Source organism: Dactylosporangium sp. NPDC048998, from assembly GCF_043197855.1.
GTDB lineage: Bacteria > Actinomycetota > Actinomycetes > Mycobacteriales > Micromonosporaceae > Dactylosporangium.
In genome coordinates this window covers 1-115,343 of sequence record NZ_JBICTV010000019.1, presented here as the reverse complement: position 1 = coordinate 115,343, position 115,343 = coordinate 1, and the positions used below count along the sequence as shown (strand labels likewise).

The following is a 115,343-nucleotide window of genomic DNA, read 5'->3' as shown; positions in this document are numbered from 1 at the left end:
GAATGAGCTGTTGCCGATGGCCCGCCCGAGCTCGACCGCGTACAGCGGGTTGCCCGCGCTGGCCTCGTAGATGCGCTGCACGTGCGCCCGGCCGGCCTCGGCGCCGAAGCGCGACCGCAGCAGGTCGGCCACGTCGCTCTGGGGCAGCGGCGGTACCGGCAGCGTGACGCCCGGCGGCGGGCACAGGTCCAGCCGGCTGGGCGCGCCGCCGTCGGGCACCCGCTCGGCGGCGAGGACCCGCACCGGCACCTCCCCGAGGCGGCGGGAGACGAACCGCAGCACCCCGGCGCTGGGCTCGTCGATCCACTGCACGTCGTCGAGGATCAGCAGCACCGGCCGCTCGGCGGCGAGGGCCCGGAACAGCTCGAGCACGGCCAGGCGCACCGCGAGCTGGTCGTGCGGCGTGGCCGGCAACGCGCTGCGCAGCAGGGCGCCGTCCAGCGCCGCGCGCAGGTGGGCCGGGAGCAGGTCGGAGGCGTCCGGGGCGCCGTCGAAGAGGTCGACGAGCGCCAGATACGGCAGGTCGGCCTCGGCCTCCGCGGCGGCGGCGCGCAGCACCAGCGCCTCGGTCTCGGCGGCGGCGAGAGCATCGAGGATGGTGGACTTGCCGATCCCCGCGGGCCCGCAGAGCACGACGCTGCCGCCCGCCGCGAGCCGCTCCCGGGCGTGGTTCAGGAGATCGGCTCGGCCGATGGGCGCCGACGAGGTGCTCACCACGACGCCGAGTCTCTAACGAACGACCGCTCGTCGCAACGGCCGGAGAACGGCACGAGACTTCCTCGTGAAGCCCGACCGACCGCGAATCATCGCAGCCGGGCGCAGGGCAGAACCGTCTCCCAGCCGAGCACGGGCCACCGCGCGATGTGGACGGTCACCCGCGCCAAACCGGGCTGTACAAGGCATTCCGCCCGCGCCTGGGCCACCGCGGGACCCCAGCGCGGCGCGCCGTCGCGGGGCCCCGCGGGCCGCAGGTTCGCGGCCGCGACGACCGCCAGAAGTGTCGCGAACACGACAAGTGGCGTTCGACCGCCGAGGCAACCGAAAGTGTTATCTGAACGTTGCCGGCCGGCCGCGAGGCAGACCCCGGCGGCCTGTTCGATCGTGAAATATCCGGCGCTTCGCGCGGATATTTCCGGAAATTTCGTGATGTTGCGCGACGACCACGACCATCCAACGAAAAAAAGCCCCACCGGGCGGCGGGGCCTTTTCCTCAGCGCCGGATCTACAGACGGCCTTCCTTGACCGCCTCGGTCACCCACGGGATGACCTCGTCGAGCATCTCGTCCAGCGACGTGGTCGCCTCGAAGCCGAGCACCTCGCGCGCCTTGGTGCAGTCCGGCACGCGCTTCTGCACGTCGTACTCGTACGGGTCGTCGGACACCACGCGCAGCGGCACGTCCGGACCCTTGATCTTGCGCCAGATGACCTCGGCGAGCTCCATGACCGTGGTCGACTCGGCGGTGGAGACGTTGAAGTCGTCGTTGAGCGCCCGCTCCGACTCCATCGCGGCGATGATGCCCTTGGCCAGGTCGCCGCCGTACGTGTAGTGGCGCACCTGATCGCCGGAGCCGAGGATGTGCAGCGGGTCCTGGCCCTTGATGATCTTCTGCACCAGATCGGGCACGACGTGCGACATGGCCAGCTTGACGTTGCCGGAGAGCACCTCGACCTCGCCGAGCGCCCGGCCCTCGCCGACGCCGACGCAGTTGAACGGGCGCACGATCGTGTACGGCAGCTTGTACTGGTCCCAGGCGGCCTTGGCGAAGTACTCCACGGCCAGCTTCTGGAAGCCGTAGGACGACAGCGGCGGCGGGACGGCGCGCTCGTCGCCCTCCTTCGACGGCCAGTGCGTCGTCGACTCGAAGACCATGGACGAGGACATGTACGTCATCTTCTTCAGCGTCCCGGCCTGGTGCGCCCTGATCGCGGCGTCGCAGGAGGAGGCCATGATCCGCTCGTTGGTGGCGAGCAGGTCGTAGGCGTACGCGTGGAAGTACGAGATGCCGCCGATGAGCGCCGCGCCGGCGATGAAGTGCTCGCAGCCCTCCAGCAGCTCGGAGACCAGGTCGACGTCGCGGGCGTCGCCCTCGACGAAGCGGTAGTCCGGGTGGGAGTCGTAGCTACGGGTGACCGGACCGTACTTCGAGTAGTTGTCCAAGCCGACGACCTGGTAGCCGCGGGACAGCAGCTCCTCGACGACATATCCACCGATGAAGCCGGCCGAGCCGGTGACCAGGACCTTTGCCACAAATACCCCTTATGCCTTGAGATGCTTACCCTTGCGTTGCGGAGGATCTCTCGCGGGCGGCCTGCGCGTCGTCGCGGGCCGCGGACGAAGCCGGGCGCTTCGCCAACTGTTCCATGGTCAGTCTGCGGCCGAACGCGAATCGGTACCACTTGAGGTAACTCGGCATGAAACGGCCCACATCGAAGCGCGACTCGCCGAGCTGCCGGTCGAGCCAGATCGTCGGGATCTCCGCCACGGGCAGCCGCAGCCGGGTGGCCTTCGCGGTCAGTTCGATGCCGATCTCGAAGCCGGTCTTCGACTCGATGCCGACCTCGCGCACGAACTGCGTCGAATACGCCTTGAAGCTGTTCGTGGCGTCCCGGGTGCCGACCCGGGCGAACCAGTGCAGCGTGCGGCCGGCGGTGCGGGACAGGAACCGCTTGAACCGGGGCCCGCCCACCTGCTGCCCGCCGGGCATGTACCGCGACGCGGCGGCGACGACGACACCCCGGTCCACCAGCCGCGCCAGGTCCTCGATCTGGCGCGGGTCGTCGGAGCCGTCGGCCATGGTGACCACCGCGACCGGGGCCTGGGCCACGTCGATACCGAAGCGGATCGCGTTGGCCGGGCCGCGGCCGTAGGTGTTGAGCACCGGGCGGACCCGCGGGTCGCGGGCCTGCACCTGCAGGGCGTACGGCACGCTCGTGTCCTCGGGCATGTCGTGCACCACGAGGATCTCGGCCGGCATCATCACCTCGCGGAGGATGCGCTCGAGGCAGCGGACGAGGGCCTCGCCCTCGTTGTAGACCGGGATAACCACAGAGATCTGTGGCGACAAACTCATATACGCACGCCCTTGTTCGTCACGCCCCACATGTCCGCAACCGGGATTTCGGTTTCCAGGTCACGGTACTGCGGGTGCGGAGCGGCGATGATGAGCAGATCGGCGCGGGTGAGGACCTCGTCGAGCGGCACGAAACGGTCGTCCTTGACGTAGGGGTCGGTGCAGAGCGTCTCTTTGGCCCGCAGCATGACGACCTTGCGCAGCTTGTAGGCCAGCGACTCGCGGATGTCGTCGCTGCCGCCCTTGAACGCCATGCCGAGGATGCCGACCGTCATCTCCGACAGGTCGAAGCGCTCCTGCAGCTTCGACACGACGTAGAGCGGCAGGCCCTCGTTGATGAGCATGGCGCTGTGGCCGAGGACGAAGTTGTTGTTGTTGAACGCCGCGAGCTGCATGGTGTCCTTGAGCAGGCACGGCCCGGCGGCGAAGCCGGCGCCCGGCATGTCGGCCGCGCGCGGGTACTGGAACCGGATCGCGTGGCGGATCCGCTCGAAGTCCAGGCCGAAGTCGTTGGACATCATCCAGAACTGGTTGGCCGCGGCGAACTTGATGTATCGCCAGGTGTTGGTGAACAGCTTGGCGAGCTCCGCCTCCTCCGGCTCCAGGATCACGATCTGGCTGGCCAGGTTGCGGAAGAGCTTCTCGGCCCGCTCGGTCGCCTCCGGGGTGCGGGCGGCGACGATCTGCGGCAGCTCGAACAGCTCGGTCATCGCCTTGCCCTCGGCGATGCGCTCCGGGCAGAACGCCACGTCGGCGTTCACACCGAGCTTCTTGATGAGCTTCTCGGTGAGCGCGGTCACCCCCGGGTGAACCGTGCTGCGCAGCACGATGAGCTGGCCGTCGCGCAGGTATTCCGCGCAGCGCTCGATCGCCTTCGGCACGGCCGCGATGTTCGGGTTGAGGTGCTCGTCGACCGGGGTGCCCACGATCACGACCAGGTGCTCGGCCGTGGCGACCGTGGCCGGGTCGTTGCTGGCCTTGAGCCGGCCCTCGGCGACGGCGCTCGCGAGCGGCTCCGCGGCACCCTCCTCGTCGAACGGCAGCCGCCCGCTGTTGACCACGGCGACGGCGGCCTCGTTGATGTCGTACAGGGTCACCTGCAGGCCCCGGGAGGCCAGAGCGATGCCGAGCGGGAGCCCCACCCGGCCGCAACCACCGATCACCACGACGTCGGTGGTGAACCCCGCCGATGCACTGACGTCTGACACGCGCTGCCCCTTCAGCAAGATCGTGATCGATACCGGCGCTTGGCGCGGACCGGGCCCTCATGAAACGCCGCGAGCTGCGCGGAAAGTTCGGCTCGGCGCCGTGACGGTACCATCTCCGGCGAATCCGGGCCGGACGGAGCGTGAACCGCAGAGTCCGATATCGGATGCACGTGACGGCGGCCACAGTGGCTGTGTGGAAGCAGTGGCTGCCATGACATGCCATGGCAGCCACTGCTTCCACAGTGGTGATGTCAGGCGCCGCGCAGCACCGCGCCTAGGCGCTCGGTCGCGACCGCCACCGCCGCGTCGCGGGCGGCGAGCGCCTCCTCGCCGGTGAGCGTGCGGTCCGGCGCCCGGAACGTCAGCTTGTACGCCAAGGACTTGCGCCCCTCGCCGAGCTGCGCCCCGGAGTACACGTCGAAGAGCCGCACCGACTCCAGCAGCGGCCCGGCGCCCTCGGCGAGCGCCGCCTCGACCTCGCCGGCCGGGGTGGCCGCGTCGACCACGAGCGCGACGTCGATCAGCGCGGTCGGGAAGCTCGACAGCCGCGGCGCGATCGACACGCCCGGGATCGGCAGCGCGTCCAGCTCCAGCTCCATCGCCACGGTACGGCGGGGCAGGTCCAGGTCGGCGCAGACCGCCGGGTGCAGCTCGCCGGCGTGCCCGACGACGGTGTCGCCGACGAGCAGCGCCGCGCAGCGGCCCGGGTGCCACGGCGCCTCCGCCGCGGCGCGGACCGTCAGCTCGACGCCGGCGGCCGCGGCGACGGTCCGGGCGGCCTCGACCGCGTCGGCCCAGTCGGCCGGGCGCCCGCCGCCCCACCAGCCCGCCGGTTCGGCGTCGCCGGCGATGACGGCGGCCACGTGCCACGGCTGGCGCGGCAGCAGCTCGTCGACCGCGGCGAGCTCCTCGGCGCTCGGCGGCCCGTCGACCCCGGCGGCCGGCGCGACCCGCAGCGGCCCGTCGGGCAGGAAGACCAGCCCGATCTCGAACAGCGCCACGTCGCGCATTCCGCGGCCGAGGTTGCGGCGAAGGGCGGTGAGCAGCGGCGGCAGCAGCGTGGTGCGCATCGCCGGCTCCTCGTCGGACAGCGGATTGCGCAGCAGCACCGCCTCGCGGCGGGGGTCGCCGGCCGGGATGCGCATCGCGTCGAGCGTGTGCGTGCCCACGAACGGGTAGCACAGCGTCTCGACGTAGCCGGCGTCGGCGAGCGCCCGCCCGACGGTGCGCCGGCGGCGCTGGGTCGCGGTGAGGCCCCCGCCGGGCGGCGCGATCGGCAGCACGCTGGGGATCCGCTCGTACCCGTCGAGGCGCAGCACCTCCTCGGCGAGATCGGCCGGGTCGTTGAGGTCGTGCCGCCAGCTCGGCGGGGTGACGGTGAGCGTTTCACCGTCCGCGACGACCTGCGCGCCGATCATGGCGAGGATCTCCAGCACCCGCTCCGGGGCATAGTCGACCCCGGCCAGCTGCGACGGCCGCGCCACCGACATCGTGATCGGCGCCGGAGGCACCACCGCGGAGACGTCGGAGACGCCGGAGACGCCGGTGGACACCGTGCCGCCGCCGTGCTGCGCCAGCAGCGCCGCCGCCCGCGCGCAGGCCGCCGCGGTGATCTGCGGGTCGACGCCGCGCTCGTAACGCTTGCCGGCCTCGCTGGGCAGCTTGTGCCGGCGGATCGTGCGGGCCACCGAGCGCGGGTCCCAGTGCGCGGCCTCGAACAGCACGTCGACCGTCGCCGGGGACACCTCGGTGGTGGTGCCGCCCATGACCGCGGCGAGCGAGACCACGCCGGTGCCGTCGGCGATGACGATGTCCTCGGGGTCGAGCGCCCGGGTGACGCCGTCCAGCGTGGTCAGCTTCTCGCCGGCCTGGGCGCGGCGCACCACGAGCGGGCCGGTGAGCTGCCCGAGGTCCCAGGCGTGCATCGGCTGGCCCATCTCGATCATCACGTAGTTGGTGATGTCGACCGGCAGCGAGATCGCGCGGATGCCGGCCGTGGCCAGCCGCTGCCGGATCCACTGTGGGGTGGGCGCGGCCGGGTCGACGCCGCGCACGGCGACGGCGGTGAACCGGTCGCAGGCGACGCTGTCGAGGACCTCGATCGGGTACGCCTCACCGCCGTCGCCCTCCAGGCGGACGACCGCCGCGACCGGGTCGCGGTAGGCGCCGCCGAGGGAGTGCGACAGCTCGCGGGCGATGCCGCGGACCGAGAAGCAGTACCCGCGGTCCGGGGTGACGTTGACCTCGACCACGACGTCGTCGAGCCCGACCAGCGGGCGGGCCTCGTCGCCGGGCTTCGCCGTCTCCGGGGGCAGCACGATGATGCCCTCGTGGTCGTCGCTCACCCCGAGCTCGCGGCCGGAGCAGATCATGCCGTTGGAGACGTGCCCGTAGGTCTTGCGGGCCGAGATCGTGAAGTCGCCGGGCAGCACGGCGCCGGGCAGCGCCACCACGACCAGGTCGCCCTCGGCGAAGTTGCGGGCGCCGCAGATGATGCCCTGGGGCTGGTCGCCGCCGACGTCGACGAGGCAGTACCGGATGGGCTTCTTCAGCCCCTGCAGCTCCTCGATCGACTCGACCCGCCCGACGACGAGCGGCCCGGACACGGCGGCACCCGCGTCGAGCAGCTCCTCGACCTCCAGGCCGACCTTGACCAGGGCCTTCTCCAGCCCGTCGGCGTCGAGGCCGGCCGGCAGGTCGACGTGCTCGCGCAGCCAGGAAAGCGAAACGCGCACCTCAGGCCTCCCATCCGAACGCCCGCGCGTACCGCACGTCGCCCTCCACCATGTCGCGCATGTCGGCCGCCTCGTTGCGGAACATCAGCGCCCGCTCGATGCCCATGCCGAACGCGAAGCCGGAATACTCATCCGGGTCGATCCCGCACGCGCGCAGCACCCGCGGGTTCACCATGCCGCAGCCGCCCCACTCGACCCAGCGCGGGCCGTCGCGGTGCTGCGGGAACCACAGGTCGATCTCGGCGCCCGGCTCGACGAACGGGAAGTACGACGGCCGGAGCCGGGTCCGCGCCTGCGGGCCGAACATGCCCTTGACGAAGTTGTCCAGCGTGCCCTTGAGGTGGCCCATCGTGATGCCCTTGTCCACCACCAGGCCCTCGACCTGGTGGAAGACCGGGGTGTGGGTCGCGTCGAGCTCGTCGGTGCGATACACCCGGCCGGGGCAGATGATGTAGATCGGCGGCTTGCGGGTCGTCATCGTGCGCGCCTGCACCGGCGAGGTGTGGGTGCGCAGCACGACGCGCGAGTCCTCGTCCCGGGCCGGCGCACCGGCGCCCCCGGCGGCGACGAAGAACGTGTCCATCATCGAGCGCGCCGGGTGGTCGGGGTGCATGTTGAGGGCGTCGAAGTTGTACCACTCCCACTCGACCTCGGGCCCCTCGGCGACCTCGTAGCCCATGCTCACGAACAGGTCGCCGACCCGCTCCATGATCTTGGTCAGCGGGTGCTGGGCGCCCACCGGCCGGCGACCGGTCGGGAGGGTGACATCCACCGCCTCCTCCACGAGCACCCGCTCCTCGCGCTCGGCGGTGAGCACCGCCAGGCGGGCGTCGTAGGCGCCTTGGATCGCGACGCGGGCGAGGTTGACGCGCTTGCCGGCGTCGGCCTTGGCGGCCGGGGGCAGCGAGCCGATCTCGCGGCGGGCCAGGGACACCGGGGCGCGGTCGCCGAGGTGCTGGTGCTTCAGCGCGGCGAGCCCGTCGAGGTCGCCGGCGCCGGCGAACGCCTTGTCGGCCGCGGCGACCGCGTCGTCGAGCGCGCTCTGGTCGAGCAGCGCGGCCTGCTTCGGATCGTACGGATCAGTGCGGTACGTCATCGGACTCTTCCCACGGGAGATTGGCCTCGGACAGTGTAGTGAGGTCCGCCCGCCGGTCGTGGGAAGGTGTCAGGAGGGGTGAGGTCCCAGTCGCCCATCCATCAGCCCACCGTCACCGGCGGGCTGGATAAACAGGTTCACGGCTTCCTCCTCAGGGCTTTCGCCGAAGTGTACAGGCAGACGGCCGCGGCTGCCGCCAGGTTGAGGCTCTCGGCGCCGCCGTAGAGCGGCACCCGCACCCGCCGGTCGGCCTCGAGCTCCTTCGGCAGGCCGTGCGCCTCGGAGCCGAACAGCCAGGCGGACGGCCGGTCGAGGGTGGCGAGGTCGAACAGGTCGGTGTCGCCGTAGCCGTCGGCGGCGAGCACCTGGATGCCGGCCTCACGCAGCGCGGCGACGGTGGCCGCGGCGTCGCGGGCGCGGACCACGTCGACGTGGAACAGGCTGCCGGCGGAGGAGCGCACGGCCTTGCCGTTGTACGGGTCGACGGAGTCGCCGGCGAAGACGACGGCGGTGGCGCCGGCCGCGTCGGCGGTGCGCAGGACGGTGCCGGCGTTGCCGGGGTCGCGAATGTCGACGCAGACGGCGACCAGGCGCGGGCCGCGCTCGAGGGCGGCGGCGAGCGGGACGTCGCGCTGCTGGCAGACGGCAACCAGGCCCTGCGGCTGCACGGTTTCGGCGAGCGCCTGCATGGCGCCGTCGTCGACGAGGGAGGCGCCGGCGGTCAGCTCCGGGTAGCGGTCCACCGCGTCGGCGGTGGCGAAGACCTCGGCGACGGCGCCGGTCCTGAGCGCCTCCCGGACGGCCTGCGGGCCCTCGGCCAGGAAGCGGCCGGTCTCGTCGCGGTCCCGGCGGCGATGCAGGCGCCGGGCGGCGACGACCCGGGGCGTCCGAACGGTGAACACCCCGGGTCGCGACTGCTGTGCGTGCGGATCAGGCTGCGGCAACGGCCGACTTCGCCACCTGAACCAGGCCGCTGAACGCCTTCTCGTCGCTGACCGCGAGCTCGGCGAGGATCTTCCGGTCCACCTCGACGCCGGCGAGACGCAGGCCCTGGATGAGGCGGTTGTAGGTCAGGCCGTTCGCGCGGGCCGCGGCGTTGATGCGGGTGATCCACAGCTGGCGGAAGTCACCCTTGCGGTCGCGACGGTCGCGGTAGGCGTACTGCATCGAGTGCAGCACCTGCTCCTTGGCCTTGCGGTACAGGCGCGAGCGCTGCCCGCGGTAGCCGCTGGCGGTCTCCAGGACGGTGCGGCGCTTCTTCTGGGCATTCACTGCCCGCTTCACGCGTGCCACGGTTCGTTACTCCTCATGCGAGACCGGCCCGGGGTCGTGCCCGATGGAAGGCCGGTCGAAAAGTCAAGGAAGGTCGGGGGGAGAGCGCCGCTGGTTATCGGCCGAGGAGCTTGTTGACCTTGCGGGTCTCCGACTTGGCGAGCTCGACGTTGCCGCTCAGGCGCCGAGTCTCACGGCTGGACTTGACCTCGAGGCGGTGCCGCTTGCCCGCCGGCTCGCTGAGGATCTTGCCGCGACCGGTGATCTTCACGCGCTTCTTCATCCCGGAGTGCGGTTTGAACTTCGGCATGCTTGTGTTGCCCTTCATTCATCGGGTGCGCCGGCACCCTGCCGTCGACGTGGCGTCAGGGTGCCATGGCGTTCCGGCGCGCAGCCGGGAACTCCGCGTTGTGCGGGGCCCGCCCGCACGACGCGGTGGTTGATATGACGTAGTGCCTGGTCGGCGGTGCCGCCCCGGCGTTGTTACGCCTGGTCGGCGGTGACGACCTCGGGCAGCCCGGCGACTGCTTCGCCCTCCGGGCTCGCGCCGCCGTCCGCCTTCGCCTCGCGGCTCTGGGTCGCCGCGGCCTTCACGTTGCGGTGAGGTGCCAAGACCATGATCATGTTGCGGCCGTCCTGCTTGGGCGCGGCCTCGACGAAGCCCAGCTCCGAGATCTCCTCCGAGAGCTTGCGCAGCAGCCGGAAACCAAGCTCCGGGCGGCTCTGCTCGCGGCCACGGAACATGATCGTTACCTTGACCTTGTCGCCCGCCTTCAGGAACCGCACCACGTGACCCTTCTTGGTCTCGTAGTCGTGCGGATCGATCTTCGGGCGGAGCTTCATCTCCTTGATGACGGTCTGCTGCTGGTTACGCCGGGCTTCCCGGGCCTTGAGCGCGCTCTCGTACTTGAACTTGCCGAAGTCCATGAGCTTGCAGACGGGCGGGCGTGCCATGGGCGCAACTTCGACCAGGTCCAAGTCCACGTCGGCGGCCAGCTGGAGTGCGCGCTCAAGCGGGACGATGCCCACCTGCTCACCCTCCGGACCGACCAGCCGGACTTCACGTGCCCGGATCTGCTCGTTGACGCGTGGCTCGACGCTGATGTGGCCTCCTCAATAGGTGTTTCAACTCATATGGTCAACGCATCCCGCGTGTCCGGCATTTCCGGCCCTTTCGGGTCGGCGCCGACGGCAACGCCAAAAACCCCCGCCGCGCGTGCGCAGGCGAGGGCCGTTCGACCCGTCCACACGAAGCGGACCGGTCGGACCGGACCCGGCCGCCTACAAGCCGCACGGGTGGGGACCTCGACGGTCCCGCTTTCGGACACCCCGTTTTGGGACGGGATGCGGTCGACGCCGACTACTCTACCACGGCCGGTGTCCGGCTCGCGGTGTGCAGGGCCCGCAGCTCGCGGGCGGCCCGCACGGCGTAGTCCTTGTCGGCCATCTGCACCGCCATGACCGCGACCCGCTCGTCGTCGTGCAGGTCGAGGGTGAGCCACGGGGCGCCGCGGCCGAAGGTGACCGCCCGCACCACGTCCCAGGGCAGGTCGTAGGTGCCGATGATGTTGCGCACCCGCACCCCGCGCTCGTCGGCCTCGACCCGCGGCCGGGTCATCAGCAGGATGCCGGCCGCGGCGCACAGGCCCAGGCCGATCATCGCCGCCTGGTCGCCGCGCTGGAAGTATCCGGGCCCGTCACCCGTCTTGCCGTGCAGCCCGAACGCGATCAGCGTGAAGACCACGACGACGACGAACGCGAGGACGTAGGCGATGATCCGGGCCCGTTGGGGCCGCGCGGTGACCGGGGAAGGCGTGCTCACGGCCCCAGTCTGCCACTACAGCCGGCAGGCGTGGATTCCGGTCACCAGGATGGCGCGGGCGCCCACCTCGTAGAGCTCGTCCATGATCCGGTGCACGTCGGCCTGCGGCACCATCGCCTGGACCGCCACCCAGCCCTCGCGGTGCAGCGGGGAGATGGTCGGCGACTCGATGCCGGGGGTCAGCGCGACCGCGGCGTCGAGCGAGTCGGCCTTCACGTCGTAGGCGAGCATGACGTACTGCCGGGCGACGAGGACGCCCTGCAGGCGGCGCAGCAGCTGCGGTACACCCGAGGGAAGCTCCTCGCCGGCCCGGCGGATGAGGACCGCCGAGGACTTGAGGATCGGCTCGCCGATCGTGTCGAGCCCGGCCTGCCGCAGGGTCTTGCCCGTCTCGACCACGTCGGCGATGACGTCGGCGACGCCGAGGCGGATCGCGTTCTCCACGGCGCCGTCGAGCCGGATGACCTCGGCGGCCACGCCGTGCTCGGCGAAGTAGCGCTCCATGACGCCCGGGTAGGCGGTGGCCACGCGCAGCCCCTCGAGGTCGGCGGGGCTCGAGCCCTTCAGCGAGCCGGGCACGGCGGCGAACCGGAAGGTGGCCTTGCCGAAGTTGAGGTCGAGCACCTCGACGGCCGGGCTACCCGCGTCGATGAGCAGGTCGCGGCCGGTGATGCCGAGGTCGAGGTCGCCGGAGCCGACGTACGTGGCGATGTCGCGCGGGCGCAGGTAGAAGAACTCGACGCCGTTGGGCTCGTCCCGGCAGAGCAGGTCCTTGGGGTCGGAGCGCTGGCGGTAGCCGGCCTCCTGGAGCATCTGGGCGGCGGGCAGGGCGAGGGTGCCCTTGTTGGGCACGGCGATGCGAAGCATTCGGTTGTCTCCAGACGGGTGGCGGGGTTTTCGGGAAGGACGGGACCGAACTACAGATGTCGGTAGACGTCTTCCAGCGACAGCCCAGTCGCCAGCATCAGGCACTGCACCTGGTACAGCAGCTGCGAGAGCTCCTCCGCGGTGCGCTGCGGGCCCTCGTGCTCGGCCGCCATCCAGCTCTCGGCGGCCTCCTCGACGACCTTCTTGCCGATGAAATGCACGCCCTTCTCCAGCGCCGCCACGGTGCCGGATCCGGGGGTGCCCGCCGCCGCCTTGGCGCTCAGCTCGGCGAACAGCTCGTCGAAGGTCTTCACGGGCTCGAATTCTCGCAGGCCCCGGGCCGGAAACGGAATCCGGTTACCGACAGGCGTGTCGCGCCTCACCCGACCGAGAAGTCATGGTCGTCGACCCACTGGATGCTGCCGTCCCTCAGCGAGACGAAGTAGGCCTCCACGGTGTACCGCCCGGAGGCGAGCGTCAGCGGCACACGCGCCTCCCCCAGCGCCGGCGCGCCCGCGCTCAGTCGCACCACCCGCTCGGCGACCAGCTGCCCGCCCGTCCCGCGGATGCGCAGGTTGACGGTCCCCTCGGGCACGATCCCGGCCAGGTACACCGTGAACGACTTGCCGACGACCGCGCCCTGCTCCGGCTCGATGACCCAGACCGGCGCCTGGACGTCGGCCATGGGCGCCTGGCGCAGCACCCCGCCGGTGTCGGCGATCCCCCACAGCCGGGCCACGGGCGCGCCGTCGACGAGGAGGCGAACGCCGTCGCTCCGCTTCATCGACGTGTACGTCGAGACTGCGGCCACCGTGTACACGAGTTGCTGCACCGCGAGGTCCGCGGTGCCGTTGACCGGGCTCGTCACCGGGCTCGTCACCGGTCCAGGCCCGACGTCGCCGAGGTCGACCGTCACCTGGCCGCCGGCCAGGGTCACGCCGTGCACGGTGACGCCGGCGGGCCACAGGGTGCGGTAGTCCGGGTCGGCCGACTCGCCGCGCAGGGACATGTCGACGGCGGCGAGGACGCGGGCGCGGTCGCTGTCCTCGGCGAGCGTGACGGGCCGGAACTCGCGGTACAGGCGGCCGTTTCGGGCGAAGTACACCGGAAGACTGACCGTCTTGGCGCTCGGCGTGACGCTCGGCGGTGCGACGATGTCCGATTTTTCGGGCCTACTGGCACTTGGCGGCGGTGGCTGGGTGGCCCGGGTGCCGGCGACGAACACCGCGCCGGCCGCGATCGCCGTCGCGACCGCCGCCACCGCGCCGATCATCGCCCACGCGCCGCGGCGGCGGGCGCGGGCGGTGCGCATCCGGATCCGCGCCAGCGCGTCCGGCGACGCCTCGACCTCGTCGGCCCGGGCGAGCAGCGCCTCCCGGAGCCGCTGCTCGGGCCCGCTTTCCTGTGGCCTCATAGCGCCTGCTCCAGACTCTGCCGCAGCGCGGCCATTCCGCGCGCCGCGTGGCTCTTGACCGCGCCGCGGCTGACCCCCATGGCGTCGGCGATCTCGGCCTCGGAAAGCTCCGCGTAGTACCGCAGGACGATCGCCTCCCGCTGGCGGGCGGGCAGGCGGCGTACCGCGTCCAGGACCTCCCGGTGCCGCAGCAGGCTCAGCGCGCCGGTCTCCGCGCTCGCCACCTCCTGCGGCTCCGTCGTTCCGCGGGCGAGGTGCCGCTCGGCCACCCCGCGCCGGCGTAACGCCGACCGGGCGCCGTTGAGCACGCTGGTGCGCAGGTAGGCGAGCGCCTTGTCCGCGTCGCGCAACCGCCGCCAGCGGTGGTGCAGGGCCACGTACGCGTCCTGCACCACGTCCTCGGCCACCAGGTCGTCGTGCAGCAGCAGTACCGCGAGCCGGACCAGCCCGCGGTAGTGCGCGGAGAACAGCGCGGCGATCGCGTCGTCCGCGCTCCATCCGCGCACGTCGTCGTCGCGCGCGGGCTCCCTGGGGGTCGCCACCTGCACCGGCCCACCGTCCCATGCCGCTGCCGCGGCGTCGGCCATCACACACGGACGACGCGCGGGTGCGCCCATCGGTTTACCGGTCGGATCACATGGTTACCCTGTCGATCGTGGATACGGAGCCGAAGTACACCGACGAAGAGTGGGGCCTGCTCGTCGGCCTCCCGCAGTCCGTCTTGATCGCGGCGTCCCAGGCCGAGCCCGACGGCAGCCGGCGCACCCGCGAGGAGTGGACGGCCGGCATGACCGCCATCGCGGACGGCCGCGGCTCGTCCAGCCCCCTGGTGAAGTCCGTCGCGGCCGAGGTGGTCTCGCGCCAGGGCGACGTCACCGACGGCGACGAGCCGCCGATCATCGAGTTTCCGGACCGCGACGCCGGCCTGGCCGACGTGATCTCCCGCGCCCGCGCCGCGCACGAGCTCCTCGCCGCGAAGGCCGGGCCGGCCGACGCCGAGTCGTACCGCTACTGGGTCGTCACCGTGGCCGACCAGGTCGTCGGCGCCGCCCGGACCGGCGGCGTGCTGGGCCTGGGCGGCGAGCAGGTGACCCAGGCGGAGCGCACCTTCCGCGACGACCTGGCTACGGCCCTCGAGATCTGAGGCTGTTTCCAGCCGGCGCGCCGTCCAGGGCTCCGAGCCGGGTTCGCCATGATCACGAAGCGACACTTCGCGATCATGGCGCACCGACGGCGTTCAGGACTTCGCGACCAGGCGCAGCGCGACCGCCGCATCCAGCGCGGCCAGGGCCGCCGCGTAGCCCTTGTCCTCCGCGGACTCCTCGAACCCGGCCCGCGCCCGGGCCTGGTCGTAGTTGTCCACCGTCAGCACGCCGTGCGCCACCGGCGTCGACTCGTCCAGGGCGACGCGGGTGAGGCCGTCGGTCACGGACTGGCAGACGTACTCGAAGTGGGCCGTGTCCCCCCGGACCACCACGCCCAGGGCGACCACCGCGTCGAAGCGGTGCGCCAGCGCCTGCGCCAGGACCGGCAGCTCGACCGCCCCGTCGACCCGGGCGACCGTGATGTGGTCGACGTTGGACGCCTCGCCGGCCGCGATCGCCCGGCTCAGCATGTGGTCGACCAGCTCGCCGTGCCACCGGGTGGCGACGATCCCCAGGGTCAGCCCCGTGCCGTCCACCCGTTGCAGGACGGGTGCCCCACTACCAGCCATTACGCAAGTCCCTCCGCGACCTCGTCGAGCTCGTCCAGCAGGTGCCCCATCCGGTCCCGCTTGGTGCGCAGGTAACGCACGTTCTCCGGGTGCGGCCGGGTCGGCAGGGGCACGCGACCCAGCACGGACAGACCGTACCCCTCCAGACCTGCCCGCTTTGCCGGGTTGTTCGTGAGAAGCCGCATCGTTTTGATGCCGAGGTCGACGAGGATCTGCGCGCCGGTGCCGTAGTCGCGGGCGTCGGCGGGCAGGCCGAGGTCGAGGTTGGCGTCCACGGTGTCGCGGCCGAGGTCCTGCAGCTGGTACGCCTGCAGCTTGTGGATCAGGCCGATCCCCCGGCCCTCGTGCCCCCGCATGTAGAGGACCACGCCGCGGCCTTCCGCCGCGACCATCTTCATGGACGCCTCCAGCTGGGGGCCGCAGTCGCAGCGCACCGAGCTGAACACGTCGCCGGTGAGGCACTCGGAGTGCACCCGCACGAGCACGTCCTCGCCGTCGCCGAGGTCGCCGTAGACGAGGGCGATGTGCTCGCCGTTGCCGAACTGCTGGGTGTACCCGACCGCGCGGAACACCCCGTGCTCGGTCGGCAGCCGGGTCTCGGCCACGCGCTCGACCTGCTTCTCGGTGTGCCGGCGGTACGCGATGAGGTCGGCGATGCTGATCAGCGCCAGGTCGTGCTCGGCGGCGAACTTCCGCAGGTCCGGCAGGCGCATCATGGTGCCGTCGTCGTTGACCATCTCGCACAGCACGCCGGCCGGGCGCAGGCCGGCCATGGTGGCCAGGTCGACGGCCGCCTCGGTGTGGCCGGCCCGGCGCAGCACACCGCCGTCCTTGGCGCGCAGCGGCACGATGTGCCCGGGGCGGGTGAGGTCGTGCGGCTGGGTGTCGGCCGAGGCGAGCAGGTTGATGGTGCGGGCGCGGTCGGCGGCGGAGATCCCGGTGGTGCCGCCGAAGCGCGCGTCGACGGTCACCGTGTACGCGGTGCCGCGGCGATCCTGGTTCGTGCGGTACATCGGCGGGAGATCCAGGCGGTCGGCCTCGGCCTCGGTGATCGGCACGCAGATGTACCCGGAGGTGTAGCGCACCATGAACGCGACCAGCTCGGGGGTGGCGAACTCGGCCGCGAAGATCAGGTCGCCCTCGTTCTCGCGGTCCTCGTCGTCGACGACGATCACGGCACGGCCGGCGGCGATCTCCTTGACGGCCCGCTCGATCGGGTCGAGGCCAGTGACCGGCGCGTTCGCAACGCCGCCTCCGCTTCGCTCCGGGGCGCTCATGACAGCCGCGCCTTCCCGAGCAGCTTCTCCACGTACTTCGCCATGATGTCGACCTCCAGGTTGACCCGCTCGCCGACGCCCTTGGCGCCGAGCGTGGTGAGTTTGAGCGTCGTCGGGATCAGCCCGACCGAGAACGTGTCGTCCGTGACGGCGGTGACGGTGAGCGAGATCCCGTCGACGGTGATGGAGCCCTTCTCCACCACATACCGGCTCAGCCCCTCGGGCAGCGAGAACGTGACCGTCTCCCACTGGTCGCCGGCCTCGCGGGACAGGACCGAGCCGACCCCGTCCACGTGGCCCTGCACGATGTGCCCGCCGAGGCGGGTGGCGACGGTCGCGGCGCGCTCGAGGTTGACGGCCGCCCCGGCCCGCAGCGCGCCGAGGGTCGAGCGCTTGAGCGTCTCGCCCATCACGTCGGCGGTGAAGACGCCGTCGGCGTTGTCGACCACGGTCAGGCAGACCCCGTTGACGGATATCGAGTCGCCGTGGGCGGCGTCGGAGGCGACGGTCGTACCGCGGATCGCGAGCCGGGCGGAGTCGCCCAGCTCATCGATCCCGACGACCGTGCCGAGCTCTTCGATGATGCCGGTGAACACTGCTCACGCACCTTTCACTGTTGCCGTCAGGCGCACGTCGGGCCCGATCCTGGCAAGGTCGACAACGTCGAGCGTCAATGCCTCGGCGATGCTGGAAATTCCCGCGAAGCCCAGCGCCGCGGGGCCGGCGCCGAGGAGCTTGGGCGCGAGGTACGCGACGACCCGGTCGACCAGCCCCGCGGCCAGGAACGCGCCCGCGAGCGTCGGGCCGCCCTCCAGCAGCGCGACGCGGACCCCGCGCGCGTACAACTCGCGGAGCATGGCCGGCAGGTCGGCGCGCCCGTCCTCCCCCGGCGCCACGACCCACGTCGGCGCCGAAGGATCAAAAACCTGCAAGCCGGGTTCGGTACCTCGGGTGCCTCCGACGACCACGCGCAGCGGCTGGCGGGCCGCGAGCACGCCCGCCGGCGAACGCACGGTGAGCTGCGGATCGTCGGCCAGCACGGTGCCGATCCCGGCGATGATCGCGTCGACGCCGGCCCGCAGCCGGTGCACGTCGGCCCGCGCGTCCGGCGACGTGATCCACTTGCTCGTGCCGTCCGCGGCGGCGGAGCGCCCGTCGAGTGTGGCCGCGAACTTCCAGATGACGTAAGGGGTGCCGCGGGAAACGGCGGTGAGCCAGCCCTCCATGGCGTCGTGGGCGAGCTCGTGCAGTACCGAACCCATGTCCACGACGACCCCGGCGGACCGCAACGTCTCGGCGCCGCCCGCGGCGACCGGGTTGGGGTCGCGGACGCCGGCCACGACGCGCGCCACCCCCGCCGCGACCAGGGCGCGCGAGCAGGGGCCGGTGCGGCCGGTGTGGTCGCAGGGCTCCAGCGTGACGTAGGCGGTGGCGCCGCGGGCCAGCTCGCCGGCCTGCCGCAACGCCCCGACCTCGGCGTGCGGCCCGCCGGCCGGCGCGGTGCGCCCCTCGCCGACGATGCGGCCGCCGGGGGCCACGATGACGCAGCCGACGTTGGGGTTGGGGCTGGTCTCGCCGAGGCTCAGGCGCGCCAGCTCGATGGCGCGTCGCATGAACGTCTCGTCGTCTGCCATGGCCCTCTCCCGCGTGGTCCGTGATCACACGCGGGGGGACGCCGACGGATCCCGGCCAAGAGGCGCCGGGAAGCGCGCAGCAGCCCACCGGCCCGCCCGACTCGGGCGACACCGGATCCCGCGCGCTGAACTCCCATCCGGACTGTGACCGTCGGCCCTGGACTCACACCAGGTCCACCGGCCGATGGCTTCGACCGGGTCGCGGGCTCCCGGCCCGTAGTGGGCCGGTTACCGCCGGTTCGGAATTTCACCGAGCCCCGCCAGCGCGTGGTGGGTACTTGACCTGAGTCTTACACAGAACTCGCGGTCCTTACCGGGTCATGCCCGGGGATATGCGTCACAACTCGACGGCGCTGCGCCGGTCGACCGCCACGTAGTTGCCGTTGTGCTTCTTGGCCACCTTCTTCATCTCGGTGGCGATGGCGATGATCTCGCGCGGGTCGGTGAACCTGCCGCTCTCGGGCGTGCCGATGGCCACCCCGATCGACAGCGTCACCAGGTTGGCCTGCTGCACCTCGCCGGCGCGCGAGACCACCTCGATGTACCCACGCTCGGCGTCGACCTGGTCGTACAGCGCGTCGGCGGCGGCCTGGAACTCCAGGATCGCCTTCGTCGTGAGCTCCTTGAGCTGCTCGGGCGCGCACACGATCAGGAAGTCGTCCCCGCCGATGTGCCCCAGGAACGCCGGCGGCAGCCCGACCTCGACCACGGCCCGGTGCAGCGCCCGGGCGAGCGAGATGATGAACTCGTCGCCGCGCGCGAACCCGTAGACGTCGTTGACCGGCTTGAACCGGTCGATGTCGACGTGCGACACCGCGAAGTCGGTGCCGGCCCGCGCCCGGTCCGTGATCTCGCGCAGGATCCGGGAGTTGCCCGGCAGCCCCGTCAGCGGCGAGACCTCGCGGTTCTCCTGGTTGCGCCGCAGCGTGGAGCGCACCCGCGCCACCAGCTCCAGCGTGTCGAACGGCTTGACCAGGTAGTCGTCCGCCCCCGCCTGCAGCCCGATCACCTTGTCCGCGGTCTGCCCGCGCGCCGTCAGCAGGATCACCGGCATCGACGCGGTCATCGGGTCGGCGCGCAGCCGGCGGGTGAGCTCGAGCCCGTCGAGCTGCGGCATCATCCAGTCGACGACCACCAGCGCCGGCTTGTACTCCTGGATCAGCGACAGCGCCGTGGCCCCGTCGTGCGCGAGCAGCACGTCGAACCCTTCGAGGTTGAGATTGACCTCGATGAACCGGGCGATGTCGACGTCGTCGTCGACCACGAGAATGACGTCGCGTTCGCCCACTGCCGTCCCGTCTGTTCGTTTCGTGCTCTTCCACCGCTTTCCGCGGCCTTGCTGTCTGGTTCTATCCCATTTGGTCAGGTTTAGCCTGGGCTGCTCCGCCTCGCTTGTCCAGGCTTGTCCAGGGCCTAGCCGTTCGAGGCGATGGCCCGCAGCTTGCGCACGGCCGCGGCAGGGTCCTCCGCCCCGTACACGGCGGTCCCGGCCACGAACGTGTCCGCCCCCGCCTCGGCACACGCCGCGATGGTATCTTCGGCCACTCCGCCGTCGACTTCAATGCGCAGCTCGAGATGCCCGGCGTCGATATGCCGCCGGGCGGTACGCACCTTGTCGAGCATCTCGGGCAGGAACGCCTGCCCCCCGAACCCCGCCTTGATCGTCATGATGAGCAGCAGGTCGAAGTGGGGCAGCAGCTCGAGGTATCCGTCGACGGGCGTGTCCCGGTCGATCGCCAGCCCCGCCCGGCTCCCCGCGGCCCGCAGATCCTTGGCGATCGCCACCGGATCGGTCGCGGCCTCGGCGTGAAAGGTGACGTTGTACGCCCCCGCCTCCGCGTAGTCGGGCGCCCACCGAGCCGGGTCCGCGATCATGAGATGACAGTCGAACGGCAACGTGGTCGCCTTCCGCAGACTCTGCACCACGGGCAGCCCGATCGTGAGATTCGGGACAAAATGGTAGTCCATGACATCCACGTGCAACCAGTCCGCGGCCCCCTCGACGGCCCGCGCCGCAGAGGCGAGCCGAGCGAAGTCCGCAGCAAGAATCGAAGGCGCGATCACGTTGTCCGACACAGCGTGATGCTATCGAGCCCGCCCCTCACCCACGCCGGGTCCCGCCGCCGGATGGCTGGAGCCGTCCACGGACGAGGGATCGCGGGCGATGCGTTGACAGCTTCGGTCGATGTCCGGCGAATCGGCCTCCAAGCTGCGAGAATGGTCACCATGGATGTCGTCGAGGCGATCGTTGGCGATCACGTGCGGTTCGAGCATCTGTTGCGGGTGCTGCGGGCGCGCGACGTCGATGCCGCGGCGGTCCGGCAGCGGCGGGTCGCCGGGCGGGCGGAGCTCGCGGACCTGCTCGTCGGGCACGCCCGCGCCGAGGAGTCCGAGGTCTACCCGAAGCTCCGCGAACTCGCCGGCGGCGGCGCGCACGTCGAGCACGGGGCGGACGAGCACGTCGACGGGCACCGCAAGCTGCTGGCCCTGCTCGACGTGGAGGACGTGCTGTCCACCGGCTTCGACCGGGCGCTGGGCAAGCTGGCGAACTCGCTCGCCCACCACGTCGACGAGGAGGAGCGAACGCTGCTCAACGACGCCCGGCTGCAGCTGGACCCGGCGACCCGCGAGGCGCTCGGCGCGGCCTGGATCGCCGAGCGGGACCGGCTCGTCGCGGCCCGCTGCGGCAGCCGTGCCGCCGTCGCGGCGCTCATCCCCGACGCGCTGCCGCCGGCACCTCCGCACCAGCGAGACCCGCGCACGCACACCTCGGACGCACGCTAGGCGCTTCGGCGCAGCAGGGCCACGAACATCGCGTCCGTGCCGTGGCGGTGCGGCCACAGCTGCACCGTCGGGCCGGTGCCGGGCTCCGGGAGGGACGGCGGCAGATACGGGCGCGCGTCGACGAGGTCCACGTCGATCGAGGAGCGCCGGGCCGCCTCCGTGACCGAGACCTCCGTCTCGGCCTGATGCGGCGAGCACGTCACGTAGGCGACGACGCCTCCCGGCCGTACCGCCTGGAAGGCAGCCTGCAGCAGCTCCCGCTGCAGGCGGGTCAGCGGCGGCAGGTCGGACGGCTGGCGCCGCCACCGCGCCTCCGGGCGGCGCCGCAGCGCGCCCAGGCCCGTGCACGGCGCGTCGACGAGGACCCGGTCGAAGGCGCCGGCGGGCAGGTCCGGGTCCTTGCCGACGTCGCGGCCGTCCGCGTTGATGGTGTAGACCGGCAGGCCCCTCGTGGCCTGCGCGACGAGCGCGGCCCGGTGGTGGGCGACCTCGACGGCGGTGACGTGGGCGCCTCGCTCGGCGGCGAGCGCGCCGAGCAGGCCCGCCTTGCCGCCGGGGCCCGCGCACAGGTCGAGCCAGCGCTCGTCGGCGCCGCTGACGGGGGCGCCGGCGAGGACCGACGCGACCAGCTGGCTGCCCTCGTCCTGGACGTGGGCGAGGCCCTCGCGGATCGCCGGGATCGAGGCCGGGTCGCCGCCGCCCGCGAGGACGACCGCGTACGGCGAGTACCGGCCCACGGCGGCGCCGGGCAGCGAGGCCGCCAGGTCGGCGGGGGCGATGCGGCCGGGGCGGGCACACAGGTGTACCGGCGGCGGAAGATTGTCGGCATCGAGCGCCAGCTCGGCCTCGTCGAGCGAGCCCAGCGCGTCGACGAACGCGTTGACGATCCACTGCGGGTGCGCGTGGACGAGCGCGGCCCGGGCGACCGGGTCGGCAGGAGCGAGCCGCTCGAGCCACGCGTCGCGGCCCGCCTCGCCGACGCGGCGCAGGACGGCGTTGGCGAAACCGGCGGCGCCGGGCACGAGCGAGCGGACCAGGTCGACCGTGGTCGCGACTGCGGCGTGGGCGCCGACGCGCATGTGCAGCAGCTGGTATGCGCCGATGCGCAGCGCGTCGCGGACCGGCGGGTCGATGCGCTCCATCGGGCGGTCGGCCGCCGCGGCGACGATCGCGTCGAGGGTGCCGGTCTGGCGCAGCGTGCCGTACGTCAGCTCCGTCGCGAACGCCGCGTCCCGCCCGCCCACGCCGTTCTCGCGCAGCAGCCGGGGCAGGACCAGGTTGGCGTACGCGTCGTCGCGGTGCACGGCGGCGACGGCCTCGTACGCGGCCTCCCGCGCCGGGTCGATGGCCGGCCGGCGACCGCGCGGCGGGCGGGCGAGCCGGTCGTCGCGCCCGCCGTCGGGCCGCTGCCCGGGTCCGCGCCGGGGCACGGGCTTCATCAAGACACGCGCTCCCCGGACTCGACCCGCGCGCCGCGCGCCCACGCGTCGGCGGGCATCGCCTTCTTGCCGGGGGCGGTGACCGTGCCGAGCACGACGGGCACGGTGCCGGTGCCGATCAGCACGCGGTTGCGCTCGACGGCGAGCACGCCCGGCGCCGGCGCGGGCGACCCGGCGATGACGGTCGCCGCGGTCAGCGGTGTGACGGGGCCGAGCTTGAGCCGCTCGCCCCGGAACGTCGTCCACGCGCCCGGCGCCGGGGTGCACGCCCGGATCCGCCGGTCGACCGCGAACGCGGGCTCGGTCCAGCGCACCGCCGCGTCCTCGACGGTCAGCTTCGGGGCCGTCGACACGCCTTCAAGCGGCTGCGGTACCGCGGCGAGCGCGCCCGCCGCGATCCCGTCGAGCACCCGGACCAGCAGTTCGGCGCCCGAGCGCGACAGGCGCTCGAGGAGGTCGCCGGACGTGTCGCGCGGCCCGATCGACTCGGTGAGCGTGCCGAACACCGGCCCGGTGTCCAGGCCCTCCTCCAGCAGGAAGAGGCTCGCCCCGGTGATCTCGTCACCGTGCAGGACCGAGTGCTGCACGGGCGCGGCGCCGCGCCAGGCCGGCAGCAGCGAGAAGTGCAGGTTGACCCAGCCGTGGCGGGGGATGTCGAGGGCCGCCCGCGGTACCAGGGCGCCGTATGCGACCACGGGTGCGCAATCGGGCCGCAGGTCCCGCAGCTGCTCGAGGAACTCCGGGTCGCGGGGCTTGGCCGGGGTCAGGACCCGGATGCCGCGCTCGGTCGCCCAGGCGCTGACCGGGGACGGCACCAGCTGGCGGCCGCGGCCGGCGGGCGCGTCGGGCCGGGTGACGACCGCCACGAGCTCGTGCTGCGAGGCGGCGATGGCGTCGAGGGCGGGCAGGGCCACGGCCGGCGTGCCCGCGAAGACCAGCCTCATCGGATGCCGAACAGCCCGTGCGGGCTGGTCTTGACGACCGGGGGCGCGTCGGGGGTGTACCACTCCGCCGCCCGGATCTCCTTCATCGCCTGCTTGCGCCGCTCGGCGTCGAGCCGGTCGACGAACAGCACGCCGTCGAGGTGGTCGGTCTCGTGCTGCGCGCAGCGGGCCATCAGCCCCGTGCCGACGATCTGGATCGGGTCACCGTGCTGGTTGAAGCCCTTGGCGATGACGTTCTGCCGCCGCTTGGTGTCGACGTACACCCCGGGGATCGACAGGCAGCCCTCGGGCCCGTCCTGCTCCTCCTCGTCGGGAAACTCGAGCACGGGGTTGACCAGATGCCCGACGACGTCGTCGACGTCGAACGTGAACACCCGGAGCCCGACCCCGATCTGGGGCGCGGCGAGGCCGGTGCCATTCTGCTGGCGCATGGTGTCGAGCAGGTCACTCACGACCTTGCGCAGCTCCTTGTCGAAGTCGACGACCGCGTCGGCGGGCGTGCGCAGCACCGGGTCGCCGAACAGGCGGACGGACTGGACAGTCAAGCGGCACCTCATTTATCCGAAATGCGAGTTTGCCCGAAATCGGGTCGTTCCAGTCTAGGCTAGCTTTTACACGTGTCCGACTCGCCTCGCGTCTCGTTGCGGTCGCTGCTGCCCTACCTTCGCGATCACCGGGCCACCCTCGCCGTCGTCGGTGTCCTCTCCCTGCTCGGGTCCGTCACCACCCTCGCCCAGCCGCTGCTCACCCGCCGGGTCCTCAACGGGCTGCAGGCCGCCAACCCGGTCTGGCGCACCGTCGCGCTGCTCGTCGTCGTGCTCGCGGCCGTCGCGGTGCTCAACGCGGTGCGCGACTACCTGCTCCAGCGCACCGCCGAGGGGCTCGTGCTCACCTCGCGCCGGCGGCTGACGCGGCACCTGCTGCGGCTGCCCATCAGCGAGTACGACCAGCGCCGCACCGGCGACCTGCTCTCCCGCGTGGGCGCGGACACCACCCTGTTACGGGCCGTGGTCACCTCGGGACTGTTCGAGACCGTCACCGGCGCGGTCATGGTGCTCGGCGCGGCGACCGCGATGGTGCTGCTCGACCCGATCCTGTTCCTCACCGCCGGCGCCGGGCTGGCGCTGGGGCTGTCGATCGCCGTGGTGTTCTCCCGGCGGGTGCGCCCGGCCTCGGAGGCGGCGCAGGCCCGCATCGGCGAGATGACCAGCGCCGTCGAGCGCGCGCTGTCGGCCGCCCGCACGATCCGCGCCAGCAACGCCGAGGAGCGCGAGATCGCCACCGTCGAGACGAGCGCCGAGGAGGCGTACCGCGCGGGCGTGCGCATCGCCCGCCTGCAGGCCCTCATCGGCCCGGCGAGCATCGCCGCGATCCAGGGCGCGTTCCTGCTACTGCTCGGCGTCGGCGGCGCGCGCGTGGCCGCCGGGACGATCTCCGTCGGGGACCTCGTCGCGTTCGTGCTCTACCTGTTCTTCCTGGTCATGCCGCTGGGGCAGGCGCTGCACGCGTACACGCAGCTGCAGACCGGCCTGGGGGCTCTGCAACGCATGGAGGACATTCTGGCGGTACCGCTGGAGGCCGACGCCGGCACCGCACAGCCCGCCGGCGGCGTCGTCGCGGTGGCGTTCGACCGCGTCACCTTCGGATACGCGGCCGCGCCCAAGCCGGTGCTGTCCGACGTCTCGTTCACGGTCCCCTACGGCACGCGCACCGCCCTGGTCGGCCCGTCCGGCGCCGGCAAGTCCACGCTGCTGCAGCTGGTCGAGCGCTTCTACGACGTGACCGGCGGCGCGGTCCGGGTGGCCGGCGTGGACGTGCGCGAGCTGCCGAGGCATGCGCTGCGGTCCCAGCTCGGGTACGTCGAGCAGGAGGCCCCGGTCCTAGCCGGCACGCTGCGGGAGAACCTGCGCCTGACCGTGCCGGACGCGACCGAGGCGCAGATGCTGTCGGTACTGGCCGCGGTCAACCTCCTCGACATCGTCGGGCGCACCGAGCTCGGCCTGGACGCGCAGGTCGGCGAGGGCGGCGTGCTGCTGTCGGGCGGCGAGCGGCAGCGGCTCGCGATCGCGCGTACCCTGCTGGCCGCGCCGCCGATCCTGCTGCTGGACGAGCCGACGTCCAACCTGGACGCCCGCAACGAGGTCGCGCTGCGCGAGGCGATCGACACGGTGGCCCGCGACCGCACGATGATCGTCGTCGCCCACCGCCTGTCCACGGTCGTCGACGCGGATCAGATCGTGGTACTCGAGGCCGGCCGCGTCGCCGCCGCCGGCCGCCACGAGGAGCTGCTGGAGATCTCTCCCCTGTACCGCGAGCTGGCCACCAACCAGCTCCTGGTCGCATGACCACGGCGCCGGCCTGGGTGGTCGCCGGGCCGCCCGGTGCGGGCAAGTCCACCGTGGCGGCCCTGCTGCTGCGCCTGCTCTCCCCCACTCCGGCGCTGCTGGACAAGGACACCCTCTACGGCGACTTCGTGACCGCGACGCTCGCCGCCGCCGGCCGCCCGCCGGGCGAGCGCGAGGGCCCGTGGTACGACGCGAACATCAAGATCCACGAGTACGCCGGCCTGGCCGCCACCGCCCGCGAGATCCGCTCCCACGGCTGCCCGGTCCTGCTCTCGGGCCCGTTCACCGGCCAGATCTCCGACCCGGCGCGCTGGTCGGCGTTCGTCGCGGCGCTGGGCGGCGACCCGGTACGCCTGGTGTGGGTCCGCTGCGACCCGCAGACGCTGCGCGCCCGGCTGCTGGCGCGCGGCTCGTACCGCGACGGCCAGAAGCTGGCCCACTGGCCGGAGTTCCTGGCGGCGATCCCACCGGACCGCCCGCCGGCCGTGCCGCACCTGGAGGTTGACAACCGCGCCGGCGCCCCGCCGCTGCTGCAGACCCTGGAGTCCGCCCTACGCCGCTGACCGGCATGACAAACCGAGCATTCGGCCGATCAGAGCAGGTCGAGGGGGTCGATCTGGATGCGGACCGGGTCCGCCGACTTGCGGACCGACCTCGCCCCCGCCGCCGCCTTCAGTGACAGCGCCAGTGCCTTCCCCGCCGAGCGGGCCGTGCGCACGAGCATGCGCTCCTGCCCGTCGGCGGCCGGCACCGGGCCCAGCACCTCCGCGCCCGGCGGCAGCTCGGCCAGCGACAGCAGCTCCGCCACCGCCGGCGGCGGGCCGGTCAGTGCCGCGATCCGCGTCGCCGGCGGGAAGCCCAGCTCGCGGCGGTCGGCGAGTTCGCGCGCGGCCAGCCAGGCCGGGTCGAAGCGCAGCAGGGCCTGCACGGCGACCAGGCCGCCGTCGGCGACGACCACCACGGGGGCGCCGGGGCGGGCGAGGGCCGCGGCCGCGAACCAGCGGCGCAGCGCCTCCTCCGTGCCCCGCAGGTCGGCGCGGGTGAGGAAGGCCCACGCGTCCAGGAGCAGCACGGCGCCGTAGCCGCCGTCGGCGAGGGGCTCGGCGCCGGGTGTGGAGACGACGAGTGCGGGGTCGCGCGGTACCGAGGACAGGACCTCGTCGCGGCCGGAGGTGCGCACGGTGGTGTCCGGGAAGGCGCGGGCGAGTTCCTCCGCGGTGCGGCGGGCGCCGACGACGGCGGCGCGCAGGCGGCGGCCGCCGCACTCGGGGCAGGCGTGGCCCGCGGCCGGGCGGCCGCACCAGCGGCACATGGGCACGCCGTCGGCGGCGGGCAGGGCGAGCGGGCCGGAGCAGTGGGCGCAGCGGGCCGGGGTGTAGCAGTCGGCGCAGGACACGGCGGGCAGGTAGCCGCGGCGGGGCACCTGGATGAGGACGGGAGCGCCGCCGGCCAGGGCCTCGCGGGCGGCGCGCCACGCGACGGAGGGCAGGCGCGCGGCGGCCGCCTGCGGGTCGCGGGCGCGCTCGTGCTCGCCCACGGTGAGCACCCGGGGCATGCGCCGGCGCAGCTCGTCGCGGGCGGCGCCGACCTCGATCGCCCAGCCGGTCTCCACCAGCTGCTGGGCCTCCACGGTACGCCCGAAGCCGCCCACGATCACCGCGCAGCGCTCCTGCTCGGCGCGGGCCAGCAGGACCTGCCGGGCGTGCGGGTACGGCGCGCGCGGCTCGCTGTGCAGGTCGTCGCCGTCGTCCCAGATCGCGACCAGGCCGAGGCCGGCGACCGGGGCGAACGCGGCGGCCCGCGTGCCGATGACGATCCGGGCGGTACCGCGGGCGGCGGCCAGGAACCGGCGGTACCGCTCGGCGGGTCCGAGCGCGGCGGAGAGCGCCACGTGGTGGCCGGGTCCGCCGAGGACGCGCAGCAGGGCCGCGTCGAGCCGGTCGAGGTCGCGGGCGTCGGCGACCACGACGAGCGCGCCGCGCCCGGCGGCGAGGCAGATCGCGGCGGCCTCGGCGAGGCGGGCCGGCCAGTCCTCGCCGGGCAGGGCGGTCCACACGGCGCGGGGCATCCGCCCGTCGGAGAGGGCGCGCAGCAGGGCGGCGCCGGCCGTGTACCGCGCCCAGCCGCCCGGACCGGAAGGACCGGAAGGACCGGAAGGACCGGAAGGACCGGAAGGATCGGTAGGACCGGCCGGGGCCGGGGCGGGAGGGGCCGGCGCAGCGGCCTCGGCCTTGGCGTGGCGGGGTGGCACGGCGAGGCGCAGCACGTCGGAGAGGGTGCCGGCGTACCGGTCGGCGATCTCCCGGGCGAGCCGGGCGATCTGCGGGGTGAGCACGACCTCGGCGGAGACGGAGCGCTCGAGGAACAGCAGCTTGCCGTCGTGCTCGGAGGCCGCGGTGCGCTCGAGGACGAAGCCGTCGACGAGCTGGCCGGCGAAGCGGACGCGCACCCGGGTGCCGGGCAGCGCGGTGTCCGCGGCGGAGTGCGGGACGAGATAGTCGAAGGGCCGGTCGAGGTGCGGCAGGGGGCTGTCGACGCAGACGCGGGCGACCGGGAATTCGTCGGCGGTGCGTTTCGCCGGAGCGGTGTCGCGGGCGGCGCGGGCCCGTCCGCCGGCATTTCCGGCAATGCGTTCGGCGGCGGCGCGCGGCTTCAGCTCCGACTCGGGGAACAGCGCCGGCTCAATAGGCTCGGGTCGATCATTCAAAGCTTCGGAGAATGGCGTTGGCCGATCAATCCGGGATCCGGGCTGATCGGCCAACGTCGGGAGCGCGGTGTGTGCGTCAGGCGCCGGCGGCGGACTTCAGCTCGGCCGTGCGCGAGGCCTGCTCCCACGTGAAGCCGGGCAGCTCGCGGCCGAAGTGGCCGTAGGCGGCGGTCTGCTGGTAGACGGGCTTGAGCAGGTCGAGGTCGCGGATGATCGCGGCGGGGCGCAGGTCGAAGACCTCGTTGATGGCCTTCTCGATGCGCTCGACCGGCACGACCTCGGTGCCGAAGGTCTCGACGAACAGCGAGACCGGGTGCGCCTTGCCGATGGCGTAGGCGACCTGGACCTCGCAGCGCTCGGCCAGGCCGGCGGCGACGACGTTCTTGGCGACCCAGCGCATCGCGTAGGCGGCGGAGCGGTCGACCTTGGACGGGTCCTTGCCGGAGAAGGCGCCGCCGCCGTGGCGGGCGTAGCCGCCGTAGGTGTCGACGATGATCTTGCGGCCGGTGAGGCCGGCGTCGCCCATCGGGCCGCCGATCTCGAAGCGGCCGGTCGGGTTGACCAGCAGGCGGTACCCCTCGGTCTCCAGGCCCAGGCCGTCGAGCTCGGGGGCGATGACGTGCTCGCGCACGTCCGGGGTCAGCAGCGAGTCGAGCGAGATGTCCGGGGCGTGCTGGCTGGACACCACGACGGTGTGCAGGCGCACCGGGCGCAGCCCGTCGTACTCGATGGTGACCTGGGTCTTGCCGTCGGGCCGCAGGTAGGGGATCGTGCCGTCCTTGCGCACCGCGGACAGGCGCCGGGCCAGGCGGTGGGCCAGGGCGATCGGCAGCGGCATGAGCTCCGGCGTCTCGCTGCACGCGAAGCCGAACATCATGCCCTGGTCGCCGGCGCCCTGCAGGTCGAGGGCGTCGCCGCCGCTGCCCTCGCGAACCTCGATCGCGGAGTCCACGCCCTGCGCGATGTCGGGCGACTGGGAGCCGATCGACACGCTCACGCCGCAGGAGGCGCCGTCGAAGCCCTTCTTGGACGAGTCGTAGCCGATACCCAGGATCGTCTCGCGGACGATCTTGGCGATGTCGGCGTAGGCGGTCGTGGTCACCTCGCCGGCGACGTGGACCTGGCCGGTCGTGATGAGCGTCTCGACGGCCACCCGGCTGCGCGGGTCCTGGGTGAGGAGCGCATCGAGGACTCCGTCACTGATCTGATCGGCGATCTTGTCGGGGTGACCTTCGGTGACCGACTCTGACGTGAACAGGCGGCGTGCCAATGGTGCTCCTCAGGGGTTACGGCGATCGACAATGAGTTTGCCAGAGTGTACGACCCGCGGGCGCCGCGCCGGGCGATGCCCCCGGCCGCAAACTTGGCGCCACACTGCGCTTTCCCCGCTTCGATCAGGCAAAACGGTCGGCCACTCGATCCAAAATCCTATCAGCCAGATCGTCTTTGGACAGTTCGGGCAATGCGTCGTGGCCGCCGTCGGTGCCGAGGATCACGGCCCGGTTGTGCTCGGAGCCGAACGTCTTGTCCACGCCGACCTCGTTGACCACGATCAGATCGGCGCGCTTGCGCAGCATCTTCTCCCGGCCGGCGGCCACGGCGGTGTCCAGGTCGGCGGTCTCGGCCGCGAACGCGACGAGCACCTGACCGTCGGGCTTGGCCGCGCCCAGCTCGGCGGCGATGTCGGGGTTGGTGACCAGCTCGAGTGCGGGCGCCGCGCCGTCCACCTTCTTGATCTTGCTAGCGGCGAAGGACGCGGGCCGGAAGTCGGCCGGCGCGGCGGCCATGATCACGGCGTCGGCGGCCTTCGCGGCGGCCACCACGGCCACCCGCAGCTGCTCGGTCGTCTCGACCCGCACCACGTCGGCGCCGGCCGGGTCGGGCAGCGCCACGTTGGCGGCGACGAGCGTGACCCGGGCACCGCGAGCGACGGCGGCGCGGGCGATCGCGTACCCCTGCTTGCCCGAGGACCGGTTGCCGATGAACCGCACCGGGTCGATCGGCTCGCGCGTCCCACCGGCGGTGACCACGACGTGCCGGCCCGCCAGGTCGGCCCCGGCATCCGCCAGGCCGCGGCGCAGCAGGCGGGTGGCGGCGGCGAAGATCTCGGCCGGCTCGGGCAGCCGCCCCTTGCCGGTGTCGGCGCCGGTGAGCCGCCCGACGGCGGGCTCCAGCACCACGGCACCGCGGGAGCGCAGGGTGGCGACGTTGGCGCGGGTCGCCGGGTGCTCCCACATCTCGGTGTGCATGGCCGGCGCGAACAGGACCGGGCACCGGGCCGTGAGCAGCGTGTTGGTGAGCAGGTCGTCGGCCAGGCCGGTGGCGGCCTTGGCGAGCAGGTCGGCGGTGGCCGGGGCTACGACGACGAGGTCGGCCTCGCGGCCGAGGCGGACGTGCGGCACCTCGTGGGCGCCGGTCCAGACGTCGGTGCTCACCGGCTGGCCGGACAGCGCCGCCCAGGTGGCCTCGCCGACGAAGGTGAGCGCCGCGGCGGTGGGCATGACCCGCACCCGGTGACCCGACTCGGTCAGCAGTCGCAGCAACTCGCAGGCCTTGTAGGCGGCGATCCCACCAGCCACGCCGAGAACTACCCGGGGGTGATCCCCGGCGTGGCGGTCGGTCATCGTCTCGCTCAGGGCGTCTCTTCGATGCGCTCGGCGGTCAGCAGCCCGCTGTTGATCTCGCGCAGGGCGATGGAGAGCGGCTTCTCCTGCGGCGTGGTCTCCACGAGCGGGCCCACGTATTCGAGGAGCCCCTCGCCCAGCTGGCTGTAGTAGGCATTGACCTGACGGGCACGCTTCGCCGCGAAAATCACCAAGGCGTACTTCGACGTCGTCTTTTCCAGCAACTCGTCGATCGGCGGGTTGGTGATCCCCTGCGGGTCTGCCACGGTTCCGGCCACGGATACAACCTCAACACTTTCTGTTAAGCAAGCTCTGCGCAATTGACAGCTCACGAACCTGACAACCTTACCAGAGCTGCGGCAACGCCGACGCGCCCGGACCGAAGTCCGGGCGCGTCGAGTCGTTGCAACCGGTCCGGGGGGACCGCCGGGCGGGGTCACTTGCCGCCGGCGAACTCCCCGAGCAGGGCCTTGCGCTGCTGGTCGCCCAGGCCGCGCAGGCGACGGCTCTCGGCGATCTTCAGCTTCTCCATGATCTGCGTTGCACGGATCTTGCCGATGCCGGGCATCGCCTGGAGCACGGCCGAGACCTTCAGCTTGCCGACGACGTCGTCGGACTCCGCACGGTCGATCACGGCGGCAAGCGTCGTCTTGCCCTGCTTGAGTTGCTCCTTCAGCTCAGCGCGAGCCTTCCGGATCTCAGCCGCCTTTTCCAAAGCGGCCGCGCGCTGTTCCGGGCTCAGTGACGGGAGCGGCACCAGGTCTCCTCAGGTCCCTTGAAAATGTGTTGATGGTCTAGCGCGGGGAAAACTAGCGGTCAGAAGCCATTTCGGCAACGTCGGAAGACAAGATCGACGCCTTGTGAAGATTCGATGATCACGCAGTGACCGCAATTGCGGACGCACAGGATTCACGCGCACGGTCCGCGGCGGCCCGCAGCGCGGCCGGATTCGGGCCTGCCGCGAGGACCTCGCGGGACCACGACGGCAGGACCAACCCGATCGCGTCGCCGAAGACGTGGCGAAGATCCTCGGCCCGTCCGCCCTGCGCGCCGAGACCCGGCGCGAGGATCGGTCCATTGAGGTTGATCAGCTCGTGTCCGGTCGGCCCGACGGTCGCCCCGATCACCACGCCGACGCTGCCCATAGGGCTAACACCCGCGTTGACCTGCGAAATCTCGTCGATGATGGTCTGCGCGACGGTCCGGCCGCCGGCCGCGACGGCACGCTGGACGGCCGCGCCCTCGGGATTGGAGGTGAGCGCCAGGACGAACGCCCCGAACCCGTTCTGCTGGGCTTTGTCGATGATCGGACCCAGCGAGCCGAAGCCGAGGTAGGGGCTCACCGTGATCGCGTCGGCGCACAGCGGGGAGGCCGGATCGAGGTAGGCGTCGGCGTAGGCGGCGGCCGTGGAGCCGATGTCGCCCCGCTTGACGTCCAGGATCACCAGGGTCCCGGACTCCCTCAACTGTCGGATAACCGACTCGAGGACGGCTATGCCCCTGGAGCCGAAACGCTCAAAAAAGGCGGACTGGGGCTTGACCGCCGCGACCCGTCCGGCCAGGGCCTCCCCCGCCGTACGACCGAACCTTTCCAGGCCATTGACATCGTCGGAGAGGCCCCAGGAGGCCAGCAGGGAGGGGTGGGGGTCGATGCCCACGCAGAGCGGCCCCAGCGAGTCCATGGCAGCCCGCAGGCGGGCACCGAACGGTTCGGTCACGACATGCTCCTCGTCGCTGCGACGGCGCCCCGCACGAGGCGGGGGCCGTGGTAGATGAGGCCGGTGTACAGCTGGACCAGCGCGGCGCCCGCCTCGAGCATCCGCTGCGCGTCCTCCGGCCGGGTGATCCCGCCCACGCCGATGATCGGCAGCCCGCTCTCCTTGGCCACGAACCGCACGACCTCCAGCGCCCGCGGGGCCAGCGGCCGGCCGCTGAGCCCGCCGGCCTCGCCGGTGCTCACGCCGGGGCGCTCGACCGTGGTGTTGGTCGCGATGAGCCCGGCCACGCCCAGGCCGAGGCAGACGTCGAGCAGCTCGCCCAGGGCCGAGTCGGTGAGGTCGGGCGCGACCTTCACCAGGATCGGCACCGGGCCGCCCAGCGCCTGCGCCTCGGCGCGCAGCGCGCCCAGCAGGGCCGACAGGTGCGCCTTGTCCTGCAGCTCGCGCAGGCCGGGCGTGTTCGGCGAGCTGACGTTGACGGCGAAGTAGGAGCCCAGGCCGTACAGCAGCCGGAAGCTGTGCACGTAGTCCTCGACGGCGCCGGTCAGCGGGGTCACCTTCGACTTGCCCAGGCTGATGCCCAGGGGCACCGGCAGCGGCCCGTGCGCGTCGACGGAGGCGCGCAGCCGGGCCGCGAGCGCGGCGGCGCCGGCGTTGTTGAACCCCATGCGGTTGACGATCGCCTCGTGCTCGGGCAGGCGGAACAGCCGCGGCCGCTCGTTGCCCGGCTGGGCGTGCCGGGTGACGGTGCCGACCTCGACGAAGCCGAAGCCGAGCCGGGGCCAGGCGCCCAGCGCCCGGCCGTCCTTGTCCATGCCGGCGGCCAGGCCGACCGGGTTGGGGAAGTCGACCCCGAACACCGTGCGGCGCGCCCCGGGCGGGCTGTAAGCCCGGCCCGCCCGCGGCACCCGCGCCAGCATGCGCAGGGTCCGCTCGTGCACCGACTCGGCGTCACCGCCGCCGAGCCGGAACAGGACCGGGCGGACCAACCGCTGGTAGAGGCTCACCGGGCTCCCCGCAGGGCCGCGTGCAGTTCCTGCAGCGGCCGTACCGACATCTCGCCGCGGATGAGCGCCTCGATGCCCATCACGGCCGCCGCCGCGCCCGGCAGGGTCGTGATGCACGGGATGTCGCTCACCACGGCCGCGCTGCGGATCTCGTAGCCGTCCTGGCGGCCGCTGGAGCCCTGCGGCGTGTTGATGACGAGGTCGACCTCGCCGGAGGCGATGAGCGAGACCGCGTTGCGGTCCCCGTCCCCCTCGAAGTGCTTGGGCACGATCTCGCAGGCCACCCCGTAGCGGCGCAGCACCTCCCCGGTGCCGGCCGTGGCCACGATCGCGAAGCCGAGGTCGGCGAGGCGCTTGACCGGGAACACGATCCCGCGCTTGTCCCGGTTGGCGACGGTCACCAGCACCGTGCCGGAGGTCGGCAGCGAGCCGTAGGCGGCCGCCTGCGACTTGGCGAACGCGTGGCCGAAGGACGGGTCGATGCCCATCACCTCGCCCGTGGACTTCATCTCCGGGCCGAGCAGGTTGTCCACGCCCTTGCCCTCGGTGGTGCGGAACCGCTTGAAGGGCAGCACCGCCTCCTTGACCGCGATCGGCGCGTGGTCGGGCAGCACGCCGCCGTCGCCCTCGGCCGGCAGCAGCCCCTCCGCGCGCAGCTCGGCGATGGTGGCGCCGAGCGCGATGCGGGCGGCGGCCTTGGCCAGCGGTACCGCCGTCGCCTTCGACACGAACGGCACCGTGCGGGAGGCGCGCGGGTTGGCCTCCAGCACGTACAGCACGTCGTCCTTCAGCGCGTACTGCACGTTGAGCAGGCCGCGCACCCCGATCCCGCGGGCGATGGCCACGGTGTAGCGGCGCACCTCCGCCAGGTGTACCGCGGCCAGCGTGATCGGCGGCAGCGCGCACGAGGAGTCGCCGGAGTGGATGCCGGCCTCCTCGATGTGCTCCATCACGCCGCCGAGGTACACCTCGCCGGTGGCGTCGCACAGCGCGTCGACGTCGATCTCGATAGCGTCGTCGAGGAAGCGGTCGACGAGCACCGGGTGCGCCGGGGAGATCTCGGTGGCGCGGCCGATGTAGTCGCGCAGCGTCGGCTCGTCATAGACGATCTCCATGCCCCGGCCGCCGAGCACGTACGACGGGCGCACGAGCACCGGGTAGCCGATCTCGTCGGCGATCCGCTTCGCCTCCGGGAACGTGGTCGCGGTGCCGTGCTCGGGCGAGCGCAGCCCGGCGTCGGTCAGCAGCCGGCCGAACAGCCCGCGGTCCTCGGCGAGGTCGATGGCGGCCGGCGAGGTGCCCACGATCGGCACACCGGCGCCCTCCAGTCGCTCGGCCAGGCCGAGCGGCGTCTGCCCGCCCAGCTGGACGATCACGCCCACCACGCCGGGGCCGCCCGCCTCGCGGCCGGAGCTGTCCTCGGCGTGGAAGACCTCGAGCACGTCCTCGAACGTCAGCGGCTCGAAGTACAGCCGGTCGGCGGTGTCGTAGTCGGTGGAGACCGTCTCCGGGTTGCAGTTGACCATGACGGTCTCGTAGCCCTTGCCGCGCAGCGCCATGACCGCGTGCACGCACGAGTAGTCGAACTCGATGCCCTGGCCGATGCGGTTGGGCCCGGAGCCGAGGATGATCACCTTCGGCCGGTCCGACGGGGTGACCTCGGTCTCGTCCTCGTAGGTGCTGTAGTGGTACGGCGTGCCGGCGGCGAACTCGGCCGCGCAGGTGTCCACGGTCTTGTACACGGGCCGCAGCCCGAGGCGGTGGCGCAGCGTGCGCACGCCGTCCTCGCCGGCGAACTCCGGGCGCAGCGCGGCGATCTGCCGGTCGGACAGGCCGGCCCGCTTGGCCCGGCGCAGCAGCCCCTCGTCGAGCACGGCCGCGGCGACGATCTCGGCGCGCAGCTCCACCAGCGCGGCGAGCTGGTCGACGAACCACGGGTCGAAGCCGGAGGCCTCGGCGACCTCGGCCACCGTGTGCCCCTGCCGCAGGGCGAGCTCGGCGGTGTAGAGCCGCCCGTCGTGCGGGGTGCGCAGATCAGGCAGAACTGACTCTTCGCTCTTGTCCGGAGCTGTCCAGAAGCCCGCGGCCTTCGTCTCCAGCGAGCGCATCGCCTTGCCGAGGGCCTCAGCGAACGTGCGGCCCAGCGACATCGCCTCGCCGACCGACTTCATCGTGGTGGTCAGCTCGGGGTCGGCGCCGGGGAACTTCTCGAAGGCGAACCGCGGGATCTTCACCACGACGTAGTCCAGCGACGGCTCGAAGGCGGCCGGCGTCTTGAGGGTGATGTCGTTGGGGATCTCGTCGAGGGTGTAGCCGATGGCCAGCTTCGCCGCGATCTTCGCGATCGGGAAACCGGTCGCCTTGCTGGCCAGGGCGCTGGAGCGGGACACCCGCGGGTTCATCTCGATGACCACGAGCCGGCCGGTGCCCGGGTGCACGGCGAACTGGATGTTGCAGCCGCCGGTGTCGACCCCGACCTCGCGCAGCACGGCGATGCCGAGGTCGCGCAGCCGCTGGTACTCCACGTCGGTGAGCGTCATCGCCGGCGCCACGGTCACCGAGTCGCCGGTGTGCACCCCCATCGCGTCGACGTTCTCGATCGAGCACACGACCACGACGTTGTCGTGCTTGTCGCGCATGAGCTCGAGCTCGTACTCCTTCCAGCCGAGCACGCTCTCCTCGATGAGCACCTCGTGCACCGGTGAGGCCGCCAGCCCGCCGCCGGCCAGCCGGTCGAGGTCCTCCGGGGTGTGTGCCATGCCGGAGCCCAGGCCGCCCATGGTGAACGAGGGGCGGATCACGACCGGCAGCCCGAGCTCGGCGACGGTCGCGTGCACCTCGTCCATGGAGTGGCAGACCCGCGAGCGGGGCGTCTCGCCGCCCGCCCGGGCGACGATGTCCTTGAACAGCTGCCGGTCCTCGCCGCGGCGGATCGCGTCGATGTCGGCGCCGATCAGCTCCACGCCGTACTTATCCAGCACGCCGGCCTCGTGCAGCGCCACGGCGGTGTTGAGCGCCGTCTGCCCGCCCAGCGTGGCGAGCAGCGCGTCGGGCCGCTCGCGGGCGATGACCTGCTCGACGAACTCCGGCGTGATCGGCTCGACGTAGGTGGCGTCGGCGAACTCGGGGTCGGTCATGATGGTCGCCGGGTTGCTGTTGACCAGGCTGACCCGCAGGCCCTCGGCGCGCAGCACGCGGCAGGCCTGGGTGCCGGAGTAGTCGAACTCGCAGGCCTGGCCGATGACGATCGGGCCGGAGCCGATGACGAGGACGTGCCGGAGGTCGGTGCGCTTAGGCATTGGTCTGCATCAGCTCCGCGAATCGATCGAACAGGTAATCCGCGTCGTGCGGCCCCGCTGCCGCCTCCGGGTGGTATTGCACGGTGAAGGCCGGCACGTCCAGGCAGCGCAGGCCCTCGACCACGTTGTCGTTGAGACAGACGTGGCTCACCTCCACCGCGCCGAACTCGGTCTGCACCCGCCCGTCGAGCGGGGCGTCGACCGCGAAGCCGTGGTTGTGGCTGGTCACCTCGACCTTGCCGGTGGTGCGGTCGAGCACCGGCTGGTTGATGCCCCGATGGCCGTACCCGAGCTTGTACGTGCCGAACCCCAGCGCCCGGCCGAGAATCTGGCTGCCGAAGCAGATCCCGAACAGCGGGATCCGGGCGGCCATGACGGCCTTCGCGAGGGCCACCGGGCCGTCCGCCGTGGCGGGGTCGCCCGGGCCGGGTGAGAAGAAGACCGCGTCCGCTCCGACGGCGCGCACGTCCTGCAGGGTCGCCGAGGCGGGCAGCACGTGGGTGGTCACGCCCCGGGCCGCGAGCCGGCGCGGCACGTTGCGCTTGATCCCCAGGTCGATCGCCGCGACCGTGAGCCGGTGCTCGCCCTGTGCCGGCACGGTGTACCGCTGCGGCGTCGTGACCTCGGCGGACAGGTCGGCGCCGAGCATCTCCGGCTGCGTGCGCACCCGCTCGAGCAGCGCCTCGCGATCGTCGTCCACGCTGGACACCCCGACCCGCATGGCGCCGCGCTCGCGCAGGTGCCGGGTGAGGGCCCGGGTGTCGATGCCGCTGATGCCGACCACGCCCTCCGCGGCGAGGCGGTCCTGCAGGCTGCCGGCGGCGCGCCAGTTGGAGTACGAGCGGGACGGGTCGCGCACCACGTACCCGGCGACCCAGATCCGGTCCGACTCGTCGTCCTCGCCGTTGACGCCGGTGTTGCCGATCTGCGGCGCGGTCTGCACGACCACCTGGCGGTGGTAGGACGGGTCGGTCAGCGTCTCCTGGTAGCCGGTCATGCCGGTGTTGAAGACCGCCTCGCCGAACGCCTCGCCGACGCCGCCGAACGCCTCACCTCGAAACGTGCGCCCATCTTCCAGTACGAGCAGGGCCTCTCTGCGCCTCACCGTGTCGCCTTTCCGTTCAGCACCGTCGGCTCGCCGCGCAGATAGGTCGCCTCGATGCGGCCGCGCAGTTCCATTCCGGCGTAGGGGGTGTTCCGGGAGCGGCTGGCCAGCGCCGTGGGGTCCACGGTCCAGCGCACGCCCGGGTCGAAGATCGCGATGTTGGCCGGCGCGCCGACGGCGAGCGCGGCGCCCTGCCCGGACAGGCCGGCGATGCGCGCCGGCGCCGCGGACATCCACTCGGCGATGCGGTCCCAGCGCGGGCCCATGGTCTGCACCACGATCGCGAGCGCCGTCTCCAGGCCGAGCATGCCGGGCCGGGCGTAGGCCCACTCGCACTCCTTGTCCTCCACGCTGTGCGGGGCGTGGTCGGTGGCGACGCAGTCGATCGTGCCGTCCAGCAGGCCCGCGCGCAGCGCCAGCACGTCGGCCTCGGTGCGCAGCGGCGGGTTGACCTTGAAGACCGGGTCGTACTGCGTGGCCCGCTCCTCGGTGAGCAGCAGGTGGTGCGGGGTGACCTCGGCGGTGACCCGCCAGCCCTTCGACTTCGCCCAGCGGATCAGCTCCACGCTGCCCGCGGTGGAGACGTGGCAGATGTGCAGGCGGGCGCCGACGTGGCCGGCCAGCAGCACGTCCCGGGCGATGATCGCCTCCTCGGCGACGGCCGGCCAGCCGGTGAGCCCGAGGCGCGCGGCGACCTCGCCCTCGTTCATCTGCGCGCCGGTGGTCAGCCGCGGCTCCTCGGCGTGCTGGGCGATGACGCCGTCGAATGCCTTCACGTATTCCAGCGCCCGCCGCATGAGCCGCGGGTCGGCCACGCAGTGCCCGTCGTCGGAGAAGACCCGCACCCGGGCGGCGGAGTCGGCCATCGCGCCGAGCTCGGCGAGCTGCTCGCCGCCCAGGCCGACGGTCACCGCGCCGATCGGCTGGACGTCGACCAGCCCGGCCTCCCGCCCCAGCCGCCAGACCTGCTCGACCACGCCGGCGGTGTCGGCGACCGGCGAGGTGTTGGCCATCGCGCAGACCGCCGTGTAGCCGCCCAGCGCGGCGGCGCGGGAGCCGCTCTCGACGGTCTCGGCGTCCTCGCGGCCGGGCTCGCGCAGGTGGGTGTGCAGGTCGACGAGGCCGGGCAGCGCGATCCGGTCGCCCTTCTTCGCCGGGTCGATCGCGACGATGACGCCGTCCTCGACGGTGATCTCCCCGGCGCTGGTGCCCTCGATCTTCATGACTTGCCTCCGAGCAGCAGGTAGAGGACCGCCATGCGCACGGAGACGCCGTTGGCGACCTGTTCGACGATCGTGGAGCGGGCCGAGTCGGCCACCTCGGGCGAGATCTCCATGCCGCGGTTCATCGGGCCGGGGTGCATGACGATCGCGTGCTCCGGCAGGCGGCGCATGCGGGGCACGTCGAAGCCGTATCGGCGGGCGTACTCGCGCTCGGACGGGAAGTACGCCTGGTTCATCCGCTCCCGCTGGACCCGCAGCATCATGACGACGTCGGAGTCCGGCACGACCGCGTCGAGGTCGTAGCAGGTCGCGGCCGGCCAGGCGGCCACGCCCACGGGCAGCAGCGTGGGCGGCGCCACGAGCGTCACCTTCGCGCCGAGCGTGTGCAGCAGCTGCACGTTGGAGCGGGCGACCCGGGAGTGCAGCACGTCGCCGACGATGGCGACGTTGAGGCCGGCGAGGCGCTTGAGGCGGCTGCGCATCGTGTACGCGTCCAGCAGCGCCTGGGTCGGGTGCTCGTGGGTGCCGTCGCCGGCGTTGACCACGCTGCCCTCGACCCAGTTGGCCAGCCGGTGTGCCGCGCCGCTGGCCGGGTGGCGGATCACCACGGCGTCGGCGCCCATCGCCTGCAGGGTGAGCGCCGTGTCCTTGAGACTTTCACCCTTGGAGACGCTGGAGCCCTTGGCGGAGAAGTTGATGACGTCGGCGGACAGGCGCTTGGCCGCGGCCTCGAAGGAGATCCGGGTGCGGGTGGAGTCCTCGTAGAAGAGGTTGACCACGGTCCGGCCGCGCAGCGTGGGCAGTTTCTTGACCTCCCGCGCCGCCAGGCTCGCCATCTCCTCGGCGGTGTCCAGCACCAGGGTGGCCGTGGGCGCGTCGAGGTCGGCCGCGCTCAGCAGGTGCTTGATCATGCCCGGTCCCCCTTGGTCTTGATCAGGACGGAGTCCGTGCCGTCGATCTCGGCCGTCAGCACCCGCACGCTCTCCTCGATCGAGGTCGGGATGTTCTTGCCCACGTAGTCCGCCCGGATCGGCAGCTCGCGATGGCCACGGTCGACGAGGACGGCCAGCTGGACGGCGCGCGGCCGGCCGAGGTCCTTCAGCGCGTCGAGCGCGGCCCGCACGGTCCGCCCGGAGAACAGCACGTCGTCGACGAGGATGACCCGGCGCCCGTCGAGGCCACCCGGGGGGATGTCGGTGTGACCCACGGCACGGGTCGCCTGCAGGCGCAGATCGTCCCGATACAGCGTGATGTCCAACACACCGACCGGAATGTCAAAACCCTCGAAAGCGGCGATCCGGGCGGCGAGGCGGCGAGCCAGCGGTACGCCACGGGTAGGTATGCCCAGCAGCACCGTTTCGGCCGCCCCGGACGTCTTTTCCAGGATCTGATGGGCTATCCGGTCCACCACCCGGACGACATCCGCCGCCGTTAGGATGATTTTTCCCAGCTCAGTACCGGTTGTCGGGGACGACAAAACCAGACCTCCTTCCCCGCCTCACCGGACGGGTCGTTAAAGGACGTCGAACATGGACTAGCCGCGGACTACCCTAACAACCGCCCTGACCAGGGCAACGGAAGGGTCTCGACCACTTGACCACGCGTCGCTAGCCAGTTACGGTCACGCTCCGTAGCGATCGCTGGGGAAACCCCTCAGGCCAGTGACTGGGAGTGTCCGTATGCCGTCTGAGTACGCCAAGTCTCTTGGTGCTCGCCTGCGCTCCATCCGACAGCAGCAGGGGCTGTCTCTGCAGGGTGTCGAGGAGAAGTCGGCAGGGCGCTGGAAGGCCGTCGTCGTCGGGTCGTATGAGCGTGGCGACCGTGCCGTCACCGTCTCTCGCCTGGCCGAGCTGGCCGAGTTCTACCGCGTGCCCGTCGCCGAGCTGCTGCCCGAGGGCAGCGGAGTGCGCCACGAGCCCACCAACAAGATCGTCCTCGACCTGGAGCGCCTCTACGACGCCGGCGCCGAGGACCTCGCCTACGTCGCCCGCTACGCCCGGGCCATCCAGCAGCAGCGGGGCGACTACAACGGCCGCGTGCTGTCGATCCGCGCCGACGACCTGCGCGCCCTGGCGATCGTCTACGACGCGTCGCCGTCGGGCCTGGTCGAGCGGCTCAACGAGCACGGCGTGCTGGTCACCGACCCGCGCAGCCTGTTCCAGAGCTGACCCGCGCGCACCGCACCACACATCGAAAGGGCCGCGCCGGAAGGCGCGGCCCTTTTTGTGTGCTCCGGCTCGAGCCCGCCGATCTCAGGTGGCGTAGTCGGCGATGCGGCCGAGGATGCCGTTGAGGAAGCGCGGCGAGTCGTCGGTGGAGAGCGTCTCGGCGAGCTCGACCGCCTCGGTGATCGCCACCGGGTTGTCGATCTCGTCGTTGTAGAGCAGCTCGTAGACGGCGATGCGGGCGAGGTTGCGGTCCACGACCGGCATCCGCTCCAGCGTCCAGCCCTCGGCGTAGCTCGACAGCAGCTCGTCGATGCGCGCCGCGTGGCTCTCGACACCCTCGACCAGCTGGACGGTGTACGGCAGGTAGCTCGGCCGGGGCTCCTCCAGGTTGGCCACGTAGGCGGCCAGCACCGACCCGCGCGGCTCCCGGCGCAGGTCGGCCTGGTAGAGCACGTCGAGGGCGCGCTTGCGCGCCTTGCGCCGCGCCGTCATCTGGGCGGTGACGTCACCGCCCAGGAAGGAACCGCTCGAAAAATTGGTCACGACGCCTCCGCTTCGCTCCCGCGCCGCGACCAGGAACTGAGCCTCCGGTGACCGGCCCCTCCGCTGCGCTCCGGGCCGGTCACGCCCGGCCCAGGTAACGGCTGTCGCGGGTGTCGACCTTGATCTTCTCGCCGTTCGAGATGAACAGCGGCACGTTGACCGTGGCGCCGGTCTCCACCGTGGCCGGCTTGGTGCCGCCGGTGGAGCGGTCCCCCTGCAGGCCCGGCTCGGTGTAGGTGACCTCGAGGATCACCGAGGTCGGCAGCTCGACGTAGAGCGCCGCGCCCTCGTGGGTGGCCACGATCACCTCGGCCTCGGGGAGCAGGAACTTGCTCGCCTCGCCGACGGTGCCGCCGGGGACGGTGATCTGGTCGTACGTGTCCAGGTCCATGAACACGAAGTCCTCGCCGTCGGCGTAGAGGTACTGCATCGTGCGCTTGTCGACCGTGGCGGTGTCGACCTTGGTCCCGGCGTTGAACGTGCGGTCGACCACCTTGCCGGAGAGCACGTTCTTGAGGGTGGTCCGCACGAACGCGCCACCCTTGCCCGGCTTGACATGCTGGAACTCCACGACGGTCCACAGGTCGCCGTCGAGGTTGAGCACCAGGCCGTTCTTCAGGTCGTTCGTGGATGCCATGTGGTTTGACGTCACTTTCGTCGCTGCCGGCCTGCAGACCGGGAAAATTGGTCCGAGCGGCGCGGTTGACCGCCGGTGCGGGAAAAGGCCCGGTGAATTGTACCGGGCACCAAAAAAAGGCCCGGAACAGTGTACCGGACGCTCAGCGCCCCGTTCACCTTCTGTTAACCCTCTGTACACCTAGCTCTGCCAGCGTGCCGGGGTGGGAAGACCGGACCTCCTCAACCGTACTCTGGGCTTCGCCGGATCCGTCGCGATCGCGCTCGGCGGCCTCGCCGCCGGGGCACTTCCCGACCCCGTGCGCGATCCGTTCGCGCACTGGCCGGTGATCCGCGAGTTACGCACCTTCCCACTGGTGGCGATCGCCGGCACCTACGTCGGCCTCGCGCTGCTGTGCGGCGCGTGGCTGCGGCTGCGGGTCACCCTCGACGAGCAGCGCCCGGCCGACCTGGTGCGCACGCTGCTGTGCTGGGCCGGCCCGCTGGTGCTGGTGCCGCCGATGTTCAGCCAGGACGTGTACAGCTATCTCGCCCAGGGCGCGATGGTGCACGAGGGCCTGGACGCGTACAAGTTCGGCCCGTCGACGCTCGGCGGCAGCTTCGCCGCGGACGTGCCCGCCATCTGGCAGAACACGCCGGCGCCGTACGGGCCGCTGTTCCTGCGCATGGCGGCCGCCGTGGTCAACCTCACCGGCGAGCACGTGGTGTTCGGCGTCTGGGCGTTCCGGCTGATCGCGCTGGCCGGCGTCGCGCTGGTGGTGGCGTGCCTGCCCGGGATCGCGGCCCGCTGCGGGGTGCCCGTCCAGCGGGCGCTGTGGTTCGGCGCCCTGAACCCGCTGCTGCTGCTGCACCTGGTGGCCGGCATGCACAACGACGCGCTGATGGTCGGGCTGATGACCGCGGGGATCTACGCCGCCGCACGCCGCCACCCCGCGCTCGGCGCCGTGCTCATCAGCGCCGCCGCGCTCATCAAGGCCCCCGCCGCGCTGGCCCTGCTGACCGTGCTGGTGCTCAACCCGAAGGCGTGGGCCCGCATCGGCCTGGCCGCGGGCGCGGCGCTCGCCGGACTGCAGCTGGCCTCGGGCCTCGGCACCGGCTGGATCGGCGCGATGCGCACGCCGACCTCGGTGCGCAACGGGCTGTCGTTCAGCACCGACCTCGGCATGCTGCTGTCCGCCGTCGGCTGGCCCGGGCCGATGCAGATCATCCGCACGGTCGCCGCGGTCGCCGGCTTCCTGCTCGCGGGCTGGGCGCTGCTGCGGGCGCCCAACCCGGTCGCGGGGCTGGGCCTGGCGCTGAGCTCGATCATCCTGCTCGGGCCGGTGGTGCACCCGTGGTACCTGCTGTGGGCGTTCGTGCCGCTGGCCGCCGGCCTGCGGCGGGCGCCGCAGGCGGCGGTGTGGGGCTCGGTCGGCCTGTCCCTGTTCCTGCTGCCGACCGGGGCCCCCGGCTACCCGCAGGCGGTGGTCGCCGCGGTCGTCGGCACGGTGGCGGGCCTGCTGTACCTGCGGCTACGCCCGCCGGTGGAGGAGCCGGCCCCGGCCACCGCATCAGTTCCGGTTCAGGTCGTCCCGGTCTCGGCCGCGATCCCGGCGGCGATTCCGGCCACGGCCCAGGTCACGGCCTAGGCCTAGACCGCGACGGCGGCGTAGGCCTCCCGCAGCAGCTCGTCGGCCGGGCCCTCCAGGGTGCCCGGCTCGGCGAGGCCGTCGAGGACCACGAAGCGCAGCATCGACCCGCGGGCCTTCTTGTCGACCCGCATCGCCGCGTGCAGCTCCGGCCACGCCCCGGCCGGGTACGACACCGGCAGGCCGAGCCGCTCCAGCACCGCGCGGTGCCGCTCGGCGATCGCGGGCTCGAGCCGCCCGGACAGCCGGCCAAGCTCCGCGGCATAGACCAGCCCGACGCTGATCGCGTGGCCGTGCTTCCAGGCGTAGTGCTCGCACCGTTCGATCGCGTGGCCAAGCGTGTGGCCGTAGTTGAGGATCTCGCGCAGGCCGGCCTCGCGCAGGTCGGCCGAGACCACCCGCGCCTTGACCGCCACCGAGCGCTCGACCAGCTCGGCGAGGACCGCGCCGCGCGGGTCGAGCGCCGCGGCCGGGTCGGCCTCGATCAGCTCCAGGATCGCCGGGTCGGCGATGAACCCGCACTTGACCACCTCGGCCATCCCGGCGAGCAGGTCGTCGGCGGGCAGGGTGTCCAGCGCCGCGAGGTCGCACAGCACGCCCGCGGGCGGGTAGAACGCGCCGACGAGGTTCTTGCCGGCCGCGGTGTTGACGCCGGTCTTGCCGCCGACCGCGGCGTCGACCATGCCGAGCAGGCTGGTCGGCGCGGTCACCAGGCGCACCCCGCGCAGCCAGCACGCGGCGACGAAGCCGGCCAGGTCGGTGACGGCGCCGCCGCCGACCCCGACGACCGCGTCGGAGCGGGTGAACGCGGCCTCACCGAGGGCGTCCCAGCACCGGGCGGCGACGGTGATGTCCTTGCCGGCCTCGGCGTCGGGCACTTCGATCGGCAGCACCTCGAACCCGGCCAGCGCCTGGATCGCCTGCTGGGCATGCTCCCGGACCGGGCCGGCGAACACGACCGCCACCTGGTTCGCGCCCTTTACCAGGTCGGGCAGCGCCCCGTACACATTGCGCCCGATCTGTACGGAATATCCGTCTACCTCGATGTGCTTCACAGCCGGCCCGCCAGGTCCTCGGCGATCTCCTCCGGCGTGCGCCCGTCCGTCACCACGGTCACGGTCGCCACCTCCTCGTAGAGCGGCCGGCGCTGGTCGAGCAGGTGCTTGAGCGTCGCCCGCGGGTTCAGGGCCAGCAGCGGCCGCCCGGCGCCGAGGCCGACCCGCGACAGCGCGTCGGCGAACTCGACGGCGAGGTACACCACGGTGTGCCCGGCGAGCCGCTTGCGGGTCTCCTCGGCCAGGACGGCGCCGCCGCCCAGGGCGAGCACGCCGTCGAACCCCTCGAGCGCCTCCGCTATCGCGGCCCGCTCCAGGGCCCGGAAATGCTCCTCGCCCTCGTCGAAGAAGATCTCGGGAATCGGCTTGCCGGCCGCGGCCTCGATGCCGGAGTCGACGTCGTGGAACGCGACCCCGAGCCGCTGCGCCAGCAGCTCCCCCACCGTCGTCTTGCCGGCGCCGGGGGCCCCGACGAGCACGGCCCGCGGGCTCATCGGATCACCAGGTTGTCGAGGTACCCGGCGACGTTGCGGCGGATCTCCGCCACCGAGTCGCCGCCGAACTTCTCCAGCGCCGCCTCGGCCAGCACCAGCGCCACCATCGCCTCGGCGACGACGGCCGCTGCGGGCACCGCGCACACGTCGGAGCGCTGGTTGATCGCGGTCGCCGGCTCCCCGGTGGCCACGTCGACGGTCTGCAGCGCCCGGTTGAGCGAGGAGATCGGCTTCATCGCCGCGCGCACCCGCAGCGGCTCGCCGGTGGTGATGCCGCCCTCCAGGCCGCCGGCCCGGTCGGTGACCCGCCGTACGCCGTCGGGGGTGTTGATGATCTCGTCGTGCGCGACGGAGCCGCGCGAGCGCGCCTGGGTGAACGCGTCGCCGATCTCCACGCCCTTGATCGCCTGGATCGACATGAGCGCCGTGGCCAGCCGGGCGTCGAGCTTGCGGTCCCACTGCACGTGGCTGCCCAGGCCCGGCGGCACACCGTACGCCAGGACCTCGACGATCCCGCCGAGCGTGTCGGCGTCCTTCTTGGCCGCGTCGACCTCCTCGACCATCCGCGCGCTCGCGTCCGGGTCGAGGCAGCGCAGCGGGTCGGCGTCGATGCGGTCGAAGTCCTCCGGGCGGGGCAGCAGCCCGGGCTTCACGGCGACCGAGCCGAGCTCGATCACGTGCGAGACGATCTCCACCCCGAGGGCCTGGCGCAGCATCGCCTTGGCGACCGTGCCGACCGCGACCCGCGCCGCGGTCTCCCGCGCGCTGGCCCGCTCCAGGATCGGCCGGGCGTCGGTGTGGCCGTACTTCTGCATGCCCGCGAGGTCGGCGTGGCCGGGCCGGGGCCGGGTCAGCGGGGCGTTGCGCGCCTGCGCGGCGAGCAGCTCCGGGTCGACCGGGTCGGCCGCCATGACCGTCTCCCACTTGGGCCACTCGCTGTTGCCGACCTGGATCGCGACCGGGCTGCCGAGCGTGCGCCCGTGCCGGAGGCCGCCGATGAACTCGACGACGTCCTGCTCGAAGCTCATCCGGGCGCCCCGGCCGTAGCCGAGGCGTCGACGGGCCAGCTCAGCCGCCACGGACGCGCTCGTCAGCTCGATACCGGCGGGCACGCCCTCCAGGATCGCGACGAGCGCCGGGCCATGGGATTCTCCAGCGGTCAACCAGCGCAGCACGCTGTCAGTCTGTCACGCGGATCTCACCCGGCCCGGACAGGGCCGCGCGCATCTCACCCACTGGCGCCTTGGCCCCGGTGAAGAGCTCGAACTGGTCCACGGCCTGCCACAACAGCAGGTCGAGGCCGGACACGATCGGGCACCCGGCGGCGTGCGCCGCCGCCGCGAGCGGCGTCGGCCAGGGGTCGTAGATCGCGTCGAAGACGACCGGGCGGGACGAGAAGTCGGCGAGCGCCAGGTGGTCGGCGGCCCCCTTCGGTACCGTCGAGACGACCACCGGCGCCGAGGCGGCCTCCGCTGCGGAAGCCCACGGCGCCGCGGTCAGCTCGACGTCGAGCGCCTCGGCGACCGGGCGCAGCTCCTCGGCCGCCTCCGGCCGCCGGGTGTAGACGGTCACGTCGGCGGCCAGGCTCGCCGCCGCGGCGATCGCCGCCCGGGCCGTGCCGCCCGCGCCGAGCAGTGCCAGCCGCGGCGTCCGCGACACGCCCGCCTCCAGCAGCGCGCGGACCATGCCGGGGGCGTCGGTGTTGTACGCGTGCCAGCCGTACGACCGGCGCACCAGCGTGTTGGCCGCGCCGATCGCCGCCGCGAACGGGTCGACGAGCGCCGCGACCCGCAGCGCCATCTCCTTGAGCGGCATGGTCAGCGACAGCCCGGCCCACTCGGGCCCGAGTGAGCCGACCAGCCCCGCGAGGTCCTCCTCGCCGCATTCGATCGCCGTGTACGCCCAGCCGGTCAGCCCCGCCGCCGCATAGCCCGCGCTGTGGATCGCCGGTGAGCGCGAGTGGCTCACCGGCTTGCCGAGCACCGCGGCACGCATTACTTCACGCCGTTCTTCTGCGCCTGGTCCCACAGCTTCTGGAACTCCGGGTACGTCTTGGCGTACGCGGTGTTGCCCGCCGTGTCGATGGCCAGGAAGTAGTAGTAGTCGTGCTTCGGCGGGTTCATCGCCGCGCTCAGCGCGCTGGTGCCCGGGTTGCTGATCGGCCCGATCGGCAGGCCCGGCACGTCGTGCGTGTTGTACGGGTTGTTCTTGTTGTGCAGCTCGGAATTCAGCAGCTCGGTCGAGGGCTTGGCGCCCTTGCCGGTGATGCGCAGGTAGTAGTTGACCGTGCTGTCCACCTGCAGGCAGTTGCACGGGAACTTGTTGCTGTAGACCCGGTTGTACAGCACGCGCACGATGCCCGGCTGGTCCTTGTCGAGCCCCTCGACCTGCGCGATCGACGACGCGACCAGGGCCTCGAACGGCGAGATGTGCAGGTTGCTCTGCACCGTGTCGATGAACCCGATCTTGTCGATCTCCTGGTTGAACCGCGCGACGATCAGCTTGAGCACGGCGACGGCGTCGAGGTTGGGCGGGAGGTCGTACGTGGCCGGGAACAGGAAGCCCTCGATCCCGGGCGCGCGCTGCTTGCCGTCCTGGCGGGTGTACCAGACGTCGCCGACGCCGAGCGCCTTCGGGTCCTTCGCGGCGTTCTCGAAGTCCTCGTACGGCAGCTTCGTCGCTTCGGCCAGCTTCTTGAAGGTGTCCTGCCAGGTCAGGCCCTCGGCCAGGGTAACCTTGTTGACCAGGCGGCTGTGGGGGTCGAGCATCAGCGCCAGCGCAGCCGTGGCCTTCATCTGCTTGCGCATGCTGTAGAAGCCGGGCTGCAGCTTCTTGCTGCGCTCGTCGTTCTTGGCCGCCTCGACGAACGCCTTGGCGCTCTTCACGACGTCCTTCTCCTGCAGCGTGTTGCCGATGTCGGCGGCGAACTGCCCGTCGAGCACCTCGACCGTCACCTGGCCGGTGCCGTCGCCGGTGTAGTCGGGGGCGCTGAAAAGGCCCTGGATCCGGTCGATCCCGGCGTAGACTCCATATGCCAGGCCGCCGACGACCAGCAGGCTGATGAAGAGGGCGAGGAAGGTCTTTCCACCGCGGCCCTTCTTTTTCCTGCTCCTGGCCGGGGCGGAGGCGCGGCGCCGGTGACGTGGTCGCTCCTCGTCATCCCAGGCCAGATCGAGTTCGTCCATCTGCACTCTGCCTCCTGGCGCTCAGCCGCGAACTGCTCCGGCACGTCTGGCGTCGAGCCAACCCTGCAGGATCTCCACCGCGGCCGCCTGGTCGACGACCGCACGCTGGCGCTTGCCTCGGACGCCGCGCTCCGACAGCCTACGTGCTGCCGCCGCCGTGGACATCCTCTCGTCCGCCAGCACGACCGGCACCGGCGCCGCGTGTTCCGCCAGCCGGTCCGCGTATTGCCTGATCAGAGCCGCCGCCGGGCCCTCCTTGCCGGCCAGGTTGATCGGCAAGCCGACGACGATCTCCACTGCCTCGTATTCACTGACGTAACGGAGAATTTCCGAAATGTCGGATGGCGTCGCGTCACTGTCCGTGCGCTGGTCGCGCGCGACGGTCGCGACGGGGCTGGCGAGGATCCCGTCCGGATCGCACGCGGCGACCCCGACCCGCACCGAACCGACGTCGATGCCGAGCCGGCGGCCCCGCGTCCACTGCTCCTGCCCCACACGCGCACCCTAGCCGCTCGGGTAACGATTGCGTCGCCCGCCCGACACCCGCGCGGTCACTCTCCGAACCTAGACCGTCACGGCCACGGCATGCATCCAGCTCACGGCCGGCACGCCATTGGGATGGGTCCGGAATGTCGGGCGGCGAGCCGACCGACATTCCGGATATTTCGGACATGCCCAATTCTGCCTTGGGACGCGGGATCCGCGGGGACGCGGACCAGGTTGGCACGCCGGATCGATCGCACGGGCGGCGAACCTGAGCGACGAACCGTCCTGAATCCGGATATTCGGGCATAAATGCGGTAGCGGCCCGCCCGGGAGCACCGGACGGGCCGCAACGGCAGGCCTTCTCGCTACAGGGCCTTCTCGACCGCCAGCAGCAGGTTGGGGGCCTCGGCGGCCGGGACGCCGCCGCCCTGGGCCAGGTCGGCGTTGCCGCCGCCGCGCCCGGACAGCGCGCCCTTCACCAGGTCGCCCGCGGACAGGCCGCGCGACTTCCCGGCGCCGTTGACCGCCACGACGAGCGAGGCCTTGCCGCCGGCGCGGGACGTCACGGCGACGACGGCCGGGCGCTCGGCCGGGATGCGGCCGCGGATCTCCTGGACCAGCGTGCGCACCTCGTTGGCCGACGTGCCCTCCGGGGCCTCGGTGCCGACGAACGCCACGCCCCGCACGTCGCGGGCCGAGTCGGCCAGGCCGCCGGCGCCCGCCAGGACCAGTTGCGTGCGCAGCTTCTCCAGCTCGCGCTCGGCGTCGCGCAGCTGGGCCACCGTCTGCTCCACGCGGTCGGCGACCTGGTCGCCGGGGACGCGGAAGAGCTCGGCCAGCCGGGAAACCAGGACGTGCTCGCGCGCCAGGTGGCTGAACGCGTCGAGGCCGACGAGGGCCTCGACCCGGCGCACGCCCGAGCCGACCGACGACTCCGAGAGGATCTTCACCAGGCCGAGCTGCGAGGAGCGCTCGACGTGGGTGCCGCCGCACAGCTCGCGGGCGTAGTCGCCGACCTCGACGACGCGGACCTCGTCGCCGTACTTCTCGCCGAAGAGGGCCATCGCGCCGATCTTGCGGGCCTCCTCCTGCGACGTGATGAACGCGTGCACGAGGAGGTCGCGCAGCAGTACCTCGTTGACCTGCTGCTCGACGTCGTGCAGGACGCTCTGCGGCACGGCCGACGGGGTGTTGAAGTCGAAGCGCAGCCGGCCCGGCGCGTTGAGCGAGCCCGCCTGGGTCGCCGACTCGCCGAGGAAGTTGCGCATCGTCTGGTGGATCAGGTGGGTCGCCGTGTGGGCGCGGGAGACCGCGCGGCGCCGGTCGATGTCGATCTCGGCGAACGCGGTGTCGCCGGAGCGTACCTCGCCGGCCACGACCCGGGCGCGGTGCACGATCAGGCCGGGCAGCGGCGACTGCACGTCGAGGACCTCGACCTTGCCGCCGCCGAGCGTGATGAAGCCCGAGTCGGCGAGCTGGCCGCCGCTCTCGGCGTAGAACGGCGTGGCGTCGAGGACCAGCGACACCTCCTCGCCCTCGCCGGCGACCGGGGAGCCCAGCAGGGAGCGGACCCGGGTCTCGCGGGAGACCTCGCGGTATCCGGTGAACTCCACCGGGCCGCCCTCGTCCAGCGCGGCCCGGTACACCGACAGGTCGGCGTGCCCGGTCTTGCGCGCCTGCGCGTCGGCCTTGGCGTTGGCCTTCTGCTCGGCCATGAGCCGGCGGAAGCCGTCCTCGTCGACCCGCAGACCCTGCTCGGCGGCGATCTCCAGGGTCAGGTCGATCGGGAAGCCGTAGGTGTCGTGCAGCTGGAATGCCTTGTCGCCGGCGAGGACCTTCCCGCCCTTGGACTTGGTGTCGGTCATCGCCAGGTCGAGAATCGTCGTGCCGGCGTTGAGGGTCTGCAGGAAGCGCTCCTCCTCGCCGTACGCGTACTGCGAGATCCGGTCGTACTCGGCGGCGACCTCGGGGTACGACGGCGCCATGCAGTCGCGGGCGATCGGCAGCAGCAGCGGCAGCGTCGGTCCCTCCTGCCACCCGAGCAGGCGCATCGAGCGGATCGCGCGGCGCAGGATGCGGCGCAGCACGTAGCCGCGGCCCTCGTTGGACGGGATGACCCCGTCGGAGATCACCATGAGCGCGGTGCGCACGTGGTCGGCGATGACCCGCAGCCGTACGTCGTCGGGGTGCGACTCGGCGGCGACGTGGGAGACCGCCTGGCCGTACCGCTTGCCGGTCAGCTCCGCGGCCTTGGCGAGGATCGGCCGGACCTCGTCGATCTCGTACAGGTTGTCGACGCCCTGCAGCATGGAGGCGATGCGCTCCAGGCCCATGCCGGTGTCGATGTTCTTGTTGGGCAGGTCACCGACGATGTCGAAGACGTCCTTCGACTTCACGTTGGTGATCTCGTGCTGCATGAAGACGAGGTTCCAGTACTCCAGGTAGCGGTCCTCGTCGACCTCTGGGCCGCCCTCCTTGCCGTAGGCGTCGCCGCGGTCGTAGTACAGCTCGGAGCACGGGCCGGCCGGGCCGGGGATGCCCATCGACCAGAAGTTGTCCTTCTTGCCGCGGCGCACGATCCGCTCGGCGGGCAGGCCGGTGCGCTTCCAGATGTCGATGGCCTCGTCGTCGTCGAGGTACACGGTGGCCCAGATCCGGTCCGGGTCCAGCCCGAAGCCGCCCTTGTCGACCGGGTTGGTCGACAGCTCCCAGGCCAGCTTGATGGCGCCTTCCTTGAAGTAGTCGCCGAAGCTGAAGTTGCCGTTCATCTGGAAGAACGTGCCGTGCCGGCTGGTCTTGCCGACCTCGTCGATGTCGGGCGTGCGGATGCACTTCTGCACGCTCGTGGCGCGGCTGTACGGCGGGGTCCGCTGGCCGAGGAAGAACGGCACGAACTGGACCATGCCCGCGTTGATGAACAGCAGGTTGGGGTCGTCGACGGCGGGCAGCGGTGCGGAGGGCACCACCGCGTGCCCGTTGGCCTCGAAGTGGGCCAGGAAACGTCGCTTGATCTCCGCGGTTCTCATCCGTGCTGCCGGCCTTCCGGGTATAGGTCTTCGTCCAGGGTCAAACCATCCGCGAACGCGGCGTGGATCTCGGCCTCGCGCTCCGCCATCCCGTCGCGCACGTCCTCGACGAAGTCGCGCACGCCGGCGGCGATGCCCATGGCGGAGTCACGCGCGGACGCCGCGATGCCCTGCGGGGTGAAGGCCTGGGCCTTCTTGGTGACCGCCCTCACCACCAACGCCCCGACGGCGAGTCCGATTCCGAGCCACAACAGACGCCGCATGGCTCAACCTTTCTATCGATTATGGGATGGTGTGCCGCGTCAGCCCCGCCGGCGACGCTGCCTGATCTGCTCGCGCACCTCGGCCTCGTCCGCCTCGCGGCGCCGGTTCGCGGCGGCCTTTCGTACGCCGTACCCGAACGCGGCGACCTTCACCAGTGGATTGGCCGCGGCGGCGCTGACCACCGTGGACAGGTTCGCAACGTTAGCGCTGACGTGCGACACGTTTTCGGTGATCGTGTCGATCCGCGCGAGCTGCATGTTGACGCCGTCGAGGGTCGTGTGGACCTGGCTCAGGGCGGTGTTGACGTTGTCGATCGTGACGTTGACCCGCTCCAGCATCGGCGTGGTCTGGTTGGCGGCGTCACGCAGGGCCCCGGTGGCCGCGTCGATCGTGTGTCGCGACCGCAGGATCGGCACGGCGAGCACCAGTACGAGCACGAAGAACCCACCCGACGCCACCAGCGCCGCGATACCGCCCAGGGACACGGTCACGCCGTTCCTCCTTCACCGCATTGACCTTCACCCGTGTGGAGGCGCATTTCCAACGGAGGAACCCTACCCTCCGTGATGCATCGCCGCGCTTCGACCGGCCGCTCAGGGCGCATTTCGCCCATGGCGGCCGTCCGTGACGCCTTCCGCCGCACGCTTTTTCGCCTCTCGACGGCCGTCCATGACGCCCTTCGCCCGCCGCTTCCCCGTTGCTGACGGCAGCCGCGGTTCGCCGGGCCGCGGCGTGCCCCCGCCCGGCGGTGGCGTCAGGGGCCGCCGCCCTGGCCGCCGCCCCCTGGGTCGTAGCTGATCCGGTTGAAGACCTTGATCGTCGTCATGGCCAGCGGGCAGATCGCCGTCGGGGCGGGCCCCGGCGACTCGGCATCGCCGGGCGGCTGGTCCGACGGCGGCGTCGAGGGCTGGGCCGACGACGCCTTCGTGGACGGCTTGCCGCTGGGCGCCTTGCTGCCCGACGGCCCGGGCGCCGGGCTGATCGTCGGCCGGGCCCCCTTGACGTCGCAGACCGCGGCGCGCACCCAGAGGTCGAGGACGTACTCGTCACGCTGCCAGCACGTCTCGATCCCGTCCACGCCCTCGGCCTGGCAGTCCGGGACGTTCCACTCGACCCACCCGGCGTCGCGCAGCTTGCCGACGAACGCCCGGTTGGTCTCCTCCGGCCCGCGCGCCGACTCCCAGGTCCGCTGCCGGGATCGGCACTCGTGGATGCACCACCGGCTGCCCTCCGCCCCGTCGGTCGAGTTGCGGGCCGCCCACTCGGGCAGGTGGAGGTTGTCGAGCTCCACGAACACCGGGTCGCGCGAGAGCTCCCGGATGACGAAGAACGCCGCCGGCGCGCCGACCACGGCGAGCACCACGAAGATGATCGTCGCGTATCGCAGCTGCCGCACCCGCTTGGCCTGCGCCAGCTGAAACAGCCCGAACGGCGCGATCTGCGTCGTGGACTCCCAGTCGAACGCCATCGGCGAGCTGGCGGTGCCCCGGTATGTCACCGGGTTGGGATCGAACCGCGCCAGGTCCACGAACGGCTTGGGCGGCGGCCCGTCCCCGGGGAACCGCCCGCCGGGCGCGCGCCCGCCCCCGTACGGCCCGGGCCGGCCGCCCGGCCCGGCCCCCTGACCGGGACCTTGCCCGGGAGCCTGCCCACGCCCAGGACCTTGCCCAGGACCTTGGCCAGAACCTTGGCCGGAACCTTGCCCAGGACCGGGACGTTGCCCTTGACCGGGACCTTGGCCGGAACCCTGCCCGGAACCTTGGCCGGGAGCTTGACCGGGAGCTTGGCCGGGAGCTTGCTTAGGACCAACGCCGCCAGGACCAGGGCCGCCGGGACCCGGACCGTGCCCGGCACCACTGGCGGGGCCGTTCGGACCGGCCGTCCCTGGCCCACCCGGCCGCCCACCGGCACCGCCGGGAACGCCCGCACGGCCACCCCGGACCTCGGCCGCACGCGCATCGGCGGCACGCGGGTCCGGCACGCGGGACTCGGTACCACGCTGCTCGGGACCGCCACCGCGAGCATCGCCGCCGCGGGAATCGGCGCCGCGGGAATCGGCGCCACGGGAATCGGCGCCACGTGGATCGCCGCCGCGAGGGTCGGGGACGCGGGGTGTGCCCGGGCCCTGGCCGGTCCGGAACGCGGCGGGCTCGTCGGGTTCGGCCGCGCGCCGGCGCCCACCGCCCGCCGCGGGAACACGCCCGGCACCGGCCGGGGGAACGCGCCCGCCGGTAGCCGGGTCGGCCTCGCCCTGCCGCGGCTCGGGCAGCGCGTGCGCCGCCCGCCGCCCGCCGGTGGGCGACTCCTGACCGGATTCCGGCGCGCGCCGGCGCCCGCGGGCCTCGCTGCCAGCACCCGCGGCTCCCGGCCCAGTGCCGGCGGCCGCGGCCCCCCGGGCCTCGGCATCCTCGCCCGCGGCCCGCCGCCCCCGCGAGGGCGACTCGCGCCACGGCTCACCCTCACCGGAAGCACGCCCGGCCGCAGACCGGGACCCGGACGGCGACTCGCGCCACGGCTCACCCTCACCCGAACCACGCCCAGCCGCAGACCGCGACCCAGAGGGCGACTCACGCCACGGCTCGGCCGGCGTCGCGGGGCGGGAGCCCGAGGTCGACTCGCGCGTTCCCTCGCGCGGCGCGCGCCAGGCCTGTGTCGGCTCCGGTGCCGGCGGCGCGGCGGGGGGCGGCGGACCCGCCGGTGCGGGAGGCGCGGCCGGTGTCGCCGGCCGCGAACCCGACGGCGACTCCCGGACCGCGTCGCGCAGCGCCCGCCAGTCCGCCGGCGGCCCGGCAGGCCCTGCGGGCCCGGAAGACCCGGAAGACCCGGCCGGAGCCACGGGCGCGGCGGCCGTCGCCCGCGTCGGCCCGGCGGGTGTGGTGGGCTTGGCAGGTGTCGCCGGCCGCGAACCGGAGGTCGACTCGCGCGCACCCCCGCGCGGCACCCGCCAGGCCTGCGTCGGCTCGGCGGGCGGCGCAGGCGGCGCCGAAGGCGGGCCCGAGGACGGACCCGAAGGCGGCACCGCACGCGATCCAGCGGTGGGAACCGCACGCGACCCGGCCGCGGGAACCGCGCGTGACCCTGTCGGGGGCACCGCGCGCGGGGCCGAAGGCGGCACTGGGGCCGTGGCCGGGGACGACCGCGGCGGGGCGGGCGGCGGCGGGCCCATGTCGCCGCGTGACTGTGGTGGTACTGCCCGGCGCGGGTTCACCTGGTCGAGGACGTCGCCGGGCGCGGGCGAGCCGCCGAACCCGCCGAGGTCGTCGTCGCCGGAGGTGCTGCCCCCGCTGCGCAGCTCCGCCAGCCAGCCGAGGTCCTCGTCGCTCGGGCCCTCTTCGGCCTTGCCGCGGCCGCGCCGCTTCTTGGCCTCGTCCCGACCCGATGTCACCGGTGCCGCTCCTCCACCATGCCGTTCGGTTCTGAACCGTCACCCGCCTCGGCGGGCGCTCCGGTCCCCCGCACGATACGCCGCAGTTTCGGCAATCGTTCCGCCACCGCGCGCTCAGCGCCATGGCCCGTCGGGCGGTAGTACTCCCGGTCGCCAAGCCCTTCCGGCGCGTACTGCTGATGCACAACGCCCCGGGGGTCGTCGTGCGGGTATTTGTACCCCTTCCCGTGCCCGACCCGGCTCGCCCCCTTGTAGTGCGAATCGCGTAAATGCGCGGGGACCGCACCGCCGTGCCCGGCGCGCACGTCGGCCATCGCGGCGCCGATGGCGGCGACCACAGCGTTGGACTTCGGGGCGAGTGCGAGGTGGATCACGGCCTGGGCGAGGACGATCTGCACCTCGGGCAGGCCGACGTACTCCACGGCGTGCGCGGCCGCGGTCGCGATCGGCAGCGCGGTCGGGTCGGCCATGCCGATGTCCTCGCTGGCGGAGATGACCATGCGCCGGGCGATGAACCGGGCGTCCTCCCCGGCGGTGATCATCCGGGCCAGGTAGTGCAGGGCGGCGTCGACGTCCGAGCCGCGGATGCTCTTGATGAACGCGCTGACCACGTCGTAGTGCTCGTCGCCGTCGCGGTCGTAGCGCAGCGCGGCCACGTCGACCGCCTTCTCCGCGGTCGCCAGGTCGACGCTGGGCATCCGCTGCGCGAGCGCGGCGCCCGCGGCCGCCTCGAGCGCCGTGAGGGCCTTGCGGACGTCGCCGCCGGCCAGGCGTACCAGATGCGCCTCCGCGTCCTCGTCGAGCGTCACGGCGGCGTCGAGCCCGCGCGCGTCCGTGACCGCGCGCCGCAGCAGGGTGCGCACGTCGTCGTCGGTGAGCGGCTGCAGCGTCAGCAGCACGCAGCGTGACAGCAGGGGCGAGATGACCGAGAAGTACGGGTTCTCGGTGGTGGCCGCGAGCAGCGTCACGGTCCGGTCCTCGACGGCGGCGAGCAGCGAGTCCTGCTGGGTCTTGCTGAACCGGTGCACCTCGTCGATGAACAGCACGGTCGGCGGGCCGCCGCGGCGGCGCTCCCGGCGGGCGGTGTCGATGACCGCGCGCACGTCCTTGACCCCGGCCGACAGCGCCGACAGCGCCACGAAGCGCCGGTCGGTCGAGCCGGCGACCAGGTGGGCGATGGTGGTCTTGCCCGAGCCCGGCGGCCCCCACAGGATCACCGACATCGGCGAGGCGCCGCCGACGAGCTGGCGCAGCGGCGCGCCGGGCGCCAGCAGGTGCTGCTGACCGACCAGCTCGTCGAGGCTGACCGGGCGCATCCGCACCGCGAGCGGCGAGTCCGCCGCCACGTCGGTGAAGCCACCGGTGACGGCGGGACCCCCCATGGGGGACATCTCGCCGTCACCGGATGGTTGAACCTCAAACAAGCCGTCCACGGCCGCAGACCCTACAGTCCAGGGCTCAATTCGACCGCTCGACCGGGACCGTCGTCGCGGCGGGCACCGGGGCCTTCGGCTTGGCGTCCACGCCGGCCTCGGCGCGCTGCTCGGCGGTGATCGGGGTCGGCGCGCCGGTCAGCGGGTCGTAGCCGCCACCCGTCTTCGGGAACGCGATGACCTCGCGGATCGAGTCCGCGCCCGCCAGCAGCATGCAGATGCGGTCCCAGCCGAACGCGATGCCGGCGTGCGGCGGCGGGCCGTACTTGAACGCCTCGAGCAGGAAGCCGAACTTGTCGGCCGCGTCCTCGGCCGTGATGCCGAGCATGTCGAAGACCCGGCGCTGCACGTCGGCGCGGTGGATACGCACCGAGCCGCCACCGATCTCGTTGCCGTTGCACACGATGTCGTAGGCGTAGGCGAGGGCCTCCCCGGGCGCCTCCTCGAACCGGTCGATCCAGTCGCTGTTGGGCGAGGTGAACGGGTGGTGCACCGCGGTCCAGCCCCTGGCCCCGCCGCCGGTGCCGCCGGCCTCGGGATCGGTCGGCTCGAACATCGGCGCGTCGACGATCCAGCAGAACGCCCACGCGCTCTCGTCCACCAGGTTGGACCGTCGCGCGATCTCGATGCGGGCCGCGCCGAGCAGCTCCTGCGCCTCGCGCCGGTCGGCGGACGCGGCGAAGAACACCGCGTCGCCCGGCTTCGCGCCGACCGCGTCGGCCAGCCCGGCGAGGTGCTCGGCGGAGAGGTTCTTGGCCACCGGGCCGCGGGGCTCGCCGGTGTCGGCGTCGAGCACCACGTACGCCAGGCCCTTGGCCCCGCGCGCCTTGGCCCAGTCCTGCCAGCCGTCGAGCTCCTTGCGGGTCTGCGTCGCGCCGCCGGGCATCACGACCGCGCCCACGTAGCCGCCCACGGCGATGGCGCCGCCGAACACGCGGAACTCGGTGCCGCGCAGGTACTCGGTCAGCTCGGTCAGCTCCACGGAGTAGCGCAGGTCGGGCTTGTCGGAGCCGTAGCGCGCCATGGCGTCGTGCCAGGTGATGCGCGGGATGTCGCCGCCGATCTCGTGCCCGGCGAGGTCGGACCACAGCGCCCGGACGATCGACTCGCCCAGCCCGATGATGTCGTCCTGGGTCACGAAGGACATCTCGATGTCCAGCTGGGTGAACTCCGGCTGGCGGTCGGCGCGGAAGCCCTCGTCGCGGTAGCAACGGGCGATCTGGTAGTACCGCTCCAGGCCGCCGACCATCAGCAGCTGCTTGAACAGCTGGGGCGACTGGGGCAGCGCATACCAGGTGCCGGGCTGCAGCCGCACCGGTACCAGGAAGTCGCGGGCGCCCTCCGGGGTCGAGCGGGTCAGCGTCGGCGTCTCCACCTCGACGAAGTCGCGGTCGGCGAGCAGGTTGCGGGCGATCTGGTTGGCCCGGCTGCGCAGCTTCATGGCCTTGTGCGGGCCCGAGCGGCGCAGGTCGAGGTATCGGTAGCGGTAGCGCACGTCGTCGCTGGCCGGCTCGCCGTCGTCCACGGGCAGGGGCAGCGGCGCGGCCTCGGAGAGCACCTCGAGGCGGCTCGCGACGACCTCGATCTCGCCGGTGGGCAGGTCCGGGTTCTCGTTGCCGGCCGGGCGGGCGCGCACCTCGCCGGTGACGAGCACGCAGTACTCGTTGCGCAGCGCGTGCGCGGCCTCCATCCCCTCGCGGAAGACGACCTGGACCACGCCGGAGGCGTCGCGCAGATCGACGAAGATGACCCCGCCGTGGTCGCGGCGGCGGGCCACCCAGCCGGCCAGCGTCACGGTCGTTCCGGCGTCGGCGGCACGCAGGGTGCCGGACTCATGGGATCGGATCACGGGGTCTCCTTCGGCGAACTACGCAAGACGCCCCATTCTCTCACCGCAGGATCGGCGCCAGATCGTCGGCCGGGGGGAACCACCCGGTGCTGGACGCGGGCACCTGCTCGCCCGAGCGGATGTCCTTGACCTGATCGCCGCCCTCGGCCGAGGCGCTGGCCGGGAACCAGACATACGGGATCCCGCGCCGCTCCGCGTAGCGGATCTGCTTGCCCAGCTTCGCCGGCGCGGGCGCCACCTCGGTGGCGATCCCGCGGGCGCGCAGGTCGGCAGCGATGCGGTTGCTCGCGGCCCGGTCCTCCTCGCTCCACAGTGCCACGAGCACCGCGGTCGGCGTCGGACGGCTCACCGCGAGCGCATCGGTCTCGAAGAGCAGCCCCAGCAGGCGCGACACGCCGATGGAGATGCCGACGCCGGGGAAGACATCCTTCCCGGCGCTGGCCAGGTTGTCGTACCGGCCGCCGGAGCAGATGGATCCGTACTGTTCGTAGCCGGCCAACTCCGTCTCGTACACGGTGCCGGTGTAGTAGTCCAGGCCGCGGGCGATCTTCAGGGTCGCCTCGACCAGGCCGGGCGAGTGCTCGCGGGCCGTCTCCACCACCGCGGCGAGCTCGGCCACGCCCTCGTCCAGCAGCGGGTGCTCGACGCCGAGCGCGCGCACGGCGTCGGCGAACGAGGCGTCCTGGGCGCGGATCTCGGCCAGCGCGAGGCACGCCTTGGCCTGCGCCTCGCTGCCGCCGGCCTGCAGGATCAGCTGGGTCACGGCGTTCGGGCCGATCTTGTCCAGCTTGTCGATGATCCTCAGGATCTCCTCGGGATCATCAAGGCCCAGGCCGCGGTAGAAGCCCTCGCAGAGCTTGCGGTTGTTGACCATGATCCGGATGGGCGGAATCGGCAGCGAACGCAGCGCGTCGCCGATGACCAGCGGGATCTCGGCCTCATAGTGAGGCGGAAGGGTGTCCCGGTCGACGATGTCGATGTCGGCCTGCAGAAACTCACGGTAACGTCCGGCCTGTGGCTTCTCGCCCCGCCACACTTTTTGGATCTGGTACCGCCGGAAGGGAAACTGCAACTTACCGGCATTTTCAAGCACATAGCGGGCGAACGGAACGGTCAGGTCGAAGTGCAACCCCAGGCTCTGCTCATCCTCGCCCTCCGCGGCTGTCGTAGTGGCTTGGAGCCGGCGCAGGGTGTACACCTCCTTGGAGGTCTCCCCCTTGCGCAGCAGCTGGTCGAGCGGCTCGACCGCCCGGGTCTCCAGCGGCGAGAAGCCGTAGAGCTCGAAGGTGCGGCGCAGCCGGTCGATCACCTGCTGCTCGGCGAGGCGCTGCGCGGGGAGCCACTCCGGGAAGCCGGACAGCGGCATGGGTCGGGTCATGGGTCTCTACCAGCCTTTACGCGGCGCCTCGAGCGCCTCACGAAGGTACGGATTGCGGGCCCGCTCGCGCCCGATGGTCGTCTCGGGGCCGTGGCCGGGCAGGACGATCGTGTCGTCGGGCAGCGTGAGCACCTTGTCGCGCAGGCTCGCCAGCATCTGCCGCATGCTCCCGCCGGGCAGGTCGGTCCGGCCGATCGAGTCGCGGAAGAGCACGTCGCCGGAGAAGCACAGCCGTTCGCCGGCCGCCTCGCCGCCGGGCTCGCTGCGGAACATCACCGAGCCGCGCGTGTGGCCGGGCGCGTGGTCGACGACCAGCTCCAGCCCGGCGATCTTGAGCACCAGGCCGTCCTCGAGCGGCGCCACGTCCTCCGGCTCGGTCCAGGTCAGCCGGCCGGCGAACAGCGCGGTGAGGTCGGGGCTGAGGCCCTTGGCCGGGTCGGCGAGCAGCTCGGCGTCGTCGGGATGGATGTAGGCGGTGATCCCGCGTGCGCCGCAGACCGGGGTCACGGAGAACGTATGGTCGAGGTGACCATGGGTGAGCAGGACCGCGGCGGGCTGGAGCCGGTGCTCGGCGAGCACCTCGTCCAGCCGGTCGGCGACCCCGATGCCCGGGTCGATGACCACGCACTGCTCGCCCGGCGCGGGGGCCACCACGAAGCAGTTGGTCCCGAACGCCTCGGCGGGGAACCCGACGACCAGCAAGGCGGTGCTCCTCCCTGTCGATGTCCTGCTGACGACCCAGCTAGACCCTATCCGGAGGTCAGGCACAGCCAACCGTGACCGGGCGGCGACCCGCATTCCGGGTTCTACCCGTACACTCTGGCGGGCGTGTGACGTGGCACCCAATTGTATTTTCCTGGAGGGGAGCACCGGTGGCTTCCAGTAAGAGCCGGCAGCGCGCTCTGGCGCGGGCCAAGACCGAGCGGCAGATCGCCCGGAGGGCGGCCGCGGCGAGACGACGCCGCCAGTGGCAGGCGGGGATCGGCAGCGCCGTGGTGCTCGCCTTGCTGGTCGTGGTCGTGATCTGGAAGACCGGCGGCTTCTCCCCGGCACCGGCCAGGGCCGACGACTGCGCGTACACCGCCGTGGACGCCGGCAACGGCGTCACCGACGTGGGCAAGCCGCCGACGAAGGACGTGGTCAAGAACGGTGTCAAGACCATGACCATCAGCCTCGGCCAGGGCACCGTGACCGCCAAGCTCGACCCGAGCAAGGCGCCGTGCACGGTGAACAGCTTCACCTATCTGGCGAGCAAGAAGTTCTTCGACAACACCACCTGCCACCGGCTCACCGACGCGATCCTGCAGTGCGGCGACCCGTCCGGCACCGGCAGCGGCGGCCCCGCCTACCGCTTCCCGAACGAGAACGTGCCGTCGCCCATCGCCCCGTCGGCCGACCCGAGCGCCCCGCCGTCCGACGACGCGACCCCGGCCAGCGGCAACGCGCTGTTCCCGGCCGGCACCCTCGCGATGGCGCACTCGTCCCAGCCGGACAGCAACAGCAGCCAGTTCTTCCTGGTCTTCAAGGACGTGCAGTACCCGGCCGACTACACGATCTTCGGCACCATCACGGGCGGCCTCGACGTGCTGCAGAAAATCGGCGCCGCAGGCAACGACGGCTCCATCCAGGCCGGCGGCGGCAAGCCCAACGAGGAAGTGAAGATCAGTTCGCTGACCGTCACCGACCTCGCGCCCGAGGAGTCCGCTCCGGAGCCGGTCCCGTCGGCCAGCGCCTCCGTCCCTGCGTCGGAGTCCGCCTCGGCCGCCCCCTCGGCCAGCAGTTCCAGCAGCAAGTCGTAACGCTGCGAGCCCCTTGATCCCTGTTTGAGCCCCTATCCCTGTTGAGCAAGGAGTAACAACCGTGACCACCAACCGGGACCGCCAACGCGCCGCGGCGCGTGCGCGGCTGGAGCGGGAGATGGCCGTACGCGCCGAGCAGTCCCGGGTCCGGCGGCGCCGAAACACGACGATCGCCGCCGGGGCCGGCGCCCTGATCGTCCTGCTCGCCGCGGCCTGGGTGGTGGTCGCCCTGACCAGCGACAGCGGCAAGCAGAACGAGGCCGGCGCCGACCCGTCGGCCTCGGCCACCCCGACGAGCTGCACCTGGCAGCCGCTGGTCGACCCGAGCGCCAGCGCGTCGCCGGACCCGGAGCTCGAGAAGAACACCAAGGACGTGGGCAAGCCCCCGGCGACCGGTGAGGCGCGCACCGGCACCCAGACGATGACGCTGGACACGAGCGTCGGCACGATCAAGATCGAGGTCGACACCGCGCACGCGCCCTGCGCCGCGGAAAGTTTCACGTACCTGGCCAGCAAGAAGTTCTTCGACGACTCGATCTGCCACCGCCTGGTCCTGCAGGGCATCTACGTGCTGCAGTGCGGTGACCCGTTCGCCAGCGGCTTCGGCGGCCCGTCCTACCGCTACGCCGAGGAGAACCTGCCGACCGGCAAGCGCCCGGCCTACGGCGAGGGCGTGGTCGCGATGGCCAACAACGGCCAGCCCGCGTCGACCGGCAGCCAGTTCTTCATCGTCTACAAGGACATCGCGCAGCTGGACCCGAACTACACGGTCATCGGGCGGGTCACCGAGGGCCTCGACCTGGTCAAGAAGGTCGCCGAGGACGGCGTCGTGGCCGACCCGTCGGCCGACCCGTCGGCCCCGGCGACCGAGGGCAAGCCGAAGACCGAGGTGCGCATCAAGAGCCTCACGATGAGCGCCCCGACCCCGTAAAAACCCAAAAAGCGACAGGGCCGCCACGGTACGACCGGGCGGCCCTTTGCTGTTGCCGGATCGGCCCTCCACGGCGCCGCGGGGGCGCGGCCAGCTAGCTACCAGCGCCTGTTTCATAATTGGGGTCGGAGCGAGGCGGAGTCCAGATTTCGTCTGGGGGTGGCCCGTGGAAGCCCGGCTACCGGTGTTGTAGCCGGGCTTTCGCGGGACGCCGCCGGGCGGAATCTGGGCCCGCCGCAGCCCGGCCTCAGTTATGAAACAGGCGCTAGGCCCCGGAGGTGACCCGGTAGGCGTCGTAGACGCCGTCGATGCGGCGGACGGCCGCCAGCAGGTGGTTGAGGTGCTTCGGGTCGGCCATCTCGAAGCTGAACCGGCTGATCGCGACCCGGTCGCGCGTGGTCGTCACCGTCGCCGAGAGGATGTTGACCTTCTCGTCGGACAGCACGCGCGTGACGTCGGCGAGCAGCTTGTGCCGGTCGAGAGCCTCCACCTGGATTGCGACCAGGAACGTCGAGGCGCTCGTCGGCTTCCAGCTGACCTCGAGCACGCGCTCCGGCTGCTCCTTGAGGTCCGCCGCGTTGGCGCAGTCGTCGCGGTGCACGCTCACGCCGCCGGAGCGGGTCACGAAGCCGAAGACCGCGTCGCCGGGGACGGGGGTGCAGCAGCGGGCCAGCTTGATCCAGACGTCGTCGACGCCGAGGACCTCGACGCCGGGGTCGGAGGCGGCGGTGCGGGTGCGGGCCGGCCGGGTCGGTATCGCGGTCTCGGCGATGTCCTCGACCGCGCCCTCCTCGCCGCCGTAGCCGGCGACCAGGCGCTGGACGACCGACTGGGCCGAGGCCTGCCCGTCGCCGACGGCGGCGTAGAGGGCCGCCACGTCGATCAGGTGCAGCTCGCGGGCGATGGTCATCAGCGACTCGGACGTGAGCAGGCGCTGCAGCGGCAGCCCCTGCTTGCGCATCGCCTTGACGATCGCCTCCTTGCCGGCCTCGATCGCCTCCTCGCGGCGCTCCTTGTTGAAGTACTGCCGGATCTTGGTGCGCGCCCGCGGGCTCTTGACGAACCCCAGCCAGTCCTGGGTGGGGCCGGCCGTCTCCGACTTCGAGGTGAAGATCTCGATGACGTCGCCGTTGGACAGCGTGCTCTCCAGCGGCACGAGCTTGCCGTTGACCCGCGCGCCGATGCACTTGTGCCCGACCTCGGTGTGCACCGCGTAGGCGAAGTCGACCGGGGTCGAGCCCGTGGGCAGCGCGATCACGTCGCCCTTGGGCGTGAAGACGTACACCTCCTGGCTGGACAGGTCGAAGCGCAGCGCGTCGAGGAACTCGCTCGGGTCGCTCGCCTCGCGCTGCCAGTCCAGCAGCTGGCGCAGCCAGGTCATCTCGTCGATGTGCGCCGGCGGCCCGGCGATCGTGGCGTTCTTGGTCTCCTTGTACCGCCAGTGCGCGGCGATGCCGTACTCCGCGGTGCGGTGCATCGCGTAGGTGCGGATCTGCAGCTCGACGGGCTTGCCGGTGGGTCCGATGACCGTCGTGTGCAGCGACTGGTACATGTTGAACTTCGGCATGGCGATGTAGTCCTTGAACCGGCCCGGGACGGGCTGCCAGTTCGCGTGGATCACGCCGAGTGCCGCGTAGCAGTCACGCACCGTGTCGACCAGGATGCGCACGCCGACGAGGTCGTAGATGTCGCCGAAGTCGCGGCCCCGGACGATCATCTTCTGGTAGACGGAGTAGAGGTGCTTCGGCCGCCCGGTGACCTCCGACTTGATCTTGGCGGCCTTGAGGTCGTTGGCGACCTTCTGGGTCACGGTGCGCAGCAGCGAGTCGCGCTGGGGCGTGTGCTCGGCGATGAGCCGGCTGATCTCGTCGAAGCGCTTGGGGAACAGCGTGCGGAACGCCAGGTCCTCCAGCTCCCACTTGATCGTGTTCATGCCCAGCCGGTGCGCCAGCGGCGCCAGGATCTCCAGGGTCTCCTTGGCCTTCTGCTCCTGCTTCGGGCGGGGCAGGAAGGTCAGGGTGCGCATGTTGTGCAGCCGGTCGGCGAGCTTGATCACCAGCACCCGCGGGTCCTTGGCCATGGCCACGACCATCTTGCGGATCGTCTCGGCCTTCGCCGCGTCGCCGAGCTTGACCTTGTCCAGCTTCGTGACGCCGTCAACGAGCAGCGTGACCTCGCCGCCGAAGTCGACCTGCATCCGCTCGATCGTGTATTCGGTGTCCTCGATCGTGTCGTGCAGCAGCGCCGCGACCAGGGTCGTGGTGTCCATGCCCAGGTCGGCGAGGATCGTGGCGACGGCGAGCGGGTGCGTGATGTAGGGGTCACCGGACTTGCGGTACTGCCCCTTGTGGAAGTGCTCGGCCATGTCGTACGCCCGCTGCAGCAGCCGCACGTCGGCCTTGGGGTGGCTCGCCTTGTGCTGGGCGATCAGCGGCTCCAGCACCTCGCTGACCGACGGGCTCTGCCAGGGCGCGTTGAAGCGGGCCAGCCGGGCGCGCACTCGGCGGCCGGTCGGCGCGGCACCCACGAAGCCGGCGACGGCCCCGGTCACGCCGCTCGCGGCGTCGGTGAGGTCCTCGGTGTCCTCGCCCAGGATCTCCTCGGCCGAGCGGCGCGGGGGCTGCTCGGCGGGCCGATCGGTGGCCCGGCGCTGGGGCGTGCCGGAGGGGGCGACGGGGAACTGCAGCACCACGCCGCCCGCCTCCGCCGTCTCCGGCGGGGTCGATTCGCGGACGTCCTGCGGTTCATCCTGCACGTGGTCGACCGTACCCTCAATGGGGGGTGCGATGTCGCCGGTCACCGGCCGCTCCTCATCGCCGACAACGTTCCGAACCGCAAGCTTACCCGTCCCCACCGACATTTCCCGTCAGCGAAAAGGCCCGGAAAGCCGCCGCGAAACGCCCCTCAGACGGTCAACAGGGCATGAACCGGGCGCGGCGCGACTCTCGACCGCCCATCGAGGAACGCGAGCTCCAGCACGACGCTGAAGCCGCTGACCCGGCCGCCGGCCCGCTCGACGAGCTCCATGGTGGCCGTGGCGGTGCCGCCGGTGGCGAGCACGTCGTCGACGACCAGGACCCGCTCCCCCGCCATGAAGGCGTCGGCGTGGACCTCCAGGATCGCCTCGCCGTACTCCAGCGCGTAGCTCGCCGACACGGTGGCCCGGGGCAGCTTGCCGGCCTTGCGCACCGGCACCACGCCCTTGCCGGTGGCGTAGGCGACCGCGGCGGCGATCACGAACCCACGCGCCTCGATCCCGGCCACCACGTCGAAGCTGTCCGCGCCGTGCTCGGCGACGATCGCGTCGATCGTGGCGGCGAAGGCCGGCCCGTCGGCGAACAGCGGCATCAGGTCCTTGAACACGATGCCCGGCTTCGGGAAGTCCGGCACGTCCAGCACCTTGCTCGCGACCAGCTCAGAGATCTCCACCCAGGTCCCTTCCGAAGTCGGCTCGCACATGCGCACGGGCGCCGCGACCGCGACGCCCGTGCATCAGAAGAACAAAATCCGCTGACCTGAAATCCGCTACTTGCGGCCGCCGGTCGCACCAGGGCGGCCGCCGGCGCGCGGGCGCTTGCCCTGGCCGGGCCGCGCCGCCGGGCGGGCACCCGGGCGGGGCGCCGCGCCGGCGAGCTCGGAGCGCTCGGAACGCTCGGCCGACTTGCCCTGGCCGATCGGCACGCCGTCGCTGTCGAGGGCCACCGTCTGCGACTTGGCCGCCTGCTCCTTGGCCTGCGACACGCGCTTGGCCTGGACCCGGTTGGCGTGCGCCTGCAGCCGCGGCTCGCGGCTCTTGAGCTCGGCCAGCACCGGGGTGGCGAAGAAGATCGACGAGTACACCGCGACGCCCATACCGATGAACAGCACCAGGCCGAGGTCCTTCAGCGTGCCGGCGCCCAGCAGGCCGGCGCCGATGAAGAGCAGGCCGCCGACGGGCAGCAGCGCGACCAGGCCGGTGTTGATCGAGCGCATCAGGGTCTGGTTGACCGCCAGGTTGGCCGCCTCGGCATACGTCGACGTGCTGGAGCCGGTGATGCCCCGGGTGTTCTCCTGCACCTTGTCGAACACCACGACGACGTCGTAGAGCGCGAAACCGAGGATTGTCAGGAAGCCGATGACGGTCGACGGGGTGACCTCGAAGCCGACGAGCGAATACACGCCGCCGGTCAGCACCAGGTCGAGCAGCAGCGAAGCGATCGCGGCCGCGGCCATCCGCCACTCGAACCGGAAGATCAGGTACACCAGCACCGCGGCGAGGAAGATCGCGAGGCTCAGCGCCGCCTTGTTGGTGACCTGGCCGCCCCACGACGTGCTCACCGCGCTGTCGCTGATCTGCGAGACGTCGATGTTGAAGTGCTTGGCGACCGACTCCTTGATCGCGTTCTGCCGGACCGGGTCGTTGACCAGCTCGGTCTTGATGATGTACTGGCTGTCACCGACCGTCTGCCCGGTCTTGACCGAGACGCCCGCGTCGCCGAACGCCTTCTCGACCTGGTCCAGCGTGCCGACCTTGACCGGCAGGTTGTACTGGTTGCCGCCCTCGAACTCGATGCCGAGCGTGAAGCCGCGCACGAGCATGCTCGCGAGCGCGATCACGATCGCGATGCCGGCGACGGTGAACCACAGCTTGCGGCGGCCGACGATGTCGACGCCGGCCTCACCACGGTAGAGCCGGGCTGCGATGCCAGTGCCGCTCATCGTCAGGCCTCCTTCGGGCGGTTGCGACGGGTGGCCGCCTGGCTGGCCGCGCCCGCGTCGGTCGTGGAACGCTGCTCGAGCACGCGGCCGAGGCCGCTGACCCTCGGTGACAAGAATGCCTTGCTTCGAGCGAAGAGCGTCATGATCGGGTGACGGAAGAGGAACACGACCACCAGGTCGAGGATCGTGGCCACGCCCAGGGCGAAGGCGAAGCCCTTCACCGAGCCGATCGAGACGAAGTACAGGATCGCCGCCGCCAGCAGCGTGATCGTGTTCGCCGAGATGATCGTGCGGCGGGCCCGGACCCAGGCGCGCGGCACCGCGCTGCGCGGGCTGCGACCCTCGCGGATCTCGTCCTTGAGCCGCTCGAAGTAGATGACGAACGAGTCCGCGGCGACACCGAGCGAGACGATGAACCCGGCGAAGCCGGCGAGGCTCAGCGTGAAGCCGATCCAGCGGCCCAGGATGATCAGCGCCATGAACACCAGCACGCCGGAGAGCACCAGGCTGAGCATGATGACGCCGCCGAGCAGCCGGTAGTAGAAGAACGAGTAGAGCACAACGAGCAGCAGGCCGATGCCGGCGGCGAGCAGGCCCGCCTCCAGGTGCGAGCTGCCCAGGGTCGCCGAGATGCTCTGCGCGTCCTGCGACGTGAACGACAGCGGCAGGGCGCCGTACTGCAGCTGGCTGGCCAGCAGCTGGGCCTCGCTCTTCGTGAAGCTGCCGCTGATCTCCGCGTCACCGGGGATGACGTTCTGGATCGTCGGGGCCGACACGACCTCGTTGTCGAGCACCACGGCGACCTGCTTGCTGTCGGTGCCGCCGTTGTACGCCTCGCGGGTCAGGTCGGTCCAGCGGTTCTGCCCGGCGCTGCTGAACGACAGGTTGACCATCCACTTGCCGTTCTGCGTGTTGATGCCGGAGCTGGCCTTCGACACGTCGGTGCCCAGCACCTTGGCGACGTCGAGCTGGTACTTCACGCCCGGCCCGCAGGCCACCGCCGGCTGGCCTTCTGCGCGGATCGAGCCGACCGGCCGGTGGTTGAGCTTGTCGCAGGTGACGAACGGGATGTTGTACTGCATCGAGGCCGGCAGCACCGCGACCTCTTTCGGCGTCAGGTTCTTGAAGCCCTTGTACAGCTCGGCCTTGCTCGCGTCCTTGCTGACGTCGACCGGGGACTGCTCGGCGAGCGCAGCGGCCCACACGCTGTCGCCCAGCTTCTTCTGCACCGCCGCGCGCTGCGTGGCGATGTCGGCCGCCACGCTCTCCGACGGCGTGGGGGTGGCGTCCGCGGCGGCGCTGGAGTCCGACGGCGTCGCCGACGGCGCGGCCGAGGAGCCCGACGGGGTCGCCGACGGCGTGGCCGAGCCGGAGGCCGAGGTCGAGGCCGCCGGCGAGGCAGAGCCCGACGCGGAGGCGGACGGCGAGGCCGACGGCGATGCCGACGGGTCGGTCGCGCCGGTGTCGCCGGTCTGCCCAAGCACCGTGCGGAAGCGCAGCTCCGCCGTCTGCCCGATCTGCTTGAGCCGGTCGTCGCTCTTACCCGGCAGGGAGACGACGATGTTGCTGTTGTTCTCGACCACGACCTCGGCCTCGGCGACACCCAGGCCGTTGACACGCTGGTCGATGATGCGACGGGCGGTCTCCATCTGGGCCTGGGTGGGCGGCTTGCTGCCCTCCAGGTTCTGGGCCTGCAGCGTGACCGTGGTCCCGCCGATCAGATCAAGGCCGAGCTTCGGCTCGAGCCGGTCGCGCCATCCACCCTTGCCGCCGAACCATACGATGGCGGCTAGCACGATGAAGATGGCGGCTAGCACGGCGAGCTGGCGGCTCGGGCGCATCGGTGCCTGAGGTTGTGCCACGGCTGTCGGGTCTCCCTACACGACGCCGGCGGGGTCCGCGCGGCGTGAATGTTTCACAGAGCGGGCTTGCGAGCGGGACTTTCAGTCGGAGTCCGCGGTCCCGGCGGACTCCCCTTCTTCGGAGGTGGCGTCTTCGTCGACGGGCGCCTTCCGGCTGACCTTCCCGATGGCGGCGCGGGCGTACTTGGCGGTGACGCCCGGCGAGATCTCCAGCAACACGGTGTCGTCGGAGACCTCCACCACGGTGCCGTACATGCCGCCGACGGTCACCACCTCGTCGCCGACGCCCATCGAGGACTGCATGCTCTCGACCTCGCGGCGGCGCTTCTGCTGCGGGCGGATCATGAGGAAGTAGACGAAAGCAGCGAAGGCAACGACAACGAGAAGCGGAAGTGCGCTGCCGCCCGAGCTTTCCGCGGCGTAATACACGATTGGTGGCCTTCCCTGTCGAGGTATCTGATGTCCGCGCAGCGGATCGCGGCGAGTCTAGTCGGTGTGTCAAAGACCACGTGAACCGGCATCCGCTACAAACCCAGTCTGGCTCGACGAGCTTCGCCAGATCGACCCGCACCGGGCGCCGATCACGACAGGCCAGGAGCTACGGCTCCAGACTGAACAGATCGGGTGTTTGGGACAAGCCGCCCGCGGCGTTTCCGCCACCGACGGTACCAGCGGGGGCTGGAATTCCGAGGTGGCGCCAGGCGCTCGCCGTGGCGACCCGGCCACGGGGAGTACGCGCGATGAGCCCGGTCCGCAGCAGGAACGGCTCACAGACCTCCTCGACCGTGTCGGGCTGCTCACCCACGGCTACCGCGAGTGTGGACAGGCCGACCGGCCCGCCGCCGTGGCGCAGCAGGGCCAGCAGCACCGCCCGGTCGAGCCGGTCCAGGCCGAGCTCGTCCACGTCGTACACGGTCAGCGCCGCGCGCGCCGCGCCCAGGTCCACCACGCCGTTGCCGCGCACCTCGGCGTAGTCGCGGACCCGGCGCAGCAGCCGGTTGGCGATCCGGGGCGTACCGCGGGAGCGCCGGCCGATCTCCACCGCCCCGTCCTCGGTGATCGGCACGTCGAGGATGCGCGCCGACCGGGCGATGATCCGCTCCAGCTCCTCGGGCTCATAGAAGTCCAGCTGCCCGACGAACCCGAAGCGGTCGCGCATCGGGCCGGTGAGCAGGCCGCTGCGGGTCGTGGCGCCCACCAGCGTGAACGGCTCCACGTCCAGCGGGATCGCTGTCGCGCCGGGGCCCTTGCCGACCACCACGTCGACCCGGAAGTCCTCCATGGCGCTGTACAGCAGCTCCTCGGCCGGCCGCGCCATGCGGTGGATCTCGTCGATGAACAGCACGTCGCCGTGCTGGAGGCTGGTCAGCACCGCGGCCAGGTCGCCGGCCCGCTCGATCGCCGGCCCGCTGGTCATGCGCAGCCCGGCGCCGAGCTCCGCGGCGACGATCATGGCCATGGTCGTCTTGCCCAGCCCCGGCGGGCCGGAGAGCAGAATGTGGTCGGGCGGGCTGCCCCGGCGCAGGGCGCTCTGCAGCAGCAGGTCGAGCTGCTCGCGCACCCGGTGCTGGCCGATGATCTCCGCGAGCCGCTTGGGCCGCACGGTCTGATCGGCGATCGCGTCCTCGTCGGACGCGAACGCGCTCACCAAGGGGTCCGTCACGACGCCTCCGCTTCGCTCCGGCGCCGCGCCTGAACCTGCGCCCCCGGATGAGCGGCCCCTACGCTCCGCTCCGGACCGCTCATCGGATCGTGCCCAGCATCTTGATCGCCTGCTTGAGCAGCACCGGCACCGCCGGCACGGTCTGCCCGTCGAGCTGTTCGGCGACCGCGGCCACCGCCTGGTCGGCCTGGTTGGCGGTCCAGCCGAGCCCGACCAGCGCCTGGCGGACCTGCTCGGGCCAGACCGCGCCGGCGCCCACGCCGACCATTGCCGCGCCGTCGCCCGGCAGCGCGCCGATCTTGTCGCGCAGCTCCAGCACCAGCCGCTCGGCCCCCTTCTTGCCGATGCCCGGCACGCGGGTCAGCGTCGAGGTGTCGCCGCCGGAGATCGCGCGGCGTACGACATCGGGAGTGTGCACGGCGAGCACGGCCTGGGCCAGCCGGGGACCCACCCCGGTCGCCGTCTGCAGCAGCTCGAACAGCTGCCGGGCATCGTCGTCGGCGAAGCCGTAGAGGGTGAGCGAGTCCTCCCGCACCACCAGCGAGGTCGCCAGCCGGGCCTCCTGCCCCACCCGCAGGTCGGCGATGGTGTGCGGCGAGCACTGCACGAGCAGGCCGACCCCGCCGACCTCGATCACCGCGCCGTCGGGCGACACCGCCATCACCTTGCCGCGAACGCTCGCGATCACCGGGCCCTCCTCAATGCGGCGCTGAGGCGCTCACGCGCGCCGCCCCGCCAGACGTGACAGATGGCCAAGGCTAAGGCGTCGGCGGCGTCGGCCGGGCGCGGCGCGACCTCCAGCCGCAGCAGCCGGGTCACCATCGCGGTCACCTGCTTCTTGTCGGCGTTGCCGTTGCCGCTGATGGCCGCCTTGACCTCGCTGGGGGTGTACATCTGCACGGGCAGCCCGGCCCGCGCCGCGGCGAGGACGGCCACCGCGCCGGCCTGCGCCGTGCCCATCACGGTGCGCACGTTGTGCTGGCTGAAGACCCGCTCGACGGCGACGGCCTCGGGGCGGTGCTCGGCGACCAGCTCGGCGAGGCGCACGTCGAGGCCGAGCAGGCGCAGCGCCAGGTCTTCGTCCGGGTCGCTGGTGACGACCTCGTAGTGCACGAGCCGGCACGGCCGCCCCGGCTGCCCCTCGACCACCGCCACGCCGCACCGGGTCAGGCCCGGGTCGACCCCCAGCACGCGCACCGGCCACCCCCTCATACGTGTGTTCGACACCCTATCGGACGATCGTGAAGGGCCGATCGCGCGACACACACACCGACTACGGTGAAGGTATGTGGGCGCGCCCCATGGGACGGGCGCGCGAAGCCTCGTACGTTTCCCGCCATGACGACGCCTCACCCCGTTTCGCCGCACCAGGTCGTCTCGCTGGACCTGCGGGGACGCACCGCGCTGGTGACCGGGGCCGGCAGCGGCATCGGCCGCAGCGTGGCGGTGCGCCTGGCCGCTGCCGGGGCGCGGGTCGTGGCGGTCGACCGCGACGCGGAGCCGCTCAAGACCCTCGCCGAGGAGGCGGGCGTCGTACCCGTGGTCGCCGACCTGTGCGACCAGGACGGCATCGAAGAGCGGCTGGCCGGCCACCTCGACGCCGACGTCCTGGTCAACAATGCCGGGCTGCAGCACGTGGCGGCGCTGGAGGACTTCCCGCCGGAGCGCTTCGCCTACATCCAGACCGTCATGGTCACCGCACCCTTCCGGCTCGTCCGCGCCGTCCTGCCGCACATGTACGCCGGGAACTGGGGCCGCATCGTCAACATCTCCTCGGTGCACGGCCTGCGGGCCTCGCCGTTCAAGGCCGCCTACGTCACCGCCAAGCACGCCCTCGAGGGGCTGTCGAAGACCGTCGCGCTCGAGGGCGCCCCGCACGGGGTCACGGCGAACTGCATCAACCCGGCGTACGTGCGCACGCCGCTGGTCGAGGGGCAGATCGCCGACCAGGCGCGCACCCACGGCATCGACGAGTCCGAGGTCGTCGAGAAGATCATGCTGACCAGCGCCGCGATCAAGCGGCTCATCGAGCCGGCCGAGGTCGCCGAGCTCGTCGCCTACCTCTGCACCGACGTCGCGAGCTTCATCACCGGTACTTCGCTGTCGATCGACGGCGGCTGGACCGCACACTAGGGCTTGTGACGATGCTGGAGTACCTCGAGCTGCTGGCCCGGGAGGCGGCCGCCGTGGAGTTCGAGGGCCCGCTCGTCGCCGCGCGCAGCGCCGGCCTGCCGCCCGGGCACCTCGCCGAGCTCGAGCAGGCCAAGGTCGTCGCGCTGCGGGTGCGCGCCCTGCTGGAGCGGCGCCGCCGGCGCGAGGAGGAGCTGTCCGGGCTCTTCGACACGGCCAGCGACCTCGCAGGCCTGCGCGACGTCGACGCCGTGCTCGCCGCGATCGTGCACCGGGCGCGGACGCTGCTGGGCGCCGACGTGGCGTACATGACGCTCAACGACGAGACCCGCGGCGACACCTACATGCGGGTCACCGACGGCTCGATCTCGGCCCGCTTCCAGGCGCTGCGGCTGCCGATGGGCGCCGGGCTCGGCGGCCTGGTCGCGCAGACCGGCAGCCCGTACGTCACCGCCGACTACCCCGGCGACGCCCGCTTCCGGCACACCGGCGACATCGACGCCGGCGTGAGCGAGGAGGGGCTGGTGGCGATCCTCGGGGTACCGCTGCGGCTGGGCTCCCGGATCATCGGCGTGCTCTACGCCGCCAACCGCTCGGCCCGCCCGTTCGCCCGCGAGGAGGTCTCGCTGCTGGTCTCCCTCGCCGCCAACGCCGCCGTCGCGATCGACACCGCGCGGCTGCTCGGCGAGACCCAGGCCGCCCTGGAGGAGCTCTCCGCCGCCAACGGCGTCATCCGCGCGCACAGCGACTCCGTCGAGCGGGCCGCGGCCGCGCACGACCGGATGACCGCGCTCGTGCTGCGCGGCGCCGGCGTCGAGGACGTCGCCGCGGTCGTGGTCGAGGTCCTCGGCGGCTCCCTGCTCGTCCTGGACGCCGAGAACCGCCGCCTGGCCCTGGTCGGCGAGCTGGCCCAGCCCGACCCGAGCGCGGTCGCCGAGGCCCTGGCCGCCTCGCGCACCGAGGGCCGCAGCGTGCGCCGCGGCGAGCTGTGGGTGGCCGCGGTGGTGGCCGGCGCGGAGAACCTCGGCGCCCTCGTCCTGCGCCCCGACCGCGCGCTGGTCGACGCCGACCAGCGCATCCTGGAGCGCGCCGCGGTCGTCACCGCGCTGCTGCAGCTGTTTCGCCGTACCGTGGCCGAGGCCGAGGGCCGCGTGCGCGGCGAGCTGCTCGACGACGTCATCACGCGCCCGGTCCGCGACGCCGACGCGCTGCGCGCCCGCGCCAAGCGCCTCGGGGTCGACCTGGACGCCCCCAACGTCGTGGTCGCCATCGGCGCGGACGCCCTCGCCGGCGGCTCGATCCGCCAGCGGGCCGTGTCGTGGGCGCAGACGTACGCCCAGACCCGCGCCGGCCTGGCCGCCGCCCGCGACGGCCACGTCGTGCTCCTGCTGCCCGGCGAGGCCCCCGGCGCCGCCGCCCGGCTCGTCGCCCGCGACCTGGGCAAGCTGCTGGGCCGCCCGGTCACCGCCGGCGCCGGCGGCCCGGCGACCGCCCCCGAGGGCATCGCCGCCGCATACCGCGACGCCGACCGCTGCGTGACCGCCCTGACCGCCCTGGGCCGCACCGGCACCGGCGCCGGCACGGCCGAGCTGGGGTTCGTCGGGCTGCTGCTGGGCTCGGCCCCCGACGGCCGTGACCGCGACGTACGGTCGTTCCTGGACACCGCGATCGGCCCGGTGGTCGACTACGACGCGCGGCGGGGCACCGCGCTGGTGAAGACCCTGGAGGCGTACTTCGGCGTCGGCGGCAGCCTGGCCCGCGCCGCGGAGGTCCTGCACGTGCACGTCAACACGGTCACCCAGCGCCTCGAACGGATCGGCCAGCTCCTCGGCGCCGACTGGCAGAAGCCGGAGCGCGCCCTGGAGGTGCAGCTCGCCCTCCGCCTGCACCGCCTGCAGACCTCCTGAGGGGGTCCCCGGAAACGGGCGCGGAAATGGGGCGGCCCGGCGCCGCCGAGGGAGGCGGGCCGGGCCGGGGTGGCGGCGGACCGAGGTCAGGGCTGCGCGCCGCGCAGCACGAAGTCGACCAGGTTCTCCGCGAAGTGCTCGTCCGGGACGTTGGGGTTCCAGCGCAGCATGTTCTGCGCCAGCGTCGGGCCGGCCAGGACCAGCAGGGCCAGCTCCACGTCCAGGTCGGCGCGCAGCTCGCCCGAGGCGATGCCCCGGCGCAGCACCGAGCGCATCGCCTCCCGGCGCGGCTCCATGACCCCTTGGTACACCCGGGTCATCTCCGGGCTCTTGAACAGCTCCGGCATGAGGCAGGCGGCGGCCTTGCCGTACTGGGCCATCCGCTTTTTGCGCATCGTGCCGATCAGCGTGACCAGGTCGTCGCGCACCGACTCGCCGCGCAGCTCGGGCGGGGGGCCCTTCATCGCCAGCACCGCGTCGGTGAGCAACGCCTCCTTGTTGGGCCAGCGGCGGTAGATCGTCGCCTTGCCAACGCCGGCCTTCGCCGCGACCGCCTCGATCGAGATGGCGTCCGCGCTCTGGCCGGAGCTGAGCAGCTCGAATACCGCCTCGACGATCGCCTCGTCGACCCGGGCGCTTCGGGGTCGGCCAGGACCCTTCCGGTCCTGGTCAGGCGCCACATCCACGCTGAGCGTCATGGTTTCCATTGTTACCGAGTTTTCACACCGAAGCTACTCACCGGTTCCTCACACGCTCACTCGCCGACCGTGACGAGTTGCACGCCCTGCTCCTCCGCCAGGCTCTCGGCGGTGGTCGGGGCGGGTGCGGTCGCCGGGCGCTTGCCGGGCAGCCACAGGGCGGCCACGACCGCGCCGAGGACCGCGAAGATCGCCGAGCCGATCGCGGCGTTGTGCATGGCGGTGATGAAGGCGTCGTTGGCGTGCTGGATCAGCGCCTGCCCGGCGGGCCCGACGTGTGGCGCCACGCCGTACGCACCGGAGATCGACTCGCCGGCGGCGTTCTTCGCGGCGGCCGGCAGGCCGCTCGTGGCGGAGGCGACGTGGTCGCGGTACACGGAGGAGACCACGGCGCCGAGGGCGGCCACACCGAGGGCGCCGCCGACCTGACGGATGGTGTTGCTGACGGCCGATCCGACGCCGGCCTTCTCACGGGGAAGCGCGGACATGATCGCCTCCGTCGCGGGCGGCATCACGTTGGCCATGCCGACGCCCATGACGAAGAACAGCGCGCCCACGATCCAGATCGGGGTGGTCGCCGTGATGAAGATCCACCCGGCCAGGCCGGCCGCAACGAGCAGCAGCCCGACGGTGCTGACCGCCTTCGGGCCGAAGCGCTTGACCATCGCGGCGCTGCGCGGGGCGAACACCATCTGGGCGACCGCGAACGGCACGAACAGGGCGCCGGAGGCCAGCGGGCCGTAGCCGCGGACCAGCTGCAGGTAGAAGGCGCTGACGAACATGACGCCCATGGCCGCGAAGAAGACCAGGCCGATCATGCTGGTCGAGGCGCTGAACTGGCGGTTGGAGAACAGCCGCACGTCCAGCGACGGAAACTCGATGCGCCGCTCGTAGAGGGCGAACGCGGCCAGCACCACGACCGCCGCGGCGAGGGTGCCCCAGGACTCGATCCTGCCGAAGCCGTGGTCGCCGCCCTTGATCACGCCGTACGTGAGCAGGGTCAGGCCGACGATGGACAGCAGCACGCCGACGATGTCGATGCGGCCCGGCCTCGGGTCGCGCGACTCGGGGATGAGGGTGTTGACCAGGAACACGCCGGCGATCACGATCGGGACGTTGATCAGGAAGACCGAGCCCCACCAGAAGTGCTCGAGCAGCAGGCCGCCGACGATCGGGCCGATCGCGACGCCGAGGCCGACCGCGCCGGCCCACACGCCGATGGCGCGGCCACGCTCGCGCGGGTCGAAGACGTTGGCGATGATGGACAGCGTCGAGGGCATGACCGCCGCGGCGCCGAGGCCCATCAGGGCGCGGGCCCAGATCAGCTGGTCGGGCGAGCTGGAGTAGGCGGACGCGAGCGACGCGACGCCGAACAGCGCGAGGCCGACGGTGAGCGTGATGCGGCGGCCGAGCCGGTCGGCCAGGATGCCGGCGGTGAACAGCAGGCCGGCGAAGACCAGCGTGTAGGAGTTGATCGCCCACTCCAGCTGGCTCTGGGTGGCGCCGAGGCCGCGCTGCGGGTCGGCGATGGTGCGCATGGCGACGTTGAGGACGGTGTTGTCGAGCACCACCACGAGCAGGCTGATGACGAGCACGCCGAGAATCGCCCAGCGTCGAGGATGTCCGGTGTTGATCGGTGTGGTCTGAGTGGCTGCGTCCACGGTGCTGCTCCCCCTGGTTGAACGCAAAACGATACGGAACAGTTCCGTATCACCGTAGACCCGAGGGCTGCGATACGGAACCGTCTCGTATTCAAAAGTGGGTGTGGTCACACCCGGCGCCGCCGGCGGAATAAACCGGCGACCGTGCCCCACAACCCCCGCCGGAACAGCAGCACCACGAGCACGAACACGCCGCCGGTCACCAGCCCGATCAGCGTGAACCCGGCCTGCGAGAGCTGGTCCTCCAGGTCGACGACCAGCGCGGCGCCGAGCACGCCGCCCCACAGCGTGCCGATCCCGCCGAGCACGACCAGCACCACGCCCTTGCCCGAGGTCGTCCAGTGCACGACGTCGAGGGAGACGAACCCGTGCGCGACCGCGAAGAGGCCCCCGCCGAGCCCGGCCAGAAAGGCCGAAAGCACGAAGACCAGGAGTTTGTACCGCGAGGCCGCGTACCCCAGCGCCCGCGCCCGGGCCGGGTTGTCGCGTACCGCGACCAGCACCCGGCCGAACGGCGAGTGCACGATCCGCCACGCCAGCAGCAGGCCCAGGGCCGCGATCGGCAGCGCCGCGTAGTAGAAGTAGTACGCGTCCGAAAGGTCTAGCCCGAACAGCTCGCGCGGGACGCTCTGCATCCCGTTCTCCCCGCCGGTGACCGACGACCACGCGTTGGCGACGTAGTAGATCATCTGGGCGAAGGCGAGCGTGACCATCGCGAAGTAGATCCCGGTGCGCCGCACCGCGAGGTAGCCGATCGGCACCGCGAGCGCGGCGGCGGCGAGCGCCCCGCCGAGCACCGCGACCGGAAACGGCGCGCCGAGCCGCGCCGCGATCAGCCCCGCCGTGTACGCCGACGTCCCCCAGAAGGCCGCATGGCCGAAGGAGAGCAGCCCGCCGTACCCGAGGAGCAGGTCGATCGCGACCGCGAACAGCGCCCAGCAGAGCATGTCCACGGCGACCGCCGGATAGAGCCCGTTCGGCAGCCACAGCGCGATCGCCGCGCTCACCGCCAGCAGCGCCCACCTCACGCCGCGGTCTCCTCTCTGCCGAACAGCCCGGCCGGGCGCACCAGCAGCACCAGCGCCATGACCAGGAAGATGAGCGTCTGGGCGAGCAGCGGCGGCGCGTAGGCCTCGCTCCACGCCTGCAGCAGGCCGATGCCGAAGCCGGCGGCGACGGAGCCGAACACCGAGCCGAGCCCGCCGATGACGACGACCGCGAAGACGCCGATGATGAGGTCGCCGCCCATGAGCGGGTTGACCGCCCGCACCGGCGCGGCCAGCACCCCGGCCAGCGCGGCCAGAGCCACGCCGAAGCCGAACACCGGCGCGATCCACCGCCCGACGTCGATGCCCAGCGCCTGGGTCAGCTCCGGCCGCTCGGTGCCGGCCCGCACGACCACGCCGACCCGGGTGCGGCTCAGCAGCCACCACACGAGCGCGCACAGCGCCACGGCGACGCCGAGGACGAAGACCCGGTACGCCGGAAAGTCGAACAGCCCGAAGTCGACGGTCCCGCCGAGCCCCGCCGGGGCGCGGTACGGGTTGGACTGCGAGCCGTAGCGCGCCTTCACCGCGTCCTGCAGGATCAGCGTCAGGCCGAAGGTGAGCAGGAAGTTGTACAGCGGGTCCAGCGTGGACAGCCGCCGGATCACGGCGCGCTCGAGCGCCACGCCCAGCAGGCCGAGCACCGGCGGTACCACCGCGAGCGCGACCCAGAAGGAGAGCCCGAAGGAATCCAGCAGGAAGAACGCGCCCATCGCGCCGAGCATGTAGAACGCGCCGTGGGCGAAGTTCACCACCCGCAGCATCCCGAAGATGACGGCCAGGCCGAGGGCGAGCAGCGCGTAGACGCCGCCCCCGACCAGCCCGTCGAACGTGTGGCCGAGCAGACCCATCGCGGATCAGAGCCTGCAGTCCGGCGACGGGGCGCGGAACGCGTCCTGGGCCGGGATCGTCTTGACGATCTGCTCGTAGTCCCACGGCTCCTTCACCTCGCCGGACGGCTTGACCTTCGCCAGGTAGGCGTCGTGCAGCACGCGGTGGTCGGCGGCGCGGAACTCCCCGTTGCGCAGGAAGAAGTCGTCGACCTTCTTGCCCTCCAGCTGCTTGACGACCGCGTCGGCGTCGTCGGTGCCGGCGGCCTGCACGGCCTCCAGGTACTGCATCGCGGCGGAGTAGTTGGCCGCGTGCGCGAAGGTCGGCCGCTGCCCGCCGGCGCGCGCGGCGAACTTGTCGGCCCAGGCGCGGTTGCGCTCGTCGAAGTTCCAGTACCAGGCGTCGGTGAACGTGGTGCCGGCCAGCGCGTCCGGGGTCAGCGAGTGGATGTCGGTGAGGAACATCAGGCCGACGGCGAGCCCGACGCCCTTGTCCCGCAGCTTGAACTCGTTGTACTGCTTCACGAGGTTCACCAGGTCGGCGCCCGCCTGCATGGCGCCCAGCACGTCCGGCTTCGGGTTCAGCGTCGGCGCCTTGAGCAGGTAGGTGGAGAAGTTGTCGTTGGGAAACGGCGTCGGGTCGCTCGCGACGACCGTGCCGCCGCCCTTGGTGACCGCCGCCGAGAACGACTTCTGCATGTCCTGGCCGAAGGCGTAGTCGGGGTAGACGATGTACCAGTTCTTGGCGCCGGCCTGGGTGGCCGCGGTGCCGGTGCCGTTGGCGAGCATCGCGGTGTCGTAGGCGTAGTGGAACGTGTACTTGTTGCACGACTTGCCGGTGAGGTCGGTGGTGGCGCCGGAGATGTTGAAGTACAGCTTCTTGGCCTGCTTGGCGACGTCGGCGACCTTCAGCGCGGCCGAGGACGTCGGCACGTCGAGGATCGCGTCGACGCCGAGCCGGTCGTACATCTCGCTCGCCCGGGTGTTGGCGACATCGGGCTTGTTCTGGTGGTCGGCGGTCTCGACGGTGATGTTCTTCGTGATCACCTTGTCGCCGTACTTGGCCTTGAAGTCCTCGACGGCCATCTGCACGGCTACGACGGAGTTCTTGCCGGACAGCTGGGCGTAGACGCCGGACTGGTCGTTGAGCACGCCCAGGACGATCTTGTCGCCGGTGAGCTTGCTGCCGCCCGAGTCGCGCGGGCCGCCTCCGCCGCAGCCGGCGAGCGTCACGCACAGGGCCGCCCCGAGGGCGAGGGTCTTTTTCATGGTGTACCTCCGGTCAGATGCCGAGGTGCGCGAGGAACTCGGCCTCGCGGGAGCGCACGTCGGCGTTGTCGAAAGTGCCGGCGATCCGCCCCTCGGCGAGCAGGTAGTGGCGGTCGGCGATGGTGGTGGCGAAGCGCAGGTTCTGCTCGACGAGCAGGACGGTGACGCCGTGGTCGCGGGCGCGGCGCAGGATCTCGCCGACCCGGTGGACCAGCAGCGGCGACAGGCCCTCGGTCGGCTCGTCGCACAGCAGCACCGTGGCGCCCATGCGCAGCACCCGGGCGAGGGCGAGCATCTGCTGCTCGCCGCCGGAGAGCTTGGTGGCCGGGCTGTTGCGGCGCTCGTACAGGTTGGGGAACGCCTCGTGGACCTGCGCGAGGCTCCACGGGTGCGGTCCGACGACCGGCGGCAGGGTCAGGTGCTCGGCGACGCTGAGCGTGGCGTAGGCGCCGCGGTCGTCGGGCACCCAGCCCAGCCCGGCGCGGGCCCGCCGGTGCGCGGGGCGACGGGTCACGTCGGCCCCGGCGAGCTCGACTCTGCCCGACTGGCCACCGCCCGACTGGCCGGCGTGCAGCCCCATGACGCAGCGCAGCAGCGTGGTCTTGCCGGCGCCGTTGCGCCCGCACAGGGTGACCACCTCGCCCTCGGCCACGTGCAGGTCGACCTCGCGCAGCACGCGCGCCTCGCCGTACCAGGCGGACAGCCCTTCAACGCGCAGCATCGGCGCTCCCCAGGTAGGCCTCGACGACGCGCTCGTCGGCGCGCACCTCCTCGTAGCTGCCCTCGGCCAGCACCCGGCCGGCCTGCAGCACCGTCACCCGGTCGGCGAGGCGGCCGACGACGCTCATGTTGTGCTCGACCAGGACCACGGTCCGGCCGTCGCGGACGGCGGCGATCAGCTCGACGGTCCGCTCCACGTCCTCGACGCCCATCCCGGCGGTCGGCTCGTCCAGCAGCAGCACCTTCGGGTCGAGCGCGAGCGCGATCGCCAGCTCCAGGGCCCGCTTGCGGCCGTAGGCGAGGCTCCCGGCGGGCTCGCCGGCCGCGCCGGCCAGGCCGACCCGGTCCAGCAGCTCGCCGGCGCGCTCGCGGAAGCGGCGCAGTACCTTGTCGGAACGCCAGAACGACCAGCCGAGCGAGGTGCCGCCCTGCAGGGCGAGCTCCACGTGCGCGCGCACGGTCTGCTGCGGAAAGAGGCTCGCGATCTGGAACGAGCGCGCCATGCCGAGGCGGGCCACGCGCTCCGGCGGCAGGCCGGTGATGTCCCGGCCGGCGAGCTCGATGCGCCCGGCGCTCGGCGCGAGAAACCCGCTCAGCAGGTTGAACAGCGTCGTCTTGCCGGCGCCGTTAGGCCCGACGAGCGCGTGGACGCTGCCGGCGGCGACGTCGAGGTCGACGCCGTCGACCGCGCGGAATCCGCGGAAGTCGCGCGTGAGGCCGCGGGCGGCGAGCGCGGAACCGTCCATGTGGGACACACCCCCTCTGGCGGTGCAGGTGACGATCGCCACAAGTTATGGCCGGACTTCACCGCGTCACCATGGAGGCGATCCATATATTTACGTATTTATCAGTGTGCCCGGGAGCCACGATGCCGCTTGACCGACAAATACGAAAAATCCGGACATCACAGATGTCCGGATTTTTCGCCTGCAGCGACCGCGCGCCTCAGCGGCGTTCGGGGATCCATCGCGCCAGGGGGCCCAGGCGTGCTCGCAGGCCGGCCAGGCCGCCGGGGAAGAAGTACACCGCGAGGATGAAGACCGTGCCCAGGATGAACAGGGGCTGGGACAGCGGGCCGCGCAGCACCCCCGGCAGGCCGCCGACGGCGTCGGACTTGCCGAGCGCCACGAGCCGGTAGTCGAGGTACGTGAACAGGAAGCCGCCGATGAGCGGGCCCCAGCGCGTGCCGGGGCCGCCGAGGACCACCATCACCAGCAGGGTCAGGGTCTGGTCCGACGCGGCGATGTGCGGCGTCGCGCCGCCGATGAGCAGCGCGTACATGGCGCCGGCCAGGCCCGCGAGGCCGCCGGAGACGGTGAAGGCGAACAGCCGGTACCGGTACGGGTCGAGGCCCAGCACGCCGACGCGCCGCTCGTCGTCGCGGATCGCGGCGAGCACCCGCCCGGCCGGCGAGTCGGCGATCGAGTGCACGACGACGACGGTGACGACGAGCACGCCGAGGGCGAGCCAGTACAGGTACACCGTGTTGGTCACGCCCACCAGGAAGGCCGGTACCCGCTCGGTCGACATCGGCAGGCCCTCCTCGCCGCCGGTGGCGCCGCCCGGGTTGCGCCCGATGGTGATCGCGGCGACCTGCGCGAAGGCGAGCGTCACCATGGCGAAGGCGATGCCGCCGGTGCGCAGCGCGACCGCGCCGAGCAGCAGCGCGAGGGCCGCGGTGCCCACGACGGCGAGCAGGATGGCCGTCCACAGCCCGTACCCGGCCTTGGTCACCAGCATGTCGGTGCCGTAGACGCCGGCGGCGAAGTAGAGGGCGTGGCCGAAGGAGAGCATGCCGGTGCGGCCGAAGAGCAGGTCGTAGCCCATCGCCAGGGCGCCGAAGACCAGGCACAGGGCGAGCAGCTGCAACGTGCCGGGCGCGTTGACCGCGGAGTCGAACACGCCGGGGATCTTCAGGCCGCAGTACGGCAGGGCGATGAACACGACGAGCACCACGAGCGGGCCGAAGCGCGCCAGCGGCACCCGGGCGCGGGCCGGCGCCGGCGCCGTCCGCGCGGGTCGCGCCGTCTGTGTCGTCATGAGGTGGCGACCTTCCCGGTGATCCCTTGTGGACGGACGAGCAGCACGATCGCGAGCAGCGCCACGACGCAGATGTCGCCGAGGCCCGACGAGGTGTAGTTGACGAACTGCTGGAGCAGGCCGACCGCGACCGCGGCGTAGGCGGCGCCGGTGACCGAGCCCATGCCGCCGATGACGACGACGATGAAGCCGAAGATGAGCAGCGAGCTGCCGCCGGTCGGCGAGATCGCGCCGGCGTAGACGCCGCCGAGCGCGCCGGCCAGGGCCGCGGCGGCGCCGCCGATGGCGAACACCAGCGTGAAGGCCCGCCGCACGTCGATGCCGAGCGCGGTGACCATCGAGCGGTCCTCGACGCCCGCGCGGATGACGAGGCCGATCCGGGTGTACTTCAGGATCGCCAGCAGCCCGGCGAGCACCACGGCGGCGGCGCCGATGAGCAGGAACCGGTCGTTGGGCACCCGCGCCCCGGCGATCGAGGTGAGCTCAGAAGCCCACTGCGGGCGCGGGAACGGCCGGGGATCGCTGCCCCACGACGCCTGCAGCAGCGCCACGCCGGCCAGCGACAGCCCGACGGTCACCAGGACCTGCTCGATGGTGCGCCGGTACAGCGGCCGGATCAGCACGAGCTCGACGAGCGCGGCGACCACGGTGCCGCAGGCGACGCCGAAGGCGACGGCGAGCACGAAGCCCCAGCCGCTCGCGCCGGCCCCGGGCAGGTGCCCGGCCGCCCACCAGGTGCCGTAGGCGCCGACGGACAGGAACAGCCCGTGCGCGAAGTTCAGCACGTCGGCGAGGCCGAAGACGAGCGCCAGGCCGGAGGCGACGAGGAAGTACAGCGCCGCGAGCCCGAGCCCGGTGAGCGTGAGCAGCACGACGGTACTCATGCGTGCTCTCCCTTTCCGACGCCCAGCAGCGCCTTGGTCTTCTCGGTGTAGTTCAGCAGGTCGCCGGCCGGGCCGGTGTAGGCGACCTTGCCGGCGGCGATGACGACCGCGTCGCGGGCGAGGCGGCGTACGACCGCGAGGTTCTGCTCCACCAGCAGCATCGGCACGACCTGGGCGACGGCGTGCAGGGCCGCGGCCACCTCGCCGACGACCTTCGGCGCCAGGCCCTTGGTCGGCTCGTCGATGAGCAGCAGCCGGTTGGGGTTGAGCAGCACCCGCCCGATCGCCAGCATCTGCTGCTGACCGCCGGAGAGCGTGCCGGCCCGCTGCCGGCCGCGCCGCTGCAGCTCCGGGAAGAGGCCGTAGACGCGGGTGTAGTCCGGCTCGGCGCCGGGGCGCTCGGCCAGGCGCAGATTCTCCGCGACGGTGAGCCCGGCGAAGACGCCGCGGTCCTCCGGCACGTAACCGAGGCCGTCGCGGACCAGCCGGAACGTCGGCTGCCGGGTGACCGCCGCGCCGGCGAAGCGGACCTCGCCACCGATCTCGGCGCCGCGCGGCAGCAGGCCCAGCACCGCCTTGAGCGTGGTGGTCTTGCCGACGCCGTTGCGCCCGAGCAGCGCGGTGACGCCCTGCGGCGCGACGCCGAACGCGACCCCCTGCAGGATGTGCGACCCGGCGATGCGCACCGACAGGTCGCCGACCTCGAGAATGTTCACAGCTTCTCCCCCAGGTAGGCCTCCTGCACGGTGCGGTCGGCCATGACCACCTCCGGGGTGTCGCAGACCAGCAGCGCCCCGTGGTGCATGACCGCGACCCGGTCGGCGAGGTCGAGCACGACGTCCATGTGGTGCTCGACCATGAGCACGCTGCGCCGCTCGTCGCGGGTCAGGCTGCGGATCAGCGCGACCAGCCCGGGCACGTCCTCGGCGCTGACGCCGGCCATGGGCTCGTCGAGCAGCAGCACCCGGGGCTCGCCGGCCAGCAGCAGCGCGATCTCGAGCTTGCGCTTCTCGCCGTGGGCCAGGGTGCCGGCCGGCGCGTCGGCGCGGTGGTCGAGGCCGACCCGCCACAGCACCCGCTCGGCGCGCTCGGCGACGTCGCGGTCGCGCCCCGGCAGCGGGAACGGGCGGATCGAGCCGCCCCGGCGGGCCTGCACGGCGAGGCGGACGTTCGCCGCGACGCTGAGCGAGGAGAACACCGACGAGGACTGGAAGGTGCGGCCGAGCCCGCGCCGGGCCCGCCCGTGCGGCGGGAGCCGGGTCACGTCGTGCCCGTCGATGGACACCGACCCGTCCGACGGCTTGCGCAGCCCGGAGATGAGGTTGAACAGCGAGGTCTTGCCGGCCCCGTTCGGGCCGATGACGGCGAGGAACTCGCCCTCGGCGAGGTCGAGCGAGACCCCGTCGACGATGGCGACCCCGCCGACCCGCCAGGTCAGCCGGCGGGTGGAGAGCAGGCCGGTGGCCGGGGCGTCCGTGCGGACTCCCCCGGCCACCGGCGCCGGTCCCTGGGACACCGGCTCAGCCCTTCATCTGCGCGACCGGAGGCGCGGCTTCCGCCGGGTCGAGCGCCTTGACCAGCTCCGGCTTGAGGTCGGCGCCGCTGCCGGAGAACTTGCCCTGGAACATCGGCTGCAGCAGGGCGTGGTCCTCCTTGCGGACGGTCAGCTTGCCCTTGACGCCGTCGAAGCTCCAGCCCTCCAGCGCGGTCACCATCTTGTCGACGTCGTCGCCGCCCTCCTGCGCGGCGCGGACGACCATCTGGGCGGCGGTGAAGCCGTCCGGGTTGAACAGGTCGACCTTGCCGCCCTCGACGCCCTTGCGCAGCGCGGCCACGGCCTCGTTGTCGCTGGCGCCGTCGAAGTAGTGGGCCAGCAGCGAGATCTTCGAGCCGGCCGCGCCGAACGTCGGCCAGGACGCCCGCTGGTCGATGCCGGTGACCACCATCGTCGAGCCGAGCACGCCCTGCTGGTCCAGCGCCTGCCACATGGCGGTGGCGGTGGTGCCGGCCCACGCGACGAAGATCATGTCGGCCTTGGCGTTCTTGGCCTGGACCGCGAAGCCGGTGAAGTCGGTGGCGTTGGCCGGCACCGCGAGGGCGTCGACGGTGGCGCCGGCGCCGCCGACGACCGCCTTGACCGCGTCGGTGTTGGACTTGCCGAACGCGCCCTCCTGGGTGAAGACGAGGACCTTCTTGCCCGAGGGAGCGGGCAGGTAGGACTTGGCGGCGAGCACGTCCTGGTAGGACTGCCGGCCGGAGCGGAAGGTGTACTTGTTGATGCCGGTGATCGCGTCGGTCGCGGCCGGCCCGGAGATGAACAGCACCTTGTTCTGCGTCGCGAGCGGCGCCATCTGCCCGGCGACGGCCGACGAGGTGCTGCCGGCGAGGATCTTGTATCCCTGGCCGATGAGGTCCTTGCCGGCCGAGACCGCCTTGGCCGCGTCCCCGGCGTCGTCGACCTCCTTGACCTCGATCGGCCGGTTGCCGACCTTGCCGGTGCCTTTGGTGGCGTAGGCGAGGCCCGCCTTCCAGCCCTCGATGTACTGCTTGCCGTAGCTCGCGAGCGGCCCGGTCTGCGAGTAGACGAGCCCGACCTTGATCGGCGCGCCGTCCCCGGCCGGCTCCTGGGCCGCCTGCTGTGGGCTGCTGCACGCAGACGTGAACGTGGCGGCGAGCGATACTCCCAGCGCCGCGAACAACACCCGCCGCGGCGCGCTTGTCTGCCTGATCAACGCTTCCTCCGTGTGAACGCCCTGTTAAGGCCAGCGCCTGCTGGCGGTGTTCGACACGCTAGAAGTGGCGTCGGGCACGTAGCTATGTGGGTGGCCCACACAGATCCCGGTGAATACTATGGGGCGACCCGCTCCAGGAAGTCGCCGAGCAGGGGCAGGAACCCCGGGGACAGCTGATCGAACAGGGCAATGCCGGGGCGCGGGGGCTCCGGGTGCAGCATGTGCCCGACCCCGGGCAGCACCGCGATCCCGTTGCGGCCGCGGTGCCGGGCGGGCAGCCGCGCGCCGAGCACCTCGAGGCTGCGCTCGACCGGCACGTGCTCGTCGTCGGCGCCGAAGAACGCCATGATCGGGCAGGGCAGGAACGGCAGCAGCGACGGCGGGTCGAACGGCAGCGTGCGGGCGAAGAACGCCAGGGTCTGCGGGGTGTCGTACGGCGGGCCGCAAACCACGGCGTGCCAGTGCTCTCCCGCGAACCGGGCCTGCTCGGCGTGGACCAGCGCGGGGTCCGCGCCGGCCGCGAGCCGGGCGGCGCGCTCGTCGGCCCAGGCCAGCCCGGCCTCGACCGCGTCTTCAGACAGGCCCGTGCGGCGCATGACCCGGGCCAGCAGCGTGCGCTCCTGCTCCTCGACGCCGACGAACGGCCCGCCCAGGGTCACCACGTGGTCGACCTGGTCGGGGGCGTTGACCGCGGCGAGCAGCGCGACCCAGCCGCCCTGGCTGTAGCCGATCAGCCCGGCCCGCTCGACCCCTGCCTGCTTGCGCAGGGTGGCCAGGGCGGCGAGCGCCTCGGCGGCGCGGTCGGCGAAGGACTGCTCGCGCCAGTCGCCGGGGGACCCGCCGCAGCCGGGCTTGTCGTGGCGCAGGGTGGCGATCCCGCGGTCGGCGAGCCAGCTCGGCACGCCCTGCCAGGCGTCGCGGGTGGCCGGGCCGGAGCCGTCGACGAGCACCAGGCCGGCCCGGGCCGGGCCGGCCGTGCGACCGGCCGTCCCGCCGGGTGTGCACAGGACCGCGTTCAGCGGCCCCATCGCGGTATCGACGACGGCGGCTGTCTCAGGCATGGATCGGCCCTCCCCCCGCGAATGTAACAGCGAGGGGAGGGCCGTGCGTGCCGGCTGCGGTGTTACCCCGCGGCCGCGGCCAGGGGCGCCTGGTAGGACTTCAGCAGCGCCGCCTTGTCGGCGTCCACCGTCTTCCAGTCGTCCTTCAGGACACCACCGGTGTCACCGGAGTTCGGGTTCCAGGACCAGTAGGTGTAGCTGAGCCCGTTGGCCTTGAGGTAGGCGACGAGGTTGCGCTGCCAGATGCCCTCCAGGTCCTTGTTGCCCTGGTCGTCCTTCTCGGCCACGGAGCGGCCGCCGAACTCACCCAGGAGCACCGGGGCGGTCTTGTTCTTCACGAGGAAGCCGAACTGCTTGTCCCACAGGGCCGGCATGTTGGCGGGGAACGCCGGGTCGTTGAACCACTGCTGCGACCAGACCTTCGGGCTGTAGTCGTGCGCGGAGTACACCAGCTTGGCGGGGTCCGACAGCTTCACCGGGTGCTCGGCGGCGCCCTGCAGGTTGCCGCCCCACCAGTAGCCCTCGCTCTGGCCGTTGGCGGTCTTGTAGTTCTCGATACCCTCGACGATGATCAGCCAGTTCGGGTTGGCCTTGAGCACCGCGTCGCCGGCGCGCTGCGCGGCGGCCTGCCAGTCGGTCTTGTCGCTGCCGTCGCCCCAGGTGGCCTCGCCGTGCGGCTCGTTGTGCAGGTCGGCGCCGACCACGAGCGGGTTGTTCTTGTAGTGCTTGGCGAGCTTGACCCAGTCGGAGATCCAGCGGTCCTCGCTGATCTTGTCGGTGTACCAGAGGTTGCTCTGGCCGGCCGACGTCGGGCGGTGCCGGTCGAGGATGACCATCATGCCGCGCTTGGTGGCGCCCTCCACGACCTTGTCCATGATCTGCGGGCCGGTCAGGCCCTGGAGGTCGGGGTTGAGCGCGAAGTCGACGCCGTTGGGCTTCGACGCGTCGTCGAACAGCTCGTTGCTGAACGGCAGGCGCAGCGTGTTGAAGCCCTGACCGACCATCTGGTCGAGCATGTCCTTCAGGCTGCGCGACCACAGCCCGTGCGGCGCGAACGTGCTGGTCTCCAGTCCGAACCAGTTGATGCCGGTAAGCGACGCTGTCGCGCCGCGGGCGTCGACGATGCGGCCACCCTCGGCGTGCAGTGGCATCTGCAGACGCTGCGCGGACCGCGTCAACGTCATCGACGATGACGTTGACGATGACTGGACCTTCTTGCCGCCCAGCAGTGGCACCAATGCCACTCCTGCGACGGCGAGCGCGACCAGTGCGGAAATCCAGTAAAGGCGGGTTCGACCCATTGAGCTGACCTGTCCTCACTTTTGACGGCGGGGCAGGTCAACACGCTACGGATATCGGGAATATGCAGTCAGCGTACAAATGTCGGATTTGTTCATGCGCCAATTGAAGGAGCGTCCCAGTCGGCGGCGCGGACGACGGCCTCGAGCTTCGAGCGGGCGCCCATCTTGCTCAGCAGGTGGCGCACGTGGCTGCGGACCGTGGTGTAGCTGATGCTCAGCTCGCGCGCGATGTCACGATTGTCCATGCCCGCGGCCATCAGGGCGAGGATCTGCCGCTCGCGCGGCGTGAGGCTATCAAGCCGCCGGGCGTGCTCCTGCGTGCGGCGTGCGTGCTCGCGCCGGCGCGTCAGGAGCTTGGCCAGCTGGCGGGCCGGCACCAGGATCTCGCCGTCCACCGCGCGCCGCACGGCCTCGGCCACGTCGGCGCCGCCGGCGCTCTTGACCAGATAGCCGGCCGCGCCGGACTCGAGCGCGGTGAGGATCACCTGGTCGCTCTGGTCGGCGCTGAGGAAGACGATGGCCACGTCGGGCTGGTGCGCGCGCAGCACCGCGACCGCCTCGGCGCCGGTGCCGTCCGACAGCCAGAAGTCGCACAGGGCCACGTCGATGCGCTCCACGTCGGAGAGGTGCTCGACCTCGCCGACGCTGCTGGCCAGAGCCACGACGCGCAGCTCGGGGTGCTCGTTGAGGAGGGCGGCGAGCCCCTCCGCGACGACCTGGTGGTCCTCGACGATCAGCACACGGTAGGGCGGACGAGCACTCACTCTGGGGCTCCTTTGGATTGCAGGTCGGCGCCGCGCGGCACCCAGAACGTGACGGTGGTACCGCTGCCCGGCACGCTGCTGATCCGGAACCACCCGCCGGCCAGCGCCGCCCGCTCCCGCATGAGCAGCAGCCCGAGGTGCCCGGGGTCGGTGTGCAGGTTCTCGGCGCCGACGCCGTCGTCGACGACCCGGACCAGGTAGCCGTTCTCCTGCTCGCCCAGGATCACGGTGCAACGGTCGGCGTCGGCGTGCTTGCCGACGTTGGCGACGGCCTCCTGCAGCATGCGGTAGAGCAGCAGGCGCGTCGGCAGCGCCGGCTCGGCGGTGAGCCGGTCCTCGACGCGTACCTCGAGCTCGTGGCGCTCGGCCAGGTCGTCGAGCAGGTCGCGGGTGGCGGCCGCGAGCCCGTCGTCGGACAGCTTCGGCGGGCGGAAGTCGAAGATGAGCCGGCGCAGCCGGTCGGCCGCCTGCACGAGGGAGGCCTCCAGCTTGTCGAGGATCTCCAGGTCGGCCGGGTCGCGCAGGCGGCGGCGCAGGTGCTGCAGGCGCAGCGTGGCGGCGGTGATCACCTGCAGGCTGTCGTCGTGCACGCCGGCGGCGATGCGGGCGCGCTCGCGCTCCTGGGTGAGGATGACGTCGCTGAGGAGCTCGGCCTGCTCGTGCTCGGCCAGGGTGAGCCGGGCAATACGCTGCTCGAGGCTGGCCCGGCTGCGCCCGGGCATGCTCTGGTCGTCGACGGCGAGCACCAGCAGACCGCTGGGGTCGCCGGCGAGCGTGCGGGCCCGCACGTCCACGGCGATCTCGCGCCCGCCGGGCAGCCGCACCGCGGCCGCCACGGGCTCCTGCGTGCTGAACGCCGGATCACCGGCGAAGAGGTCGGCGATCCGGCGTCCTACGAGCTCGGCGGTGGAGCGCTGAAACAGCGCCTCGGCCGCGCTGCTGGCCAGGCGCACCACCCCGGCGGCGTCGAGCACGATCAACGCTTCCGGGGCGGCGCGGAACGCCTGCCAGTACAACAGCCTCAGTTCTCCAGATCCTTAGGAATCGTATACGGCTTGGCCGGTGGGATGTCGACCGGTCCGCCGGATTTGTCCACCTTGAAGTTGACCGTCGCGGTCGAGTCGCTGCTCTGGCCGTGCAGGTGGAACACGACGGTGTCCTCGGTGTCGCCGGGGATGGTGTACGTCCCGACCGCCCGGGCGCTGCCCTTCTGGTCCACCCGGAACGCGGCGACCGTCTGCGGCGTGGCGCCCTTGGCCGTCTGCACCGTCACGTGCACGGCCTCGTTGGGGGCGAACTGGGTGGCGTAGAAGTTCACCATCGTGCCCGGCAGGCCACCGTAGGCGTTGGTGCGGGCCTGCGGCATGTACGGCAGGATCGAGAACCCCGTCGAGACCGCCGCGCGGCTCTGCTCGCCGGTGAACACCAGCGCTTGGGCGCCCTTGAGCTTGAACGGCATGGTGAGCCCGGCACCCTTGAACCCGCCGGCGTCGTCGGTCGGTATCGCCATCACCGGCCGGCCGCCGGCCGCGTTGAGCCGCACCAGGACCCGCTCGTCAGGGGCGAAGCCGGAGCCGGAGAAGGTGATCTTCTGGGTGGCCTTCACCGCGTACGGGGCCAGCTTGATCGACGGGTACAGCCGCAGCACCTGGAACGGCGCACTGGCCGCCGCCCCGCTCTTCTTGCCCACGACCACAAGACTGGTCGTCCCGACGGTCGTGACCCCAACTCTGATCGGCGTCTTACCCACGGAGCCACCCTCGTCGGCCTTGAGGGTGAGGGTCGGCTCACCGGTGATGCGGCCCCAGAACACGTCGAGCTGCTCACCCGGCGCGAAGCCCTTCACCGTGAGGTTGATCGTGTCGCCGGGCTTGCCCACGATCGCGGACAGCGTCGCCTGGCCGGCGCCCTGGGCGACCGACGCGTCGGCCTGGGCCACCTTGTCGCTGCCGCGCGCCTGGGCGGTGACCTCCTGCACCGGCTGGGTCATCGTGCTGGGGAAGGTGAAGTTGGCTGTGAAGATCCCGTACTTCAGGACCTTCGCGGTGGCCACCTGGCGCGGCTTCGCCGCGGCGGCGTTCTTCGGCTGGCCGGGTGCCGACGACGGCCCGAGGTACACGTCGACGACGGCCCCCTGGTCGAAGCCGGAGCCCTGGACGGTGACCGTGCCGCCCAACCGCACCAGGCCCGGGTTCAGGGTGATCATGGGCGCGCCACCGCCCGGCACCATGACCCCGTTCAGGTCGACCTGCGGCGCGGGCGGGGCCTTCGTCTGGACCTCCGTCGGCGACTCGGCGGGCTTGCCGCCGAGGCCGGGCGCGGAGATACCGAGCGCCGGCAGCAGCGAGCGGCCCGCCATGACCAGCAGCACCGCCGCCGCCGCGGCCAGGAGCAGGCGCTTACGGTTGAGCTTGACCTTGGCCCGTTTCCGGCGAGGCTTGCCGCGCGGGACCGCGGGCCGATGCTTGAGCGGTTGCATCAGGGTCTCCAAACTACGACGTGTTCCCGATCTTCACGATTGACAGCGAGACGTCGCCCCGGGTGACCTGCCAGACGGTCTGTCCATGCTGGTCGATCGCCTCGATGATCCAGGTCTCACCGCCGCGCTGGAGGGCGTCGCGCATCTTGTTCGACATCACGACGTAGTCGATGTTCTCCCAGCTCTTGTGGAAGACCTTGTCCCGGATGTCCGGGTCGGACGTGGCCTTGTAGTGCGAGTGGGCGTACTTGTACGGCGGGTTGCTGTCGTGCAGCGCGACCCAGATGTCGTCGTCGATGATGAGACGGGCGTTCGTCGGGATGTTGGCCTTGATCCACGCCACCTGCTGCTCCTGCAGGGTGGTGAGCGGCAGCCGGTAGGCGTCGCTGAACTCCAGCCTCCCCGCTGTGTTGTACTTGACCATGAAACCGCCCGGCATGACGAGCACCGGGACCAGGATGCAGGCGACCAGGACCGCCGCGCCGCCCTGCTTGGTCCGCCGGGTGAGCCAGCCGAAGAACATGCCGAGGTTGAGCGCGAACAGCGGCACCATCGGCGCGATGTAGAAGTCGAGCAGGGCGCTACGGCTCAGGTAGAAGGCATAGCCGACGGCCATCAGCCCGCACGCCAGCATCGGCGTGCGCAGCCGCCGGTTGCGCCGTCCGGAGATGAGCACGAGCAGGGTCGCCGCGGCGCCGCCGATGAGGATGTACCGGTCCTTGAACAGCCAGCTGTCGTGCAGCAGGGAGGTGAAGGACAGGCCGTTGGCGCTGTTGGAGTTGCGGTTCAGCTGCCACCAGACGGTGTACAGCAGCGACACGTGGTCACCCGGCGTGTTGGTGGCGACGTCGAAGTTGAAGTTCTCCGGGAAGAGCTCGTTCTTGAGCAGGGCGAAGAGCACGTAGGTCATCACCGGCGTCAGGACGGCGAACCACCAGGAGCTGACGCCGAAGCGCCGGTTCGACTGCTCCCTGAGCGTGCGGTGCAGCAGGTACGCACAGCCCGGCATGATGAACAGCGCGTTCTCCTTGGTCACCAGCGACAGGCCGAAGCAGAGCCCGGCGCCCGTCGCGGTGACGATCCGGCCGTCCCGGCGGGCCAGCAGGTACAGGCCCAGCAGGATCCAGAACATCATCAGGTTGTCCAGCAGGACCTGGCGCTGGTAGTACACCCCGAGCGGGGACAGGTTGTACACGAACGTGGCCAGGAACGCCGCTGCCTTGTTGTTGGTGAACCTGCGCACGGTCTCGAACATCAGGAACACCGAGGCCACGTGGAGGATGAGCATCAGGACGCGACCGGTGTTGATCGCGTTGCCGAAGGCATGGAAGCCACCCGGCAGGATGGCGACCCAGCCGGAGATGACCAGCCAGCCCATCGGCGCGTGGTCGTAGAAGTACGTGTACGGGGAGAGTTTGGCCTCGCGGAGCACGGACCACGCCTGCTCCATGTAGATGCCCTCGTCGGTGAGGTACAGCGGATAGCGGAACATGTTCCAGCCGTGGCTCACCAGGCCGATGAGCATGCACAGGGCGATGAGCCACTTCGGCGCCTTGTCCGGCTGGCGCGTGGGGGCCGGGGTGGACCTGGGCCTGGTAAGGACTTCAGCCGACATTGGTCAACTCCGAGACCTCGGCGGTGCGGTGTGCGCCGACGTGGGCGGTCTTCTCCCAGTTGGTGGCGCCCTTGAGCTGCCGGTAGAGCGCCCGGGCGGCGGCGTAGGACAGCAACGCCTGGTACGGAAACCAGGTGATCGCCATCTTCACGACGGTGCCCGGAGTAGCCTTCAGCCCGTGCGCGCCGGTGAACTCGTAGAGCCCGACCACGGTTATCACGAAGTGCGCGCCGAGCAGCAGCACCGGCATCCAGGACATCATCGCCACCGGGACCGGCGTGTTGAGCACGAAGGCGTTGAGCAGGGCGACCGGCATGTAGACGCCCAGCACCGCCTGGATGTGCGGGAAGACGAGCGTGTACCAGGCCAGAAAGCGCTGCCGCCGGTTCGGCATCTGTTTCCAGGTGCCCTTGCCCAGCGTCTGCATGAAGCCCTGGCACCAGCGCGTGCGCTGCTTGATGAAGCTCGCCAGCGTCGGCGGGGTCTCCTCCTTGGTGACGTAGCGGTCGTCGTAGACCACCCGCACCTTCTCGCCCATGCACGACAGGCGCAGCCCGATGTCGGCGTCCTCGGTCAGGTTGGTCTCGTCCCAGCCGCCGAGCCGTTCGATCAGGTCCCGCTTGAAGAAGATCGTGTTGCCGCCGAGGGTGATGGCGCCGTTCTTGGCGTGGTAGTGCAGGCGGCTGCGGAACCAGAAGTAGTACTCCAGGACGTTGAACGTCGAGTACCAGTTGGACTTGAAGTTCATCAGCTGTATGCCGCCCTGCACGACCGGCACGTCCTCGGTCACCATGATCGTGTTGACGATGTCGAACAGTTCGCGCTGGACCTCGTCCTCGGCGTCGAAGATGGCGACGACGTCGTGCTGGGCGTAGCGCAGCGCCGTGTTGAGCCCGTGCGGCTTGTTGATCGGCCCGTCGTCGAAGACGACCACGTCCACGTTGTTGCGGCCGGCCGCGCGCAGGAGCGCGACCTGCGCCTGCGCCTGCTCGATGGTGCCGACGTCATCCGCGGAGCAGACCACCAGGATCTGCAGCATGTGCGGCGGGTAGTCAGCGGACGCGGCGCGGGCGATGGTGGCTTGGATGACCGCCTCCTCGTGGCGTGCGGGGAGAATGGCGGTGAAGGAGAGTTGCGGCGTAACACGTTGATCGGGCACCCGTGCCTTGGCGTCCGCCTCGGGTTGGTCCCACGTATAGATCATGAGATACAGGGCGTGTGCCGCCTGCACCGTCAGCAGCAGCGCGATCAGGGTGATAAGGGCCAACACCATCTGCTCCATCGGTGCGTTCACTCCAAATCCACTTCGAGCTGACGGCGAAGTTGACCCCGAATCCGGCCGCGATGCCGACCAGGTTCGCGGGGAGGTAGTGCAGTCCGAGAGCGACCAGCAGCTGCACTACGATGACGTTGACCGGCATCGCGGCCAAGCCGGCGAGGCTGAAGTACGCGAACCGCTGCAGCGACAGGCGATGCCGCCGGAAGGTCCACAGTTCGTGCAGCACGTAGTTGGATACCAGCGCGATCTCGACAGCCGCTACCGTTGCGGGCAGCAGGGCGAGCCCGAGCAGCCCGTGCAGCACGAGCAGGGCGGCGTTGTTGACCACGACACCGCTGACTCCCACCAGGGAGAACCGGCTCAGCCGGAACAAGTAGGGCGTCACGCTCACAACCGTGCGGCCGGGCGCACCCCCAGCACATCACGCCGCGGTTCTGCCGTGCCGCCCACCTTCGGTCTCCCCCATTTGGCGTAGTCCGCCTGGCACCGTGGCCCGCGGTATTTGTTCCTTTTGCGGGGTATAGCGCGCCACGATGAGTATCAGGATCTTGATCGCCGACGACCATGCGATGGTCCGCGAGGGCCTGCGCAGCTTCCTGTCGCTCAGCGGCGACCTGGAGACGGTCGGCGCGGCGGCCGACGGGCGGGAGGCCGTGGCGCTGACCCACGAGCTGCGCCCCGACATCGTGCTGATGGACCTGCTCATGCCGGTGCTCGACGGGATCAGCGCGATCGCCATCATCCGCCGGGAGCTACCCAGCGTCGAGGTGGTGGCACTGAGCGGGTACCTCGAGCCGCAGCTGATCGCCGACGCCCTGCACGCCGGCGCGGTCGGCTACCTGCTCAAGGACACCGACGCCGAGGAGCTGCACCGGGCGGTCCGCGCCGCCGCCGCGGGCCAGGTGCAGCTGTCCCCGGCGGTCGCGGCCCGGCTCGTGCGCGACGTGCACGTGCCGGCCACCCCGCCGCAGCTGACCCGCCGCGAGGAGGAGGTGCTCACGCTGCTCGCCCGCGGCCGCGCCAACGGGCAGATCGCCCGCGAGCTGCACATCGCGCCGCAGACGGTGAAGACGCACGTGAGCAACATCCTGCAGAAGCTCAACGCGGAGAGCCGCACCCAGGCCGCGCTGTACGCGATGCGGGTCGGCCTGGTCCCCGTGCACGCGGCGGCCCCCAGTTGACCCCCGCACTGGACGCGCTGTGCGTCCTGGCCCGGCACACGTGCGGCGCGCGCGCCGTGCACGTGCTGGATGCCTCCGCGACGGTACTTTCCTGCGCCGGGCCCAGCGAAGCGCTGGACGTCGCCGTGGCGGTGCGGGCGATGTCCTCGGGCCGCGCGGTGCGCGCCCGCCGGGTGCTCTACCACCCGGTGCCCGGCGGTCTGCTGGCCGCCACCGGCCGGCGGGCGCCGCGCCCCGCCGCCCTGGCGCCGTTCGTGCCCCTGGCCGAGCTGCTGCTGGCCGCGGCCGCCGAGCCCGCCCGGCTGGCCCGGGACCTGCACGACTCGGTGGTGCAGACCCTCTACGGCATCAGCCTCGGCGCCGGCACCGCCGCCGAGCTGCTGTACGGCAACCCGGCCCACGCCGAGGCGTCCCTGGCCTGGATCAAGGAGACGGCCGCGGCCGGCCTGACCGACCTGCGCGGGATCATCCTGCGGCTGCGCCCGGAGACGCTGGTCGGCGCGGGCCTGGCCACCGCGCTCAAGGGCGTGTTCGAGACGCTGCACGCCGCGCCGGGCCGGGCCGGCTGGGGACTCGAGCTCGACGCCGACCCGCCGGTCAGCCCGCCGGTGGAGGAGGCGCTGTACCGCATCGCGCTGGAGGCGCTGGGCAACGCCGCCCGGCACTCCGAGGCCTCGCAGGTGACCGTGCGGCTGGCCGGCGACGACAGCCAGGTGGTGCTGGAGGTGGTTGACGACGGGGTCGGGTTCTTCCCCGACGAGCCGCACCCGGGCCGGCTCGGCGTGCGCTCGATGCGCGAGCGGGCCGCGCTGCTCGGCGGCACGCTGGACATCCGCAGCGCGCCGGGCGCCGGCACGATGGTCCGCGCGGCCCTCCCCACCGGGTGACCCGCGGGGGCACCGGCGCGGGGCACGTTGGATACATGCGCGTGGTCGTCGACCTCACGAAGTGCCAGGGGTACGCCCAATGCGCCTTTCTGGCCCCGAGCACCTTCCAGATGCAGGGCGACGAGGCCCTCATGTACGACCCGGAGCCGTCCGAGGAGCAGCGGGAGAGGGTGCGCCGGGCGGCCTCCGCCTGCCCGGTGCAGGCCATCCAGATCGACCGGCTCTCCACGCAGGACATGCCGCCGATCCACGCCGCGCCGGGCGCCGGGCGGATCGTCGTCGTCGGCGCCTCGCTCGCCGGGCTGCGGGCCGCGGAGGCGCTGCGCGAGGAGGGCTACACCGGCTCGCTCACCCTGATCGACGACGAGCCCCACGCGCCGTACGACCGGCCGCCGCTGTCCAAGGCTGCCCTGGGCGGCCGGATCCGGCCCGACGCGACCGGGCTGCCGCGCCGCCCCGACCTCAACGCGCGGTGGCGGCTCGGGGTGCGCGCCACCGGCCTGGACCTGGCGACGCGCCGGGTGCGGCTCAGCGACGGGACCGCGGTACCGTTCGACCGGCTCCTGATCGCCACCGGGGTGCGGGCGCGGCCGTGGCCCGACCCGGCCGAGGCGGAGCTGGACGGCATGTTCGTGCTGCGCACCCGCGACGACGCGATCCACCTGCAGGAGCGGCTGCTGTCGCACGACCGGCGGCCGTCGAGGGTGCTGGTCGTCGGGGCCGGGTTCACCGGGTCGGAGGTCGCCTCCACCTGCCGGTCGCTGGGCCTGGACGTCACCATGGCCGAGGCCGCGCGGACACCGCTCGCGGGCGCGCTCGGCGGCGTGATCGGCTCGATCGCCGCCGAGATCCAGCGCGAGCACGGCGTCGACCTGCGCTGCGGGGTCACGGTCGAGGCGATCGAGGGCGACGACGGGGTCCGGCGGGTCCGCCTGTCCGACGGCAGCATCGTCGACGCCGACGTGGTCGTCGCCGCGCTGGGCGGCATCCGCAACGTGGAGTGGCTGGAGGACTCCGGCCTGGCCGTCGGCCCGTGGGGGGTGGCCTGCGACGCGGGCTGCCGCGCGTTCGACGTCAACGGCCTGGTGACCGACGACATCTTCGTCGCCGGCGACGTGGCCCGCTCGCCCAACGCGATGTTCGGCTACCAGTTCCTCGCGCTGGAGCACTGGGCGAACGCCGTCGCGCAGGCCGAGGTGGCCGCGCACAACATGGTCAGCGACGAGTCGGACCGCTGGCCGCACCTGCACATGCCGCAGTTCTGGTCGCTGCAGTTCGGCAACAACATCAAATCCGTGGGGGTGCCCACCTTCGCCGACGAGGTCGTCGTCACGCAGGGCTCGGTGCGGGAGCGCCGGTTCACGGCCGCGTACGGGTACAAGGGCCGGCTCACCGCGGCGGTCACCTTCAACCAGGCCAAGTGGCTGCCGTTCTACCAGCGGCTCATCGAGCAGGCGGCGCCGTTCCCGCCCGAGTTCCCCACCGTCGACCGGCCCGAGGACGTGCTGCCGGTGCCTGCCGACCTGCCGGAGCAGCAGCTGCTGGCCCGCGAGGCCACCGTGGTGGTCACCGGCCACCGCCCGACCACCGTGAGGAGCATCAGGTGACCACCTCGGTCAGTTCCGTCTTCTCCGCCGTGCTCGACCCGGTCAACCGGCACGACCCGTACCCGCTGTACACCGCGCTGCGCCGCACCCCGGTCGGCGTCGAGACCGACGGCACGTACGTGGTGAGCACCTTTCGCGAGATCTCGGCGCTGCTGCACGACCCGCGAGTGAGCTCGGTCGACCGCGACGAGGCCGCCGGCGACTCCGCCGCTTCCGACGACATCCACCGGCTGGTGGGGCTGCCGCCCAGCTTCCTGCGCCAGGACCCGCCGGGCCACGACCGGATGCGCCGCCTGGCGATGCGCCCGTTCGGCCCGCCGCACAGCCCGCACCGCGTCGCCGACCTCCAGCCGTCGCTCGAGGACATCGCCGCCGGCCTGATCAGCGAGTTCCCGTCGCCCACTGTGGACCTCGTCGACCAGTTCGCCTACCCGCTGCCGGTCCGCGTCATCTGCACGCTGCTCGGCGTGCCGCTCGCCGACGAGCCGCGCTTCCGCGCCTGGATCGACGCCGCGCTGACGGCCGTCATACCCGACCGCGGGGCCCTCGGCGACCTCGCCCACTACCTCGGCGACCTCGTCGACCGCCGCATGGCCGAGCCCGGCGACGACATGCTCTCGGCGCTTGCCACCGACGACGGCCCGGACGGCCGGATGACCCGCGCCGAGCTGGTGAGCACCGCGATGCTGCTGCTCATCGCCGGCCACGAGACGACGGTGAACCTCATCGCCAACGGCTCGCTGATCCTGCTGCGCCAGCCGCTGTGGCTGGAGCGGATGCTCGCCGACCCCGGGCTGGTCGTGCCGTTCGTCGAGGAGGTGCTGCGCTTCGACCCGCCGGTGCAGATGCTGACCTGGCGCCGGGCGCTGGCCGACATCCCGATCGGCGGGACCACCATCCCGAAGGGCGCCGCGATCACGCTGGTCCTGGCGTCCGGCAACCGCGACCCGGAGCACTTCACCGACCCGGACCGCTTCGACCCGGACCGCCGCCAGGTCCAGCACCTCGGCTTCGGCGACGGGATCCACTACTGCTACGGCGCGCCGCTGGCCCGCCTTGAGGCGCAGCTGGCCCTGCAGGCGCTGGCCCCGGCCCTGTCCGGCGCCCGGCTGCTGGAGGATCCGCCGGAGTACCGCATCAGCGCCGTCCTGCGCGGCCCGCGCCATCTCCGCGTGACCCTGTGATTGATTCAGCCGGTGCCCGCGCGAACCAGTCCGGTCTCGTACGCGTCGCCGTCACCCCTCCGTTCGCTCGGACAGGTCACCATCGCATCGGACGAAATCTATGGGACCGGACAGGGGTTGTTCGGTCGAACGCGCCGCCGGGCTGTGGCGCGCCGACCTCCGCGGCCGCACCGCCGGACCCCTGCTCACCGGCGCGAACGCGGCCGCCCCGGTCTGGGAATGGGCCCACCCGCCCGACGACGACCACATCGCCCGGGCCGACGTCGTGCGTGTCGACCCCGCCGACGTCGCCGCGCTGCTGGCCAACCAGGCCCTCTACCTCGACGACCGGCGCCTCGTCGTGCAATACGCCGAAAGCGCCCTGCGCACCGGCGGTCCCGGCCTCGATCCCGCCCTCGTCCTGGACCTGCACGCCCTTGCCGGCAAGGCATACACGCGGATGCATTTGAAAGGAACCCGTTCGATGCGCTGGATCGTCCACACCGTCCGTGAGCTCTACCGCGACCGCTGGGTCCACCTCCAGGCCGCCGACGTGGAGCTCCCCGACGGCCGGCACCTCGACCACCGCATCATCCGCACCGCCGCCCCCGGCGCCGGCATCGTCGTCGTCCGCGACAACAACGTCCTGCTCATCTGGCGACACCGCTTCATCACCGACGCCTACGGCTGGGAAATTCCACAAGGCAGCACACAAGCCGGCGAAACACCCGCCGACGCCGCCGTCCGCGAGGCCGAAGAGGAAACCGGCTGGCGCCCCGAAGGCCCCATCCGGTCCCTGCTCTACAGCCAGCCCTCACCGGGCATCATGACCTCCGAGCACCACATCTTCCGCGCCGATGACGCCTCCTACACCGGCCCACCCACCGACGCCTTCGAAAGCGACAAGATCGACTGGGTGCCACTCGACGACATCCGGACGCTCATCGACGACCGGCAGATCGTCGCCGGAACCACGCTCAACGCGCTGTTGTACCTGCTCGCCGAGCGAGGCGGTACAGGAACGATGGCAACGTGAGACGGACACCGATATCGGCGACGCCATCACTGAGAGACTTGACGCTGCGATCCGCCGCTGTACGGACAGGCGCCCTCAATCTGCGCCCGTGTTCCTCGGAGCCTGAGCGCCCGGCTTTCAGCCGCCGGTGCGTTCCTTCAGGCGCGCCGGCAGGTCCTCAAGGGATTCGACCTGAAGGTGCGCGTGCTTTGAGGACGAGGCGGGCCATACGCTTCGGCCGTCCAACTGGGCAACCTCGCCGTGACCGGCATGGACCAGCTCGCCGCCATCGTGAAGAACCGGCTCAAGCGTATCCAGTCTGTCGTCGTCATGACGATACCGTTTCAGGTTGACGATGCCGTCCCTGCAACCGAACCGGATGACGTCTGTGGAGACGTCTTCACGGGTTGTCCCTTCCACGTCGCAGGAGTCCTCAACGAGCCGCGCGTCCTCGACGGCATACTCGCGTCCACCTATCGATACGAACGCACGTGGGTATGGTCCAAGCAGGCCCCGTACAAGTCCTTTGATCTCTGCATAGTGCATGGAGTGATCAATCTTGCCGTCGGACGGCCTTCGCTTCGGCCAACGCGTCGCCTGGTCCGAAACCTGCACTCGCGACTCCACCTGACGACACGCAAGGTGCCCGGCCAACTCCATGCCGGCGTCGAAGTGCATTGATGCCATTCGATAGAATAGCGATGCGGACGATTCCCGCTCATGTACCGGTAGGTCATACTGTGCGATGATTGGCCCGGTATCCGCCTCAGGCTCCAGGAAGAACACCGTCAGGGCAGTGGACCTCAAACCCTTGATGATTGTCCACGGTATCGGCGCCTGCCCCCGACCTGTCGGCAGCTTTGTCGGGTGCATTCCGATGCAACCATGTCGGCCGACCTCCGTCGCGTCGGCCGAATGAACTATTTTTGGTATGGCAAGTACATCCGAAGAAATAAGCCTCGACCAGCCAACCACAAGAATGTAGTGCGGACGGCAGTTCTTGATCGAAGTTTCCAACGACGACAGAGTGCCGTCGTCGGCCAGTACGAAGTCTATGCCCTGGTCGCGAGCCAGGCCGGAGACTGACTCGTATCCCACTGTGGCCGATGCCCGTTCGGGCGGAAGACCGATCATCAGCGGCACATCGATAAGCCCGTCCAAATATGCACCAGACGAAAACATGCCCTCATACGCACGAATCCCAAAGACGTGGCTCGTGACAAGCACCAAGCGCGTCTTCTCCGTCATATCCTCCGCCTCCACCGTTTGCAAGAGTGACTGGCAACTGCACGTCAATTATGCGTAACCCATCGGCATCCGCCGAGTAGACAACCTGCGCATAAGGATGTTCATCGAAAATGCGTGCAAGATCCGGCGACCGGCTCGGATCGGTCAGGAACTCGACCCCGGCTCGCTCCGCGAAGTCGGTAATGCCTGCCACGCTGACAACGTGCGCGCCGTTCGCGAAGGGGTTTTCGAAGCGAGCGATGTACCCGAGGTCTCGCACGTTACCCGGAGAGCTTGAGTACAGTCGAGTCCCTACCTTCTGGTTCTGTAGGTACCGGGCCGAAGAACTAACGCCACCGCCTTCCACAGTCCACACGAGGGTGCTGACGTTCTGGCATTCCCTCGCAACCGGGTTTGCCTGTGGACCCCCTACGGTGACAATACTTCCAGATCTAGTGACGGCCAGCGCCTCGTCCGTGTTCGAGTGCTGCTCACGCAGAGGGTACGGTAACCATTGGTTGATAAATGCCTGCCGAAGCTTGTCACGAGCAATGTTCCGATGCATGAACGTCTCTGGAGAGTCCCAGCCGCTGTGCAGCTCATATAGAAGCGTCACCGTATCCTCGGTCACCGTTGGCAACCAAAAACGATGGAAGGGAGAGTCGCTCAGTCCGATCGTCTTTCGTATAGTGTCGTCCGCCCCGTACTGAAGAAAGATCTCAAATCCCTCAGCTCTATCCAGTCTCGCCAGCTTGCCGAGCTTCTCTTCATACTTGGTCAGATCATGTCGGCCTATCCTCGACACCTGGGAATGATAGCTTTCTAGCGCACGGTCCTTCACCCACAGCCTATCCGGGCTAACGTTGATGAAGATCGCTGGCTTAAAATGGCTGATCTCAGAGGAGACATGTATTGAATAGTGCAGGAAGACACAGTCACGAAAAGCCGCATGGGCAATGCGGTTAGCCTCGACATGGTCATTGTGACTATCCGCCTGAGTGTGCGTCACGACAACGTCCGGCTGCAGGTCGAGCTGCCGTGTCAGCTGCCTGACCAGACTTACTGAATCGGTGTCCGCTCTGAGGCGTCCGTCTTGAATACCAGCGAAAATGACCCGATCTGACGGAATACCCATCTCCGCCGCGGCGGCCCTAGCCTCAGCGCGCCGAGTCGTGCTGTTTACGGGATCGTCCGTGAGTACAAGTACGTGCACCCCATGGCCATGTTCACGCATTTTGGTGAGAAGCGCCGCCGCACCAATCTCGACGTCGTCGGGGTGCGCACCTATGGCGAGCATCTTCAGGCTGGCTCGCTCGATAGTTGGTTGTTGCAGATCGAAGGACACAACGCCTCCTAGTCGTGACATGCACACCAGCTACGTAGAGTGTCTGAGGCCAATGCTCTAGCCCATCGTTCCGGGCCGTGAGGCGGTCGGCATCACCTCGCCGGAGGGCCGGGTTGACGAACGGACTGTTTCGTCCTTCCTGGGCGCGGTCGCGCCCGGCAGCCGCAACACCTCGGGTGAGACCGCCGGTGCCACGCCGGCCACCGCGCCCCCATCACACCGCGTAGCCGGTCTTGCCGAGGCAATCGGTGTACCCACAGTGCGATGTGCTGCCCGGCCACCTTCGGTGCCAGCTCGTGTGTGTGCGCCCGCACGTAGTCACGGGATGCCGCCGAGTCGGCCACGCAGGGCACAGCGACGCGCGGACCGTGTCGGTGATAGCGGCCAGGCGCCAAGATCGAGAGTTGATCGCCGCTTTCACCCCAGCGGTGGAGAAGCAGGCTCGGAACCTGTCAAGTCCAATGAGACAGCTTGTTGATTTCGGTTAGCTTGCTGGTAGGTGCGCTGCTGGGTGGATCTCGGTGGTCGGCTGGTCTGGGTCGGGGTTGTCGGGTTTGTTGATCCATGCCCGGTCCGGGAGGCGGGGTGCGCGGGACCGCCGGCGACCGAACCGCTCGGGATGGGTGGTCCAGGCGGTGTCGAGGGTGCGCTGCCGCTGCTCGCGGACGAGGTCGGCGGTGCCGTGGTGGACCGAGGCGGGGGTGTGCAGGCCGATCCCGGAGTGCAGATCCGCCGGAGTACCCGCATCAGCGTCGTCCTGCGCGGCCCGCGCCACCTGCCCGTGACCCTGTGATTGGCGGCCGCTCTTACTCGGGGGGTGTGCTGACGCGATGCTGACGGAACTCCGGAACATGCCGGGCAATGGTTTCGAAGTCGACGTCCTCATGCAGGACGGTGAGTTCGAGCCGCGTCGCCGTCGCCGCGATCACCAGGTCGGCCACGGAAAGACCGTGATAGGCGCTGGGCTCCACGAGCTCGCGACGGATGGCGGAGACGGTGGCCCAGATGTCGTCGGGTATCACCGCCCTGGGATAGAGCCGGAAGATCGCGTCCTCGACCGCCGGATAGACTTTGGCATTGGCAAGCCTCATCATCTCGGCGAGCACCGGCTCACAAATCGCGACGAGGCCGCGCTCGATCACGTCGTCCCAGTCCGGTGGCGCCTGGTTGCGCTGGATTCGCACGAGTGCGCTGGTGTCGGCCAGATACTTCACTCGTCCACCTCGTCGAACGCGGTGTAGTCGAAGACGCGCTCGGCGGACATCTTGCGTAACTCCCGAAGCACCTCTCGCCGCTCGAGGCGCTGCTGCATCACGAGGAGTCGGAGCCCCTCGTTGACGGCCTCATTCGGCCCGACGCCACCGAGGTGGCGACGGGCCTCGTCCAATAGGCACTGATCGATCTGAGATTCGGCCGCCGAGCGGGCGGCCGTTTCGGTCGTGACCACCACGTCAACCTAGTGGCCACATGGGGACATGTCCAGAGAACGCATAAAGCAAGTGGCGCCCGCCGCCGAAGCGGGGGCGCCACCGAGAAATGCGTGGGTCAGGCCTCGACCAGGGCCATGACCTCGTCCGAGACGTCGAAGTTGGCGTACACGTTCTGGACGTCGTCGCAGTCCTCCAGGGCGTCGATCACCTTGAAGACCTTGCGGGCGCCCTCCTCGTCCAGCGGTACCGTGACGCTCGGGACGAACGAGGACTCCGCGGACTCGTAGTCGATGCCGGCGTCCTGCAGGGCGGTGCGCACCGGGATCAGGTCCGACGCCTCGCAGATGATCTCGAAGGCCTCGCCCAGGTCGTTGACCTCCTCGGCGCCCGCGTCGAGCACGGCCAGCAGCAGGTCGTCCTCGGTGAGCTCGCCGGCCTTCGGGACGATGATGACGCCCTTGCGGGTGAACATGTACGACACGCTGCCCGCGTCGGCCAGGGAGCCGCCGTTGCGGGTCAGCGCCACCCGCACCTCCGTCGAGGCCCGGTTGCGGTTGTCCGTGAGGCACTCGATGAGGATGGCGACGCCGTTCGGGCCGTACCCCTCGTACATCGCGGTCTGCCAGTCGGCGCCGCCCCCGATGAGGCCGGAGCCGCGCTTGACCGCGTTGTTGATGTTGTCGTTGGGGACCGAGTTCTTCTTCGCCTTCTGGATGGCGTCGAAGAGGGTCGGGTTGCCGGCCGGGTCACCGCCGCCCGTGCGGGCGGCCACCTCGACGTTCTTGATCAGGCGGGCGAAGAGCTTCCCACGCTTGGCGTCGATGACCGCCTTCTTGTGCTTGGTGGTCGCCCATTTCGAGTGCCCCGACATGCCTAACCCTCCGTCGTCTTACCCGCCTCGCGCACCATCTCCACGAAGTACCGATGGACGCGTAGGTCGCCGGTAAGCTCGGGGTGGAAGGCCGTCGCGAGCAGGTGCTCCTGCCGAACCGCGACAATCCTACCGGCGGCCGGGTCATCCTTCACGCGCCCCAGTACCTCCACCGAGTCCCCCACCGACTCGACCCAGGGCGCCCGGATGAAGACCGCGTGGAACGAACCGCCGTCGATGCCCGAAATGTCCACCGAGCCCTCGAACGAGTCGACCTGGCGGCCGAACGCGTTGCGGCGGACCGTCATGTCGATCCCACCGAACGGGACCTGATCCGGCCGGCCGTCCAGGATCGTGGACGCCAGCATGATCATCCCGGCGCACGAGCCGTAGACGGGCATGCCGGCGGCGATCCGCTTGCGGATCGGCTCCAGCATGCCGAACTCGACGGCCAGCTTGCTCATCGTGGTGGACTCGCCGCCCGGGATGATCAGCGCGTCGACGGAGTCGAGCTCGTCGACACGCCGCACCGGGCGGCCGATCGCGTCCAGGGAGGCGACCGCGTGCAGGTGTTCGCGGGTATCGCCCTGCAGGGCGAGCACACCGATGATCACGGAGGCGGTCACCAGCCCCGCTCGGCGAGGCGGTGCGGCTGCGGGATGTCGTCGACGTTGATGCCGACCATGGCCTCGCCCAGGCCGCGGGAGACCTTGGCGAGGACGTCCGGGTCGTCGTGGAACGTGGTGGCCTTGACGATCGCGGCGGCGCGCTGCTGCGGGTTGCCCGACTTGAAGATGCCGGAGCCGACGAAGACGCCCTCGGCACCGAGCTGCATCATCATCGCCGCGTCGGCGGGGGTGGCGATGCCGCCGGCGGTGAACAGCACGACGGGCAGCTTGCCGGTCTCGGCGACCTCCTTGACCAGCTCGTACGGCGCCTGCAGCTCCTTGGCCGCGACGAACAGCTCGTCCTCGGGCAGCGACGTCAGCCGGCGGATCTCCGCGCGGATCTTGCGCATGTGGGTGGTGGCGTTGGAGACGTCGCCGGTGCCGGCCTCACCCTTGGAGCGGATCATGGCGGCGCCCTCGTTGATGCGGCGCAGCGCCTCGCCGAGGTTGGTGGCGCCACAGACGAACGGCACCGTGAACGCCCACTTGTCGATGTGGTTGGCGTAGTCGGCCGGGGTGAGCACCTCGGACTCGTCGACGTAGTCGACGCCGAGCGCCTGCAGCACCTGGGCCTCGACGAAGTGCCCGATGCGGGCCTTCGCCATGACCGGGATCGAGACGGCGCTGATGATCCCGTCGATCATGTCCGGGTCACTCATGCGGGAAACGCCGCCTTGGGCGCGGATGTCGGCGGGGACCCGCTCGAGCGCCATGACCGCGACGGCGCCGGCGTCCTCCGCGATCTTGGCCTGCTCGGGGGTGACGACGTCCATGATGACGCCGCCCTTGAGCATTTCGGCCATGCCGCGCTTCACGCGGGCGGTGCCGGTGACCGGCGAAGTGGGTGAGGACACGACGACGCACTCCTAACAGGTAAAGCCGGGATTCACCCGTAAGTTTACGCGCGGACCACTTGAGGCCCGACGGCCAATGTCAACCCGGCGGCCCACAACTCACGACAACGATGGGTCATCGACGTCGAAGTAGGCAGGAACAGGGTGTTTTCTGGCCAGCCGGAACAGCCGCACGAGGGCCCGGCGGCGCACGGCCAGGGCGTCGCGGACCACGTCGTTGTGCACCTGGCGGGCCAGCGCCACCCGGCGGCTGGTCTGGACCAGGGACTCCACCACGTCTGACGGCGGCGCCCCGAGCCCGCTGCCGCGCAGGTGGCGGGTGAGGTCGTTCTCGGCCACCTCGCGGTCGTCCGGCTGGGCGTCCAGGGCGATCTTGGCGGCGTACATGAGCGTCGGCAGCTGGGCGGCCTCGGCGAGGGCCACCGCGGCGGCGGCGCGGCGCACCAGGTGGGCATCGAGCGTGGCGTACGCGGCGGCGGCCCGCGCGTGCAGCCGGTCGACCCGGGCCGCGAGCCACGTCAGGTAGGTGGCCACCGCGACGACCACGGCCACCACGGCGATCACCCACCACATGCGGCGCAGCCTACGGGACGGTCTCCTGCACGGTCGCTCCGGCAACCTCGATGGCGGTCGAGTAGACCTCCAGCACCCGCTCGGCGACGACCGGCCAGTCGTAGGCGGCCACCACCTGGGTGCCCCGGGCGGCCAGCGCGGCCCGGCGGGCGGGGTCGTCCAGCAGGCCGGCGGCGGTGCGGGCCAGGGCCTCCGCGTCGCCGACGGGGAACAGCGCGCCGGCCTCGCCGCCGTCGAGCACCCGCCGGAACGCGTCCAGCTCGCTGGCCAGCACGGGGGTCCCGGCCGCCATCGCCTCGGTGAGGATCATGCCGAACGACTCGCCGCCGGTGTTCGGCGCGACGTACAGGTCGACGCTGCGCAGCATCCGCGACTTGTCCTCCTCGGAGACCTTGCCGAGGAACACGATCCGCTCGTGCAGGTCCGCGGGGACGTCCTCCAGGGCCTCGTCGGGGTCGCCGGGGCCGGCCACCAGCAGGCGCAGGCCGGGCCGCTGCGGCGCGAGGGTGGCGAAGGCCGACATGAGGTACCGAAACCCCTTGCGCGGCTCGGTGAAGCGCCCGACGAACCCGAGCGCCCCGCCCTCGCCCGGCCAGCCGTCCAGCGGCACGGCACCGCGGTACTTCGACACCTGCACCCCATTGGGGATCTCCCACGCGCTGCCGCCCAGGTGCTCGACCTGGACCTTGCGCGCCAGCTCGCTGACCGCGATCCGCCCGGTGATCTTCTCCAGCACCAGCTGCAGCACGCCCTGCGCGGCGGCGAGGGCGCGCGAGCGGGTCATCGCGGTGTGGAAGGTGGCCACGACCGGGCCGCGGGCCGAGAGCACCGCGAGCATCGACAGGCTCGGGATGAGCGGCTCGTGCACGTGCAGCACGTCGAAGCGGCCGGCGGACAGCCAGCGCCGCACCCGGGTGGCGGAGATCAGGCCGAACGACACGCGAGCGACCGAGCCGTTGTACGGCACGGGCACGGTCCGGCCGGCGGACACGACGTAGGGCAGCGTGATGCCCTCCTCGTCGCCGGGCGCCAGCACGCTGACACGGTGGCCGAGCGCGATGAGCGTCTCGGCGAGGTCGCGGACGTGGTTCTGCACGCCGCCGGGGACGTCGAAGGAGTACGGGCAGACGATCCCGATGCGCATCGGTCCTCCCCTAGCCCACGGTGCTGACGGCCGGCTCGTCGAGCCAGAACCGCTGGAGCATGTGCCAGTCCTCCGGGTGCCGCGCGATGCCCTCGGCGAACCGATCGGCGACACGCTGTGTAACGATCTTGACTCGGGCGTCGAGGGACCCCTCGTCCGGACCCGGCATCGGGATCGGCCCGGCCAGGTGGCCGGCCGCCACATCCGCATCGAACCACATGTCCACTACGTACAGTGGCGCTCCGGTGCGCAGGGCCAGCAGCGCCGGGCCGGCCGGCATCCGGGTGCGGCCGCCGAAGAACTCGACGTCCACGCCGCGCGGGGTGAGGTCGCGGTCGGCGAGCAGGGGTACCACGGCCCCGGCCTTTACCCGCTCCTCCAGCACGTCGAACGTCGGGCGGTCACCGCCGGTGAGCGGCAGGATCTCCATGCCCAGCGAGCGGCGGAAGGCCAGGAACCGCAGGTACACACTCTCGGGCTTGAGCCGCTCGGCGACGGTGGTGATCGGCCAGCCGTTGGCGGCGACCCAGGCCCCGGCGGCGTCCCAGTTCCCGGCGTGCGGCAGCGCGACGACGGAGCCGACGCCGGCCGCCACGTTCTGCCCGAGCAGCTCGCCGCGCTCCAGCCGGAACCCGGCCAGGATCTGCTCCCGGGAGCGGCCAGGGAGCCGGAACGCCTCGAGGTAGTAGCGGGCGTAGGAGCGCAGGGCCCGGTGCAGCAGGTCCGTGAACTGCTCCTCAGGCATCTGGTCGCCGACCACCCGGCGCAGGTTCCGGGCGAGGGTGGCGGTGCCCTTCCCCGGTTTTCCGCGGCGGTACCCCCTGATGCTGTGCGTCGCCGCAGCAGCGAACGCCGGCCAGATCGCGCCCCGGGGTATCCTGGGCAGCAGGTTGAACGCCGCGCCGTAGCCGAGCTCGACGAGGCCGCTCACCGGGCGTCGGACTTCTCTGCGGCCGCTGCGCCGTTCGGACCCTGGTCGGCCGCCTGGGCCTGGCGGTAGACGGTTGTGATCCGCTGGCCGATCGTGACGATCGAGAGAGCGCCCAGCAGCCACATGACGATCTCCAGTCCGTAGGGCACGCCGAAGCCCCACAGCAGGCCGCCGATCCCGATGCCGATGAGCCGCTCGGGCCGCTCGATCAGCCCGACGTTCGCGGTGAAGCCGAGCCCCTCGGCGCGGGCCTTGACGTAGGAGACGACCTGCCCGGTGAGCAGGCACAGCAGCGCGGCCGCGGCGGGGCGCAGCTCGTGGATGCTCGCGTAGTACCAGGCTACGGCGCCGAAGATCGCGCCGTCGGCGACCCGGTCCATCGAGGAGTCCAGCAGTGCGCCGAACTTGTTGGTGATACCGCGCTGGCGGGCCATCGAGCCGTCGATGAGGTCCGTGAAGCAGCTCAGGGTGATGATGACGAGCGCCGTGATCAGATGGCCGCGGGTGGCGAAGCCGAGGGCGCCAACGAGCACGCCCACGGTGCCCACCACCGTGACCGCGTTCGGAGTGACCCCGGCGCGCAGTAGCGCGGCGGCGACGGGGTCCAGCACGCGCGCCAGTCCGGCACGACTGACTACGCTAAGGATCTTCGCCATGGCGCTCTCACGATAACGGGGGCGGAGCTTGCCGGATACCGGCACGTGGGACTGCTCACGGTGCTTGAGTAAACCTGGAGTCGGGAGGAGCGCCGGCGGGCTTGTGTCGGTGATGTTTCGGGTGTGGGATCGGTGAACAGGTCGTGACTGTGAGGCTGCTCACAGGTATCGCAAGACTTTCGGGAGGCGCGTGATGGCGCAGAAGGTCCAGGAGAAGGGTGTCACCGGCACCGCACCGGTGGTTGATGACCCCGGCAGGGTACGCAACGTGGTCGTCGTCGGCCACTCCGGCTCGGGCAAGACGACGCTGGTCGAGGCGCTACTGGCGGCGACCGGCACGATCTCGCGGGCCGGCATGGTGACCGAGGGCACCACGGTCACCGATCACGATCCGGCGGCGGTGAAACAGCAGCGTTCGGTCACGCTGTCGTGCGCCCCGCTGCTGCACGACGGCGTGAAGGTCAATCTGCTCGACACGCCGGGCTACGCGGACTTCGTCGGGGAGTTGCGGGCCGGGCTGCGCGCCGCCGACGCGGCCCTGTTCGTCGTCTCCGCGGTCGACGGCATGGACGCGGCCACCGGCGCGCTGTGGGAGGAGTGTGCCCACGTCGGGATGCCCCGGGCGGTGGCGGTCACCCGGCTGGACCATCAGCGCGCCGACTTCGACGAGACCCTGCAGACCTGCCAGGAGGTCTTCGGCGACAACGTGCTGCCGCTGTACCTGCCGATGCTGGGCGACGACGGCGCGAGCGTCGAGGGCCTCATCGGGCTGATCACCCAGCGGGTCTTCGACTACTCCGCCGGCTTCCCGCCGCAGGTGCGCGACCCCGACCCGGAGCACCTGCCCGCGATCGAGGAGTCCCGCAACACCCTGCTGGAGGGGATCATCGCCGAGAGTGAGGACGAGACGCTCATGGAGCGCTACCTCGGCGGCGAGGCCATCGAGACGCAGGTGATCATCGACGACCTGGAGAAGGCCGTCGCCCGCGGTACGTTCTATCCGGTCGTCCCGGTCTGCTCCGAGACCCGCGTCGGGCTCGACGCGCTCCTCGAGGTGCTGGTCAGTGGCTTCCCGTCGCCGCTGGAGCACGAGGTGCCGCCGGTGACCGACGTCGAGGGCGAGCCGCACGCCCCGCTGCGCTGCGACCCGCGGGGCCCGCTGGTCGCCGAGGTCGTCAAGACCACGATCGACCCGTACGTCGGGCGCGTCTCCCTGGTCCGCGTCTTCTCCGGCACGCTGCGCCCGGAGCAGCCGGTGCACATCTCCGGCCACGGCATGGCCGAGCGCGGCCACCCCGACCACGACGCCGACGAGCGGTTCGCCCACCTGTTCTCGCCGCTGGGCGCCAACCTGCGCGAGGTGCCGCACGCCGTCGCCGGCGACCTGGTGGCGGTCACGAAGTCGGGCACGGCCGAGACCGGCGACACGATCTCCGGCAAGGACGAGCCGCTGCTGATGGCGCCCTGGGAGATGCCGGAGCCGCTGCTGCCGGTCGCGATCGTGGCGCGTACCCGCTCCGACGAGGACGCCCTCGCCAAGAACCTGGGCCGGCTGGTGGCCGGCGACCCGACGCTGCGGCTGGAGCGCAACGCCGAGACACACCAGCTCGTGCTGTGGTGCATGGGCGAGGCGCACGCCGACGTGGTCCTCGACCGGCTGCGCGGCGGCGGCGTGGAGATCGACACCGAACCGGTGAAGGTGGCGCTGCGCGAGACGTTCGCCGCGCCGAGCCAGGGCCACGGCCGGCACGTGAAGCAGTCCGGCGGCCACGGCCAGTACGCGGTCTGCGACATCAAGGTCGAGCCCCTGCCGCGCGGCTCCGGCTTCGAGTTCGTCGACAAGATCGTCGGCGGCGTGGTGCCGCACAACTACATACCCTCGGTCGAGAAGGGCGTGCGCACCCAGATGGAGCGCGGCATGGTCGCCGGCTACCCGGTGGTCGACGTGCGGGTCACCCTCTTCGACGGCAAGGCGCACTCGGTCGACTCCTCCGACGCGGCGTTCCAGACCGCCGGCGCCCTCGCCCTGCGCGAGGCGGCCGAGCAGGGCCAGACGACGCTGCTGGAGCCGATCGACGAGGTGACGATCCGGATACCGGACGAGTTCGTCGGCGCCGTGATGAGCGACCTGTCCGGCCGCCGCGGCCGGGTGCTGGGCAACGAGCCCGACCCGGCGGGCCACGAGCGCACCCTGGTACGCGCCGAGGTCCCGGCCACCGAGCTCATCCGCTACGCCGTCGAGCTGCGCGCGATGACCTCGGGCGCGGGCACGTTCAGCCGCGCCTTCGTCCGCCACGACCCGATGCCGGCCCACCTGGCCGAGGCGGTGAAGAAGGAGCACGCGGCGGCGCGCTGACGTTGTTCAGCCTGGCGTGCGCTTCGCGGCGCCTGCGGCGCGGGGCACGCCAGGCTGATTTCTAGCCTGGCGCGCGCTTCGCGCGGGCGCCGGGGGGGTTCCCACCCCGGACCCCCCATGCCCGCTCCGCGGACACCTCTTGTTGCGCTGCGCGCCCCTGCGTCGCCCCACCGTCTCCTGCCGACGCCTGCGGCGCAGGGGACGCCGGGCCGATTCCTAGCGGGAGTTTCCCCCGGAGCGCCTAGAACCCTTACGGCGCAACGGTAGTAGCACCGGCCGATCACGAAAGGGGAAAACTCCCGCTAGTACGCGCACGCATACACGCACCCGCGCGTGATCTCGATCGGGTTCATGCGCTTGTAGGTCAGGGGGAACGCGCGGTAGCGGTCCAAGGGCTCGCGGTGGGCCTTGCCGGTGCGCACCAGGCGGCCGTCGGTGTCGCGGTAGACGAGGCCGGTGATGCCGGTCGGGTCGCCGGCCTGGTCGACCAGCGTGAGCAGGGTGCTCTCCCCCTCGCTCACCGCGGCGATGTCCCACCCGGCGTCGAGCGTCCGCACCGGCTCGGCGGTGGCGTGCACGCTGCCGGCCACGTGGACCGCGCCCGGGGCCGCCGCCTTGATGGTGGCGAGTTCGTCGGCCAGCGCGGCCGCGTCGGGCGAGTAGAACGACCACAGGACGAGCACCTTCGCGGCCCGCGCTTCGCGGATCGCCTCGACGGTCGCGGTCGCGCTCTCCGCGAACACGACCTCGTACTCCGTCGCGGTAGGGTGCTCCTCCAGGGCGGCGAGCAGCACGTGGTGGCCGTAGGTCACCGCCTTGCGGTACCGCAGGATCAAGACCAGGTCACAGCCGCTGCCAGGGTTCGGCCGCCTGCCGCGAAACGGCGCTGATCGCCGGCTACCGGGTGCTGGTCGCGGTCGACGGGCTGGGCCGATGCACGCAGGAGCAGTTGCTTACCGGCGTCGGTTCGAACTGAATGTCCCGGAGTTCGTCGCGGTGGGTCTGCTGGCTCTGCAACGTCGATCTCGCAGCCGTGGTGGCCGTAGCCCGACTGCGAGATCGACGGAAGAAGCTCTGTTTCAGATGGCTGCGGGTTTGGCGAGTGGGATGTCGCCGGTGGTGCCCCATCCGGAGGTCAGGGTGCGGGGGTTGCCGCTGCCGGTGTCGACCTCGTACCAGGTGCCGTTGCTGGGTCGGAACATCGCGATGTCGGTCTTGCCGTCACCGTTGT

110 protein-coding genes, 1 pseudogene and 1 riboswitch (1 of these 112 running past the window's edge) are annotated in these 115,343 nt (G+C 71.6%); of the genes and pseudogenes, 16 read left to right on the top strand and 95 right to left on the bottom strand.

Annotated elements, in window-relative coordinates; translation table 11 throughout:
- From ACGFI8_RS32385 to ACGFI8_RS32310, 16 genes are all read right to left on the bottom strand, one after another.
- Positions 1-717, bottom strand: partial view of an AAA family ATPase gene (locus tag ACGFI8_RS32385; RefSeq protein ID WP_392810602.1) — the start only. 2,001 nt of this gene lie to the left of the window's left edge; the window shows 717 of its 2,718 coding nt (coding positions 1-717); the start codon lies at positions 715-717; the stop codon falls past the left edge of the window.
- Positions 718-803: 86 nt separating this feature from the next.
- Complete coding sequence (locus ACGFI8_RS32380) at positions 804-1,190, bottom strand: hypothetical protein (RefSeq protein WP_392810601.1); 387 nt, start codon at positions 1,188-1,190, stop codon at positions 804-806.
- A 32-nt stretch (positions 1,191-1,222) separates the two neighbouring features.
- Positions 1,223-2,248 (bottom strand): NAD-dependent epimerase/dehydratase family protein, encoded by a 1,026-nt coding sequence (locus ACGFI8_RS32375; RefSeq protein WP_392810600.1) that lies wholly within the window; start codon positions 2,246-2,248, stop codon positions 1,223-1,225.
- Between the two features lie 25 nt (positions 2,249-2,273).
- Entirely contained in the window at positions 2,274-3,071 is a 798-nt protein-coding gene (locus ACGFI8_RS32370; protein WP_392810599.1) for a glycosyltransferase family 2 protein, read from the bottom strand.
- Positions 3,068-4,279, bottom strand: coding sequence for a nucleotide sugar dehydrogenase (locus tag ACGFI8_RS32365; protein WP_392810598.1), 1,212 nt, complete (start codon positions 4,277-4,279; stop codon positions 3,068-3,070). Before ACGFI8_RS32365 ends, ACGFI8_RS32370 begins: the two co-directional genes overlap by 4 nt.
- Before the next feature lie 251 nt (positions 4,280-4,530).
- Positions 4,531-7,014 (bottom strand): phenylalanine--tRNA ligase subunit beta, encoded by a 2,484-nt coding sequence (gene pheT / locus ACGFI8_RS32360; RefSeq protein ID WP_392810597.1) that lies wholly within the window; start codon positions 7,012-7,014, stop codon positions 4,531-4,533.
- A gap of 1 nt (position 7,015) precedes the next feature.
- Entirely contained in the window at positions 7,016-8,110 is a 1,095-nt protein-coding gene (gene pheS / locus ACGFI8_RS32355; RefSeq protein ID WP_392810596.1) for a phenylalanine--tRNA ligase subunit alpha, read from the bottom strand.
- A 137-nt stretch (positions 8,111-8,247) separates the two neighbouring features.
- On the bottom strand, positions 8,248-9,054 hold the full coding sequence (locus ACGFI8_RS32350) for a TrmH family RNA methyltransferase (protein ID WP_392810595.1): 807 nt from the start codon (positions 9,052-9,054) through the stop codon (positions 8,248-8,250).
- Complete coding sequence (rplT, locus tag ACGFI8_RS32345; RefSeq protein WP_392810594.1) at positions 9,041-9,403, bottom strand: 50S ribosomal protein L20; 363 nt, start codon at positions 9,401-9,403, stop codon at positions 9,041-9,043. The genes ACGFI8_RS32350 and rplT overlap by 14 nt, the downstream gene beginning before the upstream one ends.
- Positions 9,404-9,497: 94 nt before the next feature.
- Complete coding sequence (rpmI, locus tag ACGFI8_RS32340) at positions 9,498-9,692, bottom strand: 50S ribosomal protein L35 (RefSeq protein ID WP_392810593.1); 195 nt, start codon at positions 9,690-9,692, stop codon at positions 9,498-9,500.
- 173 nt (positions 9,693-9,865) lie between these two features.
- Positions 9,866-10,486, bottom strand: a complete 621-nt coding sequence (gene infC / locus ACGFI8_RS32335) for a translation initiation factor IF-3 (RefSeq protein WP_392810650.1) — start codon at positions 10,484-10,486, stop codon at positions 9,866-9,868.
- A gap of 256 nt (positions 10,487-10,742) precedes the next feature.
- Positions 10,743-11,204: a PH domain-containing protein gene (locus ACGFI8_RS32330; protein WP_392810592.1), complete on the bottom strand. Its 462-nt coding sequence runs from the start codon at positions 11,202-11,204 to the stop codon at positions 10,743-10,745.
- Positions 11,205-11,219: 15 nt separating this feature from the next.
- Entirely contained in the window at positions 11,220-12,071 is an 852-nt protein-coding gene (hisG, locus tag ACGFI8_RS32325) for an ATP phosphoribosyltransferase (protein ID WP_392810591.1), read from the bottom strand.
- A 50-nt stretch (positions 12,072-12,121) separates the two neighbouring features.
- Entirely contained in the window at positions 12,122-12,385 is a 264-nt protein-coding gene (locus ACGFI8_RS32320; protein WP_344620409.1) for a phosphoribosyl-ATP diphosphatase, read from the bottom strand.
- Positions 12,386-12,450: 65 nt separating this feature from the next.
- On the bottom strand, positions 12,451-13,485 hold the full coding sequence (locus ACGFI8_RS32315) for a GerMN domain-containing protein (RefSeq protein WP_392810590.1): 1,035 nt from the start codon (positions 13,483-13,485) through the stop codon (positions 12,451-12,453).
- Entirely contained in the window at positions 13,482-14,033 is a 552-nt protein-coding gene (locus ACGFI8_RS32310; RefSeq protein ID WP_392810589.1) for a SigE family RNA polymerase sigma factor, read from the bottom strand. The genes ACGFI8_RS32315 and ACGFI8_RS32310 overlap by 4 nt, the downstream gene beginning before the upstream one ends.
- A 107-nt stretch (positions 14,034-14,140) precedes the next feature.
- On the opposite strand from ACGFI8_RS32310, the gene ACGFI8_RS32305 reads away from it, so the two are divergent.
- Positions 14,141-14,629, top strand: coding sequence for a hypothetical protein (locus ACGFI8_RS32305; RefSeq protein ID WP_392810588.1), 489 nt, complete (start codon positions 14,141-14,143; stop codon positions 14,627-14,629).
- A 93-nt stretch (positions 14,630-14,722) separates the two neighbouring features.
- Here the strand turns inward: ACGFI8_RS32305 and ribH are convergent, their stop codons facing one another.
- The 6 genes from ribH to rpe all read right to left on the bottom strand — a co-directional run bounded on the left by ribH (position 14,723) and on the right by rpe (position 20,186).
- Positions 14,723-15,199, bottom strand: a complete 477-nt coding sequence (gene ribH, locus ACGFI8_RS32300; RefSeq protein ID WP_392810587.1) for a 6,7-dimethyl-8-ribityllumazine synthase — start codon at positions 15,197-15,199, stop codon at positions 14,723-14,725.
- Positions 15,199-16,476 carry a bifunctional 3,4-dihydroxy-2-butanone-4-phosphate synthase/GTP cyclohydrolase II gene (locus ACGFI8_RS32295; RefSeq protein WP_392810586.1) on the bottom strand — a complete coding sequence of 426 codons (1,278 nt, stop codon included), beginning with the start codon at positions 16,474-16,476 and terminating at the stop codon, positions 15,199-15,201. Before ACGFI8_RS32295 ends, ribH begins: the two co-directional genes overlap by 1 nt.
- Positions 16,473-17,072, bottom strand: coding sequence for a riboflavin synthase (locus ACGFI8_RS32290; RefSeq protein ID WP_392810585.1), 600 nt, complete (start codon positions 17,070-17,072; stop codon positions 16,473-16,475). Before ACGFI8_RS32290 ends, ACGFI8_RS32295 begins: the two co-directional genes overlap by 4 nt.
- 3 nt (positions 17,073-17,075) lie before the next feature.
- The gene (gene ribD, locus ACGFI8_RS32285) at positions 17,076-18,110 is read right to left on the bottom strand and encodes a bifunctional diaminohydroxyphosphoribosylaminopyrimidine deaminase/5-amino-6-(5-phosphoribosylamino)uracil reductase RibD (protein ID WP_392810584.1); all 1,035 of its coding nucleotides are present in this window, start codon (positions 18,108-18,110) and stop codon (positions 17,076-17,078) included.
- Between the two features lie 120 nt (positions 18,111-18,230).
- Positions 18,231-18,379: riboswitch (FMN riboswitch) on the bottom strand.
- Between the two features lie 68 nt (positions 18,380-18,447).
- Positions 18,448-19,398, bottom strand: a complete 951-nt coding sequence (locus ACGFI8_RS32280) for a response regulator (RefSeq protein ID WP_392810583.1) — start codon at positions 19,396-19,398, stop codon at positions 18,448-18,450.
- A 125-nt stretch (positions 19,399-19,523) separates the two neighbouring features.
- Positions 19,524-20,186, bottom strand: a complete 663-nt coding sequence (gene rpe / locus ACGFI8_RS32275) for a ribulose-phosphate 3-epimerase (RefSeq protein ID WP_392810582.1) — start codon at positions 20,184-20,186, stop codon at positions 19,524-19,526.
- Positions 20,187-20,336: 150 nt separating this feature from the next.
- On the opposite strand from rpe, the gene ACGFI8_RS32270 reads away from it, so the two are divergent.
- Positions 20,337-20,894, top strand: a complete 558-nt coding sequence (locus ACGFI8_RS32270) for a hemerythrin domain-containing protein (RefSeq protein ID WP_392810581.1) — start codon at positions 20,337-20,339, stop codon at positions 20,892-20,894.
- Here ACGFI8_RS32270 and ACGFI8_RS32265 read toward each other — a convergent pair.
- From ACGFI8_RS32265 to def, 3 genes are read right to left on the bottom strand one after another with little or no spacing between them, the layout of a single operon-like run.
- Complete coding sequence (locus ACGFI8_RS32265; RefSeq protein ID WP_392810580.1) at positions 20,891-22,333, bottom strand: RsmB/NOP family class I SAM-dependent RNA methyltransferase; 1,443 nt, start codon at positions 22,331-22,333, stop codon at positions 20,891-20,893. The two genes, ACGFI8_RS32270 and ACGFI8_RS32265, sit on opposite strands and share 4 nt — an antisense overlap.
- Positions 22,333-23,277 carry a methionyl-tRNA formyltransferase gene (gene fmt, locus ACGFI8_RS32260; RefSeq protein ID WP_392810579.1) on the bottom strand — a complete coding sequence of 315 codons (945 nt, stop codon included), beginning with the start codon at positions 23,275-23,277 and terminating at the stop codon, positions 22,333-22,335. Before fmt ends, ACGFI8_RS32265 begins: the two co-directional genes overlap by 1 nt.
- Positions 23,274-23,822 carry a peptide deformylase gene (gene def / locus ACGFI8_RS32255; protein ID WP_392810578.1) on the bottom strand — a complete coding sequence of 183 codons (549 nt, stop codon included), beginning with the start codon at positions 23,820-23,822 and terminating at the stop codon, positions 23,274-23,276. Before def ends, fmt begins: the two co-directional genes overlap by 4 nt.
- 72 nt (positions 23,823-23,894) lie before the next feature.
- Between def and ACGFI8_RS32250 the strand changes: the two genes are divergently transcribed.
- Together ACGFI8_RS32250 and ACGFI8_RS32245 are read left to right on the top strand one after the other, a co-directional pair.
- A complete protein-coding gene (locus ACGFI8_RS32250; RefSeq protein ID WP_392810577.1) occupies positions 23,895-25,622 on the top strand; it encodes an ABC transporter ATP-binding protein in 1,728 nt (575 codons plus the stop codon).
- Entirely contained in the window at positions 25,619-26,185 is a 567-nt protein-coding gene (locus tag ACGFI8_RS32245) for an AAA family ATPase (RefSeq protein WP_392810576.1), read from the top strand. Before ACGFI8_RS32250 ends, ACGFI8_RS32245 begins: the two co-directional genes overlap by 4 nt.
- Positions 26,186-26,214: 29 nt before the next feature.
- Here the strand turns inward: ACGFI8_RS32245 and ACGFI8_RS32240 are convergent, their stop codons facing one another.
- From ACGFI8_RS32240 to pyrR, 12 genes are all read right to left on the bottom strand, one after another.
- The gene (locus tag ACGFI8_RS32240; protein WP_392810649.1) at positions 26,215-28,146 is read right to left on the bottom strand and encodes a primosomal protein N'; all 1,932 of its coding nucleotides are present in this window, start codon (positions 28,144-28,146) and stop codon (positions 26,215-26,217) included.
- 259 nt (positions 28,147-28,405) lie between these two features.
- A complete protein-coding gene (gene metK / locus ACGFI8_RS32235) occupies positions 28,406-29,599 on the bottom strand; it encodes a methionine adenosyltransferase (protein ID WP_392810575.1) in 1,194 nt (397 codons plus the stop codon).
- Positions 29,600-29,723: 124 nt separating this feature from the next.
- On the bottom strand, positions 29,724-30,953 hold the full coding sequence (gene coaBC, locus ACGFI8_RS32230) for a bifunctional phosphopantothenoylcysteine decarboxylase/phosphopantothenate--cysteine ligase CoaBC (RefSeq protein ID WP_392810574.1): 1,230 nt from the start codon (positions 30,951-30,953) through the stop codon (positions 29,724-29,726).
- 8 nt (positions 30,954-30,961) lie between these two features.
- Positions 30,962-31,231, bottom strand: a complete 270-nt coding sequence (rpoZ, locus tag ACGFI8_RS32225) for a DNA-directed RNA polymerase subunit omega (RefSeq protein ID WP_344616982.1) — start codon at positions 31,229-31,231, stop codon at positions 30,962-30,964.
- 158 nt (positions 31,232-31,389) lie between these two features.
- On the bottom strand, positions 31,390-31,710 hold the full coding sequence (gene mihF, locus ACGFI8_RS32220) for an integration host factor, actinobacterial type (RefSeq protein ID WP_190253177.1): 321 nt from the start codon (positions 31,708-31,710) through the stop codon (positions 31,390-31,392).
- 118 nt (positions 31,711-31,828) lie between these two features.
- Positions 31,829-32,671 carry an orotidine-5'-phosphate decarboxylase gene (gene pyrF / locus ACGFI8_RS32215; RefSeq protein ID WP_392810573.1) on the bottom strand — a complete coding sequence of 281 codons (843 nt, stop codon included), beginning with the start codon at positions 32,669-32,671 and terminating at the stop codon, positions 31,829-31,831.
- Positions 32,668-33,678, bottom strand: a complete 1,011-nt coding sequence (locus ACGFI8_RS32210; RefSeq protein ID WP_392810572.1) for a quinone-dependent dihydroorotate dehydrogenase — start codon at positions 33,676-33,678, stop codon at positions 32,668-32,670. Before ACGFI8_RS32210 ends, pyrF begins: the two co-directional genes overlap by 4 nt.
- Positions 33,675-36,977 (bottom strand): carbamoyl-phosphate synthase large subunit, encoded by a 3,303-nt coding sequence (carB, locus tag ACGFI8_RS32205; RefSeq protein WP_392810571.1) that lies wholly within the window; start codon positions 36,975-36,977, stop codon positions 33,675-33,677. The genes ACGFI8_RS32210 and carB overlap by 4 nt, the downstream gene beginning before the upstream one ends.
- A complete protein-coding gene (gene carA / locus ACGFI8_RS32200; RefSeq protein ID WP_392810570.1) occupies positions 36,970-38,082 on the bottom strand; it encodes a glutamine-hydrolyzing carbamoyl-phosphate synthase small subunit in 1,113 nt (370 codons plus the stop codon). Before carA ends, carB begins: the two co-directional genes overlap by 8 nt.
- Positions 38,079-39,305, bottom strand: coding sequence for a dihydroorotase (locus ACGFI8_RS32195; RefSeq protein ID WP_392810569.1), 1,227 nt, complete (start codon positions 39,303-39,305; stop codon positions 38,079-38,081). Before ACGFI8_RS32195 ends, carA begins: the two co-directional genes overlap by 4 nt.
- Positions 39,302-40,216, bottom strand: coding sequence for an aspartate carbamoyltransferase catalytic subunit (locus ACGFI8_RS32190; RefSeq protein ID WP_392810567.1), 915 nt, complete (start codon positions 40,214-40,216; stop codon positions 39,302-39,304). The genes ACGFI8_RS32195 and ACGFI8_RS32190 overlap by 4 nt, the downstream gene beginning before the upstream one ends.
- The gene (pyrR, locus tag ACGFI8_RS32185; protein WP_392810566.1) at positions 40,213-40,782 is read right to left on the bottom strand and encodes a bifunctional pyr operon transcriptional regulator/uracil phosphoribosyltransferase PyrR; all 570 of its coding nucleotides are present in this window, start codon (positions 40,780-40,782) and stop codon (positions 40,213-40,215) included. The genes ACGFI8_RS32190 and pyrR overlap by 4 nt, the downstream gene beginning before the upstream one ends.
- A 202-nt stretch (positions 40,783-40,984) precedes the next feature.
- On the opposite strand from pyrR, the gene ACGFI8_RS32180 reads away from it, so the two are divergent.
- Positions 40,985-41,473: a transcriptional regulator gene (locus ACGFI8_RS32180; RefSeq protein WP_033356835.1), complete on the top strand. Its 489-nt coding sequence runs from the start codon at positions 40,985-40,987 to the stop codon at positions 41,471-41,473.
- A gap of 84 nt (positions 41,474-41,557) precedes the next feature.
- Here ACGFI8_RS32180 and nusB read toward each other — a convergent pair whose 3' ends face one another.
- On the bottom strand, positions 41,558-41,965 hold the full coding sequence (gene nusB / locus ACGFI8_RS32175) for a transcription antitermination factor NusB (RefSeq protein WP_392810648.1): 408 nt from the start codon (positions 41,963-41,965) through the stop codon (positions 41,558-41,560).
- A gap of 130 nt (positions 41,966-42,095) precedes the next feature.
- Positions 42,096-42,653, bottom strand: coding sequence for an elongation factor P (gene efp, locus ACGFI8_RS32170; protein WP_392810565.1), 558 nt, complete (start codon positions 42,651-42,653; stop codon positions 42,096-42,098).
- A 202-nt stretch (positions 42,654-42,855) separates the two neighbouring features.
- Between efp and mptB the strand changes: the two genes are divergently transcribed.
- Complete coding sequence (gene mptB, locus ACGFI8_RS32165; RefSeq protein ID WP_392810564.1) at positions 42,856-44,280, top strand: polyprenol phosphomannose-dependent alpha 1,6 mannosyltransferase MptB; 1,425 nt, start codon at positions 42,856-42,858, stop codon at positions 44,278-44,280.
- Positions 44,281-44,282: 2 nt separating this feature from the next.
- Here mptB and aroB read toward each other — a convergent pair whose 3' ends face one another.
- From aroB to ACGFI8_RS32090, 15 genes are all read right to left on the bottom strand, one after another.
- A complete protein-coding gene (gene aroB / locus ACGFI8_RS32160; protein ID WP_392810563.1) occupies positions 44,283-45,335 on the bottom strand; it encodes a 3-dehydroquinate synthase in 1,053 nt (350 codons plus the stop codon).
- A complete protein-coding gene (locus tag ACGFI8_RS32155) occupies positions 45,332-45,829 on the bottom strand; it encodes a shikimate kinase (RefSeq protein WP_392810562.1) in 498 nt (165 codons plus the stop codon). The genes aroB and ACGFI8_RS32155 overlap by 4 nt, the downstream gene beginning before the upstream one ends.
- Positions 45,826-47,004, bottom strand: coding sequence for a chorismate synthase (gene aroC / locus ACGFI8_RS32150; protein ID WP_392810561.1), 1,179 nt, complete (start codon positions 47,002-47,004; stop codon positions 45,826-45,828). The genes ACGFI8_RS32155 and aroC overlap by 4 nt, the downstream gene beginning before the upstream one ends.
- 4 nt (positions 47,005-47,008) lie before the next feature.
- Positions 47,009-47,824: a shikimate dehydrogenase gene (locus ACGFI8_RS32145; protein ID WP_392810560.1), complete on the bottom strand. Its 816-nt coding sequence runs from the start codon at positions 47,822-47,824 to the stop codon at positions 47,009-47,011.
- Positions 47,824-49,014, bottom strand: coding sequence for an endolytic transglycosylase MltG (mltG, locus tag ACGFI8_RS32140; protein ID WP_392810559.1), 1,191 nt, complete (start codon positions 49,012-49,014; stop codon positions 47,824-47,826). The genes ACGFI8_RS32145 and mltG overlap by 1 nt, the downstream gene beginning before the upstream one ends.
- Positions 49,015-49,035: 21 nt before the next feature.
- Positions 49,036-49,509, bottom strand: coding sequence for a Holliday junction resolvase RuvX (gene ruvX / locus ACGFI8_RS32135; protein ID WP_392810558.1), 474 nt, complete (start codon positions 49,507-49,509; stop codon positions 49,036-49,038).
- Positions 49,510-49,865: 356 nt separating this feature from the next.
- A complete protein-coding gene (gene alaS, locus ACGFI8_RS32130; RefSeq protein WP_392810557.1) occupies positions 49,866-52,526 on the bottom strand; it encodes an alanine--tRNA ligase in 2,661 nt (886 codons plus the stop codon).
- Complete coding sequence (locus ACGFI8_RS32125) at positions 52,523-52,789, bottom strand: hypothetical protein (RefSeq protein ID WP_392810556.1); 267 nt, start codon at positions 52,787-52,789, stop codon at positions 52,523-52,525. Before ACGFI8_RS32125 ends, alaS begins: the two co-directional genes overlap by 4 nt.
- Positions 52,790-52,828: 39 nt before the next feature.
- Positions 52,829-53,275, bottom strand: a complete 447-nt coding sequence (locus tag ACGFI8_RS32120) for a DUF948 domain-containing protein (RefSeq protein WP_392810647.1) — start codon at positions 53,273-53,275, stop codon at positions 52,829-52,831.
- Between the two features lie 269 nt (positions 53,276-53,544).
- Entirely contained in the window at positions 53,545-54,288 is a 744-nt protein-coding gene (locus ACGFI8_RS32115) for a hypothetical protein (protein WP_392810555.1), read from the bottom strand.
- Positions 54,285-54,989: a hypothetical protein gene (locus tag ACGFI8_RS32110; protein WP_392810554.1), complete on the bottom strand. Its 705-nt coding sequence runs from the start codon at positions 54,987-54,989 to the stop codon at positions 54,285-54,287. The genes ACGFI8_RS32115 and ACGFI8_RS32110 overlap by 4 nt, the downstream gene beginning before the upstream one ends.
- Before the next feature lie 1,182 nt (positions 54,990-56,171).
- Positions 56,172-57,566 (bottom strand): replication-associated recombination protein A, encoded by a 1,395-nt coding sequence (locus ACGFI8_RS32105; protein WP_392810553.1) that lies wholly within the window; start codon positions 57,564-57,566, stop codon positions 56,172-56,174.
- A gap of 67 nt (positions 57,567-57,633) precedes the next feature.
- Complete coding sequence (aspS, locus tag ACGFI8_RS32100) at positions 57,634-59,457, bottom strand: aspartate--tRNA ligase (protein ID WP_392810552.1); 1,824 nt, start codon at positions 59,455-59,457, stop codon at positions 57,634-57,636.
- A gap of 40 nt (positions 59,458-59,497) precedes the next feature.
- Entirely contained in the window at positions 59,498-60,835 is a 1,338-nt protein-coding gene (gene hisS / locus ACGFI8_RS32095) for a histidine--tRNA ligase (protein ID WP_392810551.1), read from the bottom strand.
- Positions 60,836-60,841: 6 nt separating this feature from the next.
- Positions 60,842-61,537 (bottom strand): MBL fold metallo-hydrolase, encoded by a 696-nt coding sequence (locus tag ACGFI8_RS32090; RefSeq protein WP_392810550.1) that lies wholly within the window; start codon positions 61,535-61,537, stop codon positions 60,842-60,844.
- A gap of 170 nt (positions 61,538-61,707) precedes the next feature.
- Here ACGFI8_RS32090 and ACGFI8_RS32085 point away from each other — a divergent pair, with 170 nt between their 5' ends.
- Positions 61,708-62,634 (top strand): peptidylprolyl isomerase, encoded by a 927-nt coding sequence (locus tag ACGFI8_RS32085; RefSeq protein ID WP_392810549.1) that lies wholly within the window; start codon positions 61,708-61,710, stop codon positions 62,632-62,634.
- Between the two features lie 61 nt (positions 62,635-62,695).
- A complete protein-coding gene (locus ACGFI8_RS32080) occupies positions 62,696-63,565 on the top strand; it encodes a peptidylprolyl isomerase (protein ID WP_392810548.1) in 870 nt (289 codons plus the stop codon).
- 265 nt (positions 63,566-63,830) lie between these two features.
- Here the strand turns inward: ACGFI8_RS32080 and ACGFI8_RS32075 are convergent, their stop codons facing one another.
- The 8 genes from ACGFI8_RS32075 to ruvC form a co-directional block, all read right to left on the bottom strand.
- The gene (locus ACGFI8_RS32075) at positions 63,831-66,425 is read right to left on the bottom strand and encodes a RelA/SpoT family protein (protein ID WP_392810547.1); all 2,595 of its coding nucleotides are present in this window, start codon (positions 66,423-66,425) and stop codon (positions 63,831-63,833) included.
- A 44-nt stretch (positions 66,426-66,469) separates the two neighbouring features.
- A complete protein-coding gene (locus ACGFI8_RS32070; protein ID WP_392810546.1) occupies positions 66,470-66,994 on the bottom strand; it encodes an adenine phosphoribosyltransferase in 525 nt (174 codons plus the stop codon).
- Positions 66,995-67,090: 96 nt separating this feature from the next.
- A complete protein-coding gene (gene secF / locus ACGFI8_RS32065; protein ID WP_392810545.1) occupies positions 67,091-68,263 on the bottom strand; it encodes a protein translocase subunit SecF in 1,173 nt (390 codons plus the stop codon).
- Positions 68,264-68,265: 2 nt separating this feature from the next.
- Complete coding sequence (secD, locus tag ACGFI8_RS32060) at positions 68,266-70,125, bottom strand: protein translocase subunit SecD (RefSeq protein WP_392810543.1); 1,860 nt, start codon at positions 70,123-70,125, stop codon at positions 68,266-68,268.
- A gap of 81 nt (positions 70,126-70,206) precedes the next feature.
- Positions 70,207-70,554 (bottom strand): preprotein translocase subunit YajC, encoded by a 348-nt coding sequence (yajC, locus tag ACGFI8_RS32055; protein ID WP_392810542.1) that lies wholly within the window; start codon positions 70,552-70,554, stop codon positions 70,207-70,209.
- A 169-nt stretch (positions 70,555-70,723) separates the two neighbouring features.
- The gene (gene ruvB / locus ACGFI8_RS32050) at positions 70,724-71,788 is read right to left on the bottom strand and encodes a Holliday junction branch migration DNA helicase RuvB (protein ID WP_392810541.1); all 1,065 of its coding nucleotides are present in this window, start codon (positions 71,786-71,788) and stop codon (positions 70,724-70,726) included.
- 79 nt (positions 71,789-71,867) lie between these two features.
- Positions 71,868-72,476 (bottom strand): Holliday junction branch migration protein RuvA, encoded by a 609-nt coding sequence (ruvA, locus tag ACGFI8_RS32045; protein ID WP_392810540.1) that lies wholly within the window; start codon positions 72,474-72,476, stop codon positions 71,868-71,870.
- The gene (ruvC, locus tag ACGFI8_RS32040) at positions 72,473-72,985 is read right to left on the bottom strand and encodes a crossover junction endodeoxyribonuclease RuvC (RefSeq protein ID WP_392810539.1); all 513 of its coding nucleotides are present in this window, start codon (positions 72,983-72,985) and stop codon (positions 72,473-72,475) included. The genes ruvA and ruvC overlap by 4 nt, the downstream gene beginning before the upstream one ends.
- A gap of 141 nt (positions 72,986-73,126) precedes the next feature.
- Here ruvC and ACGFI8_RS32035 point away from each other — a divergent pair, with 141 nt between their 5' ends.
- Positions 73,127-73,921 (top strand): 3-hydroxybutyrate dehydrogenase, encoded by a 795-nt coding sequence (locus ACGFI8_RS32035; RefSeq protein WP_392810538.1) that lies wholly within the window; start codon positions 73,127-73,129, stop codon positions 73,919-73,921.
- Between the two features lie 11 nt (positions 73,922-73,932).
- Positions 73,933-75,825 (top strand): helix-turn-helix domain-containing protein, encoded by a 1,893-nt coding sequence (locus ACGFI8_RS32030; protein WP_392810646.1) that lies wholly within the window; start codon positions 73,933-73,935, stop codon positions 75,823-75,825.
- 86 nt (positions 75,826-75,911) lie between these two features.
- On the opposite strand, the gene ACGFI8_RS32025 is transcribed toward ACGFI8_RS32030, so the two are convergent.
- From ACGFI8_RS32025 to ACGFI8_RS31930, 20 genes and pseudogenes are all read right to left on the bottom strand, one after another.
- Positions 75,912-76,523 (bottom strand): TetR/AcrR family transcriptional regulator, encoded by a 612-nt coding sequence (locus ACGFI8_RS32025; protein WP_392810537.1) that lies wholly within the window; start codon positions 76,521-76,523, stop codon positions 75,912-75,914.
- 56 nt (positions 76,524-76,579) lie between these two features.
- Positions 76,580-78,184, bottom strand: coding sequence for an MFS transporter (locus ACGFI8_RS32020; protein WP_392810536.1), 1,605 nt, complete (start codon positions 78,182-78,184; stop codon positions 76,580-76,582).
- 107 nt (positions 78,185-78,291) lie between these two features.
- A complete protein-coding gene (locus ACGFI8_RS32015; RefSeq protein ID WP_392810535.1) occupies positions 78,292-79,212 on the bottom strand; it encodes a branched-chain amino acid ABC transporter permease in 921 nt (306 codons plus the stop codon).
- On the bottom strand, positions 79,209-80,081 hold the full coding sequence (locus tag ACGFI8_RS32010; protein WP_392810533.1) for a branched-chain amino acid ABC transporter permease: 873 nt from the start codon (positions 80,079-80,081) through the stop codon (positions 79,209-79,211). Before ACGFI8_RS32010 ends, ACGFI8_RS32015 begins: the two co-directional genes overlap by 4 nt.
- 6 nt (positions 80,082-80,087) lie before the next feature.
- Positions 80,088-81,329 carry an ABC transporter substrate-binding protein gene (locus ACGFI8_RS32005; protein ID WP_392810532.1) on the bottom strand — a complete coding sequence of 414 codons (1,242 nt, stop codon included), beginning with the start codon at positions 81,327-81,329 and terminating at the stop codon, positions 80,088-80,090.
- Between the two features lie 13 nt (positions 81,330-81,342).
- Positions 81,343-82,050, bottom strand: a complete 708-nt coding sequence (locus ACGFI8_RS32000) for an ABC transporter ATP-binding protein (protein WP_392810531.1) — start codon at positions 82,048-82,050, stop codon at positions 81,343-81,345.
- The gene (locus ACGFI8_RS31995) at positions 82,037-82,795 is read right to left on the bottom strand and encodes an ABC transporter ATP-binding protein (protein WP_392810530.1); all 759 of its coding nucleotides are present in this window, start codon (positions 82,793-82,795) and stop codon (positions 82,037-82,039) included. The genes ACGFI8_RS32000 and ACGFI8_RS31995 overlap by 14 nt, the downstream gene beginning before the upstream one ends.
- A gap of 199 nt (positions 82,796-82,994) precedes the next feature.
- Positions 82,995-84,089, bottom strand: coding sequence for a branched-chain amino acid ABC transporter permease (locus ACGFI8_RS31990; protein WP_392810528.1), 1,095 nt, complete (start codon positions 84,087-84,089; stop codon positions 82,995-82,997).
- A complete protein-coding gene (locus ACGFI8_RS31985) occupies positions 84,086-84,973 on the bottom strand; it encodes a branched-chain amino acid ABC transporter permease (RefSeq protein WP_392810527.1) in 888 nt (295 codons plus the stop codon). The genes ACGFI8_RS31990 and ACGFI8_RS31985 overlap by 4 nt, the downstream gene beginning before the upstream one ends.
- Positions 84,970-85,689 (bottom strand): ABC transporter ATP-binding protein, encoded by a 720-nt coding sequence (locus ACGFI8_RS31980; RefSeq protein WP_392810526.1) that lies wholly within the window; start codon positions 85,687-85,689, stop codon positions 84,970-84,972. The genes ACGFI8_RS31985 and ACGFI8_RS31980 overlap by 4 nt, the downstream gene beginning before the upstream one ends.
- The gene (locus ACGFI8_RS31975; RefSeq protein WP_392810645.1) at positions 85,686-86,429 is read right to left on the bottom strand and encodes an ABC transporter ATP-binding protein; all 744 of its coding nucleotides are present in this window, start codon (positions 86,427-86,429) and stop codon (positions 85,686-85,688) included. Before ACGFI8_RS31975 ends, ACGFI8_RS31980 begins: the two co-directional genes overlap by 4 nt.
- 64 nt (positions 86,430-86,493) lie before the next feature.
- Entirely contained in the window at positions 86,494-87,702 is a 1,209-nt protein-coding gene (locus ACGFI8_RS31970) for a substrate-binding domain-containing protein (protein ID WP_392810644.1), read from the bottom strand.
- 119 nt (positions 87,703-87,821) lie between these two features.
- Positions 87,822-88,766, bottom strand: a complete 945-nt coding sequence (locus ACGFI8_RS31965; protein ID WP_392810525.1) for an alpha/beta fold hydrolase — start codon at positions 88,764-88,766, stop codon at positions 87,822-87,824.
- A 62-nt stretch (positions 88,767-88,828) separates the two neighbouring features.
- Entirely contained in the window at positions 88,829-89,950 is a 1,122-nt protein-coding gene (locus ACGFI8_RS31960) for a glycoside hydrolase family 5 protein (protein WP_392810524.1), read from the bottom strand.
- A gap of 209 nt (positions 89,951-90,159) precedes the next feature.
- The gene (locus tag ACGFI8_RS31955; protein WP_392810523.1) at positions 90,160-90,831 is read right to left on the bottom strand and encodes a LuxR C-terminal-related transcriptional regulator; all 672 of its coding nucleotides are present in this window, start codon (positions 90,829-90,831) and stop codon (positions 90,160-90,162) included.
- Complete coding sequence (locus ACGFI8_RS31950; RefSeq protein WP_392810522.1) at positions 90,828-91,847, bottom strand: ATP-binding protein; 1,020 nt, start codon at positions 91,845-91,847, stop codon at positions 90,828-90,830. The genes ACGFI8_RS31955 and ACGFI8_RS31950 overlap by 4 nt, the downstream gene beginning before the upstream one ends.
- 5 nt (positions 91,848-91,852) lie before the next feature.
- A complete protein-coding gene (locus tag ACGFI8_RS31945; protein ID WP_392810521.1) occupies positions 91,853-93,310 on the bottom strand; it encodes a hypothetical protein in 1,458 nt (485 codons plus the stop codon).
- A 13-nt stretch (positions 93,311-93,323) separates the two neighbouring features.
- Entirely contained in the window at positions 93,324-94,925 is a 1,602-nt protein-coding gene (locus tag ACGFI8_RS31940) for an ArnT family glycosyltransferase (protein WP_392810520.1), read from the bottom strand.
- Complete coding sequence (locus ACGFI8_RS31935) at positions 94,915-96,219, bottom strand: glycosyltransferase (protein WP_392810519.1); 1,305 nt, start codon at positions 96,217-96,219, stop codon at positions 94,915-94,917. Before ACGFI8_RS31935 ends, ACGFI8_RS31940 begins: the two co-directional genes overlap by 11 nt.
- Positions 96,220-96,232: 13 nt before the next feature.
- Positions 96,233-96,550, bottom strand: a pseudogene (locus tag ACGFI8_RS31930) (GtrA family protein); the annotation flags it as partial.
- A gap of 187 nt (positions 96,551-96,737) precedes the next feature.
- Between ACGFI8_RS31930 and ACGFI8_RS31925 the strand changes: the two are divergent.
- The 5 genes from ACGFI8_RS31925 to ACGFI8_RS31905 all read left to right on the top strand — a co-directional run bounded on the left by ACGFI8_RS31925 (position 96,738) and on the right by ACGFI8_RS31905 (position 102,078).
- Positions 96,738-97,385 (top strand): response regulator, encoded by a 648-nt coding sequence (locus ACGFI8_RS31925; RefSeq protein ID WP_392810517.1) that lies wholly within the window; start codon positions 96,738-96,740, stop codon positions 97,383-97,385.
- On the top strand, positions 97,382-98,272 hold the full coding sequence (locus ACGFI8_RS31920) for a sensor histidine kinase (RefSeq protein WP_392810516.1): 891 nt from the start codon (positions 97,382-97,384) through the stop codon (positions 98,270-98,272). Before ACGFI8_RS31925 ends, ACGFI8_RS31920 begins: the two co-directional genes overlap by 4 nt.
- A 35-nt stretch (positions 98,273-98,307) precedes the next feature.
- Entirely contained in the window at positions 98,308-99,879 is a 1,572-nt protein-coding gene (locus ACGFI8_RS31915; RefSeq protein WP_392810515.1) for an FAD-dependent oxidoreductase, read from the top strand.
- Positions 99,876-101,063 carry a cytochrome P450 gene (locus ACGFI8_RS31910; RefSeq protein WP_392810514.1) on the top strand — a complete coding sequence of 396 codons (1,188 nt, stop codon included), beginning with the start codon at positions 99,876-99,878 and terminating at the stop codon, positions 101,061-101,063. Before ACGFI8_RS31915 ends, ACGFI8_RS31910 begins: the two co-directional genes overlap by 4 nt.
- 100 nt (positions 101,064-101,163) lie before the next feature.
- Positions 101,164-102,078, top strand: a complete 915-nt coding sequence (locus tag ACGFI8_RS31905; protein ID WP_392810512.1) for an NUDIX hydrolase — start codon at positions 101,164-101,166, stop codon at positions 102,076-102,078.
- A gap of 117 nt (positions 102,079-102,195) precedes the next feature.
- Here ACGFI8_RS31905 and ACGFI8_RS31900 read toward each other — a convergent pair whose 3' ends face one another.
- The 12 genes from ACGFI8_RS31900 to pgsA form a co-directional block, all read right to left on the bottom strand.
- Entirely contained in the window at positions 102,196-103,305 is a 1,110-nt protein-coding gene (locus ACGFI8_RS31900) for a formyltransferase family protein (RefSeq protein ID WP_392810511.1), read from the bottom strand.
- Positions 103,244-104,629, bottom strand: coding sequence for a PIG-L deacetylase family protein (locus ACGFI8_RS31895; protein ID WP_392810510.1), 1,386 nt, complete (start codon positions 104,627-104,629; stop codon positions 103,244-103,246). Before ACGFI8_RS31895 ends, ACGFI8_RS31900 begins: the two co-directional genes overlap by 62 nt.
- Positions 104,630-105,113: 484 nt before the next feature.
- Positions 105,114-105,404 carry a hypothetical protein gene (locus tag ACGFI8_RS31890; RefSeq protein ID WP_392810509.1) on the bottom strand — a complete coding sequence of 97 codons (291 nt, stop codon included), beginning with the start codon at positions 105,402-105,404 and terminating at the stop codon, positions 105,114-105,116.
- Positions 105,405-105,435: 31 nt separating this feature from the next.
- A complete protein-coding gene (locus ACGFI8_RS31885) occupies positions 105,436-105,843 on the bottom strand; it encodes a PIN domain-containing protein (RefSeq protein WP_392810507.1) in 408 nt (135 codons plus the stop codon).
- Positions 105,840-106,076 (bottom strand): hypothetical protein, encoded by a 237-nt coding sequence (locus ACGFI8_RS31880; protein WP_392810506.1) that lies wholly within the window; start codon positions 106,074-106,076, stop codon positions 105,840-105,842. Before ACGFI8_RS31880 ends, ACGFI8_RS31885 begins: the two co-directional genes overlap by 4 nt.
- Positions 106,077-106,174: 98 nt before the next feature.
- Complete coding sequence (locus ACGFI8_RS31875; protein ID WP_392810505.1) at positions 106,175-106,930, bottom strand: YebC/PmpR family DNA-binding transcriptional regulator; 756 nt, start codon at positions 106,928-106,930, stop codon at positions 106,175-106,177.
- Positions 106,931-106,932: 2 nt separating this feature from the next.
- A complete protein-coding gene (gene pdxT / locus ACGFI8_RS31870) occupies positions 106,933-107,556 on the bottom strand; it encodes a pyridoxal 5'-phosphate synthase glutaminase subunit PdxT (protein WP_392810504.1) in 624 nt (207 codons plus the stop codon).
- Positions 107,553-108,452: a pyridoxal 5'-phosphate synthase lyase subunit PdxS gene (pdxS, locus tag ACGFI8_RS31865; RefSeq protein WP_392810503.1), complete on the bottom strand. Its 900-nt coding sequence runs from the start codon at positions 108,450-108,452 to the stop codon at positions 107,553-107,555. The genes pdxT and pdxS overlap by 4 nt, the downstream gene beginning before the upstream one ends.
- Before the next feature lie 99 nt (positions 108,453-108,551).
- On the bottom strand, positions 108,552-109,025 hold the full coding sequence (locus ACGFI8_RS31860) for a hypothetical protein (protein ID WP_392810502.1): 474 nt from the start codon (positions 109,023-109,025) through the stop codon (positions 108,552-108,554).
- A gap of 10 nt (positions 109,026-109,035) precedes the next feature.
- Complete coding sequence (locus tag ACGFI8_RS31855; protein WP_392810501.1) at positions 109,036-110,169, bottom strand: glycosyltransferase family 4 protein; 1,134 nt, start codon at positions 110,167-110,169, stop codon at positions 109,036-109,038.
- 10 nt (positions 110,170-110,179) lie between these two features.
- Positions 110,180-111,100 carry a phosphatidylinositol mannoside acyltransferase gene (locus ACGFI8_RS31850; RefSeq protein WP_392810499.1) on the bottom strand — a complete coding sequence of 307 codons (921 nt, stop codon included), beginning with the start codon at positions 111,098-111,100 and terminating at the stop codon, positions 110,180-110,182.
- Complete coding sequence (gene pgsA, locus ACGFI8_RS31845) at positions 111,097-111,756, bottom strand: phosphatidylinositol phosphate synthase (protein ID WP_392810497.1); 660 nt, start codon at positions 111,754-111,756, stop codon at positions 111,097-111,099. Before pgsA ends, ACGFI8_RS31850 begins: the two co-directional genes overlap by 4 nt.
- Positions 111,757-111,949: 193 nt before the next feature.
- Between pgsA and ACGFI8_RS31840 the strand changes: the two genes are divergently transcribed.
- On the top strand, positions 111,950-114,112 hold the full coding sequence (locus tag ACGFI8_RS31840; protein ID WP_392810496.1) for an elongation factor G-like protein EF-G2: 2,163 nt from the start codon (positions 111,950-111,952) through the stop codon (positions 114,110-114,112).
- 302 nt (positions 114,113-114,414) lie between these two features.
- Here ACGFI8_RS31840 and ACGFI8_RS31835 read toward each other — a convergent pair whose 3' ends face one another.
- Positions 114,415-114,948 carry a hypothetical protein gene (locus ACGFI8_RS31835; protein ID WP_392810495.1) on the bottom strand — a complete coding sequence of 178 codons (534 nt, stop codon included), beginning with the start codon at positions 114,946-114,948 and terminating at the stop codon, positions 114,415-114,417.
- Positions 114,949-115,343 lie beyond the last annotated feature (395 nt).

Excerpts from the sequence above, each read along its gene's own strand:
- ACGFI8_RS32035 (WP_392810538.1), top strand. The coding sequence starts at position 73,127 with ATGACGACGCCTCACCCCGTTTCGCCGCACCAGGTCGTCTCGCTGGAC.
- ACGFI8_RS31985 (WP_392810527.1), bottom strand. The coding sequence starts at position 84,973 with ATGAGTACCGTCGTGCTGCTCACGCTCACCGGGCTCGGGCTCGCGGCG.
- efp (WP_392810565.1), bottom strand. The coding sequence starts at position 42,653 with ATGGCATCCACGAACGACCTGAAGAACGGCCTGGTGCTCAACCTCGAC.
- ACGFI8_RS32145 (WP_392810560.1), bottom strand. The coding sequence starts at position 47,824 with ATGCGTGCCGCGGTGCTCGGCAAGCCGGTGAGCCACTCGCGCTCACCG.
- ACGFI8_RS31840 (WP_392810496.1), top strand. The coding sequence starts at position 111,950 with ATGGCGCAGAAGGTCCAGGAGAAGGGTGTCACCGGCACCGCACCGGTG.
- coaBC (WP_392810574.1), bottom strand. The coding sequence starts at position 30,953 with ATGACCGACCGCCACGCCGGGGATCACCCCCGGGTAGTTCTCGGCGTG.
- ACGFI8_RS31995 (WP_392810530.1), bottom strand. The coding sequence starts at position 82,795 with ATGGACGGTTCCGCGCTCGCCGCCCGCGGCCTCACGCGCGACTTCCGC.
- ACGFI8_RS31905 (WP_392810512.1), top strand. The coding sequence starts at position 101,164 with ATGGGACCGGACAGGGGTTGTTCGGTCGAACGCGCCGCCGGGCTGTGG.
- ACGFI8_RS32195 (WP_392810569.1), bottom strand. The coding sequence starts at position 39,305 with ATGAAGATCGAGGGCACCAGCGCCGGGGAGATCACCGTCGAGGACGGC.
- ACGFI8_RS31860 (WP_392810502.1), bottom strand. The coding sequence starts at position 109,025 with ATGTGGTGGGTGATCGCCGTGGTGGCCGTGGTCGTCGCGGTGGCCACC.
- ACGFI8_RS32180 (WP_033356835.1), top strand. The coding sequence starts at position 40,985 with ATGCCGTCTGAGTACGCCAAGTCTCTTGGTGCTCGCCTGCGCTCCATC.
- rpmI (WP_392810593.1), bottom strand. The coding sequence starts at position 9,692 with ATGCCGAAGTTCAAACCGCACTCCGGGATGAAGAAGCGCGTGAAGATC.
- hisG (WP_392810591.1), bottom strand. The coding sequence starts at position 12,071 with ATGCTTCGCATCGCCGTGCCCAACAAGGGCACCCTCGCCCTGCCCGCC.
- ACGFI8_RS32105 (WP_392810553.1), bottom strand. The coding sequence starts at position 57,566 with ATGTCCCCCATGGGGGGTCCCGCCGTCACCGGTGGCTTCACCGACGTG.
- ACGFI8_RS32010 (WP_392810533.1), bottom strand. The coding sequence starts at position 80,081 with ATGGGTCTGCTCGGCCACACGTTCGACGGGCTGGTCGGGGGCGGCGTC.
- ACGFI8_RS32025 (WP_392810537.1), bottom strand. The coding sequence starts at position 76,523 with ATGACGCTCAGCGTGGATGTGGCGCCTGACCAGGACCGGAAGGGTCCT.
- ACGFI8_RS32030 (WP_392810646.1), top strand. The coding sequence starts at position 73,933 with ATGCTGGAGTACCTCGAGCTGCTGGCCCGGGAGGCGGCCGCCGTGGAG.
- ribD (WP_392810584.1), bottom strand. The coding sequence starts at position 18,110 with ATGGCAGACGACGAGACGTTCATGCGACGCGCCATCGAGCTGGCGCGC.
- ACGFI8_RS32265 (WP_392810580.1), bottom strand. The coding sequence starts at position 22,333 with ATGAAGCCCGTGCCCCGGCGCGGACCCGGGCAGCGGCCCGACGGCGGG.
- mltG (WP_392810559.1), bottom strand. The coding sequence starts at position 49,014 with ATGGACGAACTCGATCTGGCCTGGGATGACGAGGAGCGACCACGTCAC.
- ACGFI8_RS31875 (WP_392810505.1), bottom strand. The coding sequence starts at position 106,930 with ATGTCGGGGCACTCGAAATGGGCGACCACCAAGCACAAGAAGGCGGTC.
- carB (WP_392810571.1), bottom strand. The coding sequence starts at position 36,977 with ATGCCTAAGCGCACCGACCTCCGGCACGTCCTCGTCATCGGCTCCGGC.
- ribH (WP_392810587.1), bottom strand. The coding sequence starts at position 15,199 with ATGGCTGGTAGTGGGGCACCCGTCCTGCAACGGGTGGACGGCACGGGG.
- ACGFI8_RS32315 (WP_392810590.1), bottom strand. The coding sequence starts at position 13,485 with ATGAGGCCACAGGAAAGCGGGCCCGAGCAGCGGCTCCGGGAGGCGCTG.
- nusB (WP_392810648.1), bottom strand. The coding sequence starts at position 41,965 with ATGACGGCGCGGCGCAAGGCGCGCAAGCGCGCCCTCGACGTGCTCTAC.
- ACGFI8_RS32125 (WP_392810556.1), bottom strand. The coding sequence starts at position 52,789 with ATGCGGCGTCTGTTGTGGCTCGGAATCGGACTCGCCGTCGGGGCGTTG.
- ACGFI8_RS31940 (WP_392810520.1), bottom strand. The coding sequence starts at position 94,925 with ATGTCGGCTGAAGTCCTTACCAGGCCCAGGTCCACCCCGGCCCCCACG.
- ACGFI8_RS32005 (WP_392810532.1), bottom strand. The coding sequence starts at position 81,329 with ATGAAAAAGACCCTCGCCCTCGGGGCGGCCCTGTGCGTGACGCTCGCC.
- fmt (WP_392810579.1), bottom strand. The coding sequence starts at position 23,277 with ATGAGGCTGGTCTTCGCGGGCACGCCGGCCGTGGCCCTGCCCGCCCTC.
- ACGFI8_RS32075 (WP_392810547.1), bottom strand. The coding sequence starts at position 66,425 with ATGTCGGTGGGGACGGGTAAGCTTGCGGTTCGGAACGTTGTCGGCGAT.
- ACGFI8_RS31960 (WP_392810524.1), bottom strand. The coding sequence starts at position 89,950 with ATGACGTTGACGCGGTCCGCGCAGCGTCTGCAGATGCCACTGCACGCC.
- alaS (WP_392810557.1), bottom strand. The coding sequence starts at position 52,526 with ATGAGAACCGCGGAGATCAAGCGACGTTTCCTGGCCCACTTCGAGGCC.
- ACGFI8_RS31925 (WP_392810517.1), top strand. The coding sequence starts at position 96,738 with ATGAGTATCAGGATCTTGATCGCCGACGACCATGCGATGGTCCGCGAG.
- ACGFI8_RS32245 (WP_392810576.1), top strand. The coding sequence starts at position 25,619 with ATGACCACGGCGCCGGCCTGGGTGGTCGCCGGGCCGCCCGGTGCGGGC.
- ACGFI8_RS31900 (WP_392810511.1), bottom strand. The coding sequence starts at position 103,305 with ATGACGGAGAAGACGCGCTTGGTGCTTGTCACGAGCCACGTCTTTGGG.
- ACGFI8_RS32190 (WP_392810567.1), bottom strand. The coding sequence starts at position 40,216 with ATGATCAAGCACCTGCTGAGCGCGGCCGACCTCGACGCGCCCACGGCC.
- ACGFI8_RS32295 (WP_392810586.1), bottom strand. The coding sequence starts at position 16,476 with ATGAGCGCCCCGGAGCGAAGCGGAGGCGGCGTTGCGAACGCGCCGGTC.
- ACGFI8_RS31855 (WP_392810501.1), bottom strand. The coding sequence starts at position 110,169 with ATGCGCATCGGGATCGTCTGCCCGTACTCCTTCGACGTCCCCGGCGGC.
- ACGFI8_RS31965 (WP_392810525.1), bottom strand. The coding sequence starts at position 88,766 with ATGCCTGAGACAGCCGCCGTCGTCGATACCGCGATGGGGCCGCTGAAC.
- hisS (WP_392810551.1), bottom strand. The coding sequence starts at position 60,835 with ATGACCCGACCCATGCCGCTGTCCGGCTTCCCGGAGTGGCTCCCCGCG.
- ACGFI8_RS32000 (WP_392810531.1), bottom strand. The coding sequence starts at position 82,050 with ATGCTGCGCGTTGAAGGGCTGTCCGCCTGGTACGGCGAGGCGCGCGTG.
- pgsA (WP_392810497.1), bottom strand. The coding sequence starts at position 111,756 with ATGGCGAAGATCCTTAGCGTAGTCAGTCGTGCCGGACTGGCGCGCGTG.
- ACGFI8_RS31945 (WP_392810521.1), bottom strand. The coding sequence starts at position 93,310 with ATGCAACCGCTCAAGCATCGGCCCGCGGTCCCGCGCGGCAAGCCTCGC.
- ACGFI8_RS31990 (WP_392810528.1), bottom strand. The coding sequence starts at position 84,089 with ATGACGACACAGACGGCGCGACCCGCGCGGACGGCGCCGGCGCCGGCC.
- ACGFI8_RS32370 (WP_392810599.1), bottom strand. The coding sequence starts at position 3,071 with ATGAGTTTGTCGCCACAGATCTCTGTGGTTATCCCGGTCTACAACGAG.
- secF (WP_392810545.1), bottom strand. The coding sequence starts at position 68,263 with ATGAGCGGCACTGGCATCGCAGCCCGGCTCTACCGTGGTGAGGCCGGC.
- pheS (WP_392810596.1), bottom strand. The coding sequence starts at position 8,110 with ATGACGTACCGCACTGATCCGTACGATCCGAAGCAGGCCGCGCTGCTC.
- ACGFI8_RS32155 (WP_392810562.1), bottom strand. The coding sequence starts at position 45,829 with ATGAGCCCGCGGGCCGTGCTCGTCGGGGCCCCCGGCGCCGGCAAGACG.
- ACGFI8_RS32270 (WP_392810581.1), top strand. The coding sequence starts at position 20,337 with ATGGATGTCGTCGAGGCGATCGTTGGCGATCACGTGCGGTTCGAGCAT.
- ACGFI8_RS31915 (WP_392810515.1), top strand. The coding sequence starts at position 98,308 with ATGCGCGTGGTCGTCGACCTCACGAAGTGCCAGGGGTACGCCCAATGC.